Annotated in this window: 90 protein-coding genes, 3 tRNA genes, 1 pseudogene and 1 riboswitch (1 of these 95 running past the window's edge); of the genes and pseudogenes, 51 read left to right on the plus strand and 43 right to left on the minus strand. The window is 69.8% G+C overall.

What is annotated here, in order from left to right; all coding sequences use genetic code 11:
• Both pdxS and pdxT read left to right on the plus strand, forming a co-directional pair.
• Positions 1 to 696, plus strand: partial view of a pyridoxal 5'-phosphate synthase lyase subunit PdxS gene (gene pdxS / locus INT49_RS10365; protein ID WP_193117666.1) — the 3' portion only. Its footprint begins 213 nt before the window's first position; only the last 696 of its 909 coding nucleotides appear in the window; its start codon lies off the left edge, out of view; its stop codon occupies positions 694 to 696.
• On the plus strand, positions 690 to 1,286 hold the full coding sequence (gene pdxT, locus INT49_RS10370; RefSeq protein ID WP_193117747.1) for a pyridoxal 5'-phosphate synthase glutaminase subunit PdxT: 597 nt from the start codon (positions 690 to 692) through the stop codon (positions 1,284 to 1,286). The genes pdxS and pdxT overlap by 7 nt, the downstream gene beginning before the upstream one ends.
• A 55-nt stretch (positions 1,287 to 1,341) precedes the next feature.
• Here the strand turns inward: pdxT and aceB are convergent, their stop codons facing one another.
• Positions 1,342 to 3,027 (minus strand): malate synthase A, encoded by a 1,686-nt coding sequence (aceB, locus tag INT49_RS10375; protein WP_193117667.1) that lies wholly within the window; start codon positions 3,025 to 3,027, stop codon positions 1,342 to 1,344.
• A gap of 94 nt (positions 3,028 to 3,121) precedes the next feature.
• The gene (gene aceA / locus INT49_RS10380) at positions 3,122 to 4,438 is read right to left on the minus strand and encodes an isocitrate lyase (protein ID WP_193117668.1); all 1,317 of its coding nucleotides are present in this window, start codon (positions 4,436 to 4,438) and stop codon (positions 3,122 to 3,124) included.
• Between the two features lie 171 nt (positions 4,439 to 4,609).
• Here aceA and INT49_RS10385 point away from each other — a divergent pair, with 171 nt between their 5' ends.
• Together INT49_RS10385 and INT49_RS10390 are read left to right on the plus strand one after the other, a co-directional pair.
• Positions 4,610 to 6,094, plus strand: coding sequence for a helix-turn-helix transcriptional regulator (locus INT49_RS10385; protein WP_193117669.1), 1,485 nt, complete (start codon positions 4,610 to 4,612; stop codon positions 6,092 to 6,094).
• A gap of 179 nt (positions 6,095 to 6,273) precedes the next feature.
• Complete coding sequence (locus tag INT49_RS10390) at positions 6,274 to 6,819, plus strand: AMIN-like domain-containing (lipo)protein (RefSeq protein WP_193117670.1); 546 nt, start codon at positions 6,274 to 6,276, stop codon at positions 6,817 to 6,819.
• Between the two features lie 91 nt (positions 6,820 to 6,910).
• Here INT49_RS10390 and INT49_RS10395 read toward each other — a convergent pair whose 3' ends face one another.
• The 3 genes from INT49_RS10395 to soxR form a co-directional block, all read right to left on the minus strand.
• Positions 6,911 to 8,308, minus strand: a complete 1,398-nt coding sequence (locus INT49_RS10395) for an APC family permease (protein ID WP_193117671.1) — start codon at positions 8,306 to 8,308, stop codon at positions 6,911 to 6,913.
• 386 nt (positions 8,309 to 8,694) lie between these two features.
• Positions 8,695 to 9,324 (minus strand): superoxide dismutase, encoded by a 630-nt coding sequence (locus tag INT49_RS10400; protein WP_193117672.1) that lies wholly within the window; start codon positions 9,322 to 9,324, stop codon positions 8,695 to 8,697.
• 70 nt (positions 9,325 to 9,394) lie between these two features.
• A complete protein-coding gene (gene soxR / locus INT49_RS10405; RefSeq protein ID WP_193117673.1) occupies positions 9,395 to 9,883 on the minus strand; it encodes a redox-sensitive transcriptional activator SoxR in 489 nt (162 codons plus the stop codon).
• Between the two features lie 78 nt (positions 9,884 to 9,961).
• Here soxR and fdxA point away from each other — a divergent pair.
• From fdxA to INT49_RS10430, 6 genes and pseudogenes are all read left to right on the plus strand, one after another.
• Positions 9,962 to 10,273, plus strand: a pseudogene (gene fdxA, locus INT49_RS21095) (ferredoxin); the annotation flags it as partial.
• 69 nt (positions 10,274 to 10,342) lie between these two features.
• Positions 10,343 to 10,765, plus strand: a complete 423-nt coding sequence (locus INT49_RS21100) for a MerR family transcriptional regulator (RefSeq protein WP_226850267.1) — start codon at positions 10,343 to 10,345, stop codon at positions 10,763 to 10,765.
• Positions 10,755 to 11,033, plus strand: coding sequence for a hypothetical protein (locus INT49_RS10415; protein ID WP_193117675.1), 279 nt, complete (start codon positions 10,755 to 10,757; stop codon positions 11,031 to 11,033). The genes INT49_RS21100 and INT49_RS10415 overlap by 11 nt, the downstream gene beginning before the upstream one ends.
• 18 nt (positions 11,034 to 11,051) lie before the next feature.
• The gene (locus INT49_RS10420) at positions 11,052 to 11,960 is read left to right on the plus strand and encodes a TolB family protein (protein ID WP_193117676.1); all 909 of its coding nucleotides are present in this window, start codon (positions 11,052 to 11,054) and stop codon (positions 11,958 to 11,960) included.
• An 84-nt stretch (positions 11,961 to 12,044) separates the two neighbouring features.
• Entirely contained in the window at positions 12,045 to 12,431 is a 387-nt protein-coding gene (locus INT49_RS10425) for a YciI family protein (protein WP_193117677.1), read from the plus strand.
• Between the two features lie 109 nt (positions 12,432 to 12,540).
• Positions 12,541 to 12,870 (plus strand): nuclear transport factor 2 family protein, encoded by a 330-nt coding sequence (locus tag INT49_RS10430; RefSeq protein ID WP_193117678.1) that lies wholly within the window; start codon positions 12,541 to 12,543, stop codon positions 12,868 to 12,870.
• An 82-nt stretch (positions 12,871 to 12,952) separates the two neighbouring features.
• On the opposite strand, the gene INT49_RS10435 is transcribed toward INT49_RS10430, so the two are convergent.
• The 7 genes from INT49_RS10435 to INT49_RS10465 all read right to left on the minus strand — a co-directional run bounded on the left by INT49_RS10435 (position 12,953) and on the right by INT49_RS10465 (position 17,336).
• Entirely contained in the window at positions 12,953 to 13,495 is a 543-nt protein-coding gene (locus INT49_RS10435; RefSeq protein ID WP_193117679.1) for an HAD family hydrolase, read from the minus strand.
• A gap of 13 nt (positions 13,496 to 13,508) precedes the next feature.
• The gene (locus INT49_RS10440; RefSeq protein ID WP_193117680.1) at positions 13,509 to 15,014 is read right to left on the minus strand and encodes a PepSY-associated TM helix domain-containing protein; all 1,506 of its coding nucleotides are present in this window, start codon (positions 15,012 to 15,014) and stop codon (positions 13,509 to 13,511) included.
• 9 nt (positions 15,015 to 15,023) lie between these two features.
• Positions 15,024 to 15,761: a class F sortase gene (locus INT49_RS10445; RefSeq protein ID WP_193117681.1), complete on the minus strand. Its 738-nt coding sequence runs from the start codon at positions 15,759 to 15,761 to the stop codon at positions 15,024 to 15,026.
• Between the two features lies 1 nt (position 15,762).
• Positions 15,763 to 16,536, minus strand: a complete 774-nt coding sequence (locus INT49_RS10450) for a CHRD domain-containing protein (RefSeq protein WP_226850235.1) — start codon at positions 16,534 to 16,536, stop codon at positions 15,763 to 15,765.
• A gap of 448 nt (positions 16,537 to 16,984) precedes the next feature.
• Positions 16,985 to 17,057, minus strand: a tRNA-Ala gene (locus INT49_RS10455).
• A gap of 34 nt (positions 17,058 to 17,091) precedes the next feature.
• On the minus strand, positions 17,092 to 17,241 hold the full coding sequence (locus tag INT49_RS10460) for a DLW-39 family protein (RefSeq protein ID WP_193117682.1): 150 nt from the start codon (positions 17,239 to 17,241) through the stop codon (positions 17,092 to 17,094).
• Between the two features lie 21 nt (positions 17,242 to 17,262).
• Positions 17,263 to 17,336: transfer RNA gene (locus tag INT49_RS10465), tRNA-Ile, on the minus strand.
• Positions 17,337 to 17,544: 208 nt separating this feature from the next.
• On the opposite strand from INT49_RS10465, the gene INT49_RS10470 reads away from it, so the two are divergent.
• From INT49_RS10470 to INT49_RS10485, 4 genes are all read left to right on the plus strand, one after another.
• Positions 17,545 to 18,249: a fasciclin domain-containing protein gene (locus tag INT49_RS10470; RefSeq protein WP_226850237.1), complete on the plus strand. Its 705-nt coding sequence runs from the start codon at positions 17,545 to 17,547 to the stop codon at positions 18,247 to 18,249.
• Positions 18,250 to 18,337: 88 nt separating this feature from the next.
• Positions 18,338 to 18,976, plus strand: coding sequence for an ECF RNA polymerase sigma factor SigK (sigK, locus tag INT49_RS10475; RefSeq protein ID WP_193117683.1), 639 nt, complete (start codon positions 18,338 to 18,340; stop codon positions 18,974 to 18,976).
• Positions 18,973 to 19,896 (plus strand): anti-sigma factor, encoded by a 924-nt coding sequence (locus INT49_RS10480; protein WP_193117684.1) that lies wholly within the window; start codon positions 18,973 to 18,975, stop codon positions 19,894 to 19,896. Before sigK ends, INT49_RS10480 begins: the two co-directional genes overlap by 4 nt.
• Positions 19,896 to 21,503 carry a molybdopterin-dependent oxidoreductase gene (locus tag INT49_RS10485; protein ID WP_193117685.1) on the plus strand — a complete coding sequence of 536 codons (1,608 nt, stop codon included), beginning with the start codon at positions 19,896 to 19,898 and terminating at the stop codon, positions 21,501 to 21,503. The genes INT49_RS10480 and INT49_RS10485 overlap by 1 nt, the downstream gene beginning before the upstream one ends.
• 24 nt (positions 21,504 to 21,527) lie before the next feature.
• On the opposite strand, the gene INT49_RS10490 is transcribed toward INT49_RS10485, so the two are convergent.
• Both INT49_RS10490 and INT49_RS10495 read right to left on the minus strand, forming a co-directional pair.
• Positions 21,528 to 22,904: a cryptochrome/photolyase family protein gene (locus INT49_RS10490; RefSeq protein WP_193117686.1), complete on the minus strand. Its 1,377-nt coding sequence runs from the start codon at positions 22,902 to 22,904 to the stop codon at positions 21,528 to 21,530.
• Between the two features lie 91 nt (positions 22,905 to 22,995).
• Positions 22,996 to 23,787, minus strand: a complete 792-nt coding sequence (locus INT49_RS10495) for a hypothetical protein (RefSeq protein WP_193117687.1) — start codon at positions 23,785 to 23,787, stop codon at positions 22,996 to 22,998.
• Between the two features lie 174 nt (positions 23,788 to 23,961).
• Between INT49_RS10495 and INT49_RS10500 the strand changes: the two genes are divergently transcribed.
• Positions 23,962 to 24,441 (plus strand): aminoacyl-tRNA deacylase, encoded by a 480-nt coding sequence (locus INT49_RS10500; protein WP_193117688.1) that lies wholly within the window; start codon positions 23,962 to 23,964, stop codon positions 24,439 to 24,441.
• Between the two features lie 148 nt (positions 24,442 to 24,589).
• Here the strand turns inward: INT49_RS10500 and INT49_RS21555 are convergent, their stop codons facing one another.
• From INT49_RS21555 to dnaA, 11 genes are all read right to left on the minus strand, one after another.
• Complete coding sequence (locus INT49_RS21555) at positions 24,590 to 25,162, minus strand: DUF3566 domain-containing protein (RefSeq protein ID WP_193117689.1); 573 nt, start codon at positions 25,160 to 25,162, stop codon at positions 24,590 to 24,592.
• A gap of 3 nt (positions 25,163 to 25,165) precedes the next feature.
• Positions 25,166 to 27,976 (minus strand): DNA gyrase subunit A, encoded by a 2,811-nt coding sequence (gyrA, locus tag INT49_RS10510; RefSeq protein WP_193117690.1) that lies wholly within the window; start codon positions 27,974 to 27,976, stop codon positions 25,166 to 25,168.
• Positions 27,977 to 28,063: 87 nt separating this feature from the next.
• Positions 28,064 to 30,178 carry a DNA topoisomerase (ATP-hydrolyzing) subunit B gene (gyrB, locus tag INT49_RS10515; protein WP_226850273.1) on the minus strand — a complete coding sequence of 705 codons (2,115 nt, stop codon included), beginning with the start codon at positions 30,176 to 30,178 and terminating at the stop codon, positions 28,064 to 28,066.
• A gap of 520 nt (positions 30,179 to 30,698) precedes the next feature.
• Positions 30,699 to 31,187 (minus strand): 6,7-dimethyl-8-ribityllumazine synthase, encoded by a 489-nt coding sequence (gene ribH, locus INT49_RS10520; RefSeq protein ID WP_193117692.1) that lies wholly within the window; start codon positions 31,185 to 31,187, stop codon positions 30,699 to 30,701.
• A complete protein-coding gene (gene ribB, locus INT49_RS10525) occupies positions 31,184 to 32,548 on the minus strand; it encodes a 3,4-dihydroxy-2-butanone-4-phosphate synthase (protein ID WP_193117750.1) in 1,365 nt (454 codons plus the stop codon). The genes ribH and ribB overlap by 4 nt, the downstream gene beginning before the upstream one ends.
• Positions 32,549 to 32,583: 35 nt before the next feature.
• On the minus strand, positions 32,584 to 33,276 hold the full coding sequence (locus INT49_RS10530; RefSeq protein ID WP_193117693.1) for a riboflavin synthase: 693 nt from the start codon (positions 33,274 to 33,276) through the stop codon (positions 32,584 to 32,586).
• Positions 33,277 to 33,291: 15 nt separating this feature from the next.
• Positions 33,292 to 34,368, minus strand: a complete 1,077-nt coding sequence (gene ribD, locus INT49_RS10535; protein WP_193117694.1) for a bifunctional diaminohydroxyphosphoribosylaminopyrimidine deaminase/5-amino-6-(5-phosphoribosylamino)uracil reductase RibD — start codon at positions 34,366 to 34,368, stop codon at positions 33,292 to 33,294.
• A 126-nt stretch (positions 34,369 to 34,494) separates the two neighbouring features.
• A riboswitch (FMN riboswitch) is annotated at positions 34,495 to 34,624 on the minus strand.
• Between the two features lie 168 nt (positions 34,625 to 34,792).
• Positions 34,793 to 35,398 (minus strand): DUF721 domain-containing protein, encoded by a 606-nt coding sequence (locus tag INT49_RS10540; protein WP_226850241.1) that lies wholly within the window; start codon positions 35,396 to 35,398, stop codon positions 34,793 to 34,795.
• A gap of 239 nt (positions 35,399 to 35,637) precedes the next feature.
• Positions 35,638 to 36,891 carry a DNA replication/repair protein RecF gene (gene recF, locus INT49_RS10545; protein WP_193117696.1) on the minus strand — a complete coding sequence of 418 codons (1,254 nt, stop codon included), beginning with the start codon at positions 36,889 to 36,891 and terminating at the stop codon, positions 35,638 to 35,640.
• 19 nt (positions 36,892 to 36,910) lie between these two features.
• On the minus strand, positions 36,911 to 38,035 hold the full coding sequence (dnaN, locus tag INT49_RS10550) for a DNA polymerase III subunit beta (RefSeq protein WP_193117697.1): 1,125 nt from the start codon (positions 38,033 to 38,035) through the stop codon (positions 36,911 to 36,913).
• 596 nt (positions 38,036 to 38,631) lie between these two features.
• Positions 38,632 to 40,329 carry a chromosomal replication initiator protein DnaA gene (gene dnaA, locus INT49_RS10555; protein ID WP_193117698.1) on the minus strand — a complete coding sequence of 566 codons (1,698 nt, stop codon included), beginning with the start codon at positions 40,327 to 40,329 and terminating at the stop codon, positions 38,632 to 38,634.
• Positions 40,330 to 40,786: 457 nt separating this feature from the next.
• Here dnaA and rpmH point away from each other — a divergent pair, with 457 nt between their 5' ends.
• From rpmH to INT49_RS10590, 7 genes are all read left to right on the plus strand, one after another.
• A complete protein-coding gene (gene rpmH, locus INT49_RS10560) occupies positions 40,787 to 40,924 on the plus strand; it encodes a 50S ribosomal protein L34 (protein ID WP_193117699.1) in 138 nt (45 codons plus the stop codon).
• Between the two features lie 43 nt (positions 40,925 to 40,967).
• The gene (gene rnpA / locus INT49_RS10565) at positions 40,968 to 41,336 is read left to right on the plus strand and encodes a ribonuclease P protein component (protein WP_193117700.1); all 369 of its coding nucleotides are present in this window, start codon (positions 40,968 to 40,970) and stop codon (positions 41,334 to 41,336) included.
• The gene (gene yidD / locus INT49_RS10570) at positions 41,333 to 41,692 is read left to right on the plus strand and encodes a membrane protein insertion efficiency factor YidD (RefSeq protein ID WP_319021575.1); all 360 of its coding nucleotides are present in this window, start codon (positions 41,333 to 41,335) and stop codon (positions 41,690 to 41,692) included. The genes rnpA and yidD overlap by 4 nt, the downstream gene beginning before the upstream one ends.
• A gap of 85 nt (positions 41,693 to 41,777) precedes the next feature.
• Positions 41,778 to 42,884: a membrane protein insertase YidC gene (gene yidC, locus INT49_RS10575; protein ID WP_193117701.1), complete on the plus strand. Its 1,107-nt coding sequence runs from the start codon at positions 41,778 to 41,780 to the stop codon at positions 42,882 to 42,884.
• Positions 42,885 to 42,957: 73 nt separating this feature from the next.
• Complete coding sequence (locus INT49_RS21110; protein ID WP_226850243.1) at positions 42,958 to 43,719, plus strand: Jag family protein; 762 nt, start codon at positions 42,958 to 42,960, stop codon at positions 43,717 to 43,719.
• 8 nt (positions 43,720 to 43,727) lie between these two features.
• The gene (gene rsmG, locus INT49_RS10585) at positions 43,728 to 44,393 is read left to right on the plus strand and encodes a 16S rRNA (guanine(527)-N(7))-methyltransferase RsmG (protein WP_193117702.1); all 666 of its coding nucleotides are present in this window, start codon (positions 43,728 to 43,730) and stop codon (positions 44,391 to 44,393) included.
• Positions 44,394 to 44,427: 34 nt separating this feature from the next.
• A complete protein-coding gene (locus tag INT49_RS10590) occupies positions 44,428 to 45,309 on the plus strand; it encodes a ParA family protein (protein ID WP_193117703.1) in 882 nt (293 codons plus the stop codon).
• A gap of 336 nt (positions 45,310 to 45,645) precedes the next feature.
• On the opposite strand, the gene INT49_RS21115 is transcribed toward INT49_RS10590, so the two are convergent.
• Positions 45,646 to 46,020 carry a hypothetical protein gene (locus INT49_RS21115; RefSeq protein WP_226850245.1) on the minus strand — a complete coding sequence of 125 codons (375 nt, stop codon included), beginning with the start codon at positions 46,018 to 46,020 and terminating at the stop codon, positions 45,646 to 45,648.
• A 316-nt stretch (positions 46,021 to 46,336) separates the two neighbouring features.
• Between INT49_RS21115 and INT49_RS21120 the strand changes: the two genes are divergently transcribed.
• Positions 46,337 to 47,380: a ParB/RepB/Spo0J family partition protein gene (locus INT49_RS21120; RefSeq protein ID WP_319021576.1), complete on the plus strand. Its 1,044-nt coding sequence runs from the start codon at positions 46,337 to 46,339 to the stop codon at positions 47,378 to 47,380.
• Between the two features lie 3,767 nt (positions 47,381 to 51,147).
• On the opposite strand, the gene trxB is transcribed toward INT49_RS21120, so the two are convergent.
• The 5 genes from trxB to INT49_RS10620 form a co-directional block, all read right to left on the minus strand.
• The gene (gene trxB / locus INT49_RS10600; RefSeq protein WP_193117705.1) at positions 51,148 to 52,272 is read right to left on the minus strand and encodes a thioredoxin-disulfide reductase; all 1,125 of its coding nucleotides are present in this window, start codon (positions 52,270 to 52,272) and stop codon (positions 51,148 to 51,150) included.
• A gap of 109 nt (positions 52,273 to 52,381) precedes the next feature.
• Complete coding sequence (locus tag INT49_RS10605) at positions 52,382 to 52,882, minus strand: hypothetical protein (protein ID WP_193117706.1); 501 nt, start codon at positions 52,880 to 52,882, stop codon at positions 52,382 to 52,384.
• Positions 52,883 to 52,980: 98 nt separating this feature from the next.
• Positions 52,981 to 55,707, minus strand: a complete 2,727-nt coding sequence (locus tag INT49_RS10610; protein WP_193117707.1) for a hypothetical protein — start codon at positions 55,705 to 55,707, stop codon at positions 52,981 to 52,983.
• Between the two features lie 55 nt (positions 55,708 to 55,762).
• Positions 55,763 to 57,502 (minus strand): murein biosynthesis integral membrane protein MurJ, encoded by a 1,740-nt coding sequence (murJ, locus tag INT49_RS10615; protein ID WP_193117708.1) that lies wholly within the window; start codon positions 57,500 to 57,502, stop codon positions 55,763 to 55,765.
• Positions 57,499 to 59,985, minus strand: coding sequence for a DUF6049 family protein (locus INT49_RS10620; RefSeq protein ID WP_226850248.1), 2,487 nt, complete (start codon positions 59,983 to 59,985; stop codon positions 57,499 to 57,501). The genes murJ and INT49_RS10620 overlap by 4 nt, the downstream gene beginning before the upstream one ends.
• A gap of 249 nt (positions 59,986 to 60,234) precedes the next feature.
• Here INT49_RS10620 and INT49_RS10625 point away from each other — a divergent pair, with 249 nt between their 5' ends.
• From INT49_RS10625 to INT49_RS10650, 6 genes are all read left to right on the plus strand, one after another.
• The gene (locus tag INT49_RS10625) at positions 60,235 to 61,650 is read left to right on the plus strand and encodes a CCA tRNA nucleotidyltransferase (RefSeq protein WP_193117754.1); all 1,416 of its coding nucleotides are present in this window, start codon (positions 60,235 to 60,237) and stop codon (positions 61,648 to 61,650) included.
• A gap of 181 nt (positions 61,651 to 61,831) precedes the next feature.
• Complete coding sequence (locus INT49_RS10630; RefSeq protein WP_193117709.1) at positions 61,832 to 64,432, plus strand: transglycosylase domain-containing protein; 2,601 nt, start codon at positions 61,832 to 61,834, stop codon at positions 64,430 to 64,432.
• Positions 64,433 to 64,577: 145 nt separating this feature from the next.
• Positions 64,578 to 65,657, plus strand: coding sequence for an iron-siderophore ABC transporter substrate-binding protein (locus tag INT49_RS10635; protein WP_193117710.1), 1,080 nt, complete (start codon positions 64,578 to 64,580; stop codon positions 65,655 to 65,657).
• A 1-nt stretch (position 65,658) separates the two neighbouring features.
• On the plus strand, positions 65,659 to 66,759 hold the full coding sequence (locus tag INT49_RS10640; RefSeq protein ID WP_226850250.1) for a FecCD family ABC transporter permease: 1,101 nt from the start codon (positions 65,659 to 65,661) through the stop codon (positions 66,757 to 66,759).
• Positions 66,759 to 67,742, plus strand: a complete 984-nt coding sequence (locus INT49_RS10645) for a FecCD family ABC transporter permease (protein WP_193117711.1) — start codon at positions 66,759 to 66,761, stop codon at positions 67,740 to 67,742. Before INT49_RS10640 ends, INT49_RS10645 begins: the two co-directional genes overlap by 1 nt.
• Entirely contained in the window at positions 67,739 to 68,578 is an 840-nt protein-coding gene (locus INT49_RS10650) for an ABC transporter ATP-binding protein (protein WP_193117712.1), read from the plus strand. The genes INT49_RS10645 and INT49_RS10650 overlap by 4 nt, the downstream gene beginning before the upstream one ends.
• A 356-nt stretch (positions 68,579 to 68,934) precedes the next feature.
• Here INT49_RS10650 and INT49_RS10655 read toward each other — a convergent pair whose 3' ends face one another.
• Entirely contained in the window at positions 68,935 to 71,043 is a 2,109-nt protein-coding gene (locus tag INT49_RS10655) for a S9 family peptidase (RefSeq protein ID WP_193117713.1), read from the minus strand.
• Between the two features lie 246 nt (positions 71,044 to 71,289).
• On the opposite strand from INT49_RS10655, the gene rpsF reads away from it, so the two are divergent.
• The 4 genes from rpsF (at position 71,290) to rplI (ending at position 73,046) form a co-directional block, all read left to right on the plus strand.
• Positions 71,290 to 71,580: a 30S ribosomal protein S6 gene (gene rpsF / locus INT49_RS10660; protein ID WP_193117714.1), complete on the plus strand. Its 291-nt coding sequence runs from the start codon at positions 71,290 to 71,292 to the stop codon at positions 71,578 to 71,580.
• A gap of 56 nt (positions 71,581 to 71,636) precedes the next feature.
• Positions 71,637 to 72,206: a single-stranded DNA-binding protein gene (locus INT49_RS10665; protein WP_193117715.1), complete on the plus strand. Its 570-nt coding sequence runs from the start codon at positions 71,637 to 71,639 to the stop codon at positions 72,204 to 72,206.
• Between the two features lie 116 nt (positions 72,207 to 72,322).
• A complete protein-coding gene (rpsR, locus tag INT49_RS10670) occupies positions 72,323 to 72,559 on the plus strand; it encodes a 30S ribosomal protein S18 (protein WP_193117716.1) in 237 nt (78 codons plus the stop codon).
• 16 nt (positions 72,560 to 72,575) lie between these two features.
• Positions 72,576 to 73,046 (plus strand): 50S ribosomal protein L9, encoded by a 471-nt coding sequence (rplI, locus tag INT49_RS10675; protein ID WP_193117717.1) that lies wholly within the window; start codon positions 72,576 to 72,578, stop codon positions 73,044 to 73,046.
• Positions 73,047 to 73,212: 166 nt separating this feature from the next.
• Here rplI and INT49_RS10680 read toward each other — a convergent pair whose 3' ends face one another.
• On the minus strand, positions 73,213 to 74,592 hold the full coding sequence (locus INT49_RS10680) for an aminotransferase-like domain-containing protein (protein WP_193117718.1): 1,380 nt from the start codon (positions 74,590 to 74,592) through the stop codon (positions 73,213 to 73,215).
• Positions 74,593 to 74,652: 60 nt separating this feature from the next.
• Between INT49_RS10680 and yczE the strand changes: the two genes are divergently transcribed.
• The 4 genes from yczE (at position 74,653) to INT49_RS10700 (ending at position 77,301) form a co-directional block, all read left to right on the plus strand.
• A complete protein-coding gene (gene yczE / locus INT49_RS10685; protein ID WP_193117719.1) occupies positions 74,653 to 75,315 on the plus strand; it encodes a membrane protein YczE in 663 nt (220 codons plus the stop codon).
• Between the two features lie 9 nt (positions 75,316 to 75,324).
• On the plus strand, positions 75,325 to 75,609 hold the full coding sequence (locus INT49_RS10690) for a hypothetical protein (protein ID WP_193117720.1): 285 nt from the start codon (positions 75,325 to 75,327) through the stop codon (positions 75,607 to 75,609).
• Between the two features lie 47 nt (positions 75,610 to 75,656).
• Positions 75,657 to 77,099 carry an amino acid permease gene (locus tag INT49_RS10695; RefSeq protein ID WP_404801948.1) on the plus strand — a complete coding sequence of 481 codons (1,443 nt, stop codon included), beginning with the start codon at positions 75,657 to 75,659 and terminating at the stop codon, positions 77,097 to 77,099.
• 118 nt (positions 77,100 to 77,217) lie between these two features.
• Positions 77,218 to 77,301: transfer RNA gene (locus INT49_RS10700), tRNA-Leu, on the plus strand.
• A 107-nt stretch (positions 77,302 to 77,408) separates the two neighbouring features.
• On the opposite strand, the gene INT49_RS10705 is transcribed toward INT49_RS10700, so the two are convergent.
• Positions 77,409 to 78,449, minus strand: coding sequence for an LCP family protein (locus INT49_RS10705; protein WP_193117721.1), 1,041 nt, complete (start codon positions 78,447 to 78,449; stop codon positions 77,409 to 77,411).
• Positions 78,450 to 78,623: 174 nt separating this feature from the next.
• Between INT49_RS10705 and INT49_RS10710 the strand changes: the two genes are divergently transcribed.
• Both INT49_RS10710 and INT49_RS10715 read left to right on the plus strand, forming a co-directional pair.
• Positions 78,624 to 79,448, plus strand: coding sequence for an alpha/beta hydrolase (locus tag INT49_RS10710; RefSeq protein ID WP_193117722.1), 825 nt, complete (start codon positions 78,624 to 78,626; stop codon positions 79,446 to 79,448).
• A 23-nt stretch (positions 79,449 to 79,471) separates the two neighbouring features.
• The gene (locus INT49_RS10715; protein ID WP_193117723.1) at positions 79,472 to 80,587 is read left to right on the plus strand and encodes a magnesium and cobalt transport protein CorA; all 1,116 of its coding nucleotides are present in this window, start codon (positions 79,472 to 79,474) and stop codon (positions 80,585 to 80,587) included.
• A 34-nt stretch (positions 80,588 to 80,621) separates the two neighbouring features.
• Here INT49_RS10715 and INT49_RS10720 read toward each other — a convergent pair whose 3' ends face one another.
• Positions 80,622 to 81,170 carry an NYN domain-containing protein gene (locus INT49_RS10720; protein ID WP_193117724.1) on the minus strand — a complete coding sequence of 183 codons (549 nt, stop codon included), beginning with the start codon at positions 81,168 to 81,170 and terminating at the stop codon, positions 80,622 to 80,624.
• A 1,175-nt stretch (positions 81,171 to 82,345) separates the two neighbouring features.
• On the opposite strand from INT49_RS10720, the gene INT49_RS10725 reads away from it, so the two are divergent.
• On the plus strand, positions 82,346 to 83,935 hold the full coding sequence (locus tag INT49_RS10725; RefSeq protein WP_193117725.1) for an HNH endonuclease signature motif containing protein: 1,590 nt from the start codon (positions 82,346 to 82,348) through the stop codon (positions 83,933 to 83,935).
• Between the two features lie 21 nt (positions 83,936 to 83,956).
• Here the strand turns inward: INT49_RS10725 and fdhA are convergent, their stop codons facing one another.
• The 5 genes from fdhA to INT49_RS10750 all read right to left on the minus strand — a co-directional run bounded on the left by fdhA (position 83,957) and on the right by INT49_RS10750 (position 89,217).
• A complete protein-coding gene (fdhA, locus tag INT49_RS10730) occupies positions 83,957 to 85,183 on the minus strand; it encodes a formaldehyde dehydrogenase, glutathione-independent (RefSeq protein ID WP_193117726.1) in 1,227 nt (408 codons plus the stop codon).
• Positions 85,184 to 85,332: 149 nt separating this feature from the next.
• Positions 85,333 to 85,659: a DUF2249 domain-containing protein gene (locus INT49_RS10735; RefSeq protein ID WP_193117727.1), complete on the minus strand. Its 327-nt coding sequence runs from the start codon at positions 85,657 to 85,659 to the stop codon at positions 85,333 to 85,335.
• Between the two features lie 150 nt (positions 85,660 to 85,809).
• Positions 85,810 to 86,871, minus strand: coding sequence for a Gfo/Idh/MocA family protein (locus tag INT49_RS10740; protein ID WP_193117728.1), 1,062 nt, complete (start codon positions 86,869 to 86,871; stop codon positions 85,810 to 85,812).
• Positions 86,872 to 86,936: 65 nt separating this feature from the next.
• Positions 86,937 to 87,836 (minus strand): sugar phosphate isomerase/epimerase family protein, encoded by a 900-nt coding sequence (locus INT49_RS10745; RefSeq protein WP_193117729.1) that lies wholly within the window; start codon positions 87,834 to 87,836, stop codon positions 86,937 to 86,939.
• Between the two features lie 139 nt (positions 87,837 to 87,975).
• The gene (locus INT49_RS10750; RefSeq protein ID WP_193117730.1) at positions 87,976 to 89,217 is read right to left on the minus strand and encodes an ROK family transcriptional regulator; all 1,242 of its coding nucleotides are present in this window, start codon (positions 89,215 to 89,217) and stop codon (positions 87,976 to 87,978) included.
• A 195-nt stretch (positions 89,218 to 89,412) separates the two neighbouring features.
• Between INT49_RS10750 and INT49_RS10755 the strand changes: the two genes are divergently transcribed.
• The 4 genes from INT49_RS10755 (at position 89,413) to INT49_RS10770 (ending at position 93,992) form a co-directional block, all read left to right on the plus strand.
• Positions 89,413 to 90,960 (plus strand): protein adenylyltransferase SelO, encoded by a 1,548-nt coding sequence (locus INT49_RS10755; RefSeq protein WP_193117731.1) that lies wholly within the window; start codon positions 89,413 to 89,415, stop codon positions 90,958 to 90,960.
• A gap of 346 nt (positions 90,961 to 91,306) precedes the next feature.
• Positions 91,307 to 92,752, plus strand: coding sequence for a mechanosensitive ion channel (locus INT49_RS10760; protein ID WP_319021577.1), 1,446 nt, complete (start codon positions 91,307 to 91,309; stop codon positions 92,750 to 92,752).
• 250 nt (positions 92,753 to 93,002) lie between these two features.
• Positions 93,003 to 93,563, plus strand: a complete 561-nt coding sequence (locus tag INT49_RS10765) for a type 1 glutamine amidotransferase domain-containing protein (RefSeq protein WP_193117732.1) — start codon at positions 93,003 to 93,005, stop codon at positions 93,561 to 93,563.
• Positions 93,564 to 93,596: 33 nt separating this feature from the next.
• On the plus strand, positions 93,597 to 93,992 hold the full coding sequence (locus tag INT49_RS10770) for a hypothetical protein (RefSeq protein WP_193117733.1): 396 nt from the start codon (positions 93,597 to 93,599) through the stop codon (positions 93,990 to 93,992).
• A gap of 36 nt (positions 93,993 to 94,028) precedes the next feature.
• On the opposite strand, the gene INT49_RS10775 is transcribed toward INT49_RS10770, so the two are convergent.
• Entirely contained in the window at positions 94,029 to 95,735 is a 1,707-nt protein-coding gene (locus tag INT49_RS10775) for a DUF4091 domain-containing protein (RefSeq protein ID WP_319021578.1), read from the minus strand.
• A gap of 562 nt (positions 95,736 to 96,297) precedes the next feature.
• On the opposite strand from INT49_RS10775, the gene INT49_RS10780 reads away from it, so the two are divergent.
• The 7 genes from INT49_RS10780 (at position 96,298) to ppsA (ending at position 106,486) form a co-directional block, all read left to right on the plus strand.
• Positions 96,298 to 96,984: an alpha/beta hydrolase gene (locus tag INT49_RS10780; protein ID WP_193117735.1), complete on the plus strand. Its 687-nt coding sequence runs from the start codon at positions 96,298 to 96,300 to the stop codon at positions 96,982 to 96,984.
• A gap of 316 nt (positions 96,985 to 97,300) precedes the next feature.
• Positions 97,301 to 99,310: a hypothetical protein gene (locus tag INT49_RS10785; RefSeq protein WP_193117736.1), complete on the plus strand. Its 2,010-nt coding sequence runs from the start codon at positions 97,301 to 97,303 to the stop codon at positions 99,308 to 99,310.
• 449 nt (positions 99,311 to 99,759) lie between these two features.
• Positions 99,760 to 101,253 (plus strand): hemolysin family protein, encoded by a 1,494-nt coding sequence (locus INT49_RS10790; protein WP_193117737.1) that lies wholly within the window; start codon positions 99,760 to 99,762, stop codon positions 101,251 to 101,253.
• Positions 101,250 to 102,290, plus strand: coding sequence for a hemolysin family protein (locus INT49_RS10795; protein WP_193117738.1), 1,041 nt, complete (start codon positions 101,250 to 101,252; stop codon positions 102,288 to 102,290). Before INT49_RS10790 ends, INT49_RS10795 begins: the two co-directional genes overlap by 4 nt.
• 34 nt (positions 102,291 to 102,324) lie before the next feature.
• Positions 102,325 to 102,948, plus strand: coding sequence for a class I SAM-dependent methyltransferase (locus INT49_RS10800; RefSeq protein WP_193117739.1), 624 nt, complete (start codon positions 102,325 to 102,327; stop codon positions 102,946 to 102,948).
• A 165-nt stretch (positions 102,949 to 103,113) separates the two neighbouring features.
• Positions 103,114 to 104,064: a pyruvate, water dikinase regulatory protein gene (locus tag INT49_RS10805; RefSeq protein WP_193117740.1), complete on the plus strand. Its 951-nt coding sequence runs from the start codon at positions 103,114 to 103,116 to the stop codon at positions 104,062 to 104,064.
• A gap of 28 nt (positions 104,065 to 104,092) precedes the next feature.
• On the plus strand, positions 104,093 to 106,486 hold the full coding sequence (ppsA, locus tag INT49_RS10810; RefSeq protein WP_193117741.1) for a phosphoenolpyruvate synthase: 2,394 nt from the start codon (positions 104,093 to 104,095) through the stop codon (positions 106,484 to 106,486).
• Positions 106,487 to 106,490: 4 nt separating this feature from the next.
• On the opposite strand, the gene INT49_RS10815 is transcribed toward ppsA, so the two are convergent.
• Both INT49_RS10815 and larC2 read right to left on the minus strand, forming a co-directional pair.
• Positions 106,491 to 106,877: a cupin domain-containing protein gene (locus INT49_RS10815; protein WP_193117742.1), complete on the minus strand. Its 387-nt coding sequence runs from the start codon at positions 106,875 to 106,877 to the stop codon at positions 106,491 to 106,493.
• A 42-nt stretch (positions 106,878 to 106,919) separates the two neighbouring features.
• Positions 106,920 to 107,932: nickel pincer cofactor biosynthesis protein LarC2 (larC2, locus tag INT49_RS10820; protein WP_193117743.1), on the minus strand; the 1,013-nt coding region annotated here is incomplete at its 5' end.

Raw genomic sequence — 107,932 nt, forward strand, 5'->3', positions numbered from 1 at the left:
CCCGACATGATCGACAGCATCATCGAGACCGTCTCGATCCCGGTGATGGCCAAGGCCCGCATCGGCCACTTCGTCGAGGCGCAGATCCTCCAGGAGCTCGGGGTGGACTACATCGACGAGTCCGAGGTGCTCTCCCCCGCCGACTACGTGCACCACATCGACAAGCAGCGGTTCACCGTGCCCTTCGTGTGCGGCGCAACCAACCTCGGCGAGGCCCTGCGCCGTATCACCGAGGGCGCCGCGATGATCCGCTCCAAGGGCGAGGCCGGCACCGGCGACGTCTCCGAGGCCACCAAGCACATCCGCACCATCACCGCCCAGATCCGGGAGCTGGCGGCGAAGAGCGAGGACGAGCTGTACCTCGCCGCCAAGGAGCTGCAGGCCCCGTACTCGCTGGTCAAGGAGGTCGCCGAGACCGGTGCCCTACCGGTGGTGCTGTTCACCGCAGGCGGCGTCGCGACCCCGGCGGATGCCGCGATGATGATGCAGCTGGGGGCCGACGGCGTCTTCGTCGGCTCCGGGATCTTCAAGTCCGGCAACCCCGAGCAGCGGGCCGCGGCGATCGTCAAGGCGACCACCTTCCACGACGACCCCTCGGTGATCGCCGAGGCCTCTCGCGGGCTGGGCGAGGCGATGGTCGGCATCAACGTGGCTGATCTCCCCGCCCCGCACCGCCTGGCCGAGCGCGGCTGGTGACCACCGCGCCCCGCGTCGGCATCCTGTCGCTGCAGGGCGACGTGCGCGAGCACGCCCGGGTGCTCACCGAGCTGGGCGCGCAGGTCGCGCTCGTGCGCCGGCCGGGCGAGCTGGTCGGCCTCGACGGCCTCGTGCTGCCCGGCGGGGAGTCGACGGTGATCGACAAGCTCTCCCGGGCGTTCGGGATCCAGGGCCCGCTGCGCGACGTGATCGCGGGCGGCCTGCCCGTGCTGGGCACCTGCGCAGGGCTGATCCTGCTCGCGAACCGTCTGGCCGACGGGATCGCCGGTCAGGAGACGTTCGGCGGTCTCGATGCGACGGTGCGACGCAACGCCTTCGGCGGTCAGGTCGAGTCCTTCGAGACGGAGCTGGAGGTGCCTGCTCTCGGTCCGCCGACGATCCGGGCCGCCTTCATCCGGGCCCCGGCGATCGAGGAGCTCGGCCCCTCGGCGACAGCACTCGCCTCCCTCCCTGACGGCCCGGTGGTGGCCGCCGAGCAGGACGGCCTCCTGGGGATCGCCTTCCACCCGGAGTCCACCGGGGAGACCCGGTTCCACCAGCGGTTCCTGGACCGGATCCGCGGCGCCTGAGACGACGAGAGGGACCGCCGGGCGTCCTGCCCGGCGGTCCCTCCCCGCCCTCGATTCACCGGAGCTGGAGCTCGTACGCGGCGGTCGTGAGGAAGGCCGGGAACGTCTCTCCGAGCACGGCCTCGCTCAGCAGCGCCGCGGCGTCCTTCGCCCGGCTGCCCTCCTCACGGGACATCTCCTCGGCGCACTGCTCGATGAGGTACTCGACCTTCTCGGCCACCACCGGCATGCCCCGCTCGGTGAGCATGCCCTGGTTGATCCACTGCCACAGCTGGGAACGGGAGATCTCGGCGGTCGCCGCATCCTCCATGAGGTGATCGATCGCCGCGGCGCCCTGCCCGCGCAGCCAGCTGTCGAGGTAGCGCATCGCCACCCGCACGTTCTGGCGGACCCCCGCCTCCGTCACGCGGCCTCCCTCCACGTGCAGGTCCAGCAGGTCCTCGGCGGTCACGGCGACGTCCTCCCGGAGCTGGTGCAGCTGGTGGGGAGCCTCGCCGAGCACGGCGTCGAACTCCGCCTGCGCCGCGGGGACGAGGTCGGGATGGGCCACCCACGTGCCGTCGAAGCCGTCGGTCGCCTCCCGGCGCTTGTCGTCGGAGACCATCTCCAGGGCCTGCCGCGTCACCTCCGGATCCCGGCGGTCGGGGATGAACGCGCTCATCCCGCCGATCGCGTGGGCGCCGCGGCGGTGGCAGGTGCTCACCAGCAGCTCCGTGTATGCCCGCATGAACGGCACGGTCATCGTCAGCTCCGAGCGGTCCGGCAGCACCCGCCGCCGTCCCCGATCGCGGAACATCTTGATGATGCTGAACAGGTAGTCCCAGCGGCCGGCGTTCAGCCCTGCGCAGTGGTCGCGCAGCTCGTAGAGGATCTCCTCCATCTCGAACGCCGCCGGCAGCGTCTCGATGAGCACGGTGGCGCGGATGGTGCCGTGCGGGAGGTCCAGGTGCTGCTCCGTGTGCGTGAACACCTCGTCCCACAGCCGCGCCTCGAGATGGGACTCGAGCTTGGGCAGGTAGAAGTAGGGGCCCGCGCCGCGCTCGACGAGCTCGCGGGCGTTGTGGAAGGCGTAGAGCCCGAAGTCCACGAGGGCCGCGATGGCCCGGCCGCTGCGGCCGCGCGCGCCGGTGTACCGCAGATGTGCCTCATCGAGGTGCCAACCGCGGGGCCGCAGCACGATGGTCGGGGTCTCCTCGCCCAAGCGGTACTCCTTGCCCTGCTCGGAGACGAAGTCGATCTGCCGGCGGATCGCGTCGTGCAGGTTCACCTGCCCGCCGATGATGTTCTCCCAGGTGGGGCTGAGTGCGTCCTCGTGGTCGGCGAGCCACACCCGGGCCCCGGAGTTCATCGCGTTGACCGTCATCCTGCGGTCGGTGGGGCCGGTGATCTCCACCCGACGGTCCTCGAGGCCGGGGCCGCTACCGGCGACGGTCCACTCGGGATCCTCGCGCACGGCGGCGGTGGTGGGGAGGAAGTCGAACATGGCCCCGGCGGCGATCGACTCGCGGCGCAGGGTCCTCGCCTGCAGCAGCCGGTGACGCTCGCAGTGGAAGAGGTCGTGCAGGCCGGCGACGAAGTCGAGGGCCGCCGGGGTGAGGATCTCCTCGAAGCGCTCGGACATCGCGCCGAGCACCTCCAGGGTGCCTCGCTCGGCCGACGGACCGGGTCGGGTCGGGTCCGATCGGTCGGTCTGAGCGGTCTGGTGGGGTCGGGTGGGTCGAGTGTCCTGGGTGAGGGTCATCGGATGCTCCTTGCTCGGTGCGGTCGCAGAGGACGGGGTGGTCAGCGCAGCCGGTGCAGTCGGTGTGGTCGCTGCGCTCGGTGCGCTCGACGGATCAGTGGAACTGGGCGGTCTCGGTGGAGCCGGCGAGGGCGAGGGTGCTGCTGCTCGGGTTCAGCGCGGTGGAGACCCGGTCGAAGTACCCCGTGCCCACCTCGGCCTGGTGGCGATGGGCGGTGAAACCGGAGGCCGCAGAGGCGAACTCCGCCTCCTGCAGTTCGACGAACGCGGACATCTGGCTCGTCTCGTACCCGCTGGCCAGCTCGAACATCGCGTGGTTGAGCGAGTGGAAGCCGGCCAGGGTGATGAACTGGAAGGCGTACCCCATGGCGGCCAGCTCGCGCTGGAAGCGCGCGATCTGGGCGTCGTCGAGGTGGCGCTTCCAGTTGAAGCTCGGCGAGCAGTTGTAGGCGAGCTTCTGGTTCGGGAAGTCGCGGTGGATGCGCTCGGCGAAGGTGCGGGCCAGCTCGAGATCCGGCTCCGCGGACTCGACCCACAGCAGATCCGCGTACTCCGCATAGGCCAGGCCGCGGGAGATCACCGCATCGATGCCCGGACGCACCTCGTAGAAGCCCTCCGCGGTGCGCTCCCCGGTGAGGAACTCCCGGTCCCGCTCGTCGACGTCGCTGGTCAGCAGGGTCGCCGCGAGGGCGTCGGTGCGGGCGATGATCACCGTGGGTGTTCCTGCCACGTCGGCCGCGAGCCGGGCCGCCCCGAGGGTGCGCACGTGATGGGAGGTGGGGACCAGGACCTTGCCGCCCATGTGGCCGCATTTCTTCTCGCTGGCCAGCTGGTCCTCCCAGTGCACGCCGGCGGCTCCCGCCTCGATCATCGAGAGCATGAGCTCGTAGGCGTTCAGGGGTCCGCCGAAGCCTGCCTCCGCATCCGCGACGATCGGTGCGGTCCAGTCCCGGCTCGTGGCGCCGGTCTCCGCGTGCTCGATCTGGGCCGCCCGGAGCAGGGCGCTGTTGATCCGGCGCACGACGGCGGGGACGGAGTTGACCGGGTAGAGGGACTGGTCCGGGTAGGTCTTCCCGGAGAGGTTCGCATCGGCCGCGACCTGCCAGCCGGAGAGGTAGATGGCCTTCAGCCCCGCCCGCACCTGCTGCACGGCCTGGTTCCCGGTGAGGGCACCCAGGGCGCGCACCCAGCTGCCGGGGTCCTCCGTGTTCTGCTGGACGAGATCCCACAGCGACTCCGCGCCGCGGCGGGCCAGGGTGTGCTCCTCACGGACCGGGCCGGCGAGGGCGACGACGTCCTCCGCGGTGTGGTCGCGGCGCACATCGCGCCACCGGGGGTCGAGATCCCACTCGGCGGCGAGTTCGGCGGCGGTGATGCTCTGGTCACCGGTGCGGCGGGTGAACTGCTCCATGGTGGACTCCTCTGCTGCTCCACGTCCGACCGAAAGGGTCGAGCGATCCCGGCGAACTTCGTCGGGTCCTCCCACTCTGGAGGCTCGATTCCCCGAGCCGAAGGGGCCGAGTGGAAGAACTTCTGCCATATTTCTGGCACGGAGAACTTCCGGCGTGGCATCCTTTCCGCCATGGCACACGACGACGTGGATCCCGACGACTCCTCCGATCGCCTCACCATCGGCCGCCGCATCCGCGCCCGGCGGCTCGAGCGGGGCCTGTCCCTGCGCGAGCTCGCCGAGGCGCTCGAGCGGGCCCCCTCGCAGCTCTCCGTCATCGAGAACGGACGGCGCGAGCTGCGGCTCGGGGAGCTGCGGCGCATCGCCCGCGTGCTCGGGGTCGAGGTGGAGGACCTGCTGCGGCAGGAGGCCCCCTCCCGTCGGGCCGCCCTGGAGATCTCGCTCGAGAAGGCGCAGGCCGGCGCGCTGTACCAGGGGCTGGACCTGCCGGACCTCCCCGTGCGCCGCTCGCTGAGCGATGCCGCGATCGAGACGATCCTGCGCCTGCACGACGAGCTCGAGCACCTGCATCGCGAGCGCGCCGCGACCCCCGAGGAGGCACGACGCGTGAACGGGCAGCTGCGCGAGGAGCAGTCGCGCTCGGGCAACTACTACCCCGAGCTCGAGGCGACCGCGCGGGACCTGCTGGCGCGGATCGACCATCGCGGCGGCCCGCTCTCGCACCGCAAGGTCTCGCTGCTGGCTGCGGAGCTGGGCTTCAGCCTGCACTCGGTGGGCGACCTGCCGCACTCCACCCGCAGCATCACCGATGCCGAGAACATGCGCATCTACCTGCCCCTCGAGCGCAGCGCCACCGACCCGCGCACCACGGTGCTGCAGGCGATCGCCGCCCATGTGCTCGGCGAGGAGGAGCCTGCCGACTACGGCGAACTGCTGCGACAACGCGTCGAGGTCAACTACCTGGCCAGCGCCATGCTGCTGCCGGAGGCGGGGGCCGTGGACTTCCTGCGCTCCGCGAAGGCCCAGCGCGAGCTGTCCGTGGAGGACCTGCGCGATGAGTTCTCCGTGAGCTACGAGATCGCGGCCCACCGCTTCACGAACCTCGTCACCCGCCATCTCGAGCTGCCCGTGCACTTCCTGAAGACCCACTTCAGCGGCGCGATCGTCAAGGCCTACCAGAACGACGCGGTGCGCTTCCCGACGGATGCGCTGGGCGCGGTGGAGGGGCAGCTGGTGTGCCGCTGGTGGAGCGCGCGCCAGGTCTTCCAGAGCGAGGACCGCATGAGCCCGTACTGCCAGTACACCGACAAGCCCGGCGGCACCTACTGGTGCACCTCCCACATCGAGCCCGGCCCCGGCGGCGAGTTCTCCATCTCGGTGGGCACCCGCTTCGAGCACACCCGCTGGTTCCGGGGCCGCGAGACCACCCGTCGGTTCGCGTCCTCGTGCCCCGACCAGGAGTGCTGCCGCGAGCCCGAGCCGGCTGCCGAGGATCGTTGGCAGGGCAGCGTGTGGCCGGTGGCGCGCCTGCACGCCTCCCTGCTCGCCGCGATGCCCTCGGGCACCTTCACGGGGGTGGACCGGGTCGCGATGCTCGAGTTCCTGGACCGGCATTCCCCGCAGCAGGGGCCGATGACCGGGATGCCCCAGCCCTGAGGCGATACGACGTCCCCTCTCGTCCTCTTCGGCCACACGACCAGAAAATGCTGGTCAGAGGCAGATCACGATCACGTGGTCATTACCGTCGGGCAACTGGATCGGCGCTCCGCACAGGCGGACACTGGCGATACGGCCGATGCCGCCGTGGCACCGACCGGGCCACGAAAGAGGTTGCCATGAAACGCGTGCTCTCCGTGCTCGCCAGTCTTGTGCTCTTCGTCGGTCTGGGACTGACCACACCGCTCGCAGCCAATGCCGCGCCGTACTGCGGCATCGCCTGGGGGTCCCTTCCCGCATCACGGGCCGGAACGTCCTCGGCCCACCTCGATGATCTGCGCACGGGCCGGCATGACTGCTATGACCGTCTCGTCATCGACCTCGACCACTCCGTCACCGGATACTCGGTGGCCTATGTGACCGCGGTCCACCGCCCCGGATCCGGATCCACCGTGCGCCTCGCCGGCGGCGCCGATCTGCAGATCGTCCTCAACGCTCCCGCGTACGACAGCGCTGGCCGGGCCACTTACGACCCGTCCTCCGCGAACACCGCCGTCGATGTCGACGGTTACCGCACCTTCGAGCAGGTCGCCTTCGCCGGCAGCTTCGAAGGGTCCACCACGATCGGCCTGGGCGTGCGCGCCCGGCTCCCGATGCGCGCGTTCGTCCTGGACGGACCGGGGAACGGCTCCCGGATCGTCGTGGACGTCGCCCATCGCTGGTGACGCGACGACGCGTCCCGTCACCTGCTCCCACAACACCGGCGGCGCCCCACGGGGTGCCGCCGGTGCTCGCCGTCCGGGGTGCGGCCGATGATCAGGGGGCCGACGCGGACTCCCGGTCGGAGGCATCGGCCGCGGCCGCGCGCCGCGGGTCCAGGCAGCCGGCCACGAAGACGACCACCAGGATCACGCCGCAGATCAGTGCCGCGACTGTGCCGCCCACCAGCAGCGGGAAGTTCGCCAGCGAGATCGCGAGGACCACGAGCAGGCCCAGTCCGCCGAGCCCGGCCAGGACGAGAACCGGCACCGGCGCCCGCGCCGTCCGGTGCGTGATCCCGAAGCGCACCACGGCGAGGGACGTCAGGGCCATCATCACGATGACGCCCACGGCGCCGAGGCCGGAGTACCAGGTGTAGATCTCCACCACCGGGTCGAGCTGGGCGAGGGCCGAGACCACCACGATCAGGACGGTCACGCCGCTCACCCACAGGGAGGCGCGCGACGGCGCCCGGTGGACGGGGTGCGCCGCACCGAGGCTCGTGGGCAGCACGCCCCGGCGGCCGAGCGTGAACAGGTACCGGGTGACGATGTTGTGGAAGCCGAGCATGCACGCGAACATGCTGGTCACGACGAGGATCTGGACAAGATCAGCCATGATCGGGGCGATCACCTCACCGGTCAGCGCCACGATGATGCTGTCGGGGTTCGCGGTCGCCGCCTCGACGGCGGTTCCCGCGCCGAGGCCGGAGATGACCAGCCAGGCGGAGACCGTGTAGAGCACGCCGATCAGCAGCACGGCGAGGTAGGTGGCGCGCGGGATGGTGCGCAGCGGATCCTTCGCCTCGTGGCGGAACACGGCGGTGGCCTCGAAGCCGAAGAAGCCGAGGAAGGCGAAGAGCAGTCCCAGGCCCGGGGCGCCCGAGAGCGCCTCGGCGGGGCTGAACGGGGTGGCGCTCAGCTCCCGACCGGACAGCAGCACCCCGAGGTCGATCGCGAGGACGGCGAGGATCTCGAGCACCAGCACCACGCCGAGGACCTTCGCGGAGAGGTCGATCTTGCGGTAGCCGAGGAAGGCGACGATCGCGATCATGATCCCGGAGATCAGCCACCAGGGAACCTCGATCCCCGTTCCCAGAGCGAGCAGGTTTCCGGCCTGAACACCCAGGTAGCAGGTCATGGAGACGGTGAGCAGCACGTAGGAGAGCAGGGCGATCGCTGCGGTGCCGAGGCCCGCGCGGCGGCCGAGCCCGCGATCGACATAGGCGTAGAACGCGCCGGCGTCGGGCACGTGCGGGGTCATCCAGGTGTAGCCCACCGAGAACAGCAGCAGGATCACGGTCGCGGCGAGGATCATCAGCGGGGCGCCGACGGAGCCCGCCGAGAGCAGGATGATCGGGAAGTTCGCGACCACCACGGTGATGGGTGCGGCCGCGGCGACGACCATGAGCACGATGCCCGCCACCCCGAGATTGCGTGTCAGATCCGTGTCCACGGCTGTTCTCCCTCGCGTCGGCGACTGCGGCTCGTCGACTCGTCGTAGGCGGCACGAGGTGCCGCGGCTCGCGTGCCCGTCCGCTGACGGGCACAACGACGGAACGGTACGCGAGCGCCCGGTTCCCACGCCGCAGCGTCCACGGATCGGTGCAGGTCAGACACTTGCCGCAGGGACCGACTCGGGGACCGGCAGACGAGCAGACGGACAGCCGACGGGACGGACAGCCGACGGGACGGACAGCCGACGGGACGGACAGCCGAGGGGCCGTCAGCAGAAGGAGCGGACAGCGGAACGGCCGGCCCCGAGAGGGGAACCGGCCGTTCGCGCAGCGATGCTGCAGCTCAGCAGCTGCGCCACGAGCGCTGCAGATCAGATGCTGAGGATCAGGCGGTCGGGATGACCAGGCCGGAGCCCGTCGCGCGAGCCGTCTCGAACCGCTTCTGGACATCGGCCCAGTTCACGATGTTCCAGATCGCCTTCACGTAATCAGCCTTCACGTTCTGGTAGTCCAGGTAGAACGCGTGCTCCCACATATCCAGCTGGAACAGCGGGATCGTCGCGACCGGCACACCGTTCTGCTGATCGTAGAACTGCTCGATCACAAGATTCCCACCGAGGGGCTCGTACGCCAGCACAGCCCAGCCCGAACCCTGGATCCCCAGAGCCGCCGCCGTGAAGTGCGCACGGAAACCGTCGAACGATCCGAAGAACTCATCGATCGCCTGCGCGAGCTCACCGGTGGGCTTGTCGCCACCCTCGGGCGAGAGGTTCTTCCAGAAGATCGAGTGGTTCGTGTGACCACCGAGGTTGAACGCCAGATCCTTCGAGAACTGGTTCACCGTCGCGAAATCACCGGACTCCCGCGCCGCCGCCAGCTTCTCCAGCGCCGTGTTCGCGCCCTTGACGTAGGTCGCGTGGTGCTTGGAGTGGTGCAGCTCCATGATCTTGCCGGAGATCGAGGGATCCAGCGCGCCGTAGTCGTAATCGAGATCGGGAAGCGTGTAGTCCGCCATGATCAGTCCTTTCGTCGAGGTGATGTCTCGACCCTAGGACCTCAAGCGCACTTGAGGGCAATCCTGTCCGTCATCGTTCGTCCCCGGCGGAATCCTCGTCGTCGTGGATGCCGTCCAGGCGTCGTGGACCCACGCCCGTCGAGGCCAGGGCGTCGTCAGGGTTCAGCAGCGCGCACGCCTTCAGCGAGAGGCAGCCGCAGCCGATGCAGCCGGTGAGCTCGTTCTCGAGCCGCTCGATGCTGCGCCGGCGCTCCTCGAGCTGCAGCTTCCACCGACGCGAGGCGCGTTGCCAGTCGGCGTGGGAGGGCGTGCTGTCCATGGGCACGTCCCCGAAGGCATCGTGCACGTCCGAGAGCGGCATCCCCAGGCGCTTGGCAACGGAGATCAGGGAGACCCGGCGCAGCATGTGACGGGCGTAGCGGCGCTGGTTGCCGGAGGTGCGCACCGAGGCGATGAGGTCGAGATCCTCGTAATAGCGCAGGGCGGACTGCGCCACGCCGGTGCGCCGGCTCATCTCGCCGATCGTCAGCAGCTCGTCCGGTTCGTGCGGCACATTCATGGTCACCCCGTCCGCTTGACTTCAAGTGCGCTTGAGATCTTACGGTCCTCTCACACCGACTGGGAAGGACAAGCCTCCGTGACCTATGTGATCGCCCTGCCCTGCGTGGACGTGAAGGATCGTGCCTGCGTGGACGAATGCCCCGTGGACTGCATCTACGAGGGCAACCGGATGCTGTACATCCAACCCGACGAGTGCGTGGACTGCGGCGCCTGCGAACCCGTGTGCCCCGTCGAAGCGATCTTCTACGAGGACGACACCCCGGACCAGTGGGCCGACTACTACAACGCCAACGTCGACTTCTTCGACGACCTCGGTGCTCCCGGCGGCGCCGCGAAGATGGGCGTGATCGACAAGGACCACCCGCTGATCGAGGCCCTGCCCACACAGCCGAACCCCTCGCCTGACACGCATGTCAGGTTCCGCGCCAACGGGCCCGCAGCGCCATACACTGCGGTCATGTCGATATCTGACACACATGTGAGGGCGCGCCCCTCCGGACACCCCGGTCGGGCCGACCTACCCGGGTTGCTCAGCATCGGTGGACTCGCCAAGCTGACGCGGGTGAGCCCGCGATCCCTGCGGTACTACGAGGAGCAGGGACTCCTCGTCGCCCGCCGCACCGAGGCCGGCCACCGGCGCTACGAGTCCGAGGCCGTGGACCGCGTGCTCCTGGTCCAGCGCCTGTTCGCCGCCGGTCTGTCCAGTGCGGACATCCGGCCCGTCCTGCCCGGCATGATCGATGACGCGCACTGCACCGAGGACCTCGTGACCGAGCTGCGCGAGCACCGCGACCGGCTGCAGCAGGAGGTCGAGCGACAGCTCGACACGATCGACATCCTCGACGAGGTCATCGAGGAGCACAGCGCGCATGCCGGCTGAGCTGCCGTCGGGCCGCAGGCGCTACACCGCCGGGGACTACTCCCTGACCTTCGGCCTCGCCGCCGTGGCCTGCATCGCGATCCCCGGGATCGGGGACTTCATCGCCACTCCCGTCGCCGTGGCCGCCATCACCCTCGGCCTGGTCGGGATCTGGCGCTGGGACATGGGCCTCGCCCCGACCGTGCTGTCGGCCGCCGTGGGCGCCTCCCTCGGCGCCCTCTCCCTGTTCGCCGTCGTCCTGATGCTCATCGTCACCGCGGAGGCCTGACGTGCCAGACTCCTCGGCATGAGCGACACCATCTCGTGGAGAACCCTTCAGCCCGGCCAGCGTGCCCGGATCCGTGTGTGGGACCGAGCGAGCGGGGAGGTGCGCACCGTCCATGAGTCCGCGCAGCGGCTCTACGAGGCGCCGAACTGGCTGGCCGACGGCCGCCTCCTGATCAACGGCGACGGGAAGCTCTGGTTCCTCGCAGCCGACGGCTCCTCTGAGCCCGATCTCTTCGACGTCCCGGGCCTGCCGCCGGTGAACAACGATCACGTGCTGCTGCGCGACGGCACCGGCGTGTTCGCCTCGGCGAACGACCACCACATCTGGCACGTCCCCTTCGACGGCTCCGAGATCACCCGGGTGACCAGCGAGGACGGGCCCCTGCACTTCCTGCACGGGGTGAGCCCGGACGGCACGGAGCTGGCGTATGTGCGCGTCGTGCCGCAGGGACAGGACCCCTGGACCGCGGCCGCCCTCCATCTGATCGGCGCCGACGGCACGGGGGACCGGGCGCTGACCACCGATGCCGGCCCGGCCGACGGGCCCGCCTGGAGCCCCGACGGGCAGTGGATCCTGTTCAACACCGAGCAGTTCTCGACCGTGCCGGGCCACGCCCAGCTCGCGCGGATCCGCCCGGACGGCAGCGAGCTCGAGAAGCTGACCGCCGATGAGCGTGTGAACTGGTTCCCGCACGTCGCCCCGACCGGGGACGTCGTGGCCTACGTGAGCTTCGAGCCGGGCACGATCGGCCACCCGGAGAACCGCAGCGTCGAGCTGCGGCTCGTGAAGTGGGAGGCCTGGGACCAACCGACGACGCTCGTCGCCCTCCACGGCGGCCAGGGCACCATGAACGTGCCCAGCTGGGCACCGGACGGCTCGGCCTTCGCCTTCGTCGACTACCCGATCGAGGAGTTCGACGCGCAGTAGGCCCAAAGAAGGACCATCAGCGCACCTTCCCCCGGGGCGGGGAGCGGGTAAGAATGGGCGGACCCCTCTCGAAGGAGGCCTCACATGGCCAAGTACGTGATGATCAAGCACTACCGCGGCGCGCCGGCCGGGGTGAACGACGTCCCGATGGATCAGTGGTCCGAGAGCGACGTCGCGCACCACATGCAGTACATGGAGGACTTCGCGGACCGCCTTCGGGACAGCGGCGAGTTCGTCGACTCCCTGGCACTCTCCTCCGAGGGGACGTTCGTGCGCTACGACGGCGAGGGCCGTGCTCCGCTCACCGACTCGGCCGCCCTCGACGCGAAGGACCTGGTCGCGGGCTGGATGATCATCGACGTCGCGAGCCGGGAACGCGCCGAGGAGCTCGCCGCCGAGCTCTCCGCGGAGCCCGGGAAGGACGGGAAGCCGATCCACGAGTGGCTCGAGCTGCGGCCCGCCCTCGGCTGAACGACGTTCCGGTCGAGGAGCCCTGCGTCCCGCCGGAGGGCGGGAACGGGCGCAGACGCGCGACGCGACCTTATGGCATCCTGTCGGCCCACCGACCAGGAGGCCACCCATGGCACAGCCCGCTGTCCCCGAACCCGTCGCGTCCTTCATCGACGCGGTCAACCGGCACGATGACCAGGCATTCCTCGACGCCTTCGGCACCGACGGCTCCGTCGACGACTGGGGGCGCGTGTTCCCCGACCGCGAGGCCATCAAGGCCTGGAGCGACAAGGAGTTCCTCGGGGCCGACGGCGTCCTGACGCCCGAGGAGGTCACCGTCAACGGCACCCGCGTGACCGTCATCGGCGACTGGCGCAGCACCCACGCGAACGGACGCAGCTCCTTCGCGTTCGACGTCGACGGCGAGCGCATCGCCCGGATGACGATCCGCGAGGGCTGACCCGCTCCCCGAGGATCCACGTCTCGAGCATCCACGACGTGAGGAGCAGTCCGCCTGCGGCCCCGCGGTGTCGGCGCGCTGGTCAGGCCGCGGGCTCGCCGAGCTCGTCGTCGAGCCGGCGCAGCAGGGACAGCAGCTCGGCCGGGGTTGCGATCGTGTGGTCGGGGACCTCGTCGGGCCCTGCCGGCTCCTTCGGATACCGGTCCGTCCAGGCCATATGGATGCTCATGATCCCCATCCGGTTCGCGCCGGCGATGTCCCGAGCCAGGTTGTTGCCGACCATCACGCAGCGCGCGGCGTCGGCCGGCTCAAGATCCAGGGCCCCCATGGCCGCCTTGAACATGCGGGGGCTGGGTTTCTCGTGCCGGATCGCATCGGAGCAGGTCAGCGTCTCGAACAGGTCGAAAAGCCCATGCTGGGTCAGCAGGTTCTCGAAGGAGACGTAGCGACCGTCGGCGACCAGGGCGAGGCGGAATCCGGCGGCGACGAGATCCCGGACCATGCGATCGGCCCCCGGGATCACGTCGGCGGAGAGGACCACTCCCGTGTCGTCGTGGACCTGGGTGCCTTCGTCGATGAGGGTGTCGCCGCAGTCCAGCAGCACGATCAGGGATCTCGGGGTCATGCGCTCAGCCTAGTCACCGCCGAAGCCGACCGACGATCGTATCGACGATGACGAAGGCAGCCAGGCTCACGCCCATCAGCGGCAGCATGAGGCCGATACCCGCGGCGGCGAGCAGCACCAGGGCCGCGCCCCACCACGGGGCCCGACGCAGCGCGCCGCGACGGGGCGGCTTCCCGAATCCGCTCCCGCCCTTGGTGGGCCGGCGCTGCCACCACATCAGGTATCCCCAGATGATCATCGCGACCACGGCCGAGGCGATCACGAACAGGACGATCTGGTTGACCAGCCCGAACATCGATCCCATGTGCAGGTCGATGCCCCAGCGGGTGAGTTTGGCGGCGAGGTCCGCCTCGGCGAAGTCGGTGCGGTCCACGACCTCCAGGGTGCTGCCGTCGATCGCGATCGCGTCCACCTTCGTGGGATAGCTGCGCTGGATCTCCTCGACCACCCAGGCGGAGCCGGCGTCGGCCGGAGGGCGGATCTCCACGAGTCCCATGTCGATGTTCGCGGAGCGACCAGCAGCGAGCACACGGTCGATCTGGCCGAGATCGGCCCTGGGCGCGGCAGCGGCTTCGCCGGGACCGGCTGACTCAGCTGCACCTGCCACAGGTGCCTCGTGATGCGACTCGTGCTCGGCGTGCTCCCCGGAATCCTTGCCCGTCATCCCCTCCATGCTGTCCATGTCGCCCGTGTCCGACGTACCCTCCGCACCGGCGGTCGTCTCCTGCGGCAGCTCGGTGCTGACGGCGGCGGTGGTGAAGCCGAAGGCCTCGCGGATGGTGCCGATGTTCCCTCCCCCGTACTGGGACCAGGTGATCCCGGTGGCCGAGAGGAACAGGGCGCCGAGCAGCACCCACGCCCCGGCCGAGGAGTGCAGGGAGAGCGTGCGTCGATAGCCACGTGCCCGGAGATCCGGGAGGAGCAGGTCCCGCGCCCGTCGGCCGCGTCGAGCCCGTCGGGCCCGCCGGATCCAGAGCCCGAGCCCCGCGAGCGCGATCACCCCGAGCCAGGAGGCGGAGAGCTCGCTGTAGAGCCGGCCCACCTCTCCCAGATGCAGGTTGCGGTGCAGCTGGTCGACCCAGGTGCGCAGCGGCAGGGAGCCGCTGGTGCCGTAGACGGTGAGGTCGCCGCGGATCTCCGCGGTCGCCGGATCCAGCATGATCACCCGCGACTCGCCCTCGCCGAGGGATCCGTCGGCATACATGACGCGGGTGGTGTCCCCGACCTCCGGGGCCGGGCGGACCGCCGTGACGACCGCACCCTCACTCTCGCCCTCGCCCTCGCCGACATAGGCCTGCGCCGCGGCGACCTGCTCGGCGAGCGGGAGCGGCGGGCCCTCGGACGGTGCCGTGAGCTCCTGGGCGTAGACCTGCTGCTCGAGCTGCGGGGTCAGGGCGTAGAGGGCCCCGCTGGCCGCGGAGATCAGGATGAAGGGGGCGACGAGGATCGCGGCGTAGAAGTGCAGCCTGAGGAGCAGAGGGCCGAACCAACGGTCACGCGGGGCAGCCGGAGTGGCCATGGTGGTTCCTCAGTTCTGGACGAGGCGGGCGAAGACGACAGTGTTGTCGAGGTGGTGTCCGTCGGCGTCGAGATCTCCGCCGCAGGTGATGACGCGCAGCTCCGGACCGTCTGTGCGGCCGTAGACCGCGAGCGTGGGGAACTCGTCCATGGGATAGCGAGCGGAGTCGTAGACCTCGAAGGTCGCGGTGGTCCCGTCCTCCCGTTCGACGTCGATCCGGTCGCCGGGGGCGAGACCGCCGAGCTCGAAGAAGACCGATGGGTCGCCATGCCAGGTCACGTGCCCTTCGATGACCGATGGACCGTTCTCCCCGGGGGTGGGTGACCCGTCGAACCAGGCCGGCTGGTTCGCGCGGTCGCCCTGGGGGGCGAGCAGCTCGCCGTTCTGCCCGAGCCCGATCGGGAAGAGCTCCTCGTCCACGCCGATCGACGGGATCGTCATCGACGTCGGCTCGGATCTATCCAGGGGCGCCACGGGGGTAGCTGCCTCCTCCGTGGGGTCGGGCTCAGCGATCTGCGGCTCCTCGTCGGGCTCCTCGGCCGCGGTGCTGGGGACTGCTGAGGGCTCCGCACTGCCCCCGTCGGAGACCTCGGGCCCCTGAGAGCGCAGCTCGGGCTGCGGTGGGTCGCCGACCTGGCCGGTCAGCGAGATGACGAGCAGCGTCGCGCCGAGGAGCGCGACCACCACCAGGGCGGCGACCATCAGTCGACGGCCGCCGCCCTGGCGGGATGATCCCTGAGGGGTCATGTCACTTCTGGAGCGCACGCTTGCGGAGCGCGACCGCACCGGCGAATGCAGCGGCGATCAGGCCACCGCCAGCGACCATCATGCCGGCGTTCTCGATGCCGGCAGTGGTGCCGTCACCGGTCTCGGCGCCACCCTCGGGCATATCGGCCATCTGGCTCACCTGGAGCGCACCACAGGCGGCGGGGTCAGTGGCCTCGGACGGCAGCGACTCGTCCAGATCGGACATCTGGTCACCGTCGTAGGTGCCGTTGCCGTTGTGGTCCACGCCGTGGAGCACCACGGAGCCCTCGCCCTTGGCCAGGCTCGCGGCGACGTCGTCGCTGACCTCGAAGGTGCGCTCATAGGTGCCGCCCTCACCGGCCGGGAATCGGTCCACCGCCAGGGCGCTGTCGGGGCTGGTGTCACCGTCGTTGGTCAGGGAGACCGCGACCGCGCCATAGGAATCGGCGGCATCGGTGGTGCGGATCGCACCCTCGAACCCGGTGCCCTCCATCCCCGGATCGGGGCACTCGTTCTTGCCACCGATGTGGATGTGCTGAGCATGGGGAGCGCCGGCCAGCAAGCCTGCACTGTCCAGCTTCACCGTGACCTCGTTGCCGTCGAGCGTGATCCATGCGGAGCCCGAGGCGCCGGAATCGTTGAGCTCGGTGAGGTTGGCTTCCAGGGAGGTCGTGTCAGGACCCTCTGCCAGCGCGGCGCCGGATGCTCCGAACATGCCGAGCATGGCCGTGGCCGCGAACAGGGGGAGCACTCGCTTCGTCGTCGTGCGCATCATGACTCCTTCGTGGGCCACCGGACAGCCGTGCGACTGCCGAGGACGGTGACGTGGGAGTGGTTCGGAGCCCGGAGGGGATCGGATTGGACGGATCACAGATCTTTCTGAGATCAGATCGCCGACAGGCCGACGACGCTGGTCGGCGACGGACCGACGGCATGGACCGGCGGCATGGCGCGGCGGCACGGCGCGGCGCATGCGAGACGACACAGCGAGACGGCTCAGCGCGACGACGAGCCCGAGGGCGCCAGGGCCCCCGGGCTCGCGGAACGTGGAGGTCGGTCACGCTCCCGGAGCAATGCCCCGGCCTCCGCGAACCGGCCTGGTCGCCCTGGGACGGCGCCGGAGCTCGCGCCGATGAGGAGCTCGATCGCCTCGCGCCCTCCTGATCCGAGACAGCACAGAGGCCCTCCCCCGACTCGGGAAAGGGCCTCTGACCTGCTATACGTGGAGACTAGGGGGGTCGAACCCCTGACCTGAAGCTTGCAAAGCTACCGCTCTACCAACTGAGCTAAGTCCCCGTATCCATTTGTGTCGATCGTACCTTCCGGCAGATCAGGCGGACGTGTCCTGCTGGGAGGAGACCTTCTCGGCCTCAGTCCAGAGATCGTTGCGAAGACGATCAGACTCGATCTTCCGCCAGGTGAGGAGACCGGCCGCGGACGTGCCGATCAGGACTGCTGCAACCTTGATGAACGTCTTCATCGTGTCCTCCGATCCTCGAAGTGGGCCTAACTGGACTTGAACCAGTGACCTCTGTCTTATCAGGACAGCGCTCTAACCGACTGAGCTATAGGCCCGTAGGGGCTGATCTCGACATCAACTTTCGACGTCAACCACCGACGAACAACATTACAGCCCCCCTCCCCTCTCGTCCAACCGACCTGGGCGGGTGTACGGGAGGTCACAGGAAGACATCCGGGCCGTTCCAATCCGTCGGCCCGGCGGCTCCGAACTCTGTGCATGACGCCGCTGCGGTGTCAGCAACGGATCACCAAGGAGACCGCCATGAATACTCGAACGATGCTTCCCAAGCTCGGAGCCCTCGCCGCCACCGTCGCACTGATGAGCGCGTGCTCTGGTGGTATGAGCGACGACGGCGAGACGGACGACCAGCAGCCCGCGGCCGGCGAGAGCCAGGCCTCCGACGGCGGCGGCATGGGCTCCGACGAGGACATGGACGACATGGACATGGATCCCGCGGCGAAACTCGTCGGCGCCGGGTGCGCCGACTACGCCTCGATGGTCCCGGACGGCGACGGATCGGTCGAGGGCATGTCCCAGGATCCGCTGAGCGTTGCGGCCTCCAACAACCCGTTGCTCACCACCCTCACCTCGGCGGTCTCGGGCGAGCTGAACCCCGACGTGAACCTCGTCGACACCCTCGATGGGGACGAGTTCACCGTGTTCGCCCCGGTCGATGACGCCTTCGGCGCCATCCCCGAGGACGACCTGAACGCCCTCGTGATGGACGCGGACAGCCTGTCCACCGTCCTGACCTACCACGTGGTTCCCGGCCAGATCACTCCTGACGAGATCGCCGACTCGACCCAGACCACGGTGCAGGGCGAAGACGTCGAGATCACCGGCAGCGGTGACGACCTCATGGTCAACGGCTCGACCGTGATCTGCGGCGGCGTCCAGACCCAGAACGCGACCGTGTACCTGGTCGATACCGTTCTGATGCCGCCGTCGATGGCGGACGCCAGCTGAACCGCGCACACTGGATGGACACGTTGAGCGGGCGGGGAACCATCGTCGATCTCCCCGCCCGCTCGCACTGTCCTCCAAGGAGCTGTGAATGGCGCACGATCCTCCCCCGTCGCATGACCCGCCCCGGTCAGCAGCGCAGCCGCTGACTGCTCCGCGAGGAGGCGTACCGGACGATTCCGCCGCCTCCGCTATCGCAGAGCTGCTGCACCGAGTCGGCGAAGGGCAGGAGGATGCCTTCTCCGATCTCTACGACCGCACCTCGTCCTTGTTGTTCGCCCTGGTCAAGCGTGTTGTCAGAGATGTATCGATCAGCGAGGAAGTGCTGCAGGAGGTGTTCGTGGAGATCTGGAAGCAGGCTCCCCGGTTCGATGCCCGACGAGGCTCGGCCCACGGGTGGATCTGCACCATCGCCCACCGCCGTGCCGTCGACACCGTCCGCTCCGTCGACGCCTCCCGGCGCCGCGACTCCGCAGAAGGGCTGCGCGCACTGGACGAGAACGTCGTGGACGTGCAGGAGGAGGGGATCATGAGGGTGGAGTCGCAACGGGTCGCCACGGCGATGCGATCGCTGACACCGCTCCAGTCCGACGCCATCCGACTGGCGTACTTCTCCGGCTACAGCCACAGCGAGGTCGCGAAGATCCTCGATATCCCGCTGGGAACGGCCAAGACCCGAATACGGGACGGAATGATCGTCCTCCGAGACAGTCTGGGGGTGACCTCGTGAACGAGCAGAAGCGTGATATGACCGGCGCCTGGGCCCTGAACGCCCTGGACGCCGACGAGCGCGCCCTGATCGAGGACTTCCTCGCCCAGGATCCCGACGCAGCGTCCGAGGCGCACTCCCTCGAGGAGACCGCCGGTGAGCTCGCCCGCGGTCTCGAGCCGGAGGCCCCTCGCCCCGAGCTGAAGTCCTCGCTGATGGCGCGGATCTCGCAGACTCCCCAGCTGTCCACGGTGGACCAGGACTCCTCCGAGGAGGACCGGTCGGCACCGCGCGCGGCGACCCATCGCCGGGCCGGCGTGCCGCCCACCGACGCGGAAACCGAGACCGCAGCGACATCCGGGAGCACGACCGGCCCCGAGAGCGACGCCGGATCAGATGCGGCAGATGGGGGCCATGACGCCACCGTGATCCCCCTGGATCGCTACCGGTCCAGCGTCCGGCGCTCACGCTGGCTGTCCGTCGCCGCTGCGGCGCTGATGGTCACGAGCGTCGCAGGCGTCGGTCTCTGGAGCTCGGAGCGGGCTGCCCGGGACGATGCGCGGGCGACCATCGAGGCCCTGGAATCGCAGCAGGCCGGCTCGGACGAGGAGCAGGAGATGATCTCCGCACTCATGGCGGCGGACGACACCTCCCAGCTCACCGTGCCCTCCGCCCACGGCGGGGACCTGCACGTCATGTACTCCCGGGACCAGCAGGCCATGATCGTCCAGGCCGCTGGACTCCCGGAGCTGCCGAGCGACAGCACCTATCAGCTCTGGATCGTGGACGGCACCGCGAAGGATGCAGGCTTGATCTCCGAGCCGGACCAGATCGTGATGGCACGAGAAGAGATGTCCCCGACGGCCCAGATCGGTCTCAGCATCGAACCGGCCGGCGGTTCGGAGGAACCCACCGACGTGATCGCGATCCAGGAGTTGTGATGAACACACACACCGACCGCCAGGAGTCCTCCGCCCGCGGCCCCCGCGCTGCACGGCCCGAGGTCCCCTGGTGGTCGGTGCTCGCCGGCGTGATCGGCGGGATCGTGCTGCTGGCCGTCGCGGAGCTGGTCTCCCTCGCCTTCAGCTCCTCCTCGGCGCCGTTCGTGGCCGTCGGCGGCGGGTTCATCGACATCATCCCGCCCTGGGTGAAGGACCTGGCGATCGGCCTGTTCGGCACCAAGGACAAGCTGGTCCTGTTCGCCTCGATGGTCGTGGTGTATCTGGTGCTCACGGCGTTGAACGGGGCCCTCGGATCCCGTCGGCCCCGCACGGCAGCCGCCGTGCTGGCGGGACTCGGCGTCTTCGCCACGATCATCGTGCTGACCCGGGCGCAGAACTCCGTCCCCGACGCGATCCCGACCGTGCTCGGAACAGCGGTCGCGGTCCCGACGCTGCTGCTCCTGCTGCGCGCCGTGCGCGCTCCCTCCGCAGGTGCGAGGGCCGATGTCGTACAGGGGAACGCGGCGGGCTGGTCCCGACGGCGATCCCTGGTGGGCGTGGGGATGGTCGGCATCCTCGCCGTCATCGTCGCGGCGGGTGCTCGAGGGGTCAACGCGAGCCGCGAGATCGCGAGCAAGGCCGCCGGGTTCGCCCTGCCCACGCCGCCCACCCGCGCCGAGGAGATCCCCGCCGACGCCCGGGTGGACGTCGAGGGCATGCCCGCGTACCTCACGCCGAACGACGACTTCTACCGGATCGACACGGCCCTCGCCGTCCCCCGCGTCGATCCGACGACCTGGGAGCTGCGGATCCACGGACTGGTCGACCGCGAGCTCACGCTGACGTTCGAGCAGCTGCTCGCCGAGCCGATGATCGAGAAGCATGTGACGCTGACCTGCGTCTCCAACACCGTCGGCGGAGATCTCGCCGGGAACGCGACGTGGCTCGGCGTGCCGGTGCGCACGCTGCTGGACCGCGTCGGCGTCAAGGACGGGGCCGACATGGTGCTCTCCCGCTCCATCGACGGCTTCACCGCCTCCACGCCGATCGAGGCCCTGACCGACGACCGCGACTCGTTGATCGCCGTGGGGATGAACGGTGAGCCGCTGCCCCAGGACCACGGGTATCCGGTGCGGATGGTCGTCCCCGGCCTGTACGGGTACGTCTCGGCCACGAAGTGGCTCACCGAGCTGACCGTGACCCGTTTCGCCGACGAGACCGCCTATTGGACCGATCGCGGCTGGTCCGAGCGCGGCCCCATCAAGATCGCCTCCCGCGTGGACGTGCCGCGATCCTTCGGGAAGCTCTCCCCGGATGCCGACGGCGCCGTGATGCTCGGCGGCACCGCCTGGGCGCAGCAGCGCGGCATCTCCGCCGTCGAGGTGAGGATCGACGACGGCGACTGGCGCGAGGCGGAGCTGGGTGCGGAGGTCAGCGCCGACACCTGGGTCCAATGGTCACTGCAGTGGGAGGACGCCACCGCCGGCGATCACAGCGTCTCGGTGCGGGCCACCGGCGGCGATGGTGAGCAGCAGACCGAGGAGCGGGCGAATCCGGTGCCGAACGGTGCGAGCGGATGGCACACGATCGAGTTCACCGTCGAATGAGGCGGAGGATCGGTCGGCGCGGGGTCAGGGAGCCGTGATCGCGTCGTGGGCCGCCAGGGCCTCCTCACGGGAAGCGCGCAGATCGACCACGGGAGCTGCTCGGTGGTCGGTCCCGATCTCAGGAACCCATCGACGCACATAGCGGCCCTCGCCGTCGAACCGGCTCTGCTGCCGGTCGGGGTTGAACACCCGGAAGTACGGGGCGGCGTCATCGCCGGTGCCGGCCACCCACTGCCAGTTGAACGGGTTGGAGGCCTCGTCGGCGTCGACCAGGGTGTCCCAGAACCACTCCTCCCCGCGACGCCAGTGCACGCGCAGGTTCTTGGTGAGGAACGAGGCGACGACCAGGCGCACCCGGTTGTGCATCCACCCGGTCACCCAGAGCTCCCGCATCCCGGCATCGACCAGGTCGATGCCTGTGCTGCCCTGCTGCCAGGCACGAAGGCCCTCCTCGTCGTCCCGCCAGTCGAAGGCGTCGAACCGGGGTCGCACGTTGCGAGTCGCGAGATCGGGCAGGTGGTAGAGGCGGTGCCACGCGAACTCCCGCCACAGCAGCTCCGAGCGGAACGTCTCCGGGCCCGTCGCGCGGCCCGACGTCAGGCTGCGGTGCCAGACCTCGTGCGGGGACACCTCCCCGTAGCGCAGGTGCGGGGACAGTCCCGACGTCCCGTCGATGCCGGGTCGATCCCGATCCTCCGCATACTGGTCGAGCACGTTCTCGAGGGCATCCAGGCGTGCCCGGGCGCCCATCTCCCCCGGGGTCCAGGCCTCGCGCAGCCCACCGGCCCAGTCCGGCGCCGTCGGGAGCCATCCGCGGCCCTCCAGGGCCCGGGCGAACTCGACCTCGTCGAGCCAGCGGCTGCTGTCCTGGGACCCGGTGAGCTCGGGTCCACGCAGCCGCGGCGGCGGCCCCTCGGGGAGGCGGGGCTCTGCGGTCTCGCGGCAGGCCCGTGCGAACGGCGAGTAGACCTTGTAGGGGTCTCCCGCCTGCGTGGAGATCGTCCACGGCTCGTGGAGCAGATAGCCGTCGACGCTCTCGGCCCTCAGCCCGCTCTCCCGCAGTCTCGCCTTCAGGCGGGCATCCACCGCGCGACGGGGCTCGTGATAACGACGGGTCCAGACCACGGCCTGGGCCGCGGTGTCCTCCACGAGCTGTGGGATGAGCTGCTCGGGGTCGCCGCTGAGCAGGACCAGCGGCACCCCGTGCTCGCGCAGCCGAGCTCCGAGCTCGGTCAGCGAATGGTGAAGCCACCACAGCGAGGCGGCCCCGGGTGGACGCACCCCGGCGAGCTGCTCGTCCACGTGCACGGCCACCACCTCGCCGTCGGCCGCCGCGGCCCGCAGGGCCGGGTTGTCGTGGATCCGCAGATCGTCCCGCACCCACCAGATCGACGTCGTCATGCTGGCCCTTCTCTCGCACGAGTGACTGATCTATATAGCTTAGCTACATAAATTCGCACGAGGGCACCACGGTCCCCCGGGGAGCCCGTCCTCAGCGAAGCCCGTCCTCGGCCACCAGGCCGTGCTCTCGGACCAGGGCGTTCAGCGCGTCGGGCGCCGCAGCCAGGCGGGCGCACACCTCGGCGGCGTCCCCGATCAGCAGCTCGGCCCCGGTGAGCGCGACCAGCTCGTCGAACATCTCCTGCTGACGGTGGCGCAGCGGGATGGGACGCTCGTGGGCGACGACGCCCCAGCTGGAGGCGTACACGTCGTAGTGGGAGGGGGTCTCGCCGGTGGCGAGGGTGAGCGGGAACCGCGAGGCGTCCAGGCGCACCCGCTCGTAGTTCGGTTCGGTCTCGTCGACCACCGCGAGCTGGGCGTCGTCGAACCACGTGGCCACGAGCTCCATCCGCTCGCCGTCGGCCCGGTACGGGGCGGCGGGAATGTACCCGCGGGCGGACGTGTGGGCGCAGTGTCCGACGGCCAGACCGTGCACCGTGCAGCGCACGAACGGGGTGGCGATCTGCAGGTCACGGCCGGAGCGGGCGTACTTGCGGGCGATCGTCTCCGGAGTCTGGTTCGAGCCGACGGCCACCACCAGGGTGCGTTCGGCGAGCGGCGCGGCACCCTCGGCGGCGAGGGCTTGATCGATCGCGGCGACGTCCACGAGAGCACGGTCCCGGGCCCCGGTCGATGCCTCGGTCGGGGCGTCGTCGGCACCTTCCGGATCCAGATCCACGATCCCGCTGCCCAGCAGGAGCGCCGAGCGCACGGCGGGGCCGGTCCAGGGATAGTCCTCCGGGGCGTCGGGGAGCGTGGGGGCGGAGGTCGTCGAGGAGGACATCCTCCGACCCTAGCGAGATGACGCGCTCATCCCGAGGATCTCGTGGTCGGTCGCACGCTCGCCCCTCGCCCGAGTGCGACCCCCTCACCCGAGTGCGACCAAGGCGTTGTGCTGACGGCCTGAGAACAGCGCCTGGGTCGCACTGGATGCGCGGGCGGTCTCTAGAGTGGGGGGATGAGCGAACAGCGTGCGGTCGATGCCCTGACGGCCTCCGGTCTCGAGTTCGAGATCACCCGCCATGGGAGGGTCGGCTCCCTCGCGGAGGCGGCCGCCGCCCGGGGGGTCGAGCCGCGGGACATCATCAAGACCCTCGTGGTGCGCCGCGCCGAGGGCGAGTACCTGTTCGTGCTGGTCCCGGGCGATCGGGAGATCTCCTGGCCCAAGCTGCGCTCATTCCTCGGCGTGAACCGCCTGTCCATGCCGGACAAGGACGTCGCACAGCAGGCCACCGGGTACGAGCGCGGCACCATCACCCCGTTCGGCTCCACCACGGCCTGGCCCGTCGTCGCCGACCTCGACCTCAGCGGGGATCCCGAACGACGGATCTCCCTGGGCGCCGGCGCCCACGGCGTCGCCGCGACCGTCAACGCCGAAGCGGCCCTCTCCCGCCTCCACGCCCAGGTCGCCGACGTCACCGACCTGCAGGCCCCGTAACCCTGCCCCCCGGATCCGCAGGACTCCGGCCCGGAAACAGGGCACGGGACGGACTCGGGACAGCACCGCCGAAACACCGAACGGGCGGGCACCGCGAGGGTGCCCGCCCGGTGCCCGGCGAGGTGGTGCGCCTGCGCGGCGCGACCGGTCACTCGTCGGTGAAGGTCAGCTTCAATCCGCCCAGCAGCGCCGCCACCAGGTTGTAGAGGAAGGCCAGCAGGGTGCCGAGCGCGGTGATGATCACGACGTTCACCACGGCGACGATCGTGCCGTAGCTGACCATCTTCGAGAACTGAAAGAACTCCATGAAGGGCAGCGGGCTGCCGCCATTGAGGTCGCGCCCCAGCTGGTCGACCTTGTCCCACAGGCCGATCGCGTCGACGAGGTTCCAGGTCAGGATCACGGCCACGACGGTCGCGATACCGAGGGCGATCGCCACCAGGAAGGACAGCTTCATCACCGAGAACGGGTCCAACCGCGCCAGCGTGAGGCGCACGCGGCGGGGGCCGCGCTTCTCGGCCTCGGCGGCAGGCGACGACGTCGTCGTCTTCTTCGGGCTGCGGCTGGCGCCCTTGGACGCCGACCCCTTGCCGGAACCGATCGACTGCTCCGAGCTGGCTGTCGTGCCGCCCTCAGCGCCGTCCTCGAACGACGGGAGCTTGGTGGTCGCCTCCGGAGACGTCGTGGTACCGCTCGCGGCCCTCGAGTCACTCGTGCTCACGGATCACTCCTCGATCTGGTCGTCGTCGCCGGCCGGCGATTTCTCGGACGGGTCTGAGCCTAGATCATCGGACGGTGCCTGGTCCTGCTCCGACTCCCCGTCGGACGCGATCTCCACAGCATCCCCATCTGCGACGTCCGCGCTCTCCCCCTCGACATCCGCGAGCACGGGTGCCTCGGCGCCCTCGATCTCCTCGTCGATCTCGGATTCGGGGCTGGTGGTGACCAGCAGGATCCGATCGCCCTTGTCGGGCTTGGCGAAGACGACGCCCATCGTGGTGCGGCCCTTGGGCGGCACCTCGGCGACGCGCGAGCGGACCACACGGCCCTTCTCCATCACCACGAGCAGCTCGTCGGACTCGTCGACGGCGGCGGCGCCCACCAGGTGGCCGCGGTCGTCAGGGAGCTTCGCGACCCGGATGCCCAGGCCGCCACGGCCCTGCACGCGGTACTCGTCCAGACTCGTGCGCTTGGCGTAGCCGCCATCGGTCACGGTCATCACGAACTGATCGGGCCGCAGCACATCCATCGCCAGCAGCTCGTCATCGTGACGGAACTTCATACCCGTGACACCGCTGGTCGCACGGCCCGTCGGCCGCAGCACGTCGTCGGCCGCCGGGAACCGCACGGACTGGCCGTTGCGGGAGACCAGGATCAGGTGGTCGTCCGCGTTGACCGCACGGGCCGCGATCACGCGGTCCGGCTGCGTGCCGTCGATCCCGTCGATGTCGCGCAGGTTGATCGCGATGATGCCGCCGGTGCGGTTGGAGTCGAAGGCCGTCAGGGCCGTCTTCTTCACCAGGCCGGAGGCGGTCGCGAGCACCAGGTACTGGGTGTCCTCGTAGGTGTCGATCGCGAGCACGGAGGCGATGCTCTCCTCCGGCTGGAACGCCATCAGGTTCGCGACGTGCTGACCCTTGGCGTCGCGCGCCGCCTCGGGCAGCTCGTAGCCCTTGGCGCGATAGACGCGGCCCTGGTTGGTGAAGAACAGCAGCCAGCGGTGCGTCGTGGTGGTGAAGAAGTGCTCGACGACGTCGTCCGCGCGCAGCGAGGCGCCGCGCACCCCCTTGCCACCGCGCTTCTGGGCGCGGTACTGGTCCTCGCGGGTGCGCTTGACGTAACCACCACGGGTGATGGTGACGACCACGTCCTCCTCGGGGATCAGATCCTCCATGGACATGTCGCCGTCGAAGGGCAGGATCTCCGTGCGGCGGTCGTCGCCGTACTTGTCGACGATCTCCTGCAGCTCCTCGGAGACGATCTCGCGCTGGCGCTCCGGCGAGCTCAGGATCGCGGTGTACTCCTCGATGAGGGCCTGGAGCCGGTTGTGCTCATCGGTGATCTTCTGACGCTCCAGGGCGGCCAGGCGGCGCAGCTGCATCGCGAGGATGGCGTTGGCCTGGATCTCGTCGATCTCGAGCATGTTCATCAGCCCCACGCGCGCCTCGTCGGCGTCCGGGGAACGACGGATCAGGGCGATGACCTCGTCGAGCGCGTCGAGCGCCTTGAGGTAGCCGCGGTAGATGTGGATCTGCTCCTCGGCCTTGCGCAGGCGGTACCGGGTACGACGCACGATGACGTCGATCTGGTGCTTGGTCCACTCGCGCACGAAGGAGTCGATCGACAGGGTGCGGGGCACCCCGTTCGCGAGCGCCAGCATGTTCGCGGAGAAGTTCTCCTGCAGCTGGGTGTGCTTGAACAGGTTGTTCAGCACGACCTTCGCGACGGCGTCGCGCTTGAGCGTGATGACCAGGCGCTGACCGGTGCGGCCGGAGGTCTCGTCGGTGATGTCGGCGATGCCCTGGATCTTCCCGAGCTTGACCATCTCGGCGATCTTGCGCGCGAGGTTGTCCGGGTTGACCTGGTACGGCAGCTCGGTGACCACGAGGGACATGCGCCCGTTGATCTCCTCGGTGGAGACCACGGCGCGCTGGGAGATGGAGCCGCGACCGGTGCGGTACGCCTCCTCGATGCCCTTGGTGCCGGCGATGGTGGCGCCGCTGGGGAAGTCGGGGCCCTTGATGAAGCGCAGGCACGCGTCCAGCAGCTCGGGCTTCGAGGCCTCGTGGTTCTTCAGCAGCCACTGCACCGCGTCGGCGACCTCGCGCAGGTTGTGCGGCGGGATGTTCGTGGCCATGCCCACGGCGATGCCGGAGGAGCCGTTGACCAGCAGGTTCGGGAAACGGGCGGGCAGCACGACGGGCTCGTCGACGGTGTTGTCGTAGTTGCCCTGCATATCGACCGTCTCCTGGTCGATGTCACGCACGAGCTCGAGGGCCAGCGGAGCCATCTTGCACTCGGTGTATCGCGGGGCGGCCGCGCCGTCGTCGCCCGGGGAGCCGAAGTTCCCCTGGCCCAGGATCAGCGGGTAGCGCATCGCCCAGGGCTGCACGAGGCGCACCATGGCGTCGTAGATCGCGCTGTCGCCATGGGGGTGGTAGTTGCCCATGACCTCGCCGACGACCTTCGCGCACTTCGAGAAGGAGCGGTCGGGACGGTAGCCGCCGTCGTACATCGCGTAGACGATCCGGCGGTGCACGGGCTTGAGGCCGTCGCGCACGTCGGGCAGCGCACGCGAGACGATCACGCTCATCGCGTAGTCGAGGTAGGAGCGCTGCATCTCCTGGTTGAGGTCGACCTGGGTGATGCGGTCGATCTCGTGCTCGTCGAGCGGGTCGACGAGGGTGACGGTGCGGTCCGTCGCCTCGGAGGTCGAGACCTCGTGGGCACCCTCGGGGGTGGCCTGTCCGGCCATCCCCGCAGGCAGCTCGGGGTTCTCGTCGGGGTTCGTGGGGTCCTGCGGGGTGTCGCTCATGAGGCGGGAGGCCTTTCAGGTGGGGCCGATGGTCGTGGCGCTCCCAGGGGCGCGGGCTCTCGCCCTGCGCCGCTCCGGGTGCCGAGATCAGATGTCGAGGAAGCGGACGTCCTTGGCGTTCTCCTGGATGAACCGGCGCCGGGACTCGACGTCATCACCCATCAGGACGGAGAAGATGGTGTCGGCGTCGGCGGCCTCATCGACCGTGACCTGCTTCAGCGTGCGCGTGTTGGTGTCCATCGTGGTGGCCTGGAGCTCCTTCCAGTCCATCTCGCCCAGACCCTTGTAGCGCTGGATCCCGTTGTCGCGCGGGATCCGGCGACCGGCGGCGCGGCCGGCCTCGAGGCGCTCGTCGCGCTCCACATCGCTGAACACGTACTCGTGCGGGGCGTTGGTCCACTTCAGGCGGAACAGCGGCGGCATCGCGATGAACACGTGGCCGAGCTCGATGAGCGGGCGCATGTAGCGGAACAGCAGCGTCAGCAGCAGGGTGCAGATGTGCTGGCCGTCGACATCCGCATCGGCCATCAGCACGATCTTGTGATAGCGCAGCTTGGTCGCGTCGAAGTCGTCGCCGATGCCGGTGCCGAAGGCGGTGATCAGCGAGCGGACCTCCTGGTTGTCCAGGGCCCGGTCCAGTCGCGCCTTCTCCACATTCAGGATCTTGCCGCGGATGGGCAGGATGGCCTGGGTGCGCGGGTCGCGGCCCTGCACGGCGGAGCCGCCGGCGGAGTCGCCCTCGACGATGAAGATCTCGGACTCGGCCGGGTTGCGCGAGGAGCAGTCGCGCAGCTTGCCGGGCATGCCGCCGGTCTCCAGCGGGGACTTGCGACGGGTCGCGTCACGGGCCTTGCGGGCCGCCTCGCGGGCGGCCGCCGCGGCCTGTCCCTTCAGGACGATGGACTTGGCCTCCTGGGGATGGGAGACGAACCAGTCCTGCAGCTGATCGGTCATCACCTTGACCATGAAGGTGCGGGCGATGGTGTTGCCCAGCTTGGTCTTGGTCTGGCCCTCGAACTGCGGCTCGCCGAGCTTCACGGAGATGACCGCGGTGAGGCCCTCGCGGATGTCCTCGCCGGTGAGGTTGGCGTCCTTCTCCTTGAGCAGGCCCTGGGCGCGCCCGTAGCGGTTGACGATCGAGGTCAGCGAGGAGCGGAAGCCCTCCTCGTGGGTGCCGCCCTCGTGGGTGTTGATCGTGTTCGCGTAGGTGTGCACGGACTCCGAGTAGGCGCCGGTCCACTGCATCGCGACCTCGACGCTGATGTGCGCCTCGGTGTCCTCGGACTCGAAGGAGATGATGTCGGGGTGGATCACCTCGGCCCGCTTGGAGGTGTTGATGAACTCCACGAAGTCCTGCAGGCCGCGCTTGTACAGGTACGAGATCGTGCGGGGACCCTTGTCCTTCTCCGCGTTCTCGGCCTCGAGCTCGACGTCGATCAGGTCGTCGTCGTCCTCGGACGCCTCCGTGGCCCGCTCGTCGGTCAGCGTGATGCGGAGGCCCTTGTTGAGGAAGGCCATCTGCTGGAACCGCTTGCGCAGCGTCTCGAAGTCGTACTCGGTCTCGTCGAAGATCTCGTCGTCGGCCCAGAACGAGATGGTCGTGCCGGTCTCGTCGGTCTCCTCGCCCTTCTCGAGCTCGACCTGCGGCACGCCGCGGCTGTACCACTGGCGCCACACGTGGCCGTCGCGGCGGATCTCGACCTCCATCCGGATGGACAGCGCGTTGACCACGGAGGAGCCCACGCCGTGCAGACCGCCGGAGACGGCGTAGCCGCCGCCGCCGAACTTGCCGCCGGCATGGAGCACGGTCAGCACGAGCTCGACGGCGGGCTTGCCCTCGGTGGGGTGCATCGCGACCGGGATGCCACGGGCGTGGTCGACGACCTTCACCCCGCCGTCGGCCAGCAGCGTCACCTCGATGGTGTCGCCGTGACCGGCCATCGCCTCGTCCACGCAGTTGTCGACGATCTCCTGGACCATGTGGTGCAGGCCGCGCTCACCGGTGGAGCCGATGTACATGCCGGGGCGCTTGCGGACCGCTTCGAGGCCTTCGAGGACCGTGATGTCCGAGGCGTCGTAGTGCTCCGGGGCATGGGCTGCGCGCTCACCGGCGGATCCTACGACGGGTGCGGGGTCCGGTGCCGCTGCGGCCGCATCGGGCGACGGGTCCGGGGCACCCTGGGGTGCATCCTGGTCGGGCATGGGGCGGTCGCTGTCGCTCACCTGATGTGGCTCCTCGCAGTCCTGGGAACCCTCGGTCCGGGAAGAGCGCCGAGGGTGTGCAGCCGATCCCGAGGACGAGTCCCCGGCCCGGCACGCAGGCGGCCCACGGAGGCTCTCGCGCGCGCACGCGCGGGGAGCACCTCTGTAGGCCACAGCGATCGGGCCGACGGGATCGAAGTCCACGAGGACGTCGGAGGACGTCGGCCGAACTGCTCATATTCTAGCGGAGATCGCGTGCTGAACCTATTAACCTCGCCATTTCTGTGGAGAACACGACCCAGATCCGCCATCAGACGGGCCGGGACGGCCTCTGGAAGCCTCTCGCGGGCCTCGGGACGGGGTCCCATACGCCTCCCCGGGTGATATCGCGGCAAAGCGGCCCCTGCGCGGCTCCGGTTCCCGCTCGAGGATCACTCGCCGACCCGCACGCCGAGTCACGCCGTGGGCCCTCCCGTCAGACCGAGCCGCGGCCCGACGGGAGGAGCCCACGCTCTGTGGATCAGTCCCCGGCGGGGAGGCCTGCGAGCACCCGCGAGGTCGCGATCGCCGCGGAGGCCGCTTCGTGGCCCTTGTCCTCACGGGACCCCTCGAGCCCCGCGCGATCGAGGGCCTGCTTGTCGTCATCGCAGGTCAGAAGACCGAAGCCGACGGGCACGCCGTGGTCGAGGGCCACCCGGGAGAGGCCGTCCGTCGCCGCCGCGCACACGTACTCGAAGTGCGGGGTGCCTCCGCGGATCACCACGCCGAGCGCCACCACGGCGTCGTGGGTGCGGGCGAGCCGGTCCGCGATCACGGGGAGCTCGAAGGATCCGGGGGCGCGCACCAGCACGGGCTCGGCGATCCCGGCGTCGGCGCAGGCCCGCAGGGCGCCGGCGATGAGGCCGTCCATGACCTGCTCGTGCCAGGAGGAGGCCACGATGGCGATCCGCAGCGCGGGTCCGTCGGCGTGGGAGGCGAGGTCGATCGTGGGGCTTCCGTGTCCGCTCATGCGGGGTCTCCGTTCGGTGAGGTGTTCGGGGAGGGGGTCGGTGCGGTGCTCGATGAGGTCGCGGGGAGGCCGACGAGGGCATGGCCCAGCCGGTCCCGCTTGGTGGTGAGATAGGCGAGGTTCTCGGGGGTGACGTGCGTGCTCAGCGGCACGATCCCGGTGACCTCGATCCCTCCGGCACGCAGAGCGTCGGCCTTGGTGGGGTTGTGGGTGAGCAGGGAGATCGTGCCGACGCCGAGACGGCCCAGTATCGCCGGCACGATCGCGAAGGAGCGGTCGTCGACGGGGAGGCCCAGGTCGAGGTTGGCGTCGACGGTGTCCCGGCCCTGCTCCTGGAGGGCGTAGGCACGCAGCTTCGCCATCAGGCCGATGCCGCGCCCCTCGTGGCCGCGCAGCAGGATCAGCAGGCCCCGCCCGGCGGCGTCGATCCGCGCCAGGGACTCCTCGAGCTGGGGTCCGCAGTCGCAGCGCAGGGAGCCGAAGACGTCCCCGGTCACGCACTCCGAGTGGATCCGGGTGAGCACGGGAGCCGCTGTGGTGAGGTCGCCGCGGGCGAGGACCAGATGTTCGGCGGCACCCTCGCGCACGGCGAGGGCCCGGAAGGTGCCGCGCGGGGTTGGCAGCGAGACCTCGTCGGTGACCTCGAGGTCCGCAGTGTCAGCAGCACCGACAGCACCGGGTGCCGAGCCGTCGCTCCGGAGCGACGCCTCCGCGGCGCGGCGGTGCTCGACCAGAGCCTCGATGGAGACCATCACCAGGTCGTGCTCGTCGGCGAAGGCCCGCAGGGCGGGGCCGCGCATCATGGTGCCGTCGTCGTGGATGAGCTCGACGATCATGCCCACCTCAGTGCGGCTGGCGAGCCGGGTGAGGTCCACGGCGGCCTCGGTGTGGCCGCGCCGTTCGAGCACGCCGCCGTCCCGGGCACGCAGCGGCAGCACGTGTCCGGGGCGGATCAGATCGCCGGGGGCGGCGCCCTCCGTGCCGAGCACCTGCAGGGTGCGGGCGCGGTCGGCGGCGCTGATGCCGGTGGTCACGCCCGTGCTCGCGTCGACGCTGATCGTGTACGCGGTGCGCAGGGGGTCGGTGCTGTGCTCCACCATGAGCGGCAGCTCGAGAGCGTCGGCGCGGGCGGCGGTCATCGGGGCGCAGAGGAGCCCGCTGGAGTGGCGCACCGCGAAGGCGAGCAGCTCCGGGGTCGCGGCGGAGGCGGCGAGTATCAGGTCGCCCTCGTTCTCACGGTCCTCATCATCGACGACCACCACCGGTTGCCCGGCGGCGATCGCGGCGATCGCCGCCTCGATGGGGTCCAGTCGCAGCGAAGCGGGCGGAGCGGTCTCCGGGTCGACCGCGGGCGCGGTCATCGGGGCGGCCCCCTGCGTGGGGTTCGAGATGGTCATCAGTGGGCCTCCGTCGCAGGGGTCTGGGTGGGTGCGGGCTGCTGCGGGTCTGCCTGCAGGGGATCTGCCTGCGCCGGGACGGCCTGCGCGCCGAGGAGCTTCTCGACGTACTTGGCCAGGACGTCGACCTCGAGGTTCACCCGGTCGCCGACCCCCTTCGCGCCCAGCGTCGTGCGCTCGAGCGTCTCGGGGATCAGCCCGATGGTCACCTCGTCGCCGTCGATCGCGGCCACGGTGAGGCTGATCCCGTCCACGGCCAGGGATCCCTTCGCGACGACATAGCGGGCCAGTCCCCGCGGCTCGTCGGCGCCGGGACCCGGCAGGGCGATGCGCAGCAGGGTCGTGCCGCCGTCCTGGTCGCGGCCCACGATCTCGCCGACGCCGTCGACGTGGCCCTGGACGATGTGTCCGTCCAGGCGGCCGTCGGCCCGCACGCAGCGTTCGAGGTTGAGGCGGTCCCCGGCCTGCAGCCCGCCGAGGCTGGTGGCGGCGAGGGTGGTGGAGATGACGTCGGCGCTCCACAGCTCGCCCTCGACGTCGGTGACGGTGAGGCAGCAGCCGTTGACGGCGATCGAGTCGCCGAGGGAGATGCCGACCAGGACGTGGGGTGAGCGAAGGCGCAGGCGGGCCGCGGAGTCGGTCCGTTCGATGCTCTCGACGGTGCCGAGCTCTTCGATGATGCCGGTGAACATGGTGGTCCTTCCGGGTCAGGCGGCGCGGGGCCGCAGGGTGAGGCGGAGGTCAGTGCGACCATCCGGTGAGGTCAGGGGGGTGGAGTCGAGCAGCTCGAGATCGAGGCGCTCGATGAGCGTGGAGATGCCGAGGTCGCCGGTCGCGGGCCGACCGGCACCGAGCAGGGTGGGGGCGAGATGGACGATGAGCTCATCCACCAGCCCGGCGCGCAGGAAGGCCGCGGCCAGCGTGGGTCCGCCTTCGAGGAGCACGTGGCGCAGGCCGCGGGCGAAGAGGTCCTCCAGGGCGGCCGACGGGTCCTGGGTGGGCAGGACGATCGCCTCGCCGGCGCCGTCCGGGGTGGGCAGCGGCGGGAAGGCGCCGGTGCCCATGACCGCCCGGACGGGCTGACGGGGATGCAGGGAACCATCGGGCCGGCGCGCGGTGAGGCTCGGTGAGTCAGCTCGGGCAGTACCGGTGCCGACCAGGATCGTGTCGCAGGTGGTGCGCAGGCCGTGGACCTCCTCGCGGGCGGCCTCGCCGGTGATCCAGCGGCTGCTTCCGTCGGCCGCCGCCGCCCGGCCGTCGAGGGTGAGGGCGAGCTTCATGGTGACCAGGGGCCGTGCGTGCCGCAGTCCGTGCTCCCAGCCGCGGTTCAGCGCATCGGCCGCTGCGGCGAGGTCGGCGGGGATGTCGAGCTCGACGTCGATGCCGGCATCGCGCAGCAGCTCGACCCCGCCGGCGGCCACCGGGTTGGGATCGCGATGAGCGACCACCACGCGGCCGACGCCGGCGGCGAGGAGTGCCTGGGCGCAGGGTCCGGTGCGGCCGGTGTGCGTGCAGGGTTCGAGGGTGACGACGGCGGTCGCGCCGTGGAGCATGGGAGCAGTGCTGGCGTCGGTGCTGTTCAGCGCATGATTCCGGGCGTGATTCAGGGCGTCGGCCTCGGCGTGGGGCGTGCCGGCGCCCCGGTGATGTCCCTCGGCGAGGATCGTGCCCTCGCGGTCCAGGAGCACGCAGCCCACCCGCGGGTTCGGGCCGTAGGGAAGGCCGGGCTGCGCGGCGATCTCCAGGGCGCGCTGCAGCGCGCTGCGCTCGGCAGGGTTCAGCATGGTCTCTCCTCCGGTCCGCTGCTCGCGGTCCCGGTGGAGGGGAAGGGGTACGGGAACGCCGTCCCCCGGGGTGCTCGGTCGCGGCGCACCAGGGGTGCGCGGCGAGAGACCGCTCGAGGACGTCGTTCGCGTGCGCTTCCCATCCGGACTCTAACCGTCGGCCCAGGAGTTCCACCTGGTCAACCGAGGGCCAGAGGCCATCGGGTCGCGGACTATCACCGCCGGCTCGGAATTTCACCGACCCCAGTGCACGCGAGCTCTTCAGCTCGTCGCTCTCCACGGTAGCAGGAGACCGGTCGCGCGCCGAGAGTCGAGGCGGCAGATGAACTCGACCTCACGATCCGACGGCACAGGGCTCAGCCGGTCAGGGGGCTGAGCAGGTCGCAGGGCTCATCCGACCGCGGGGACGAGCCACTCGCAGCGCTCAGCCGTAGGTGTCGCGGGGGCCGCGCCAGGTCACGGTGCGCCGTCCCTTCTTCCAGGTCCGCTCGGCGGCGGCCGGTCCGGTCACCCGCAGCTCGGCGACGACGTGGGAGCCGACGTGCTCCTCGATGGTGGTGATCAGGCGGGGCGTGAGCATCCGCAGCTGCGAGGCCCAGGCGGAGGAGGAGGCGCTGATCACGAGCACCCCGTCCTCGAGGGAGACCGGGCGGCAGTGCGCGCTGACCTTCTCCCCGACGATGTCGTCCCATTCCTCCAGCACCCGGCCGGCGTTCATACCCGCGTTCCACCCGAGGTTGCCGAGCACCTTCCGCAGCACGGTCTCGATGCCCTGCGGATCGCGAGGGTCCGGCCGGGACCCCGAATAGCCGGGAGAGCTGCCGGAACGGTCTCGCACGTCGCGGGCCTGGGTCTTCGCCGAGATCGGGAACAGGCCGCGATCCCGAGCGGCCGCTCGAGACCGGTTCACGGTGCGCCGCGCCAGCTCGAAGGGATCCGGAGGGGTCGGCAGCTCGGGCGGGTCATAGACCTCGCCGGGCTCGTCTCCCTCCCCGCGGATCTCGGCCGACGGCGCTCGTCGAGCTGCCATCGTGGGAGGTCGGGTTCGGCGCCCGGTGGTGCTCCCCGCAGCGTGAGCATCCGGCTGCTCACGCGAGGCGTCGGCGTCCCGGGATAGCTCCTCGCCGTCGGGTCCGGTCCCGTCCTGAGGATTCGGCCCCTGCGGAGGGGTCCGCCAGGTCGAGAGATCGTAGGGATTGGCCAGCTGCGGCCGTGCGGGGATGCCGCCGCTTGATCCTCCGGAACCCTTCCCTGCTCGGGGCGGCGTCATCACAGGCCGCCCTCGCGGGGCACGGCGGATCCCAGGCTCACGTCGACCACATGCATCTCCCCGTCGAGCGAGTCGGGGATGTCGGTGTCGTTGGCCGTGGTCACGAGCACCTGAGAGGCATCGGTGATAATCCGGCCGAGGCGTTCGCGACGATGCACATCGAGCTCGCTGAACACGTCGTCGAGGATCAGGATCGGTTCGCCGTCACCGAGGTCCCCCTCCTCGAGGCGCAGCAGGTCGTAGGAGGCCAGGCGCAGGGCGAGGGCCAGGGACCAGGATTCGCCATGGCTGGCGTAGCCCTTCGCCGGGAAGTCGTGCAGCCGGATCTCGAGGTCATCGCGGTGGGGGCCGGTGAGGCTGACGCCGCGGTCGATCTCCTCGTCGTGCCGGGTCGAGAGCATGGCCAGCATCGCATCGTGGATCTCGCGGGTGCTCGGGAGATCCCCGGGGACGGTGCCGAGCTCATCGAGCACACTCGAGCGATAGCTGACGTCGGCCGGAGAGGAGAGATTGCCGCGCTGGTCAGGAGGCAGGTCCAGGGCCTGCTCGGCACCTTCGTCGGAGGAGACCCGCAGATAGGAGTAGCCCAGATGGGGCCGCAGACGGTTCACCAGGTGCAGGCGGGCACGCAGCAGCTCGGCGCCGAAGCGGGCCAGCTGCTGATCCCACACCTCAAGGGTCGAGCTCGCGGAATCCGCGGGATCCAGCCCGCCGACGCTGCGTCCGCTGCCGCCGCGGCGCATGGACCGCATCTGCTTGAGCAGGTTGCTGCGCTGTTTGAGGACGCGGTCGTAGTCGGCCTTGACCGAGGCGAAACGTGGGGCGATCTCGAACAGGAGCTCATCGAGGAAGCGCCTGCGGCCTTCGGGGTCGGCCTTGATCAGGCCCAGATCCTCAGGGGCGAAGAGCACGGCCCGCACCTCGCCGAGCAGATCCCGCAGCCTCGACACGTTCTGACCCTGCAGTCGTGCCCGGTTGGCCTTTCCCGGCGTGACCTCGAGGTCGATCTGGACAGGGCGGCCGGCCCGCAGGAAGCTCGCCCGGATGATCGCGGTCGCTTCCCCGCGACGCACGAGTGCGGCGTCGTGGGGGACACGATGGCTGGACAGGGTCGCGAGATACCAGACGGCCTCGACGATGTTGGTCTTGCCCTGCCCGTTCTGGCCCACGAGCACCGTGATCCCCGGTTGCACGGAGAGGCTGAGCTGCTCGTACGAGCGGAAGTCGGTGAGGTCGAGAGCGGTCAGCTGCATGGAGGGACCACTCCCTCGCTCAGATCCGCATCGGCATGATCAGGTACTTGTACGACGTGTCAGGGGTTCCTTCGAGGGAATCCTGACCGCTCATGACGGACGGCTTGATCGAGTCGGTGAAGGTGAGCCGCACGAACTCGGCACCCAGAGCGCCGAGACCGTCGAGCAGGAAGCCCGAGTTGAAGCCGACCACGAGGTCCTCGCCGTCCAGATGGGCCTCGAGCACTTCGCTGGCCTGGGCGTCATCTCCGGCGCCGGCCTCGAGCGCGACCTGACCCTCGGTGAAGGACAGACGCACCGGGGTGTTGCGCTCGGCCACGAGGGAGACCCGCTTGACGGCATCGATGAGAGCCCCGGTGGAGACCACGGCGGTGATCGCGGTGGTCTCGGGGAACAGCCGACGCACCGGCGGGTATTCGCCGTCGACCAGGGTCGACGTGGTGCGGCGGCCGCCGGCCTCGAAGCCGATGAGGTTCGCGGAGGAGTCCTCGGCCAGGGCGATCTCGACGCTGCCGCCGGTGGACAGCGAGCGGGCGACCTCATGGAGGGTCCGACCGCGCACCAGGGCGGTCTGCTCGGTGCCCGGCGACGCCGGGTTCCACGTGAGCTCGCGCAGAGCGAGGCGGTAGCGGTCGGTCGCCATGAGCGTCATGGTCTCGCCGGAGATCTCGACCTTCACGCCGGTCAGCAGCGGGAGGGTGTCGTCCTTGGAGGCGGCGACGGTGACCTGGCTGATCGCCTCGGCGAAGACATCGGCCGCGACGGAGCCGGCGACCGGAGGCATGCTCGGCAGCTGGGGGTACTCCTCGACCGGGAGCGTCGCCAGGGCGAAGCGGGCCGATCCGCAACGGACCTGCAGCTTCGTGCCTTCGAGAGCGATGGAGACGTCCTTGTTGGGCAGAGCCCGGACGATGTCGGAGAGCATGCGGCCCTGCACGAGCACCTCACCGGGCTGCTCGATCTCCGCGTCGAGCCGGATCTGCGCGCTGACCTCGTAGTCGAAGGTCGACAGCTGCAGCTCACCTCCGGCTTCAGCGACGATTCGCACGCCCTGCAGGATCGGCATCGCCGGTCGCACGGGGAGGGTTCGGGTGGCCCAGGAGACGGCGTCGCCGAGGACGCCGCGATCGAGGTGGAACTTCACCGTTGCCACTCCTTCGCAGTGGTCGAAAGCCAGAACAGGCACGGACGGAGCACAGCGTATCGGTTCTCGCGGCCTCTCGCCGACACACCGGGGCTGATCCTTGACTTCCGTTCTTCGCGCACCATCCCCTGCGCGGGGATCCGACGCCGATCCGGGGTCGTCACCGTCCTCGTCCCCGGCTCCTCATCGCTCCCCAGCACTCAGGAATCACACGATCTCGTCGCCGTCTTCGGCACCCCGCCTCCTCCACATCCCCGTCGAGCAAAGAACTACAGTCCTCTTCTTCACGGCTGTTAATACAGTGGATAACTACGATCGATGCAGGTCACCACGTATGAGGCTCACGTGGATGGATCGTTGATCGATCTGTGGTCCTCGTGGGTGGGCTGTGCACGTCCGCGCTGTCCCGAGCAGTTCATGTCATTCCTCGGTGCACATCGGCTCGTGCGTGGGAGCTTGTCATTCCACATTGTCCACAGAGTTATCCACATTTGGGGAGAACTGCGCTCTGACCTGCCGTGTTCTTCTCATGATGACGGAAGGCCCAGCGTCGGTCCTTCTGGTGCCCGTCACGACGCCGCGGTTGCGGCGCCGGGTCACTTCCGCGGAGCGGAGTTGTTGCTCTTGATCCGGGCTGTGAGCTCCGTGACCTGGTTGAAGATCGCTCGTCGCTCCTTCATGAGCTCGCTGATCTTCTTGTTCGCGTGCATCACCGTGGTGTGATCGCGGCCGCCGAACTCCTCGCCGATGCGGATCAGGGGCATGTCGGTGAGCTCGCGGCACAGGTACATGCCGATCTGCCTCGCCGAGACCAGCCGACGCGAGCGCCCGGTGCCCACGATCTCCTCGACGGAGAGCCCGAAGTACGTGGCGGTCTGCACGATGATCGTCGAGGCGGTGATCTGGGTGCCGTCGTCGTGGGAGAGCAGATCCTTCAGGACGCTCTCGGCGAGCGTGACGTCCATGGGCTGACGCGACAGCGAGTGCAGCGCCTGCACGCGGATCAGCGCGCCTTCGAGCTCACGGATATTGGTGGCGATGTGCGAGGCGATGTACTCGAGCACGTCATGGGGCACCTCGCCGGTGTCCTCCTGCGCGACCTTCTTGCGCAGGATGGCGATCCGGGTCTCGAGGTCGGGCGGCTGCACGTCCGTCATCAGGCCCATCTCGAAGCGGGACCGCATGCGGTTCTCGAAGCCGCCGAGCTCCTTCGGGGGCAGGTCCGACGTGATGACGATCTGCTTGTCGGTGTTGTACAGCGTGTTGAACGTGTGGAAGAAGGCCTCCATCGTCTCCGGTGCACGCTGCAGGAACTGGATGTCGTCGATGAGCAGGATGTCGATGTCGCGGTACCGGCGCTGGAACTCCTGCGCCTTGCCGAACTGACCGGACTGCACGGAGTTGATGAAGTCGTTGGTGAACTCCTCGGAGTTCACGTACCGCACCACGACGTCCGGGTAAAGGCTCTGGGCGTAGTGGCCGACCGCGTGCAGGAGGTGAGTCTTGCCCAGGCCCGAGCCGCCGTAGATGAACAGCGGGTTGTATGCCTTGGCCGGGGTCTCGGCCACGGCCGAGGCGGCAGCCTGTGCGAACCGGTTCGAGGAACCGATCACGAAGGTGTCGAAGGTGTACTTGGCGTTGAGCCGGGAGTCCTCTCCGAGGGTCGACTGACCGGTACGGGCGGGCCGTCGCGGAGGGAGCGCCGGCGAGGGGGCGGAGGACCCGCTCAGGGCGGAGAACCCGGCGTAGGCGCTGGGGTCGTCGGCCGCAGTGCCGGTGTACGCACCGCCGAGGGAGAAGCGGTCCTCGGTCGCGAAGGGTCCCGCGCTGGCAGAGGAGCTGCTGGAGGGCATCGCGGCCTGTCCGGGCTGGTCGCTCGAGGGCAGCACCGACCCTTCGTCACGGCGGAAGGGCGCGTTGTGGATCTCCTGGGTGGGAGTATCCACATCTCTGTCCACAAGATGTGTACTTCCAGCGTCGGATGCCGAGGTCACGGCGGTGCTGGGGGTCGGTTCCTCATCGTCTTCGCCGAACAGTGCCTCGTCGACCGTCACGGCGAAGCGCATATCGCGGCCGGTGGCCTCGCTCAGAGCAGCGGACAGAGCGCCGGCGATGCGGTGCTCGAAGAGCTCCTTCGCCGAGGTGGAAGGGGCTGCGACCAGGGCGGTGTCTGCGACGACGGCCATCAGGCGGGACAGTGTCAGCAGGGCGATCACGCGCTGGGACACGGTGTCGTCACGGCGCAGGGTCTGCAGGGTGCGCTCCCAGATCGCGGCGACATTCGCGTCAGACATCAGGTTTCTCCGTAGGGGGACGAGAGGCGGTCCGGATAGTTTTCCACAGTAGCGGCTGTATTGTGGATCAACACTGTGGACAACTCCCGGTGAGGCCTCCGTCTCCCTCGTCCCCCCTGTGTCGTCCGACCGTCTCGTCGCACCGCTCCGGCCAGCCGGAGGCGTTCGGAGGCCGTCGCGGGCACGAATCGCCGGGGATAAGTGAGAATCCGGCCACAACGCGCCCTCTACGGGCTCCTGCCGTTGACCCGTCGCGGACTCGCTCCTAAGATCGACCAGTCAGCGCTGCGCGACGTCCCGATACGGTTCCCGGGTCCACTGTGGACCCACTCCGGTGTCGGATCGGTGTCACGGCAGCCGCCCCGTCGAGAGCGGGCGCGCCCGGACGGTCCCGTTCGTGCAGCAGACCACAGACCACCGCGAGGGGCACGTTCGTGCCCACGATCGAGGAGAACCGATGAGCAAGCGCACGTTCCAGCCGAACAACCGTCGTCGCGCGAAGAAGCACGGCTTCCGCGCCCGCATGCGCACCCGCGCCGGCCGCGCCATCCTGAACGCACGTCGCACCAAGGGTCGCGCCGAGCTCTCCGCCTGAGACGGATCTGCCGACGTGACCAGGGGTTTCAGGCACTGGTCCTGTGAACTGGTCTAGTCACCGACTGCATACCGGCGAACAGTTCCGCGCCATCACCCGTGGCGGAGCGCGCAGCGCCCGATCCCACGTGGTCGTGCACCTCTCCCTGCTTCCGCAGGATGGAGATGCACCCCGCGTGGGATTCGTCGTGTCCAAGCGGATCGGCAACGCGGTGGTGCGCAACCGGGTGACCCGTCGTCTGCGGGAGATCGTGCGCCCGCAGTTCGAGGGTCTGCCCCCGGGGTCGGCGATCGTGCTGCGGGCGCTCCCCGGTATCGACGAGCAGCCCTTCGACGAGCTCGAGGCCGAGGTGGCCTCAGCGCTCGGCTCGGCGGTCCGCAAGCTCGAGCGTCGACGCGGCGGCGACCGGTGACCGGCGAAGCCCCCGGTCGTTCGCCCCACGGCGCGGCGGCCGGTGCTGCCGGCGACCCGGGGGATCGTCGTGGTCCGCTGAGACTCATCCTCGAGCTCCCACGCCGCGCGCTCGCCCTCCTGGTGCGCGGTTATCAGGTCGGGATCTCGCCCTATACCCCACCGGCATGCCGGTACGACCCGGTGTGCTCGCAGTACGGCATGGACGCCCTGCGGGTGCACGGAGCGGTGAAGGGAACGATCCTGACCACGGGACGGATCTTCCGCTGCAATCCGCTCAGCCATGGGGGCCCCGACCCGGTCCCCGCCCCGGGCATGTGGAGGAATCCACGCCGACTGCGGCACCCAGCCCACTAGGGCCTACTCTTGTCCAAGATTCCCGACCACAGCCGACACCTCGTATGAACGTCATACGCATCCGTGCGGCAGGAAGACCAGGCCGATGAACCCCCTGTACCCGATCGAATGGGCCGTCTCATGGCTCATGGTGAAGTTCCATGCCGTGCTGTCGGTGTTCATGGAGCCGGATTCCGGCCTGACCTGGGTGCTCTCCATCGTGGGCCTCACCGTCGTGGTGCGAACCCTGATCATCCCGCTGTTCGTGCGCCAGATCCGCGCCTCGCGCGCGATGCAGATGGTCTCGCCCGAGCTGCAGGCCGTCCAGAAGAAGTACAAGGGCAAGACGGACCAGGCCTCGAAGCAGAAGATGGCCGAAGAGACCATGGCGATCTACAAGGACGCCGGCGCCAGCCCGTTCTCCTCGTGCCTGCCGGTCCTGCTGCAGATGCCGATCTTCTTCGGCCTCTTCCGCGTGCTGTACAACAAGCTGCCCGACGCCGCCGAGGGCGCCGGCTTCGGCCCGCTGACCCCTGAGCTCGCCCGCAGCGCCAGCAACTCCACGTTCTTCGGCGACATCACCATCGCCGACAGCTTCCTGAACACCGGCGACGGCGGCATCACCACCCGCATCGTCGCGGGCATCATCATCGCCTGCATGTGCGCGGTCACCTTCTTCACCCAGAAGTCGCTGACCATGAAGAACATGCCCAAGGCAGCCCTCGAGGGCCCCATGGCCAGCACGCAGAAGATGATGCTGTACATGCTCCCGTTCATCTACGTGATCACGGGCCCGGGCATGCCGATCGGTGTGCTCATCTACTGGCTGACCACCAACGTGTGGACCTTCTGCCAGCAGTACATCGTCATCCAGGCCGCCCCCACGCCGGGATCGGACGCTGCCAAGGCGCGCCAGGAGCGCATCAACGCCAAGCGTGAGAAGAAGGGCCTCGAGCCCCTCGACTTCACCCCGCCGAAGAAGGTCTCCACCGAGCCGGAGCCCGAGCAGCCGCTGCGAGTGCAGCCGCCGTCCAAGAACAAGGGCGGCAAGAAGCTCTCCGATCAGGAGAAGCTCGAGCGAGCACGCGCGGCCCGGGAGAAGGCCGCCGAGGAGCGGCGCGCGGCCCAGGAAGCGGCGGGCGAGACCCCGACCCCGCCCTCGTCGGGCTCGTCCGCGCTGAACAAGGGCGCGAAGAAGAAGCGTAAGAAGTGACCTCGCACCCCGGGAGCATCGATGCTCCCGGGGCGCACCTCTCTCATCCCGAGCATGTCCCCGGAGGATCCTCATGAACGACAGCACGTCTGATGTCCCCACGGCCGCCGAGGCCGACGAGAACCTGAGCGCTGCTCCCGAGCAGGACGCGAGCGCACAGCCCATCGCCCCCGCGCCCTCGCCCGCCGTTGTCGAGGAGGACGCCGCCTCGGAGGACGCCACGGACGGCCCCGCTCAGGACAACGACGCTGCCGAATACTCCGATGCCGCCAGCACCACGGACGGCACCGAGGGCCAGCCGACGGACGGCGCGGCGGCGGAGTCCGCTGAGGAGTCCGCGGAGAACACCCCTGCCGAGACGTCGGAGGAGCGGATGCGCCGGCTCGAGGAGGAAGGCGACATCGCAGCCGACTACCTCGAGGAGCTGCTGGACATCGCGGATCTCGACGGTGACATCGACATCGACGTGGACGGCGACCGGGCCTCCGTGGAGATCGCCGGCGCCGATCGACTCGCGACGCTGAACCGGCCCAAGGGCGAGCTGCTGGATGCGCTGCAGGAGCTCACGCGCCTGGCTGTGCAGTCCCGCACCGGCAACCGCTCCCGACTGATGCTGGACATCGGCGGATTCCGTGCGGAGCACAAGGGCAGCCTCGAGGAGCTCGCCGAGAAGGCGGTCGCGGAGGCGAAGGAGGGTGACGCCGCTGTCCCGCTGCGTCCCATGAACCCCTTCGAGCGCAAGGTCGTCCATGATGTCGCCAAGCGTGAGGGTCTGCGGTCCGAGTCCGACGGTGACGGCAAGAACCGCCACGTCGTGATCTACCCGGCCTCCTGAGGCGCCCGGTGCTTCCCCTTCCTGATTCCCTGCGCCCGTCGGCGGAGCGTCTGTTCGCAGATCGCCTCGGCCTGGCGGAGCGCTTCGCGAGCATGCTCGCCGAGCAGGGTCCTGAGCGTGGTCTCATCGGTCCTCGTGAGGTCGAGCGGCTCTGGGGACGGCACATCCTCAACTGCGCCCTCATGGCCGACGCCATCGATCCGTCGGCACGCACTCTCGCCGACATCGGATCCGGCGCCGGTCTGCCGGGTGTGGTCCTGGCGATCGCCCGCCCCGACCTGACGGTGACGCTCGTGGAGACCATGCAGCGACGGGCCAGCTGGCTCGAGGAGGTCGACGCCGAGCTCGGCCTGGGCCTCGAGGTGGTGCGTGCCCGCGCCGAGGATCTGCATGGTGAGCGATCGTTCGATGTCGTGACCGCTCGTGCGGTGGCAGCGCTGGACAAGCTCGCACGCTGGACCCTCCCGCTGGTGGCCGATGGCGGGGAGCTGCTGGCCATGAAGGGCGGATCCGCCGCCGAGGAGGTCGACAAGGCGTCCAAGGCCCTGGCGACGCTGGGCGGGATCGATCCGCGCATTGAGCAGTACGGGGTCGGCGAGGTTGAGGTTCCCACTACAGTGGTCCAAGTGCGTCGCCGTGCACAGGGGACCAGGAAGGGAGAGACACGTGGCTGAACAGCACGAAGATTCCTCCCCAGGACGAGGGTCGATGGAGGACACTCCGCTGATGCGCGAGCTCGCCAGAGATCACGCACGCCGCAAGAAGCTCGATGGTGTCCGGTTCGGTGCTCCGGAGTCGACCCGGATCATCACCATCGCCAATCAGAAGGGCGGAGTCGGCAAGACGTCGACGACCGTGAACATGGCAGCAGCGCTGTCCATGGGCGGATTGCAGGTGCTGGTGATCGATGCGGACCCGCAGGGGAACACCTCCACAGCCCTGGACATCGAGCATCATGCCGAGGTCCCGAGCATGTACGAGGTGCTCGTGGAGTCCGCTCCACTGGCGGACGTCGTCCAGGATGTCCCGGACATGGCGCGGCTGCAGTGCGCGCCGGCCACGATCAACCTCTCCGGTGCCGAAATCGAGCTGGTCTCCCTGGTGGCGCGTGAGAACCGACTGCGCAATGCGATCCGGGACTACCTCGAGCACCGTGAGTCCGAGGGGCTGCCCCGTCTGGACTATGTGCTGATCGACTGCCCGCCGTCGCTGGGCCTGCTGACCGTGAACGCACTGGTCGCGGCCCGCGAGGTCCTGATCCCGATCCAGGCCGAGTACTACGCGCTCGAGGGTCTGAGCCTGCTGCTGAACAACATCGATCTGATCCGCCAGCATCTCAACCCCGAGCTGGTGGTCTCCTCGATCATGCTGACCATGTACGACGCCCGAACCCGGCTCGCCGCACAGGTCGCACAGGACGTCCGGGAGCATTTCCCGGAGCAGACCCTGGAGACGACGATCCCCCGTTCGGTGCGTATCTCGGAAGCCCCGAGCTACGGGCAGACTGTGCTCACGTACGATCCGGGCTCCAGCGGCGCCCTCGCCTACCGGGCCGCCGCCCACGAACTCACGATCCGACCCGCCCCATGACAGCACCCTCGAGGCATCGTCGCGACGACGCTCCGCATGTTTCAGGAACATCCCCCGCTGAACAACGCTTTCCGGAAGGACGACGGCCATGACGCAGAAGCGAGGACTCGGTCGAGGACTCGGCGCCCTGATCCCGGGCGCTGGTTCGAGCCCCGCTCCGGAGCAGGAGCTGCGCACCCGTGCGCAGCGGGCGTCTGCCGCTGACCAGGAACCATCGAGCCCTCGTCCGGTGGACATGTTCTTCTCCGGGGAGAAGGCCTCCGAGGACCAGGACTACCCGCAGCGGGAGCGGGGCACCCGCACCGATCTGGCGGGCGAGATGGCACGCGCCGCCGCTCAGCGCCGCGGCCGAGGAGCATCCACCCGGTCGACGACCTCCCGTGGTGCTGCGACATCCGCGGAGGGCCCGACCGAGACCGCTGAGGCCCCGACGACGGCGAAGCCGAGCCGCACGCGCTCCACGGGCGCGGCAGGCACGTCCTCCTCGACGTCGTCGACCACGAAGTCGTCGACCACGAAGCCCTCCACGGCGAAGTCCTCCACGGTGAAGGCCTCCGGTGCGAAGTCGTCTGCCTCGACGTCCTCCGCCCCGAAATCCTCGGCCTCGAAGCCCACCTCGGGGAAGAAGGACCCGGCGAAGCCCACCACGTCGAAGCGCGCTTCCGCGACGTCGACCCCGTCGAAGGCTGCTTCCGAGAACGTCACTGCCACGACGACGGCTCCTGCGAAGACCGCCCCCACTGCGTCTGCCTCGACAGAGGCGGCGCCCCCGAAGACCGCTGCCCTCACGACCACTCCAGCGAAGACTGCCCCCGAGAAGGCCGCCCCCGACAAGGCCGCCTCCGCGACGGCCGAAGCGGCCGCTGCCGGCGACGCTGCGGAGCAGCCCGCCTCGGTGCCGACCGCTTCCTCAGGGAGCGCGCCCGCACCGGTTGCCGCTGGCGGGACCGACTCCGTCTCGGCCCCGGCGGAATCGACACCGGCAGAGCCGACACCGGCAGGGACGACACCAGCAGAGACGGCACCGGTGGAGCTGGCACCAGCGGAGCCGACGGCGACCGCTCTGTCCTCCGGCGACGACGCCCTCGCTGCGAAGGCCGCGTCGGACGATGTCGTCGCAGGCAGCGCTGCTGCCGAGGTCGAGGCCGACCAGCCGGCGTCGGCCCCTTCAGACGAAGCCCCTTCGGACGAGCTGCCGAGCGATGTTCACGGTCGTCAGGAGCTGGTGAGCGTCCCGGGCGCCGAGTTCGCCGAGATCCCGATCCACGAGATCCGCGAGAACCCGCGGAACCCGCGCACGATGTTCGATGACGACGAGCTCGACGAGCTCGCCTTCTCGCTCCGCGAGGTCGGCGTCCTGCAGCCCGTCGTCGTGCGGCCGATTCCCGTCACAGACGAGGGTGAATCCTTCGAGCTGGTCATGGGTGAGCGGCGCTGGCGGGCAGCCCGCCGTGCCGAGCTGACGGCGATCCCCGCGATCATCCGCGAGACCAGCGACGATGACCTGCTCCGGGATGCTCTGCTCGAGAACCTTCACCGTGCGCAGCTGAATCCGCTGGAAGAGGCCAACGCCTATCAGCAGCTGCTCGAGGACTTCGGCTGCACGCAGGACGAGCTCGGTGAGCGGATCGGTCGTTCACGCCCGCAGATCACCAATACGCTTCGACTGCTCCGACTGCCCGCGCTCGTCCAGCGACGACTCGCCAGCGGCGCTCTGAGTGCAGGCCACGCCCGCGCACTTCTCTCCCTGGACGATCCCGCCTTGATGGAGGAGCTCGCCCAGCGGATCGTGAGCGAAGGCCTGTCTGTGCGCGCGGTCGAGCGACTGGTCGCTCGGGGAGGCCAGCAGGCCCCCGCGCGGACGATCCGCCGTACGACCTACGATCCCCACGTCGTGGATCTGACCAGTCGACTCTCGAACCGGCTGGAGACCCCGGTTCGTATCGACGTGGGCAAGCGTAAGGGCAAGATCACTCTGGAGTTCACGAATCTCGAGGATCTGGACCGTCTGATCGACTCCATGGGTCTGGCCGTTCCGGCGACGGGTACTGACGAGGACGTGGCGGACTGATCCCGCTCGAGGTCGAGTGACGACGACCTGACACAGAGGAGGGGCCGGCGACATCGCCGGCCCCTCCTCTGTGTCAGAGACGGCAGCCGTGTCCGTGAGGTCGACTGCGTCAGAGAGGATATCTGCGCGCGTTGCCGCTGTTGTCGGGCCCTTCTAGCTCTTGAGACAGTTCGAGAGGCGCTGTGCGTCCGACGCCGGGATGTGGGGCCGGGCGGGTTTGCGGTATCGCAGTCGGGCCTGGTTCGTGTGCCGACAAGGGGCCGCACGTGTGAGACTACGATCACACCCTGTGTCAGGGCTACGGAAGTGACATCACCCAGTGGCCTGTCATAACCGAGGTATACCCTCTCCCCACTGGTTGCACCTCAAGCCCTTCGTCAACACTCCACATTGGTCCTTGTGGACAACGCCGTGATGCGCTGTTGCAGGTGAGGCACGAGATTGCCGAGTTATCCACCGCTGTGTACACATCTGTGGACCGACTACGCGCAGCCCGCCCCGGAGCAGATCTGACATACTCACCCCATCCCCCATGTGGTCTCGCTCGAGGCGAGGTGCGCTCTCGCGGGAGTGTGTTTGCCGTGAAACTCATCCGGCGGTCCGATCGGTGACTGGCCTGGGCTATAGGCGCAGACGTTCGACGTGAAACGCTGCTGTCGACCGGGCGGGGTACCCAATCCACAACTGTTGCGGTCTTCTGCTGTTGGCACGCGGCGGCGAGCCTCACGCGCGGCGGACCACCCTTTGCGCCTGTCCTTGCCGCACGGTCTGTCCGTTGTAGAGTCTGTGGTTTCGCGTGAAACAGGGGCGCATGGTATGAAGGCGCTTAGCGCGGCGCGGTCGGTATGTCACGCGATGTTTCACGTCGAACGGCACCGGGGGCCAGCCGTGGACCTGCTGGGCTCGATCGGTCGTGACGCGCCCGCGCCTGGCACGGGAGGGATGCCGAGACCGAAGCACCTCCGTCAGGGAATGGATCGGGCCAGCAGTCTGCTGACTTGCGCTCCATCACGTGGAACCCGCTCACATATGGCGTGAGGAGCAGATGTTCAGGGTTCCGCATACAGTTTCACGTGGATCCTAACGTTTGGCAACGATGGAGCACGTCTCGGCACCCGACCTTCTCAGCTTTCCCTGCGATTCCGAGGGCGCCACTAGTCTTCTATCGGCTTCCGGCGGGACCCATGCCGTAGCGCGACGGCTCTCTTGTACTCGATGGATCGCCGCAACTGAATCCGTTTCACGGGAAACATGTGGGGGCAACCTGCAACTTTTGCCAGACAGGTTCGCCCGGCTTTGCCTGCTATTTGACTCCGTCCTCAGGTTTCCCGTGAAACAGCATGCCTAAACCCTTCGTGCGGTTGTGAGGAGTTCGAGCTTTCTGTCTGGAACCTCTGCCCACGGCCGGCACATGCTCGACGTGTACAACGAGGTCACTTCCGTAGCTAGGCGCTTGCGTTACACGTGGAACATGGCCGGTGAGTCCCGGATCGGGGACATGTTGGCGGAGCTGGAAGAGCCAACATGATGGACTGGATCTCTCTCACAGCGATTCGGTCGCGCATGGAACCCCTTCATCGTTGGCGATGCTGGCGAGTCGCCTTCATGGTGGCGTACGGGCTCTCGGATCGCGGCAGATCATCCGGGAGGCATTAGCGAACAGGGTGCACGTGAAACATCCCGTAGTGGAAGAACGTTGAGAGGTCCGTATGTCTAGTTCGGCACCGGTACCTCGTGTTTCACGGGGAACATCGCGCTGGTTGACCCATCATCGTTCTGGGGTTCGGACCGCGCCTCGCGGAGTCAGTTGCTGGGTGAGACCGACAAGCTGCTACGACGCGCAGCGCAGCGATCTCGTGACGTTTCTCGTGAAACACTGAACTCTGGCAGGACGGTGCATTCTTGGAGCTGTCAGTACTCAGCGTGCAGTGCGTGATCTCTCTCTCGCGCCCCATGCGGGGGACATTGCCCGCCGACCAGTCTCCATGCAGCACGGTTGAGTAGCGACGGGTTCACGTGAAACGCCATGAACTCGGTGAGGCGACCCGGGATGCTCGACAGCGCGGTGCGCACGGCACAAAGTACGTCGACGCCACATCCCGACAGTCCTCCAAGGGTCAACTTTTATGTGGATGGGACGGCGACGTGGCTATGTTTGCCGTGAAACTCTCGTCTAGGCGCAGCGCCTTCGCCGCCACCATGCGATGGGATTCGCGCAACGGGTACCGGGACCGAGATTGTGAGGTTCACAAATTGGCCCATCCACCCACGCCCCGACTGAGCGCGCCCGCAAGAACCCGCGTCCCTGCTCGACCGGATCTGGCTTCACGCGAAACGTGGCGTCCGCCAGAGATCGAACCGGATGTGGTCAGTTGCCCTCTTGTGTATGAACGACACGTTGACAACCAGTGACCGAGAAGGATCCCACGCTCTCCCGAGTCACTGGATTGACCGAGCCACTCGTGACGATGGCCGACGGCTGCCCAGGGCTCTGGGACTGCTCGAGCCGCGTTCGCACGTGAACCGTGCCGCGGCCTAGGCATGGTCCGTCGAGAGCACGACGAGCACCAGAGAAGGGTGCATTCACTGGAGGGCGGTGCACGGGATTCAGCGTTATGCACACTGTGCGAAACCTTGTGGAAAACCGAAAGTCGCCATGTGACTGGCATCACGCCTACGGGCACGTCGACAACAAGCACTCGACCGTGTGTCATCACTCCCTGATGACATAATCGCAGGTCAAGCAGATATTCAGTGAAGCCACCGTGGTGCGATCACTTCACGGTTATCCACATTCTGCTGTGGACAACCTTGTGGATGGAGCCGCTCAACGATGTGGACGTGGGTGTGGATAACCTTGTGGACAATCCTGTCTCTGCACGTCAAGCGCTGCCTGGTTCCGCAACTTGACAGAGGCGTTCGGGCCCGCACCAGCGCTCTGTTCCGGGCGAACACTCTCCCTGGTGGCCTACCCATCCAGCTGCTCCGCGAGCTCGTGCCGAGACGTCGGCGTGCACGTGCGTGGAACGGGGATCCTCGTTCCCTCGATGTGGTGTCGTTGCCAGTCCCATGGCGCTCAACTCAGCGTGGGAGCTTGGGAGCTTGGGAGCTTGGGAGCCCGGGAACTCGGGGACTTGGGCCTGCTGTCCTAGATCGGACGCGCAGTGCGAATCGGGCCGAACTCGCGAGCGATCTCGTGCTTCGGAAGGGCTCCCGTGCGTCGGTGCATGAGCCGCCAAGTCCCTGCCATCACGGTGTGCTCTCCAGTACTGGACGTGACGGGAAGGTCGCGGAGGACGAGGTGCTCGTCAGGGCGTGACAGGCTCTCAGCCGCCCCTGGGTGTGCCGCCCCTGTCCCTGCGGCCGCGGTCTCCACTGCCGCAGTCTCGACTGCCGCTGCCGCTGCTTCTGGCCCTGCTTCCCGTGTCTCCACTGCCCCCGCAGCGATGCTGGACGCAGTCTCGCCCAAGCCTCCAGGAGAGTCAGTGACCTGGTCCGTGACCTTGATGAACCGCAGCCAGGTGGGTACGACGTCGACGCTCAGGAGATCGAGCATCTCGTCCTGCGAGGCGTCCACCACGACCGCTCGGACAGTGTCGCCCCAGCGCCGTGAGAGTTCGCGCAGTACGGTCTCGGCCGGCCGTGCCGGCCCCGCCCAGTCCGCCGTGACCAGCACGACGGCAACGTCGGGCGCGGACGGAGACTCGATCTCGGCCATGGCGTCGATCTCAGGGCTGGAGCCGGCTCGGGAACTGATCAGCGGTCGGTCAGCGTCCGACGGTCGCAGCGTCGATGACGACCGTCTCGGTCTGCTCGGTCTGCTCGGTCTGCTCGGTCTGCTCGGACTTCGCCAGTTCGTCGGCCAGTGCCGCCTGGTCGGTCAGCCAGCGCTCGGCATCCAGAGCCGCCTGGCAGCCGGTTCCCGCCGCGGTGATCGCCTGGCGGTAGGTGTGGTCGACGACGTCGCCCGCTGCGAACACACCGGGCACCGAGGTGTAGGTGGAACGCCCTTCGCAGAGGATGTACCCCTCGTCGTCGAGGTCGACCTTCCCCCGCAGCAGATCGGTGCGCGGCAGGTGTCCGATCGCCTCGAACACGGCGGACGTCGGCATCACGCGCTCCTCGCCGGTGACGGTGTCGCGCAGCGTCACGGAGTCGACCTTCTCGGCGCCGTTGATGCTGACGACCTCGCTGTTCCACGCGAAGGTCAGCTTCGGGTCTGCCTGGGCCCGACGAGCCATGATCTTCGAGGCGCGCAGCTCGTTGCGGCGATGCACCAGAGTCACGGACTTGCCGAAGCGCGTCAGGAACGTGGCCTCCTCCACGGCGCTGTCGCCACCGCCGATGACCACGATGTCCTGGTCCTTGAAGAAGAAGCCGTCGCAGGTGGCGCACCAGCTGACGCCCTTGCCCGAGAGCTCCTTCTCGCCGTCGACACCGAGCTCGCGGTATGCGGATCCGGTGGACAGGATGATCGACTTGGCGCGGTACACGGTGCCGTCGTCCAGCGTGACCGTCTTGATCTCGCCCTCGAGCTGAAGATCCACGGCATCGTCGTAGATGACCTCCGCACCGAACCGTTCTGCCTGCTCCTGCATCGTGGCCATGAGCTCGGGCCCCTGGATCCCGTTCGCGAAGCCCGGGAAGTTCTCGACATCGGTGGTCGTCATGAGCGCGCCGCCGGCATCGAGCGCACCGGCGATGACGATCGGCTTCATCTCGGCACGCGCCGTGTAGATCGCGGCGGTGTACCCGGCGGGTCCGGAGCCGACGATGACGACCTCGTGGATGGTCTCGTCACCGGAGATCTCGGGAGCGGTGGCCGGGGCTGCGGCCGGGGCGGACGCCGTGGGGGCGCCGAGGATGTTCAGGGCCTGAATGGGCTGCGACATGTCGGGGATGTCCTTCCGTGGGTTTCGTCGTGGGTCGTCGGCAGTCAGCGGGAGGACCGCGACCAAGTATGGGCTATGGCGATGGGAGTGTCGGAGGACGGAACGAGGCTCACAGGGAGCCGATCATCACCTCGCCGGACCACAGCCTCAGCTGGGCCGGATCGGTGGCGTCGGACTCCTGGTTCCCGCATTCGGGCCGCACCACGGTGGCGGAGACCGTCCCGCCGTTGGCCTGCAACGTCTCGCGATCCATCGGACCGTGGACGAGCAGCCACGACGGTGTCTCGTCGGCGCTCCATGCCACCTCCTCCATGATCAGGATCGAATCCGGGATCCCCTGCTGTCGCAGGCACGCCGAGGGGTCGAAGCTCGTCGGGGGCTGGATCATGCCGGCGTCGACGAGTCTCTGCACCTCGGTCCCGAGGCTTCCCTCATTGACAACGGGAACACCGGACGAATTCTTCCCGGCCCCTGCTGCTGAGTCGACCGATGTGGACACGGTGCGCGCCCGATTGGCGGTCGAGTGCTCGAGAGCGACCGTGAGCTGGACCCCCAGCAGGGCGGAGATCGCGATGGCGATCAGCACCACCGGGATGGGGACGCCGAGCATCGTGGCGAACCGTGAGCGCCGCCCCGCTCTCGCACGGCCGGTGGACGACGGGGCGGGAACCCGTCGTTGCGGCCGTGAGATGCGGGGCACCTTCGGTGTCATTCGGGGGTGATCTCGGCGATCCGGGCGCGGAAGCGGCCCGCCTCGTTGCTGTCCGGCGGAAGCTCGGGGATGTAGAGCGCGACCTTCTCCGCGTCGACGGGCTTGTCGGGCTCCAGACGCACCTCTCCGTCGCCGGCGAACTTGCCGGTGGCGAGGACGTCGCCGAGGGAGCCGTCATCGTTCACGGCTCGCAGCTCGAGGGTGCCGCCGGTGTTGCGGGCTGTGGCCACGGTGAGCGCCGTGACCTTCGACTTCTCGGCGAACGACACCTGGATGGCGACACCCTCCTTGAGGCCGCCGAAGTCCGGGCTGGCGTAGTGCTGTGTGGACCAGAACGTGGCAGGGTCGCCGTCGGTGAGGCGGTCCTGCTGGTCGGTGTGGTCAGGATCCCCGCCACCCTCGGCGGACAGCTCGACCCCGGAGATCTCCGGGGCCGGGAGCTCGGGCTCCTTGGTGGGTTCCTTCGTGGGCTCCACGGGGGCTTCCCCGGACTCGGTCGGCGCAGGTGTGGTCGGCGCGGCCTTGGTCTCCAGCGGGTCCGTGATCCTGTCACGCAGCCCCGAGGTCGCCGTGGTCACAGCGAACACGGCAGCGATGATCGTCAGCAGCACGGCACCGGCGATGATCCACTGGGACTGCCGCGACCGCTCCTCCGGGGCGCGGGGTCCGAGGGCATAGGTGCCCGGATCATCGGAATCCACGGCCACGCTGACCACGTCACGCAGCAGCGAGCTGCGAGCGTACGGCGCGGCGGACTCCTCCGGCTCCGGATCGCTGCCGGTCCGATCTCGCCCCCGCACCACGATCGGGCCCGTGGCGGCAGGTTCGGTGCGGCCGAGAACGGGCACTGCGCTCGGCGACGAGGCAGCCGACGAGGCGGCCGCCGTGTCGGTGTCGTGACCGTCGGGCGCCTGCTGAGGGGTCTGCTCTGCGGCGAACTGCATCGGGTCGTCCCGGTGCTCTGAAGGCTGCTGGGCGGCGGCTGCTCCGTCCGCCCCGGCAGCAGGCGCGAGCGGCTGAGGAGAGCCGGATGTGGAGGACTCAGAGGGCGGGGACCCCGCCTCGGCGGAGCTCGCGCCCGGGGCGGTCGACGAGGCGAGTGCACCTGCTCCCGCAGCAGCGGCCGCGCCGGCGCCGAGGGCAGGAAGAACCGCGGTCCCCTCCTGGGCGGAGTGTGCCGACGGGTCGTCGGTCTCTGATCCCGACGCCGACGTCTTCTGGCGCATCGGTGCGGCAGGTGCTGCAGGCGCCGTCGCCGCGACATCGAGATGGCCCGGGAACGGGCTGGTCCCGCGCTTCTGGTCGAGGTGGAGCTCCTTGACGATCGCCTCGGCATCGGCCGATCGGCGCGCGGACTCCTCGGCGGCCTGTCGGTCAGCTTCCTGAGCAGCGGCCGCGGCACGGTCCTGTTCCGCGGCGTGGTCGGCGGCGGTTCGGTCGACAGTCTCCTGGTCACCGGCGTCCCGCCCCTCGACGGGCTGCCCAGCGGAGGATGCGGTCTCGGCCGCGGAGCCCTCGGCGCGGCCGGCGGACCGGCGGGGTGCCTCTGCGGCGCCATCCGCCGCGTCTGTCGAGGCATCACCGGTATGTGCGGCGACGGCGCCTGCAGCGCCTGCAGCACCTGCCGCCCCGGCTGCTCCGACGACACCGGCGGCGCCGGCGCTCGACGGGGAGGCCTGCGCGGAGGACGCCTGCGTGTCAGCACCAGCACCAGCACCAGCGCCGGACGCAGGGCGCACGACGGTGTCTTCGGTGTCATCCGCGGCAGATCGCACGATGGTGTCCGCAGTGTCCCCGGTGGCAGGCCGCACGACGGTGTCCGCGGTGTCGCCGGTCGCAGCTGTCGTGCTGGTGCTGCTATCGGCAGTGCTGCTGCCGTCGGCGGCGATGGTCCGGGCGTGGCGTGCGGTTCCTGCGTGCGGGTAGGCCTCGAGGGTGACCGGGATCGACTGCCAGGGCTCGAGCGCCGAGATCAGCTCGCGCGTGGTCTCGGGGACGTCGTCGGCCGACTCGTTCAGCACCAGGTCGCACAGCAGATCGAGATCCGCCGGGATCGCGGAGTCGACGAGCGTCGAGGGCAGGGGCACCAGCCCGTCCGGGCCGTGCTTCGGGGCCTTCCCCGTCAGGGCGCGGTAGAGCAGGGCGACCAGGGAGGCGGTGTCCTGGAACGAGGCCACCTCACGAGAGCGGTCCAGGCCGGGGTGCGACGCGGCCTCCACCCCCACGCCGAGCACGACGACCTCACCGGAGCGGGTGTTGACGAACAGGCGGTTGGAGTCGAGGAACTGATGGCGCACCCCGCGACGGCGGGCCGCCTCGAGGCCGGAGGCGGCTTCGCCGATGATCGAGCGCGCGGTCTCGGGATGCAGGCTCGTCGAGCCCAGCAGCGCGGCGAGCGGAGGCGCGGTCGGCACGGGATACTCCACGACCGTCGTCGGACCACCCCCGGAGGGATCTCCGGTCTCGCCGTCCCGGGGGTCGTCGAGCACGACGATCTCGCGAACGGGCAGCAGGTGGGGATCATCGACGAGATAGGCGCGGCGCACGGCGTCGGCCGCTTCGAGGGCGGTCTCGCCCTGCACGATGAAGAGCACGACGCTCTCCCCGGTGGCCACGGTGCGGGCGCGATGCCACACAGCGCCGTCGGCGACGCCTGCCAGGGGGATCTTCCCCTCGAGCGTCCACCGGGAGCGCAGAGCGTCCTCTAGCGAGATCGTGTTCACGAGCCGTCCTTATCGTCGTCGTGCGGGCGAGCGTCCGTCACGAGCGTCTTCCATGCTACGAGGTCACCGGTCGACCGCGACGCGTCAACCGGGTCACGACACGCTGTACCTGCCCGACCAGCCAGCGCACCTCGGTCATCTTCAGCACCCACCCGGCGGCCGCGAACACCATCGCCATGACCACCCCGATGACTGCTCCCACCAGAACCGCCACCAGTCGGTGCGACCAGATCACGTCGTCGAGCAGCGCGACCAGGCCCGCTCCGGCCGCCCAGCTGAGCACCGTGGCGGCCAGGAGCTTGCCCGCCACGATCGCTCCGGTGCGCATGCTCGGCGGCGTGGTGCCGAGCCTGGCGGCGTGCCGACGCAGCTGCCACATGCCGACCAGCCAGGCCACGAGGTTCCCGAGGCTGGTGCAGGCGGCGGCGGTCATCGTCGCCCACATCGGATCGACCGTGAGCAGGATGACCGGGATCGCCGCGAGGCTGATCGCGGTGATCGGGATCTGCGAGAGGAAGGGCGTGCGCGCGTCCTCGTAGGCGTAGAACACGCGCTTGATCAGGTACAGCGAGGCGAAGGGCACCAGGCCCAGCATGTAGGCGATCAGCACGTTGCCGTTGGCGCGGGCACCGATCTCGCCCGTGCCGCCGCCGATCACCCACATGATCGGGCCCGCCAGAGCGATGAACACGGCCACGCACAGCATCATCGGGATCGCGAGCAGACGGTTCGTCTCCGCGTACCGGGCGAGCGCGCCGGCATGGTCGCCGTCGACCGCGCGTCGGGAGATCGTCGGGAAGACGGCCGTGACCACGGCGACCGCGATGATCCCCTGCGGGATCATGAAGGCCATGTAGGCCCAGTCCAGGCTGAGCAGTCCGGGATAGCGGGCCGCCTGCTCGGGGTGGTCGCGGAGCTTCTCGGTCATGAACCCGGCGCGGGCGGTGGACCAGCGCGTGGCCCACACGCCGAGCTGGCCGAGGCCCAGCATCGCGAGGGTCCACAGGCCGATCTTCGAGAGCTTGCCCAGGCCGAGACCACGGAATCCCCAGCGGGGCCGCAGTCGCAGATCGAGCTTCTTGACGTACCAGAACAGGAACACGACCTGCGCGGCCGATCCGCCGACGTTGATCGCGGCCATCGCGATGATCATCGGCAGGGTCCACTCCGAGGGAGCGCCGACCTTTCCCCACATGCCCAGGAACAGGGCTGCGCCCACGATGCCCACCAGGTTGTTGAGCACCGGAGCCCACTGGTACGGACCGAAGGAGTCATGGGCGTTCAGCAGCTGCCCGCACATCACGTACAGCGCCGAGAAGAAGACCTGCGGCATCATCCAGTAGCCGAGCTGCACGGCCAGGGCGTAGGTCTCCGGGGGCAGCACGCCGCTGGTCAGGGGCAGCAGGAGCGGGACTCCCACCATGCAGATCACGGTGATCGCCAGGGAGAACGTGGCGACGAGGGTCATGAGGCGGGAGATGTAGTCGCTGCCCCGGTCCGGGCGCTTGACGGCCCGCACGATCGCGGGGACCAGGATGGCGTTCAGGGTGCCGCCGCCCACGAGCAGCCAGACGGTGTTCGGGAGCGTGTTCGCGGCGCTGAACGAGCTGGCCGCAGCGGACATGGACCCGGCGAGGATCAGACCGAACATGAAGTTGCGGACGAAGCCCAGCAGGCGGGAGACCGTGGACCCGGCGGCCATCAGCACGCTGGCCTGCATGAGCTTCGAGCGGCTGGAGGGCACGCCGTGGCGGCGGTGGCGCGGGACGTGCTGCACGCGGAGGGCGGAGCTCATGAGCGGTCCTCCTCACGGGGTTCGATGTCGGTGTCGGGGGTGATGTCAGTGTCTGTGTCGCCGGTGGTGTCGGAGTCCGGCGGGCCGGCGGGGTCCGGGCCCCCGGCCGATCCGGTGCCGGACGATCCGGTGTCGGGCGCTCCGCCGCCTGCCGCGCTGGGTGGTTCCTTGGCGCGTTCGGACCAGATCGCTGCGACCGTGCCGGTGTCGGCCGTGGACAGGCCCGACCGGGACAGCTCGACCGGATCCTCGGGGCCATGCGCCGCCGGTGCCCGGGTCGAGGCGCCGGTGTGGCGGGCGCGGGCGACGCCCACGATCACCAGCACGCCCATGGCGATGACCACCACGAGGGTGGTCCAGTTCTCCCAGGCGGGGTTCACCGTCAGGGGCACGGTGGCCGGCTCGGTGAGGACCTGGCCGTCCTCCGAGGTGAGCACCGTGGTCAGGGTGACGGTCCCGTTGGCGACCGCGTCGACCGGGACGGTCGCATCGACCTGGCTGCGGGCAGGGACCTCCACGGCCTCGATGTCACCGATCTGCACCAGCGGGCGGTCCGACGTCACGCGGGTGCTCACCGTGATCGGGGTGTCCAGGCCGTTGGAGATCGTGACCGGCACGCCCACGGAGTCCGAGATCAGGTTGTACCCGGAGGCGGGGACCACCTCGATCTTTCCCTGCATCTCCTCGGCGGAGGTCTCCGCGCTCCGGGCGAGCTCCTCGGAGCGTTCCGGGGACCCCCGCCAGAGCCTTGAGGTGCTGGTGAGCAGCTCGAGGCGGGGCACCGCCAATGAGGCGTCGTCCTCCATCACGGAGGCGAGCGTGTCCAGCCGCGTCCACGTGTCCGCGGCGGCGGTGAGCGTCGGGGCGTCCAACAGCTCCGGATCGGAGGCCGCCTCCAGGTGCTCCCAGCGGCCGTTCGTCCCCGGGCCGGAGGGCAGCAGGTCGTCCCCGCTGACCCGGCCCAGGGCGAACGGCGTCCCGGAGTCGTCCTGGGCGTGCGTGGTCCACGCGCGCTGCGAGGCGGCCGTGAGCAGCGAGTTCGTGGACCCGGTCTCGATCCAGGGAGCCTCGGCGAAGGCATCGAGAGCGGCCCCTGCCGCGGTGGGATCGAGCTCCGCGGCGAGATTCGGGGAGATGAGCAGATGGCGAGGAGCGGTCGTGAACTCCGAGGCGATGGTGGCGGTCTCCGCGAGCAGTCGCTGCTGGGTCTGCTCCGTGTCCGAATCCGCCGTGAGCAGGGAGAACTCGTCCGAGAGCACGGGGTCCGGTGCCAGCAGCGGCAGCTCCGAGCCGCTGCCGTCCTCGGACTCGTAGACGCCGAACGAGCTCGGCGTCACCGTTGAGGAGGCATTCTCCTGCAGAGAGGTCGACGGGATGATCGCCGCGCCCGCCCCGGCATCGACCAGCTGCTGGAGGGACGCCGCGTCGACCTCCGATCCCTCGAGCCCCATCACCCTCGCGCGGGGGTTGATCCCGGTGGCGTCCCAGGTGGTCTGCGCGCGGTCGGTGGCGACGCTGCTCATCGTGGTCGCCCCGGCTTCGCCGAGGCTCACGAGATCCGCCTGGGCATAGGGCATCGCGAGCACGGTGCGCTCCCCGACGCCCTCCACGAGCGCCGTGGCGAGCTCGGTGGACCCCGGGTCGGGGGCGTAGGTCGGCACGGGATGCTCCGCGTCCTCCTCGGCGGTGTCGGCCTCCGGGGTGGGGTCGACCAGGAGCTGCGGCGGGTCCAGCAGGGCAGGATCCAGCCACCAGTCGACGTCGTCGCGCAGGGCGAGGGCGCGGGTCGTGGCGAGATGCCCCGACTCCAGGGACTGCTGTGCCGCCTCGGGGTCGGTGATCGCGGCCGCCGGGTCGCGGGAGGCCACGGGCAGCAGGACGGACTGCGTGATCGCGGCGTCGGCGTCCGCCGGGCGCCACACCACGAAGGAGCGGATCGCCCCCAAGGGGTCCCCCTCGGCGACGGCGGTCAGGGAGATCCGCCGGGTGCCCCAGTAGTACGGAGCCTCCGAATAGCCGAGCTCCTCGGCGGAGGCCTCCACGGTGAGCGTCCTCGACTCGCCGGGAGCGAGCGGAGTCGGATCGTCGGAGGAGGCGAGGGCGGCGCCGGAGGTGTCCGCGCTGGTGTCGGCCTGCCACTCGGCGAGCATCGCCCGATCCGTGACCCGGGAGGTGCGGGTGCGCAGCTGCAGGGCGACGTCCGGCAGCGTCTTCGAGGAGTCGTTCGTCACCTCGACCTCGGCGGTGAGCGTGCCGTCGGGGTCCAGGGAGGTGGGGGTGAGGGAGACGAGATCCATGCTCACCGGGGCATCCGCCGCGGGCGGCGGCGGGGCCGACGGGGCAGCGGACTGTGCGGGGGCACCGGCGGCGTGGGCAGCGGGAGCAGGGCTCGACAGGCCGCCCACCAGCACCGATGAGGCAAGGAGCAGTGCCGTCAGCAGTGCCGCGAGCACCGGGCGCACGGGTAGCGGGGACGACGGCATGGTGACACTGTAAGCGGCCGCTACCGTAGAGGGGTTGCGGGCGCACGACACCCTCACATCGCGTCGTCGCCGTGCCGCCCCTCCCTCCGACCCACGACAGGACCTCCTGTGATCGCTCCCGCCGACCCTGCTGGCCCCGCTGACCCCGTCGACCCGATCGGCCCTGCTGACGCTGCTGGCCCTTCCGACTCCGGCGACCCCGCTGCCGCCGCCGATCGACTCGCCACCGCCCGGACCCGGTCCGCCCGCATGTTCCGGGCGCTGCCGGAGGAGATCCACGACCTGGGCCGACGCTTCGAGGCAGCCGGCTTCGAGCTCGCCCTCGTGGGCGGGCCGGTGCGGGACGCAGTGCTGGGACGCTCGAGCGCCGACCTCGACTTCACCACCAGCGCCCGCCCTGACGAGACCGAGGCCATCCTGCGCACGTGGACGCGCGACGGCGGGATCTGGGACATGGGCCGCGACTTCGGCACCCTGGGCGGGGTCCGCAACGGGGTGAAGGTCGAGATCACCACCTATCGCACCGAGTCCTACGACCCCACTAGCCGCAAGCCCCAGGTCGCCTATGGCGACACCCTGGAGGGAGACCTCTCCCGTCGTGACTTCACGGTCAACGCGATGGCGGTGCGGCTTCCCTCCCTCGAGCTGGTGGATCCCTTCGACGGGCTCGCCGACCTCTCGCGGACCGTGCTGCGCACCCCCGTCGGCCCGGAGCAGTCCTTCACCGATGATCCGCTGCGCATGATGCGCGCGGTGCGCTTCGTCTCCCAGCTCGGGTTCCGCATCGAGGACGCCACGGCCGACGCGATCGAGTCCCTCGCGGAGCGGATCACGATCGTCTCGGCCGAGCGTGTGCGCGAGGAGCTGGTGAAGCTCATGCTCGGGGCCCATCCCCGCGGCGGTCTCGAGCTGCTCGTGGAGCTGGGGCTGTCCGCCCATGTGCTGCCGGAGCTGCCGGCCCTGAGCCTGGAGATCGACGAGCATCACCACCACAAGGACGTCTACCAGCACACCCTCACCGTGCTGGATCAGGCCATCGACCTCGAGAGCCCCGCCGGCTCGGGAGGCCCGTGCGAGGCTCCTGACCTGGTGCTGCGGCTGTCCGCGCTGTTCCACGACATCGGCAAGCCGGCGACGCGGCGCTACGAGCCCGGCGGAGCGGTCACCTTCCGCTTCCACGAGACCGTGGGCGCGAAGATGACCGCGAAGCGGATGAAGGCGATGACCTTCGACAAGGACACCACCAAGAAGGTGGCACGCCTGGTCGAGCTGCACCTGCGGTTCCACGGCTACGCCGAGGCGCCGTGGAGCGATTCGGCCGTGCGCCGCTATGTCACGGACGCCGGGGAGCTCCTGCAGCACCTGCACCGGCTGACCCGCGCGGACGTCACCACCCGCAACCGCCGCAAGGCACGAGGGCTGGCGCGCGCCTATGACGAGCTCGAGGCGCGCATCGATCATCTGGCCGAGCAGGAGGAGATCGGGCGGATCCGCCCTGACCTCGACGGGAACCGGATCATGGAGATCCTCGGGATCGGTCCCGGCCGTGAGGTGGGCGACGCCTACAAGCACCTGCTCGAGCTGCGCATGGAGCACGGCCCGCTCGGCGAGGACCGTGCCAGCGAGGAGCTGAAGGCCTGGTGGGAGGCCCGCGACCAGGGCTGAGGCCTGACCGCCAGGTCGATCCGGCCTGGTCGCGGTGTGAGCGAGGCCGCATGAGACGTGCACACCCTGTGTGTTTCTCGGCGGAGACGTTCCGTCGGGCCGGGAGGCGTGTCCATACTGGGATGCCGTGCGCCCTCCGGCGCATGGACCAGTTCGTCCCCTCGAAGGACCAGGAGCAGTCATGAGCGATTCTCGACGCTCGTCCCGCGGCTCGTCGGACCGATCGAACCGATCGAAGAAGCCGACGGGCGGTGGCGCACGCCGCGCAGCAGGAGTGCGCCGCGCGCCCTCGTCCTCCGGGAAGCCGGCGGAGCCCAAGGGCACCAGCCGCACCGGTCGCCGTGCAGGGGCCTCCTCCGAGGGATCGTCGGCCGCGAAGCGCTCGACGGCCGCTGGCGGCGCGGCGTCGACGGCAGGGAGACCCGCCAGCTCGAAGCCCGCCGCGGCGACGAGCGGCGGCACCGCGTCCTCACGGGGAGCGAGCCGCACCTCGGTCAACGCCCGTCACGCCGGCACGGCGGCGACGGCCGGCGCGGCCGCAGCCTCGGCCGGCAAGGGGCGGAAGAAGAAGGTCGCCGCGACGAACTTCCTGAACTACCCGCGGGCGGGCCGGAAGAACCCCTGGCGCTGGTTCCCCTCGCTGCGCCTGATCGTGGGCGCGATGGCGCTCATGGTCCTCGCCGGGCTCGGCTTCGCCGTCTGGCTCTACAACGACACCTCCGTTCCCGAACCCTCCGACTTCGCCCTCGCCCAGACCAGCCGGGTCTACTACGCCGACGGCGAGACCGAGATGGGCACGTTCAGCGAGATCAACCGCACCGAGCTCGACGCCGACGAGATCCCGCAGAACGTCAAGGATGCTGTCGTCGCGAGCGAGGACGACACCTTCTACGAGAACCGTGGCGTCTCCCCGCGCGGCATCGTGCGGGCCCTGGTCAACAACCTCCAGGGCGGTGCACGCCAGGGCGGCTCCACGATCACCATGCAGTACGTGGAGCGGTACTACACGGGCAGCGAGACGTCCTACGTGGGCAAGGCCAAGGAAGCGATCATGGCCCTGAAGATCGACCAGGAGCTGGACAAGGACGAGATCCTGTCGCGCTACCTGAACACGATCTACTTCGGCCGCGGCGCCTACGGCGTGCAGGAGGCCTCGCAGGCCTACTTCGGCAAGGACGCCGCGGACATGACGGACGCGGAGGCCGCGCTGCTCGTGGCGGTCATCCCCGGCCCCTCCTCCTATGACCCTGCCGTGAACAAGGAGAAGTCCGTCGAGCTGTGGGATCGCGTGATCTCTCGCGAGGTCAACGTCGGGGAGATGTCCCCGGAGGACGCCGAGGTGCTCGAGTTCCCCGACACCGTCGAGCCCAAGAGCGAGAACACCCTGGCCGGGGACAAGGGCTACCTGCTCGACCAGGTGCGCACCGAGCTCGTCGCCGAAGGGTTCACCGAGGACGAGATCAACACCGGCGGCTTCACGATCGTCTCCACGATCGACCCCGGGATCCAGAACAACACCGTCGAGGCCGTCAAGAACCTCCCCGAGGACCGGCCGGAGCAGAATCGCGTCGGCACGGTCACGATGGATCCCTCCACGGGGGCGATCCGAGGCATGTACGGCGGCGAGGACTTCGTGACGCAGCCGCGCAACGACGCCACCCAGTCGCGCATGCAGGCCGGCTCGATCTTCAAGACCTTCACCCTGATCGCGGCGCTCGAGGACGGCTACCCGCTGGACTCCCAGTGGGACGGCAACTCGCCGAAGACCTTCCCGGGCTGGACGGTCAACAACTTCGGGGACTCCGACTACGGCCGGGTGAGCCTGAGGAAGGCCACCGCCAGCTCGATCAACACGGCGTACGCCGAGGCGAACCTCGAGGTCGGTCCCCAGCGCACGATGGACACCGCGATCGCCCTGGGCCTTCCGGAGAAGACCCCCGGGCTCTCGGCCGACGCCTCGAACGTGCTCGGCTCGGCGTCCCCGACGGTCACGGAGATGGGCGAGGTCTACGCGACCATCGCCGCGGGCGGCATGCACCGGGACTCCTACATCGTGCAGGACGTGACCCGGCCCGACGGCTCCTCGCGCTATGAGCACCAGTCCGAGGAGAAGCGGGTGATGGACGAGGACGTCGCCACCAATGCGACGGTCGCGCTCCAGGGCCCGCCCACCACCGGCTCCGCCCGCGACCTGCAGGGCGTCATGGACGGCCGCGAGGTCGCAGGCAAGACGGGCACCTCGGAGAAGTTCCGCTCGGCCTGGTTCGTGGGCTTCACCCCGCAGCTGGTCACCGCGGTGGGCATGTTCCAGCCGTCCGAGGACGGCACCACGGAGGAGCAGCTGACCCCCTTCGGCGGCGAACGGAACATCACCGGCGGCACCTTCCCGACGGCGATCTGGGGCGACATCATGTCGCAGTCCCTGGAAGGTCAGGAGATGCTCGAGTTCCCCGGTGAGGTCACCCTGGACAACGAGACCCGCGAGCGCAACACTCCGCCGCCGACGCAGGCCCCGCCGCCCACGCAGGCGCCGGAGCCGACCGAGGAGCCGACGACGGAGGAGCCCACGGAGGAGCCGACGACGGAGGAGCCGACCGAGGAGCCGACGACCGAGGAGCCGACGGAGGAGCCCTCGGAGGAGCCCTCCGACGAGCCCTCTGAGGAGCCCTCCGACGAGCCGTCCGACAAGCCGTCGGACAAGCCCTCCGACGCGGCGAAGGACAAGCCGAGCAAGAAACCGGAGAAGGACACCCCGGAGTCGAGTGACGGGGGCGGGGACTGACCGAGGGCTGCGAGCGCGGCCCGAGGGTGAGCCGGATCACCGATCTGTTCTCCCCGGCCCCCTGTGAGGACGAATTACGTGAGGCTAGGCTTACCTAAGTAAGGCCGGGGATTCCCGGCCGGCCCCACGTCGTCGCAGGAGTCCCATGAGCCCCGCCGCCAGCCGCCCGACCCGCCGTACCTGGATGGCCGGAGCGCTCGCCGCGCCCTTCGTCCTCGCCGCCTGCAGCGCCGGCGGCGAGGAGGGGAACAACGGCTCGGGCACGAACTCGGGCTCGGGGGCGGATGCCGCCGGCGGGGCCGCGGGCGACTTCTCCCCCGTGACCCTCGACCACGCCCTGGGCACGGCGGAGATCACCGCGAAGCCAGAGCGCGTCGTGACCCTCGGACAGGGGTCCGCGGAGACTGCCATCGCGCTCGGGCTGATCCCCGTCGGCATCGAGGAGTACCCCTGGGGGGCCGACCCCGAGACCGGGTACCTGCCATGGATCCACGACGCCGTCGCAGAGGCTGGCGGTGAGCTTCCTGAGCAGTTCACGGGAGGCTCGGAGCTCGATGTGGAGGCGGTCCTCGCGCTCGAGCCCGACGTGATCCTGGCCCCCTGGTCCGGCCTCACCCAGGAGCAGTTCGACGTGCTCACGGACATCGCCCCCACGGTCGCCTATGCGGAGCAGCCCTGGGTGATCACCTGGGAGGAGCAGATCGCCACGATCGGCAGGGTGCTGGGCGAGGACGAGGCGGCGGCCGGTCTGATCGAGGAGATCCAGAGGACCTTCGAGGAGGCCGCGCAGCCCGGCTACGCCGACGTCAGCTTCTCCTTCATCTACAACTCGGGTCCCGGCACGCTGGGCGTCTTCTACCAGGACGAGCAGCGGGTGGCGATGGTCAGCGCCCTGGGACTGCGCGTCGACCCCGTCAACCAGGAGCTCGGCGAGTGGGATGTCCCCGGCACGGATTCCGCCATGATCGGACTGGAGAACGCGGACAAACTGGCGGACTCCGATCTGATCTTCACGTTCTACTCCGACGAGGCGAACCGCGCCGAGATCGAGACGCAGGACCTCTACGCCTCCATCCCGGCAATCTCGCACGGCGCGATCGTGGCCCCCACGGATCAGTCGTTCGTGACGGGGTCCTCGATCATCACCCCGCTCACCGTCCCCTGGGCGCTGGAGCGGTACGTCCCGATGATCGACGAGGCCATCGCGCAGGTCCCTGCCTCCTGAGATGACCGGGACCTCCACGATGCCCCGCGGCTCGGCCGAACGTGCGTCGGCAGATCCTGTGCCCGCCGACCCTGCGCCGGCCGACCCCGTCCGCACGCCCGGGCGGGACGACGGCCGCCGGCTCCCGCGGTGGACCGCGCTGGTCCTGGCCGCCGGGCTCCTCGTCGTGGCGTGCCTGGCGAGCCTCTTCCTGGGGTCGCGGGAGACGGATCTGGCGGGCGTGTGGTCGGTGCTGCGGGGCGACGGCGAAGAGCATCTGCGGCAGGTGGTCGCCGCCCGCGGGGCGCGCACCGTGCTCGGTGCTGCGGTCGGGGCGGCGCTCGCCGCCTCGGGGCTGATCATCCAGGGCGTCACCCGCAACCCCCTCGGGGAGCCTGGCCTGCTGGGAGTGACCTCCGGGGCCTCGGCCGCCGTGGTCACCGCCACCGCCTTCCTCGGCTTCTCCGGCGGAGCGGGGACCGTGTGGGTCGCGCTGCCCGGTGCGTTCCTCGCGGTCGTGGTGGTCTACCTGCTGGGACGCCCGGCCGGAACCCATTCGGTGGTGCCGCTGATCCTGGCCGGCGCCGTGATCTCCGCGGTGCTCCACGCCTATATCCAGGCCATGATCCTCACCCGTCCGGACGTCTTCGAGTCGTACCGGCACTGGGTGGTCGGATCCCTGGCCGGCGCCTCCTACGACGCCCTCGCAGCGGTGGGCCCCGCCCTGCTGCTCGGGCTGCTGCTCGCGGCTCTGGTCGCCCCGGGCCTGAACACCCTGGCCCTCGGGGACGACGTCGCGACCGCGCTCGGCACCCGGGTGGGCCTGCTGCGCGTCGGCTCGATCCTCGCGGCGACCCTGCTCGCCGCCGCCGCGACCGCCGCCGTCGGCCCGATCGCCTTCATCGGGCTCGCGGTGCCCCATCTCGTGCGCGCCCTGGTGGGCACGGACCACCGGTGGCAGCTGCCCACCTGCCTCCTGCTCGGGGCCGCCCTGCTGCTGGGATCCGACGTGGTGGCCCGGGTGATCGTGCGCCCCCAGGAGCTCATGGTCGGGGTGATCACCGCCTTCCTCGGGGCGCCGTTCCTGCTGTGGGCCGTGCGCCGCGGCATGGTGACCACCTGATGGCCCGCTCCTGGACCCTCGGCCTGCTCCTGCTGGTCGCGATCCTCGGCGGCGGCCTCGCGACCCTCGCCTGGGGTGATCTCGGCGTGGGCCCGCGCGATCTCGTCACCGCGGCCCAGGGCGGAGCCGACACGAAGGTCACGTTCGTCCTCGAGCGACTCCGCGGGCCCCGCCTGCTCGTCGGGATCGGCGCCGGGATCGCGTTCGGGGTGGCCGGTGCCCTGTTCCAGACCGTCACGCGGAATCCGCTCGGGAGCCCCGACGTGATCGGGCTCGGCAACGGAGCGGGTGCCGGGGTGGCCCTGGCGACGCTGCTCGCGCCCGGCATCGTGCCCGCCCCCGTCGGCGCCGTGCTCGGCGCCGCGGTCGCCATCGGCCTGGTCCATGTCTCCACCGGACTCGGCTTCGCCTCCCCGGCCCGGGTGATCATCACCGGGATCGGCGTGGCCGCGATGGCCCTGGCCCTCACGCAGTACGTGGTCGCGGTGTCCCTGCGCGACGCCTCCAGCCAGCTCGCCGGCTACCTCGTGGGCACCCTGAACTCCCGCAGCCTCGGCCAGGCCGCACTGATCGCCGTCGCCCTGGCCGTGCTGATCCCGTTGACAGCGCTCCTCGCCCACGACCTGCGGATGATGGACCTGGGTGATCAGCTGGCGGACGCGCTCGGGGGCAACGCGGTGCGCACCCGGACTGCGGCGATCCTGCTGTCCGTGCTGCTGGCCGCCGCGGCCGTCTCCGTGGCTGGCCCGATCGCCTTCGTGGCCCTGGCCGCGCCGCACATCGCCCGCCGGATGAGCGGGACCCCGGGCCCGCACCTTCCCCTGTCCGCGCTGGTGGGGGCCCTGATCATGGTTCTCGCGGACTTCACCGTCCAGCACGTCGCCCCGGTCGAGGACCTCCCGGTCGGGGTCATCACCGCCGGGGTGGGCGGCCTGTACCTGGGGTACCTGCTCGTCACCGACTGGAAGAAGGCCGACGCATGAGCGCACCGCTCACCGAGCCCATAGGGTCCGCCGATCCCTCGTCCCTGCGCCTCGCCGGGGCCACCGTCGCCTACGCCGAACGGCCCGTGCTCGAGGGCTTCGACCTCGAGGTGAGCCGCGGGATGTTCACGGCGGTGATCGGGCCCAACGGCTGCGGCAAGTCGACGATGCTGAAGGCGCTGGCCCGCACCCTGCGACCCCGGGCCGGCGCCGCGCTGCTCGACGGCCGGCCCCTGGCGCAGTGGCGCTCCAAGGCCATCGCCCGACGGATCGCGCTCCTGCCCCAGGACCCCGTGGTCCCCGAGGGGATCACGGTGAAGGCCCTGGTCGCGCGAGGACGCCACCCGTACCACTCCCCGTGGCGCCAGTGGCTGAGCGGGGATGACGAGGTCGTCGCGGAGGCGCTCCGCGCGACCGGCGTCGAACAGATCGCCGACCGGCCCGTCGCCGGGCTCTCGGGCGGACAGCGCCAACGGGTCTGGATCGCCATGATCCTCGCCCAGGACACCGAGTACGTGCTGCTGGACGAGCCCACGTCGTTCCTCGACATCGCCCACCAGATCGAGGTGCTCCACCTGTGCCAGGACATGCGCGACCAGGGCCGCACCGTGGTCGCCGTGCTCCACGACCTCAACCAGGCCGCGCGCTACGCGGACCATCTGGTGGTCATGGACGCGGGCCGGATCGTGGCGGAGGGCTCGCCCTCGGAGGTGCTGCACGCAGAGCTGGTGGCAGAGGTGTTCGATCTGCAGGCCGAGATCGCCGAGGACCCGCAGAGCGGAACCCCGATGGTGATCCCGGTGCGGCGAGCGGGTGACCAGGTGATCCGCTCCTGATATCCCACTCCTGACATCCCAGCCCGGACATCCGCTTCCCGGCACCGCGTTCCAGGCAGCGCAGCCCTGACGTCCCATTTCTGACATCGATGGAAGGTCTCGAATATCTGACATCGATGTCATGATGCGCGCCAGCTCGACCGGATGGACATCAGGGCAGGGCGACGTGCCATCATCCGGTATGGCTACTCGATGCGAACAGTGCGGCGGCAAGATCCGCGGCAAGATCTACACCTCGGTCACCGGCAGGTACCTGTGCAGTCGGTGCGGGACCCGACTGCAGGGACGCACCGCAGGTGTCGTAGCCGGTGGCGGGATCGCCGGCGGCCGCAGCACCGGCGGCTGGTACGCACGGGTCAGGAAGGCGATGGGCCGCCGGTCGTAGGGTCACGCTCCGCAGATCCACGTGCTGCGGAACCGCGCGGCGTGGGACCGCTCATCACGGAACCGCTCTTCCTGCGGTCGCTCGTCCCTGTGGCGAACACCCGGGCCCACCACTCCAGCACCGCCTCGAACCGTTCCACCCGGTGCCGGGGCCGTCCCGACCTGGTCAGCTCGTGGTTCTCTCCCGGGAAGATCAGCATCTCTGTCTCCACCCCGGCGCGCCGGAGCGCCGTGTAATACCGGGTGCCCTGCTCGAGCGGACAGCGGTGGTCCTCCTCGGAGTGGATCACCAGAGTGGGAGTGCGCACCGAGCCGGCGTGCCCGAAGGCGCTCTGCCGGGCGATGTCCGCGGGCTCGGTGCCGATGTACTCGTCGCCGAAGTAGCTGCCGATGTCGCTCGTGCCCTGGAAGCTGAGCGGATCCAGGAAGCCGCGCTCCACGATCGCGCCGCGGAACCGGTGGTCGTGGGCGATGATCCAGGCGGTGAGGTACCCGCCGTAGGAGCCGCCCAGGATGCCCAGCCGCTGGTCATCGAGGCGGTCGTCGGCCGCGAGAGCCCCGTCGAGCAGGTCGATCACGTCCTCGGCGTCCACGGTCCCGAAGCCGCCGCGCACGGCGCGTCCATGAGCGCGGCCGTAGCCCGCCGAGCCCCGCGGATTCCCGTAGACGACGGCATATCCCGCGGCGACCAGCGTCTGCACCTCGTCGAGCACTCCCACGCCGTAGGCGGCATGCGGCCCGCCGTGGAGGAGGAGCAGGGTCGGGAACGGGCCCCGGCCCTCGGGGACCGCCGACCATCCGTGCACCGGATGGCCGGAGCGTCCCGCGAGCTCCAGCTCCCGGGGCTGGACGAGGCCGGCGTCGCGGAGGCCCGCGCCGGTGTCCACGAGGGTGCTCGGCGCCTCCTCCCCGGTTCGCGCGAGCAGCACGCCCGAGGACTCCGCCGTGGTGGCCGCGGCGAGGACGAGATCACCGGCGGCATTCACGCCGTGCACCTCGAGATCGCCGTCCAGCACCCGGCTCACGGCGCCGGAGCGGTCGATGCGCAGCAGATGGACCCGCCCGCGCTGCGGCGAGGTGACCAGCACCGACTCGCCATCGGGCACGAGGGGTCCGGTGAGCTCGAGGGACTCGGGGTCGGTGATCCGGCGGGGTCCGCCTGCCTCCAGCAGCCAGAGCGCCACGTCGGGGGCGACGGAATCCCGGCCCGCGCCGGGCTGCGAGGCGAGCAGCGCGATCGTGCCGTCTGCGAGAACGGTCAGGTCGTGGATCCGCAGGCCGTCCTCCGGAGCCAGCAGCACCGACTCCTCGCCCTCGTCGACGGGCAGGTGGATCAGGGCGGTGCGGAGATCGCGTCTCGGTGCCTCCGAGCCCTCGTAGGCCTCCCGCACGGCGAGCACCGCGGTGCCGTCGGGCGTGAGGGTGATCGCCGTGTGCTCCGCGAACGCGCTGGTCAGCTGGGCGGCCGCAGCCGGGGCCGTCGGGGTGGTCGCGAGCGGGCCTTCCGGATGCGGCGCCGCGGGATAGGCGGGCTCGCCGCCCACCGGGGAGGCCTCCACCACGAAGACCTGGGTGGGGCGATCCGTCGAGAACCCGACGCCGTTGGTATGCCAGCGCAGCCCCGTGATGCGGCGCGGCGACTCCGCGCCCGGTTCGAGCCCGTCGACGGTGCCGTAGCGCCCGGGCTCGGCGACGCGCGCCGTGAAGGCCAGGCGGGAGCCGTCCGGGGTCCAGGTCGCCGGGCCGGCGCCGAGCAGCTGATCGGTGATCTGGAGGGGCTCCCCGCCCCGGGCGTCGAGCAGATGCACCTGGGGGCGGCCACGGGAGTCCGGCCGCAGGAACGCGATCGTCGTCCCGTCGGGCGAGAGCCGCGGGGCGGTGTCGCTGACCCCGCGGGTGAGCCGACGCGGTGCTGTATCAGCCCCTGACGGACCAGGCGCGAGATCGATCCTCCACAGCTGGCCGACGGCGCGGTTCGCCCGGCAGTCGGGCCGGGATGCGGCGTAGATGGCGAAGGAGCCGTCGGGGGCGAGCGACGGACGGGAGAGCGAGGTCATCAGCTCGATGTCGTAGGGCTGCACTGTGCCGAACCTACCAGCGCCGATGCCTCCGGGCCGGGGCCTGGCAGGACCTCCCGCGGCGGTCGCGACGGGCAGCTCGTTGTGATGCCTGGCGCACGTCCACACGCGCCCTGGCCCTCACCGGGAGCGGCAGGTAGTCTTGGCCGGTCCGTGACGTGCATCGCCGATGTACGGACCGGGCGGCATGAACCCTCCTGCCACGGAGAGACCGTGGCCGTAGAGACCACAGGAGGTGGGTACCAGAACATGCGTAAGTACGAAATGGTCGTGATCCTCGACCCGTCCGTCGATGAGCGGACTGTCAGCGCAAACTTCGAGAAGCTCGTCCAGGTCATCCCGACCGAAGGCGGCACCATCGACAACGTCGACCTCTGGGGCAAGCGCAAGTTCGCCTACGAGATCGACAAGAAGACCGAGGGCATCTACATCGTCATGCAGTTCACGGCGAAGTCCTCGACGTCCCAGGAGCTGGATCGTCAGCTCGGGCTCAACGAGTCCGTCATGCGCACCAAGGTCATGCGTCTCGACGCCAAGTGACCTGCGCTCACTGATCCCCACACCACACCACAGCACCCCGGAGCAGAGGAGCACCCATGGCGAATGACACCGTCATCACGGTGATCGGCAACCTCACCGCGGATCCCGAGCTGCGTTTCACGCAGTCCGGCATCGCGGTCGCGTCGTTCACCATCGCGTCCACCCCCCGCACCTTCGACCGTCAGGCGAATGAGTGGAAGGACGGCGAGGCTCTGTTCCTGCGCTGCTCCATCTGGCGCGACGCCGCGGAGAACGTGGCCGAGTCGCTGGAGAAGGGATCCCGCGTCGTCGCGCAGGGTCGCCTGAAGCAGCGTTCCTTCACCGACCGTGAGGGCAACAACCGCACGAGCATCGAGCTCGACGTCGACGAGGTCGGCCCGTCCCTCAAGTACGCCACCGCGAAGGCCAACAAGGTCCAGCGCGGCGGCGGCGGTGGCGGCCGTGGCGGTTTCGGCGGCGGCGCTCCTCAGGGCGGTGCCCCGCAGGGTGGTGGCCAGGGCGGCTTCGGCGGCCAGGGCAACCCGGGTGGTCAGGGCGGTTACAACAATGCGCCGCAGGGCGCCCCCAACGCCGACCCGTGGGCCGGCGGAGGGAACCAGGGCGGATACGACGACCCGCCCTTCTGATCGTGACCGGAGGCGCCTCATCTCGATGAGGCCCCTCGCACCGATCACTGCAGTTCACTGAATTACTCCATCCCGGGTGCATGCCCGGGCTCCCCTCAGAAAGAAGGAGCACCACGATGGCCAAGCCCTCACTTCGTCCCCCGAAGAAGAAGCAGAACCCGTTGAAGGCCGCGGGAGTCGAGACCGTCGACTACAAGGACGCTGCGCTGCTGCGCAAGTTCGTCTCGGACCGAGGAAAGATCCGCGCTCGTCGGGTCACCGGAGTCACCGTCCAGGAGCAGCGCAAGATCGCGAAGGCCGTGAAGAACGCCCGCGAGATCGCCCTCCTGCCGTACTCGACCTCCGGTCGCTGAGCGAGGAAGGGAAAACATGACCACCAAGCTCATCCTCACCCATGAGGTCTCCGGCCTCGGAGCCGCCGGTGACGTCGTCGACGTCAAGGACGGCTACGCCCGGAACTTCCTGATGCCGCGCGGTCTCGCGACCCCGTGGACCAAGGGCGGCCAGCGCCAGCTCGACCAGATCCGCTCTGCCCGTGGCAAGCGCGCGATCGCCAACGTCGAGGACGCGAAGGCGCTCAAGGCGGCTCTTGAGTCGAAGCCCGTCGTCATCGCCGAGCGCGCCGGCCAGAACGGCCGTCTCTTCGGCGCCGTCTCCTCCAAGGAGATCGCCGAGGGCGTCAAGGCAGTGTTCGACAAGGACATCGACCGTCGTACCGTCGAGTTCCCCACGCCGATCAAGGCGCTGGGCGAGCACAAGGCGACCGTGCGTCTGCACGAGGAGATCTTCGCGAACCTCTTCGTCCAGGTCGTCGCCGCCAAGGGCGCCGTCAAGGCCTGATCGACGTCTGATCCACGTACCTCACGGTACGCACGGGAGGCGACCGGTCCGTTGACCACGGGCTGATCGACCTGCCGCAAGGGACCCCGCACCGTTCTCGGTGCGGGGTCCCTTGCTCTGTTCTGAGGCTCCTCCACGAGCTTGCCCGTCTCGATGTCTTTGCAGGTCAGGAGTCGATCTCGGCGAGCACCGACAGCGCGCTGCGCAGCTCCTCGGCCCGGCCGGAGAAAGGGATCCGCACGCTGTGCGGCCAGCCCGTGCCCCCGGGGGAGAAGAGGGCGCCCGGGGAGATCGCGACGCCACGTTCCAGCGCCCGGGCAGAGAGCTCGTAGGCGTCGAGCCGGGTGCCGTGGGCCCAGATCGAGAGACCGCCCGCCGGGTCGGACCACCTCCACCCGGGCAGCATCTCGCGCAGCCCGCCCGAGGCGGCCGCATAGGTGTTCTCCAGGTGGGGTCGGCAGTGCGGCTCGTCCGGCAGCCCGGCCCGCTCGAGCAGGCGCGCCGCGACGCTCTGCTCCAGCCGGGGTGCGCCGAGGTCGACCCCCAGCCTCAGGTGCGAGAGGGCGTCGGCGAGAGGGGCGGGAGCACGGACCCACCCGATCCGGAGCCCCGCCCAGAGCGACTTCGAGACGGAGCCGACCAGCAGCGTCGTGGCGCCGTGTCCGTGCATCGGAGGCGGCTGCGGGGCCCGCCGCCAGTTCATGCCGGCGAGGGTCTCATCGATGATCAGCGGCGTCCCGGTGCGGGCGGCGGCACGGAGCACGCGGCCGCGGTCCGCGGAACCGATCAGAGTCCCGGTCGGATTGTGGAAGTCCGCCGTCAGGAGGGCGGCGTGGAGCGCCCCGGCCGTGAGCGCCTCGACGATGGCCCCGGAGTGGTCGTGGGCCACGTCGATCGGCACCACCCGTCGGCGGGCCGTGCGGATCGCGCGGGCGGAGTTGGGGTAGCCGGGGTTCTCGGTGCCGACCCGGGCGCTCGGTGCGGTGGCGGCCAGCAGCGCCAGATGGATCCCGCTGACGGCCCCGGTGGTGATGACCACCTGGGAAGGATCGGTGGGCAGGCCCCGCCGCTCGTAGTGCCGGCAGATCTGCTCGATGAGCGCCGGGAGCCCGTCGGCCGGGACGCTGCCCCAGGCGGGGTCCTCGGCGATGTCGGCGACGACCTCGGCGGCGATCCCTGCGACGAGCGGGTGCGGCGGGAGCACCGTCGCCCGGAGGTCGATGGTGCCCGCCGGGAGCGCAGGAGTCCGGGAGGTGAGGGACTCGACCGGACCCGAGCCGGGGGCCAGGATGGTGCGGCCCGACCCCCGGCGTGACGCGAGGACGCCCCGATCACGGGCGGCGTCGAGCGCCCGCACGACGGTCCCTCGGGAGAGTCCGATCTGGTCGGAGAGCTGTCGTTCCGAGGGCAGCCGTGTCCCCGGGACGAGCCGGCCCTCGGCGGCGAGCCCCGCGATGCGGGCGCTCAGCCACTCGGCGCGCCCGGTCGAGGGCGGCTCTCCGAGCATGCCCAGCACGGTGGGCAGGGGCACTGGAGGGAGAACCATGGGGCCAGTGGACCACTATTGGCCCTGTGTTGCTAGTCCAGTTGCTGCCAGAGTTCCAGCATGCCTGCACCTCTGGAGAACCTCAGCCTTCGTCAGCAGCTCACCGTCGACCGCAGAGGACTGCGCCTGCTCAGCCTCGTCGTGGGGCTGACCGGCTTCGGCGCCGGAGTGGGGATGATGATCCGCGCCGGTCTGGGCGCCGCGCCCTGGGACGTCCTCTCCGTCGCGCTCGCGGAGCGCACCGGGCTGAGCATCGGTGTCGTCACGATCATCGTGAGCTTCGTGGTGCTGCTGGCCTGGATCCCGTTGCACCAGCGGCCGGGGATCGGCACCCTCGCCAATGCGCTGTGGATCGGGATCGCCGTGGACCTCACGCTGCACGTCCTTCCTCCGGCGGGGGCCCTGCTGTCCGGCCTGCTCCTGCTGCTGGGCGGGGTGGTCGTGAACGCGGCGTCCTCCGCGCTCTACATCGGAGCCCTGCTCGGGCCGGGCCCGCGCGACGGGCTCATGACCGGGATCCACCACCGGTGGGGACTGCGCATCGGACCCGTCCGACTGGGCATCGAGGTGGCGGTGCTCGCGCTCGGCTGGCTGCTCGGTGGCCCGCTCGGGATCGGGACGATCATCTATGCCCTCGCCGTCGGCCCCATCGTCCATCTCGTGCTGCCCCGGGTGACCATCCCGGTGCGACGGGAGCCGAGCTCCGTGCCGGTTCTCCACTAGGGTCGAGCCATGTTCGGACGCGCCGCCCAGCAGCAGAAGCAGATCGAGACCCTCCAGGCCCACGTGCGCCGGCTGGAGGGCCTCGTGGACGTCCTCGCCGCCCGCGGGGACGTGGGCGAGGAGGAGCTCCGGGACCTGCGTGGCCAGGCCGGAGCCCAGATCCCCGAGCGCTGCCGCGCCCTGGCCGACGAGGGCAGGCACATCGAGGCGATCAAGGCCTACCGCGAGCTCACCGGAGCCGGCCTGGTCGATGCCAAGAACGCCGTCGACCAGTACCGGGCGCACGGCATCTGACCCACGCGGACTCTGACCCGCGCGGCCGGCCGGGCTACCCTCGTGCGGTGACCACTCCTTCTTCGAACCCTGCACCCGCCGTCGAGCGCGGGGCCGACGGGCACCTGGCCCGTTCCCTCGGCCACGGCCAGATGGCGATGATCGCCATGGGCTCGGCGCTCGGCACCGGCCTGTTCCTCGGCTCCGGCGAGGCGATCGGCATCGCCGGCCCCGCCGTGATCATCTCCTTCGCGCTCGGTTCCCTGATCGCCGCGAGCGTGGCGCTGGCGATGGGCGAGATGGCGTCGAGGCACCCCGTGCGGGGCGGCTTCGGCACCCTCGCCGCCCGCTACCTGTCCCCGTTCTGGGGGTATCTCACGCGCTGGCTGTACTGGATCGTCACCGTGTGCGTGACCGGCGCCGAGCTGGTGGCCTGCGCCGCCTATCTCGCGTACTGGGTGCCGGCGATCCCGATCTGGGCAGGGATCCTGCTGTTCGCCGCCGTCATCATCGCGATCAACATGACCTCGGTGGGCTCCTTCGGCGTGGTGGAGTTCTTCCTGTCCTCGATCAAGGTGATCGCCGTGGTCGTTTTCATCCTGATCGGCGCGATCCTGGTGCTCTTCGGGATGCCGGGACAGCCCGCCGCCGGGTTCGTCGAGCTCACGGCCGAGGGCGGCTTCGTGCCCATGGGCTGGAGCTCCGTGTGGGTGGCCCTGTCGGTGGTCATGTTCTCCTTCGGCGGCATCGAGCTGCTGTCCATCACCGCCGCCGAGGCGAAGGATCCCGCGCGATCCATCCGCACCGCGGCCCGCACCACCGTGGTGCGCCTGGCCTTCTTCTACGTGCTGTGCATCGGCATCGTGGTGTGCCTGGTGCCCTGGCAGCAGGCCGCCGGCACCGGTGAGGACGTCGCGACCTCCCCGTTCGTCATGGTCTTCGACCGGATCGGCATCCCCGGCGCCGCCCACGTCACCAACCTGCTGGTGCTCATCGCGGCGCTGTCGGCCGCGAACGCGAACCTCTATGCGGGCAGCCGCATGCTGCACTCCCTGGCGTCCGACGGCCTCGCCCCGCGGATCGCCGCGATCACCACCCGGCGCAAGGTGCCGATCGTGGGCATCGCCTGCAGCTCGCTGGGCATCCTCGGCGCCGGCGTGCTCGCCTTCAGCGAGGTGGGCGGCGTGTTCGGCTACATGATGAGCCTCGTGGTGTTCGCCGTGATCCTGGTGTGGGCGCTCATCCTCGTCACCTATCTCCGCTTCCGCAGCCTCAAGGTCGAGGGAGCCACCTTCCGCATGCCGGGAGGGATGCTCTCGGCCGTGCTGGGACTGATCGGCCTGGTCGCCGTGCTCGCCACCGTGACCGTTCGCCCCAGCATGCAGATCGCGGCGATGGTGGGCGTGCCCGCTGTGCTGGTCGCGATCATCCTCTACGTCGCGGTGGCCCGCCGTCGCATCGATCCCGCGGACATCGAGGACGCCTTCGACGAGGCCGAGAGCATGCGCTGATCCGTCGGGGAAGTGGCGTTCGTTACTGTGCCGGTCCTCAGCTTCTGCTGACAGTGATGCAGGGGTAACCTAGGGGAATCTTCGGTCTCGGTGCCTTGAGACCCGGTGCCGGAGAAATGCGCAAGTGGCGGAATTGGTAGACGCGCACGGTTCAGGTCCGTGTGCCGGAAACGGCGTGGGGGTTCAAGTCCCCCCTTGCGCACCGCAGGAATTCCCCGGTTCACTCAGGTGAACCGGGGTTTTTCATCTCCTGATGGACCCTCGCGCGCTCGGTTCCCCCTCAACCCCCAGCCCCCAGCCCCAGCCGGCTCAGTCGGCGTGCTCGGCGGCGTAGTCGTCCATCGAGTCCTCCGCGAGGGCGGTGCGCAGCGAGTCCATCCCGTCCTCGTCGGACGCCACCACGCTCGCGCCGCCGGAGGTGGTGTACGGGTCCCCGTGCGGTGCGGCCAGGAACTGCAGATCGGAGCTGCGCAGGTCCCGGTTGTCCAGGCCCAGCCGGACGATCTCCGTCGAGTCCAGGCCCTCGTCCGTCGTGAGGTACGGGGAGAGCGCCGCGATCGTGTCGCGCATCTTTCCGGGGCTGGACAGGGTGTTCCCGCTGATCAGCTCGGACGTGATGGCTTTGAGCAGCTGCTGCTGGTTCTCGTTGCGCGCGAAGTCGCCCCCGTCGAGGTGCTTGCGCTCACGGGCGAAGGTGAGCGCCTCCTCGCCGTCGAGATGCTGCGTGCCCTCGGTGAACTGCATGCCGTCGCGCTCGAAGGATTCGGGCACCTGCACGTCCACGCCGCCGAGGGTGTCGACGAGGCCCTGGATGCCCTCGAAGTCGATGAGCGCGACATGGTCGATCGGGGCCTGCGTGTAGTCCTCGACCGTGCTCACGGCGAGGGGCACACCGCCATAGGCGAGGGCGGCGTTGAGGCGGTCCTCGCCGTGCCCGGGGATGTCCACCTGGAGGTCGCGCGGGAAGGAGACGATGTAGGCGGCGGATCCGTCCTGGGGGACGTGCACGAGCATCATCGTGTCGGAGCGCTGGCCGGTCACCCCCTGGTCGGCGGCGTCCTGGGGTGCACGCTGATCCGATCCCAGCAGCAGGATGTTCTGCCCGCCGTCGTCCGCGCCCTGCGGGCGCTCGCCGTCGGAGGCCCCGCGGTCGAGGCTGACCACGCTGCGCTTCTCATAGGCCTCCTCGAGCGACCCCAGGTACCGCCCGGTGAGGACGCCGCCGACGGCGACGAGACAGGCGATCACGAGCAGGGCGAGCAGCGCCGTCCGGCGGCGGGGCCGACGGGGCCGACGAGGCTGGCCGGGGTGGTCGTGCGGGGCGGGGCGCGGTCCGGTGGTGTCGTTCATGTGCCTCTCGGGGTCGAGGTCAGGCGGTCCCGACCCTACGGGACGGTCGGAACGGAACAGTGTGCCCGTGCGACCCCGACGGCATCACGTCTCTATGAGCACCCTCACCCGATCCTCCGCCCCTCCCGGCTCGCAGGTACCGAGCATCGCGGGATGACGGGGCATCATGGCCCCATGAGTTCTGACGCCCGCCCCACCTCCACCGAGTTCTCCCTCGCCGGCCACGGCGGCACCCTCGCCGGGCGCGCGTGGACCCGTCCCGATGCGCGGTGGATCGCCGTGCTCTCCCACGGCTACGGCGAGCACGTGGGCCGCTACGAGTGGGTCGCCGCCCGGTTGAACGACGCCGGCGCCGCGGTCTACGCCGCGGATCATCTCGGCCACGGCCGCAGCGACGGCCAGCGTGTGCTGATCAGCGACTTCGAGCCGGTCGTCGAGGATCTCGACCTGGTGGTCCAGCACGCTGCCTCCCAGCATGCGGGGCTGCCGATCGTGCTGATCGGGCACTCCATGGGCGGTCTCATCGCCGCCCGCTACACCCAGCTGCACGCGAGCTCCCTCGCCGCGACGGTGCTCTCCGGCCCGGTGCTGGGCTCCTGGGCCACCGTGGACGAGCTGCTCCCGCTCGACGAGATCCCGCCGACCCCGATCGACCCCGGCACCCTCTCCCGCGACCCCGCTGTCGGCGAGGCCTACGCCGCCGACCCGCTGGTGTGGCACGGCGACTTCGCCCGCCCCACCCTCGAGGGTCTCCAGCAGGCGATGCGCACGATCGAGGAAGCCGGCGGCGTCGGGGAGCATCCGATGCTCTACCTGCACGGCGAGGCGGACCGCCTGGTGCCGCTCCCCGCCAGCTGGGAAGGGCTGCAGTCGCTGCGCGGTCCGCGGACCTTCGTGAAGACCTACCCGGGAGCGCAGCACGAGATCCTCAACGAGACCAACCGCGACGAGGTGATCGCGGACGTGATCGGCTTCGTGGAGGGCGTGCTCACTGTCTGAGCGGCGAGGAAGGAGACACATCGATGAGCACGCGACGACATGGCCCGTCCCGGAACCGGCGCACCGATCGCGCCCGCGAGCAGGCGGGTGCACGCACCAGGCCTGGCGACGGCGCCCCGTCGACGACTCGCTACGTCGAGCAGGGCGTCCCGAGCCGCCAGCCCGACGGCGACTCGATGGCTGATGCGCTGGAGTTCTCGCGCGCGGCCCCGGACCGGATGGTGATGTTCTTCTATCCGCAGCCCGCTCCCGAGCAGATCACGGAGCTCGGCGAGGCCTGGGACCTGCACCCCCTGCTGCTCGAGGACCTGCTCACCGCCCACCAGCGCCCGAAGCTCGAACGGTACGGCGACGTGCTGTTCCTGGTGGTGCGCTCGGCCCGCTACGTCGATGCGCAGGAGGAGGTCGACTTCGCCGAGTTCCACCTGCTGCTGCGCCCGGGCGCGGTGGCGGTGCTGTGCCAGGACGGGAGCTGGATCGACGGTACTGCCGGCCCTCAGCTCGACGAGGAGCATCCCCTGACCTCGACCCGCCGGGAGCGCTCGGTGTTCGAGGACGTCAACCTCCTCGAACTCGGGCCTGAGGCCGTGCTCTACCGCGTGCTCGACACGATCGTCGACGGCTACGACCCCGTGCTGAAGGGTCTCCGGGTCGACCAGGAGCAGATCGAACGGCAGGTGTTCAGCGGGGATGCCGCGGTCGCCGAGCGGATCTACCGGCTCAGCCAGGAGGTCATCGATATGCAGCAGGTGATCACCTCGTTGCGCGACGTGATCGACGACCTGCAGGCCGGCTTCGGGAAGTACAGGATCCCCGGCGAGCTCCAGGCCTATCTCGACGACGTCGGCGACCACCTGGCGCGGGCCGCCTCGCGCGTGCGGGACCTGCGTGACGCCCTCTCCCAGATCCTCGACGTCAACGGGACCCTGGTCGCGCAGCGCCAGAACGAGGACATGAAGAAGATCTCCGGCTGGGCGGCCATCCTCTTCGCCCCCACGCTCATCGGCGCGATCTACGGCATGAACTTCGACGACATGCCCGAACTGCACTGGGCGTACGGCTACCCCATGGCGATCGGGATGATGATCGCCCTCGGAGTGCTGCTCTACGTGATCTTCAAGCGCAGCAAGTGGATGTGAGCCGGGGGACGCTGATGCGTCCCCCGACCGTGCCTCAGATGAACTCGAGCGGATCGAAGTCGTCGATGTCGATGATCCGCACGCGGGGCAGCTTGCTGGTGAACGCGGCGACGTCGTACTCGAGGTCGTGGAACTCGATGCCCGGGATCTCCTGGAGATCCGCGGCCATGAACTCGCGGAAGCCCACGAGAGCGGTGCGGCGGTCCGGCGTCGCCGCCAGATCCGTCATCTGCGGGACGAAGTCCTTGTCGTGGCTGACCAGCATGACGTCCGCCGCCCGCGACTGCAGCGCTTCGGCCGTGCGCTGGATGGCGATGTCCACGACCTTGCCCTCGCCGCGCAGCGGGACCGTCTTGTAGCCCAGCGCGATGAGCGCCTGGACGAAGCCCGACGGCAGGCTGTCGCCGACCGCGAGGAAGAACAGGCCCTTGACGGGCTGTGCCCACGAGACCTCGGCGTGGTGGAGAAGCTTGTTCCAGCGCGGGCGCTCCTCAGGCTGCGGCCGACGGCCGAGCACGGAGATGCCGAGCGTGGCGTCGATGTTCTCGCCGTCCACCAGGAGGTATGTGGTGCGTTCTGTCATGCCTCGACCTTACGCGCTCGGGAGGACCGACGCGCGCGAGGACCGACCCGCGCAGGGGCGGACGCGCGGGAGCACGAACGGAGCACAGACGACTGCGGCCGGAGCACGGGCGGGCAGGTTGTGACACGGAGGGACACGGGGGGACGCGGAGGGACACGGAGGGACACGGGGGGACACGAAAGGGCACTGACGGACACGGTGTGACACGGAGAAACGGGCCGACGGGGCGGACGCAGCGGAAGATGCGCAGCACCCCGCCCGGCGGATCCGCGTCGAATTGTCCTCCACAATGATGCTTCATCCACATTCTCAGCCCGGGGCTTGACATTCAGAATGAGGCATCTTCGAGTCGGCCCGGCGGGTTATCGATTTTGATGGAGTCTCCGTCGACGTGGCTCATTGCTGCGCCTCGATGGCGAGTCTCGATGGCGCGTCTCGATGGCGAGACCGGCGAGACCGGCGAGACCGGTGAGACCGGTGAGGCCGGTAGGACTGGTGGCACCGGTGGCACCGGTGGGGCTGGTGCGGCCGGTGAGGCTCGAGTGTGAGCTGTGCCGAGTCCGGAGCGTGTCTTGGCGGGAACTCCACGCCACTTCGCCCGCGTGAGGGGTGCGCGGAGATCTCCCCCTCAGAGGTCTTGTTCCGAGGTCTATCTGACATCGATGTGAGGGGAGCTCAGGCGTCGACGTGAAGGCATCGGACCTGGGTGGACGCTTATCCAGTGGCACGTCGGTCCATCGCGTCACCTGTCCATCGCGTCACCGCGGGACCTGCCGAGCTCGCTCCACCTTCGCGTCGCCTCGTTAGAGCGCGCCGCTCCATCGCCTCCGCTTTTGCGCTCACGCGCTGTCTTCACCCCGCCTCTCCGCCGAGCCTCGGCGCTCTCACCGTCACGCTGGCTGTCCTGCTGCCCTGCTGCCCTGCTGTCCTGCTGACCGTTCCGCCGGCTGTTTAGCTGGCCGTCCCGCTGGCTGCCCGACCATCTGCTCATACCGTCGTCCGGCGGTCGACCTCTCCTCCCCACAGGGTAGTTATCCACAATTCTTCCCCGCCACGCGCCCATTCCGTGAAATGTCGGAGCTGCGATATAGAATGAAGGTATTCGGTCGTAGGGTAGCCACCGAGAGAATCTGCGGACGGTTCTGATCGGGTCGTCGGAAGTCGAGGAGGGCGTCATGGGTGAGGAACTGCAGGGAGACATCCCCACCTGGCCCGTGCGCGCCCGCACCGAGCTCACCGAAGAGCGCATCGTCGAGAACGCCGAGGCGGAGGAGGACGAGGGTCAGGCTGTCTGCGTCCGGGCGATCTTCGGCTCGATGCGTGAGCGCGCGAAGCTCTATGCGGAGCAGATGCTGCTGCTCACGGAGTTCTTCACCCGTGATCCCGATGCGTCGGGTTGCCTGGATGATGCCGACATCTCCGCGATGAAGGTCGCCCTGGGACTCCGCTGCAGCATCCCGCAGGCAGAGGCTCAGATCCGCGATGCCCACCGCAGCGTCGAGCTCATGCCGCTGACCTACGACGTGCTCGCCGCCGGTGATCTGCCCGAGGACTTCCACCACTATCTGCTGCGGCGGATGCGCCGGCTGAGCGACGAGCAGGTCGGGATCGTCGACGCGCACGTGGCGGGTTGGGACCTGCGGTCGATCTCCCGCAGCCAGTTCGAGCGTCATGTGCGTCTGCTCGTCGCCCTGGTGAGCGCCGGGTCGCTCACCATGCCGCAGTCACCGGTGCGGGACGTGCGGCTCGACATGACAGATCCCGAGAGTGGCACCGCGACGCTCCTGGTCAGCGGGCCTATCCCGGAGATCACGGCGCTCGCGCATCGTCTCGACGTCAGCGCGAGGGACGTGCAGAAAGCCCAGCGCCATGCCCTCCAGGACGAACTGGAGGGGCCGCTGCCCTTCGATATCGACGAGAACATTCGGGAGCGGGGACGGCCGCTCTCCCTGGCCACGTTGCGCTATGCAATCCTCACCCACTCGATGCTCGACATCGACCCGGTCCAGGAGACGTCCACGGCGTACAAGATCCTGGTCACCGTGCCGGCGATGACGCTGATGGGGCTTGAGGACGCACCCGCCACGCTGAACGGGATCACGCCGATCCCCGCGGAGCAGGCCCGCGACCTTGCCGCAGGCCACAGCACCTGGCAGCGGATCCTCACCGACCCGATCACCGGCGCATACCTCCCGGTCGTGGCGGAGACCTACCAGCCCACCGCTCAGATGCGCCTCCAGCTGCGCCTGCGGCACCCGGTCTGTGCGGCCCCGGGCTGCGCAAGGCCCACCGTTCTCGCCGCCGAGGACGACCACATCCTCGAATACGACCACGAGCATCCTGACCGGGGCGGGCCCACCAGCATCTGGAATCTCCACCGACTGTGCTGGCTGCACCATCAGCAGAAGACCGCCGGGCGCACCGATCCGGTTCGGGCCCCCGAGGACCCGGAAGATCACGCACGGGACGCCGCCGGTCGCAGACCGATCGGGACCACCTGGAACATCGACCGGGAGATCCGTGCCCGCACCCGCGAGGAACGGGATCTCCTGACCCCGATCCTCGCGACGCTCCTCGCCACCGCCTGGGAGCAGCATCAACGTGCCCATGCCGACGCCGCCCGGCTGCGTGAGGAGCAGGAGCGGACGCCCCCGGCAGAGCGCAGCGCCGAGGAACGTCGCAGCATCAGGAGGCGGGCGGAAGGTTGCCCGCCCACTCCGCCACCGAAGCCCTCGGATGGTTGGGACGACCCGCCGCCCTTCTGACCGTGCCGATGATCGTTCCGGTCAGAGCGCCTCGACCTTCCCGGTGACACCATGGGGATCGATGACGTACTTCTTAGCGATGCCCGCGTCGAACTGGGCGTAGCCCTTCGGGGCGTCGTCCAGGGAGATGGCGGTGGCGTTGACGGCGTCCGCGATCTGCACCTTGTCGTGCAGGATCGCCTCCATGAGTTGACGGTGGTAGCGCATCACGGGGCACTGGCCGGTGGTGAACGACAGCGACTTCGCCCAGCCCAGGCCGAGGCGCAGCGACAGCGATCCCTCCTGGGCAGCCTCGTCGACGCCGCCCGGATCGCCCGTGACGTACAGACCGGGGATACCGAGGGCGCCGCCCGCCCGGGTGACGTCCATCAGCGTGTTCAGCACGGTCGCCGGCGCCTCGCCGGCATCCTTGCCGTGGCCGCGGGCCTCGAAGCCGACGGCGTCCACCCCGGCGTCGACCTCCTCGCGGCCCAGGATCCGGGTGATCCCCTCGCGGGGATCCTCCTGGGAGACATCGATGGTCTCGCAGCCGTGCTTCGCGGCGTTGGCCAGGCGGTCCGCATTCATGTCCGCCACGATCACGACCGAGGCGCCGAGCAGCTGCGCGCCGATCGCGGCGGCAGTGCCGACGGGGCCAGCACCGGCGATGTACACCGAGGAGCCCGGGCCGACCCCGGCGGTGACCGCGCCGTGGAAGCCGGTGGGGAGGATGTCCGAGAGCATCGTCAGGTCGAGGATCTTCTCCATCGCCTGGTCCGCGTCCGGGAACTTCAGCAGGTTCCAGTCCGCGTAGGGCACCAGCACGTACTCGGCCTGTCCGCCCACCCAGCCGCCCATGTCCACGTAGCCGTAGGCACTGCCGGGCCGGTCGGGGTTCACGTTCAAGCAGATCTCGGTGCGGCCCTTCTTGCACAGGGAGCAGCGGCCGCAGGAGATGTTGAAGGGCACCGAGACCAGGTCGCCCTTCTGGATGAATTCGACGCCGGGTCCGGTCTCGATCACCTCGCCGGTGATCTCATGTCCCAGCACCAGACCCTCCGGGGCCGTGGTGCGACCGCGCACCATGTGCTGGTCGGAGCCGCAGATGTTCGTGGTGACGACCTTGAGGATCGCGGCGTGGGGGAGCTTCCGGCCGACGTTGTCCGGATTCACCCCCGGACCGTCCTTCAGCTCATACGTCGGGTAGTCGATGTCGACCACATCGACCTTGCCGGGTCCTTGATAGGCGATGGCGCGATTGCTGGTCATGGGAGGCCTCCTTGCCTGGTGGGCGGCCTGTCCGTGCCCGGTTCCACCGGGGCGCGGCCGCCCCCTCTAGACTCTGTGACCGGCGTCACGATGTCAATATGTCGGCGAGCGATGCGCGCGAACGGACAGGAGCCTCTCGGGGGGGGCGCTCAGCCCTTGCGCGTCAGCCGCAGCACCCATTCGTCGGGCCCGCTGACCAGGTAGTCGATGTCGACACCGGCGTCATAGCGTGCCTGGGCCTGGGCGAGCAGCGGCTTGGGGTCGTGGGGTGCCACGAGATCCATCGAGAAACCCGGCCGGATCGAGTCCAGCGCCCCGAGGACTGCGGCGTGACGGATGGAGTGAGGGATGGCGGCGGCGTCCAGGCGCGGCACCTGCGCGTCGTCGTGGTCATGGCCGGAATGCTCGGCATGGCCGGACGTGCCGTGCGGGGAGGCGGACGAGGACGAGCCGGGGAGCGGGAGATTCTGAGTCATGGACCCATGTAACTCCACATTCCCCGGCTCGTGGGGGCCGTCGTCGGCCGGACCGACTGGGCGACTGGATCGACCGGATCGACCGGATCGACCGGATCGACCGGATCGACCGGATCGACCGGATCGGCCGGATCGGCCGGACCTCGTCTGTCAGACCAGCGAGATCTCCTTGCCGGACTCGGCGGAGGCGTAGATCGCCTCGAGGATGCGCACGATCTCGACGCCGTGCCAGGCCGGGGCGACCGACTCGGCGCGGCCGAGGCTCGCGTCCACGAAGTTCTGGATCTCGTGGGCGAAGCCGACGCCGAACTCGAAGGTGCGCGAGGCGATCTGCGGCTCGATGTTCACCACGGAGTCGTGCATCTCGGTGGCGATGTGCAGGGCAGGCTCGAGCTCCGCGCCGCCCTTCTCGCCGTAGACGGACACGTCGATCGAGTCCTTCGTGGCGTGCAGCGAGTACGAGCAGTCCAGCAGCAGCGAGGCGCCGTTCTCGAAGCGGATCACGGCGTTGGCGAGGTCCTCGACGGTGTTCTTGCTGGGGTCGTAGTCCGCCGCCTTGTAGCGCGGCATCGTGGTGACGTTCCCGCGGCTGCCCAGCTTGTCGTAGGTGTTGCCGCTGACCGAGACCACCTTGGGGGATCCCATGAGGTACCAGCACAGGTCCAGCACGTGGATGCCGATGTCCAGCAGCGGGCCGCCGCCGGAGATCTCCTTGTCCGCGAACCAGCCGCCGGGGTTGCCCACCCGGCGCATGCAGCTGGCCTTGGCGTAGTAGATCTCGCCCAGCTCGTCCGCGTCGATGAAGGACTTCAGCACCTGGCAGTTGGGGGAGTGGCGCCGCACGAAGCCGACCTGCACCACGCGGTCGTGCTTCTCGGCGATCCGCTGGATCTCCTCGGCCTCGGCGACGGTGCGGGCGATCGGCTTCTCCACCAGCACGTGCTTGCCGGCCTCGATCGCGGCGATGGCCCAGCTGGCGTGGGAGTTGTTCCAGGTGCAGATGCTCACGCCGTCGATCTCGTCGTCCGCGAGCAGCTCGTGCGGATCGGCGTAGGCGCGCTTGGCGCCGAACGTGTCCGCCACGGACTGCGCGCGCTCGAGGTTCATGTCGGCCACGGCGATCAGCTCGACGTCGGCGTTCTCGGAGTAGGCGGTGAGGTGGGACTGGGCGATGCTGCCGGCGCCGATGACGCCGACTCGGAACTTCGTCATGATCTGTGAGTCCTTAGGGGTGGAGAAGTGGTGAGCCGGTGCGGTGGTGGGTAGGACGGGACGGGTCAGGCGTTCTCGAGCAGGCGGCGGGCGTTGGCGATGCCGCGCTCGCAGCCCAGCAGGCAGTCCTCCCAGCCCTCGAACTCGATGGAGGCGTAACCGGTGTAGCCGGAGGCCTTGATGGCGCGGGCCACGGCGGGGAGGTCGATGTCGCCGTTGCCGACGACCGCGCCGCGCAGATGCTTGCCGCCGCGGCTGCGGAACCAGCCCTCGCCGGGGGCGGCGTCGGCCGGACGGATGTAGAAGTCCTTGAAATGCACGACCATCGCGTAGGGCAGGTTCTGGGCGACGGACACCTCGGGCGCCTCATCGACGCAGACGAAGTTGCCCACGTCCAGCGTGGTGCGGAAGTTCGGCTCGTCCACGGCGTGGATGATCCGGCGCACGCGATCCGCGGCCTGCACGAAGAAGCCGTGGTTCTCGAGGCTCGTGGTGATGCCCTTGGGGGCGGCGTACTGGGCGATCTCCTTGCTGGCGGCGACGATCGAGGGCAGCGCCTTCTCGAACTGCGGGGTGTCGTCGCCCTCGAGCCCGGGATGGCCCACCACGTCGTGCCGCATCTGGCGGATGCCGAGCGTCTCGGCCAGGTCCACGTACTTCTTCACGCGCGCCACCTGGGAGGCCAGCTCCTCGGGATCGTCGGTGAAGAAGTTCGCGCCGATCGCGAGGGTGGACAGCGGCACGCCGGCCTTCTGCGAGGCGGCGCGGATCTCCTCGACGTACGCGGGATCAGAGGTGATGTTGGGGATCGCGGAGTCCGCGTCGTCGCCGAGGGAGGCGAGCTCGAGGTGCTCGCCCTCGCTCGCGGCCACCCATTCGATCACCTCGGGCAGGGTCATCTCGCCTGTGGAGAGCTTGGAGTGGAAGCTGTAGGAGCTGAAGCCGAGGCTGATGCCGGTGGTCATGGTGTGTTCCTTCGCGGGAGGGTGCCAGGGGTGCGTTCAGAGGTGCCAGGGGTGTTCTCAGGGGTGACGGCGGTGTCGAATCGGTGCCGGGGCGTGCGGGTTGGTCGGGTTGGTCGGGCCGAGGTGGGCGGGAGTGCTCTCAGGAGGAGGTTGCGACGGACTCCTCGCCGGGGGACTCGTTGCTCGGGGACTCGTCGGCGACCGACAGATCGGCGGCTGACGGCGCGGGGCCGGAGAGCTCGACTCCCGGGGACGCCGACGCCGACAGGAAGGCGCTCCACGGGGCGGGCACGCCGGGCACGCCGGCGATGCGCGCCGAGCCGTGCTCGAACGCCCTGCCCAGCGCCCCGGTGAGAGAGCCGTCGGTGGTCAGGCGCGCGGCGACCACCTCGGGCCGCTCGGGTGTCATGAGCAGGCGGTGCAGGCTCCGGCGCAGCGGACCCAGCAGGGTCTCTCCCTCCCGGGACAGTCCACCGCCCACCACGACCAGCTCAGGGTCGATGGTCAGCAGCACGGTCGCGATCCGGGGTGCGATCTCCTCGCAGAAGGCGGCGATCTCCTGCTGCGCCGCGGAATCCCCGGCCGCCGCCCGCTCGAGCAGCGGGCGGGCCGTGTCCCCGGTCGACCAGGTCAGCCGCCCGCGCCGGGACGTGCTCGTCCAGCGCATGCCGCGCTGGCTGCCGAGCTCCCCGGCCAGCCGGTGGCTGCCCTGCAGGATCGTGCCGCCCACGATCAGCGCCACGGAGATGCGATGGCCGATCTGCACATAGGCGATCGACTCCGCGGGAGGGCCCAGATGCCGCTCCGCGAGAGCGGCGAGCTTGATGTCGTTCTCGACCACCACGTCGGCCTCGAGGAGGTTCTCGAGCTCGTGGGTGAGATCCCGGCCGACGAGGCCGGGCAGCGCGAGGCTCTGGGCGACGCGCCCGTCGGCCCCGACGATGCCCGGCACGGCGACCCCGATCGCCGCAGGGGCGGCACCCGTCTCGCGCAGGGCGTGCTCGATCGCCTGGACGGGCTCCCCGCCCTCCATCGGGACCGTGGCACGGGCGAGCTCCGCGCCGGCGGCATCGGTGACCACGCAGGTCACGGAGCGCTCGCCGAGGTCGACCCCGGCGACGGAGCGGGCCGAGGGGTCGAGCGCGAAGCGCCGGGCGGGACGTCCGGGCTGCCCGGCCCGGGCGACGTTGGTGGCGGCGAGAACCGTGGTGCCGCTCGCCGTGAGATCTTGCAGGACGCTGTCGACGGTGGGGCGCGAGAGCGCGGTGCGTGCGGCCAGCTCGGCGACGCTCAAGGGACCTGCGGCGGCGCGGAGGGCGAGCACGCAGTCGCGGGCATTGGCCTGTCGCACGCCCGAGGAGCTTCCTTCGATCGCGCTCATCGAGCTCCCTCGCTCTCGTCGTCCGGCGGGCGGCCCCGTGTCGCGGCGCGTCGTGTCGGCGTGCTCTGTTCGACGTGCGCTGTTTCGCAACCCGGTTTCACATTGTCGGGGACCAGTCTTCGTTCTGAGGCCGCTCGGTGTCAAGAGAGGGCTTTCCTCCGACGGCGGTAGCGTGGTGGGCAGGAGGCGATTGCCATGGACGATCCGGTCCTGTCCCAGACCTATGCCGCCGCCGTGCCGGAGCTCTCGATCCCCTGGCAGGCGGAGGCTCCGCCGCATCCCGAGCTGCTCTGGCTGAACGAGGATCTCGCTCGTGAGCTCGGCTATGACCCGGTGCGACTGCGCAGCGCGGATGGGATCGCCCTGCTGACGGGGCAGGTCGATGCACAGGGGTGCCCGCTGCCTCCGGGCGCCGCCGCCCCGGAGCGCCCTTTCACGACGGCGCAGGTCTATGCCGGCCACCAGTTCGGCAGCCCCAACCCGCAGCTGGGGGACGGCCGCGCCGTGCTCCTCGGGGATCTGCGCGGAGCCACTGGCACGCTCCGTGACCTGCACCTCAAGGGCGCGGGGGCCACGCCCTTCGCCCGCGCGGGCGACGGGAAGGCGCCCCTGGGGCCGATGCTGCGAGAAGCCGTGGTCGGCGAATCCCTCCACGCGCTCGGCGTGCCCACCACCCGCGCCCTCGCCGTGCTCGGCACCGGGGAGCAGATCGCCCCGCGCCAGGGGGTCACCCCGGAGCCGGGCGCGATCCTGGTGCGTGCGGCGGCGAGCCATCTGCGGGTGGGCACCTTCGAATACGCCGCGTGGCATCTCGATCCCGAGGTGCTCCAGCGGCTCGTCGACCACGCGATCGAGCGCCACCACCCGACGGCGGGCGAGGCGGAGAATCCGCCGTTGGCCCTGCTCGAAGGCGTCGTGCAGGCACAGGCCGAGCTGCTCGCGCAGTGGATGCTCGTGGGCTTCGTGCACGGCGTGATGAACACCGACAACATGACGATCTCCGGCGAGGGCATCGACTACGGCCCCTGCGCCTTCCTCGACAGGCATCGCCACGACGCCGTGTTCAGTTCGATCGATCGCGGGGGTCGCTATGCCTACGGCAATCAGCCGGGCATCGCGCTGTGGAACCTGTCCCGGTTCGCCGAGACCCTGGTGCGACTGATCGACGAGGAGCCGAACGCCGCCGTGGAGCAGGCGACCGCGGTGCTCGAGCGCTTCGGGCCGGCATATCTCGACGCGTATGCCCGGGGACTGGCGGCGAAGCTCGGGATCTCGACGACGGGTGAGATCGCAGCTGACCGCGAGGGAGGCGGCGCGCGTGATGAGGGCGTGAGCGACCGCCTCGCGGCCGTGCGCTCGATGGGCGCTGAGGTCCTCGCACTCCTCGAGGAGCATCAGGTCGACCACACGGGCTTCTTCCGCGCCCTGAGCGGCGGGGACCCCGCCGCTCTCTTCGCCGACCAGGCGCCCTTCCGGGCGTGGCACGAGAAGCTGCTCGCGCTGCGGGGCACCGGGCCTGCGGCGGACGTCGCCCAGGCGGCGATGGTCCGGACGAACCCCGTGCACATCCCGCGCAACGTGCACCTGGATGCCGCCCTCCGTGCCGCCCATCTGGGCGATCTCGCCCCGGTGCGCACCCTTCTGGACGCCGTGCGCGAGCCGTTCGATCATCGCGCAGAGCACGCGCACCTCGAGGGCGCCGGGGACGGCGGCGAGGACTTCCTGACCTTCTGCGGGACGTGAGGTCACGTGCCCGGGACCCGAGGAGCGGCGCCGGCGGTGCAGAGAGGCCCGGTCGAGCGAGTCAATGGGTCGGCGGGTCGGCGGGTCGGCGGGTCAGCGGGTCAGTGGATTAGCGGGTCAACGGCCTGCCGGCTGTGAGGGCGAATCCCCAGGTCTCGGGCAAATCCGACATCCAGGCAGGGTTCGATACTCCCATCTCACCTGCACTTCTGGACGTGACGTAGGTCATAGACCATGCTCGTCATGAAGGAATCGTGATGATTCCTTGGCCGATGACCGACCGGTTTTCCTCAGGGCCGTCGGCCGTGATCGGTGACCATCTTCCCCTCGAGCTCCGGAGGATCCCGTGGATTCCCTATCGAACTTCGACTGGGCGGGGTTGGGACTGAAAGTTCTCGCCGCCGTCGTCATCCTCATCATCACCGCGATCTTCGCCATGCTGGTCAAGAAGGGCGTCGCCAGCCTGACGCAGAAGGTCCCGGCTCTCCGGCGGCCCGGCGTGGACGGAGCCGCTCTGGGCAATTCGATCGGCACGATCGCCTCGATGGTCATCTGGCTGCTGGGCCTGATCATCATCCTGGGGATCTTCGAGCTCTCCCAGGTGCTCTCGCCCGTCATCTCGATGCTCGAGCAGGGCCTCGGATTCATCCCGAACATCATCGGTGCCGTCTTCGTCTTCATCATCGGCCTGACGATCGCGAAGATCGTGAAGGCCCTGATCGTGACCGCGCTGAACGCCGTGGACTTCGGGAAGCTGCTGGGCACCGCCCAGTCCGGCTTCGACAAGGCCACCGGCGGCGTGACCTCCGCCGGCCGCCCGGCCGCCGCCCAGGCCCCGCAGGGCGCTCATGCCCAGACCGCACCTCAGGGGCACGCCGGTCAGCCCGGTCAGCCCGGCCAGCAGGCAGGTCAGCCGGGCCAGGCGCAGCAGGGTCGCCCCACCGCTCCGGCGTCGAAGGTTCCTGACATCCTCGGATCCGTCGTCTTCGCGCTAATCATGATCGTGGTGTCCATCGCGGCGCTGCAGATCCTGGGCATCGCGTCGATCTCCGATCCGGCCTCCGCGATGCTCACCTCGGTGTTCACCGCGATCCCGAACATCATCGCCGCCGTGGTCCTGGTGGGCATCGGCGTGCTCATCGGCCGCTTCGTCTCCGGGCTGTTCCGCCCGATCCTCGAGGGCTCCGGCATCGATGCGTGGCTGACCAAGCAGGACATCCTCCCGGAGGGCTCCTCCGCCACCCCGACCGTGCTGCGCGTGGTCGAGATCGCCGTGGTGCTGTTCTTCGCCGTGATGGGCGCCCAGGCCCTGGGCTTCCCGCAGATCACCGCGATCCTCAGCGAGATCCTCGAGCTGGGCGGCAACGTCCTGTTCGGCGGTGCGATCATCGCCGCCGGCTTCTTCATCGCGATGATCGTCGGCAAGGTGCTCCGCGGCACCGCGGGCACCATCGTGAAGTGGGCCGTGATCATCCTGTTCGTGGCCATGGGCCTGAAGGCCATGGGCGTGGCCGACTCGATCATCGAGATGGCCTTCGGCGCTCTCGTGATCGGTGCCGCCGCCGCCGCGATGCTGGCCTTCGGTCTCGGTGGACGTGACGCCGCGGCCCGTCAGCTCGCCAAGCTGGAGAAGGCGCAGGCCCACAAGCCTGCTCCGGCCGCGGCCTCGGGCCCGGCGACCTCCTCCGCCGGTCCGGCGACCACGGCTGGTCCGACGACCGGCTCGGGTCCGGATTCCTCCGGCCCGGCTCCGTCCGGCGGCCCCGCGGTGCCCCCGCGCCCGCAGGACTGACCAGCCCCTCTCGCTGCACGCTTCCCCGCATCGCAGCGGCCTCGAGGCCGTCATGGTTCCGCCATGGCGGCCTCGAGGTATGTGGAGCAGGTCCCGGGTGGGCTCTGGCCAGGTCCGGAGAGCTTCCGGAGCGGGTCCGCAGAGCCTGCGGAGACCGCAGTGCTACGGTCGGGAACACAGGCGGTCCGGAGGTCGACGTCACCGCACGCCGGGTTCCGCCGCCGTCTCTCTCGACGGAAAGGTGAAGCTCATGACCAACGTCCTCGAAGGCCGTGCAGTCCTCGTGCTGACCAGCAACTTCGGCACGGAGACCGACGAGATCCAGCGCCCCCTCGCCACGCTGCGCGAAGCCGGCGCGACAGTCACCGTCGCGGCGACGGAGACCGGAACCGTGCAGACCCTCGTGGTGGACCATGACCTCGGGCCCGAGGTCCCCGTGGACACCACCTACGACTCCGTGCAGGCAGGCGACTTCGACGCCGTCGTGCTGCCCGGCGGCACCCTGAACGCGGATGCCCTGCGCACCGATGAGACCGTCCGATCGCTCGTGAAGGCCTTCGCCGGGAGCGGCAAGCCCGTCGCCGCCATCTGCCACGCACCCTGGGTGCTCATCGAGGCCGGCCTCGCCGACGGCCGTCGGCTGACCTCCGTGGACACCATCCGCACCGACCTCGTCAACGCCGGGGCGCAGTGGAGCGACCAGGAGGTCGTGCTCGACGACTCCACGGGCTTCCGCCTGATCACCTCACGCAACCCCGGGGACCTCGACGCCTTCGGGGCGGCGATCATCGACGCCCTGAGCCAGGCCTGACCAGACTCCACCCCTGACCGCAGGAGGAAAGCCATGACCAAGTCTCTTGATCCCGAGATCCCCGAGATCCCCGAGAACGCTGCCCTGCAGGATGACCCGATGCAGGACTCCGAGGTGGAGCAGCTCGCCGAGACCAGCGAGGACGAGTACGAGCGCCCCGTCGAGGACGGCGCCGACGCAGTCAGCATCGACGACGCGCTGGAGACCGACCGAGTCGCCGCCGAGGGAGCCGAATCCCGCAATGCGGACGGCTACGGCTTCGACGCGGACCGCGAACGCGGAGCCGACGACACGGTGGCTGCGGAGCAGGGCAACCGCGACGAGGACCGCATGGAGAGCGACCTGGAGGACGAGGAGCTCGACCAGATCGCGGGCTCCGACGGGGACGCCGCCGGCACGGACCGGGACCTCGCCGACCCCGAGGTCTGAGCGGACCGAGGTCCGCTCACCCTGCCCGGGGTCACCTCATCCTGCGGCCAGGGCCTCCAGGATCTTCTCGTCGGCCGCGTGGCGGGAGCGCAGGTGGTCGCCCACGTCGTAGGAGAACGACGAATAGGTCAGGGTGCCGCCCTCGTCGATCAGCGCCTTCGCGCTCGGCCGGTCGGTGAGCTCCGCGAGCCAGGTCAGCACCCGATGGTCGGCCATGGCCTGCGCGAACACGCGATGCCGGATCGACAGCCAGGGTGTCCCGTCGGGCCCCGGATAGACGGCGAAGGCGTCGCCGCCGAAGAACGCACCGCCGGCGCAGGTCTCCTGGAACGGGTCGATCGCCTCGAGGGCGAACTGCGACCACCAGAAGTTGTATCCCCAGTGCAGGAAGCCCGGGGCGTCGACAGCGAACAGCTGCCGGCCCAGCACCCGGTTGCGCACCGAGGGCAGGGCGATGAACCGGTTGGCGACCTCGCGGTTCTGGGAGACGCAGTAGTACACCCAGGGTGCCCAGCCGGCCTCGAGGAACGGGCCGACGTGGTCGGTGGCCACGATCGGGGTGGCGACCACGCCCTGCGCGGCGAAGTCGAAGGAGCTCAGCGCGTCGACCACGTGGGCACCCTCGAGCAGGTCGGCGACCTGGCTCTTCGCGGCGCGATACGCCTCGAGGTGGTCCTGGCCCGGCTCGTCGCTGATATGCCAGAGCACCTCGCCGTCCCAGTGGTCCTGGAGGTGCTCACGCAGCGCGGGGACGAGGGCCTCGAGCAGCCGGCGGTAGGCGGGGGCGGTCGCCGGGACGTGCCATCCGAAGCGGTCCTCGAGCCCGTCGACCGTCTCCACCACGATGGCCGGGGTGAAGCGAGCGCCCCACTGGGTGAAGAGATGCGCGACCTCGATGCCGGTGAAGCCCAGGTCGCGGCAGATCCCCAGCCAGCGGTCCACCCGGTGGAAGTCGAAGCTGTAGTGCCCGTCCTGGTCGCGGATGCCCACCAGCTGCACCGTCGGGCGCGTGTGCCCTTCCGCGGTGTCCAGCGGCGGAGTCCACGTCGGGGTGAGCACGGAGTTCACGTCCATCTCGCGCGCCGAGGCGAGGAAGGCCTCGATGAGCTCCCAGTGCCGCTCCGAGAACACCTCGACGTCGTAGTAGGTCGAGAGGCTGTCGGCGTGGAACCAGTGGGTGTTGGTGATCGCGAGAGCGGGCAGGGTCTGCGGATGGATCCTCAGCTGCACGACGTGCTCGGCGAGCACGTTCTCCCCGTCGGCGCTGGTGAGCGTCAGGGTGAGCGCGTGGTCTCCGGCGTCGGCCTCCGAGGCGCCGACCACGTCGATCCACAGGGACTCCCAGGTGCCCGGGGTCAGGCGCACTGACCCGTCGGCCACCGGCTCCAGGAGGTCGGGATACTCGCCCGGCTCGGTGACCAGGTAGTGCTCGTCGGGATCCTGGGGCGCGGGGGAGGAGACCGGGACGCGCCGCACCAGGTGGAGCCGGACGAGCTCGGCGAGATCACCCGTGATCTGCCCCTGCACCACCGCGTTACGGCCATCGAGGGCGCGTGAGGCGTGGGCGAACTGGTCCGGGGAGGAGGTATCGGGGGCCTCGTGCTCGTCGAGCAGCAGCGCGACCTGCACGGACAGCACCTCGCCGAGGAACCCCGACGCATGCGCACCCCCGATCAGCTCGGCGGGGCGCGGGGCGGCATCCCCGAGCACCTTCTCCAGGGAATCGGTCAGGACAGACTGCACGGCAGCACTCCTCGTCAGGGACGACATCGATGTCGGCGACCATCCTGGCATGCCTGACCCGGCGTGTCCCGGTCGGTCCGAGGCCTGTCCGCACGCAGTGTCGACCCCGATCGGGAGCCGGCGGCCCCGGCCGGGAGCCGGTAAGAGTTCGGATCCGAGCGACGTGCCCGACGAGGCCCTGTGCGTGCTCATCGAGTGCGACCTCGGGGCCTGTTCGTGCAGGTGAGGACAGCTCCAAAGTCGCACTGGATTATTCCGTTGCCTGCCCGCGGCTGCCGTCGTACGGTGGTCGGACACAGAAGGGAGGTGATCCGAGAAGTGATTTCTTATCGGACAAGTGAGGTGGCTCGCCGCTGAGGCGACCATCGACCTGACCCGCTATCGGCGGGCCATCAGATCGACGGACCTGCAGCGAAATCCCACCGAGCTGCCGGGACCCGCAGGTGGTCGGACATCGTCCATCCGACCAGCGCAGAGGCGCAACCTGCGGGTCCTTCCCTGCCCGGACCCGATGCGGTCCGCACGCCAGGCCCGGGCCGAGCCCGGCGGCTACCCTCGGAGCATGTCGAATGCACCCCAGTACGCCCCGGTCGAGCTCATCTGCCCGGCGATCGACGAGGACGCCGTGGTGCGGGTGGACCCGCAGGGATCCTCGCCGGAGGGCAAGCCCGTCGTGATCCTGCTCCACGGGCTGGGCAGCCACGAGGAGGACCTCACCGGCCTCGTCTCCTTCCTGCCGGCTGACTTCACCTACGCCTCCCTGCGGGGGATCTACCGCTATGTGCAGGGCTACGCCTGGTTCGAGATGCCCGTGGACCCGGCCGGCCCCGAGGCGATCCAGACCTCTGCCGCCGCCGTCGAGGCCTGGATCGCCGGCCAGGCGTCCCAGGGGATCCGCGTGGCCGGCGCTATCGGCTTCTCCCAGGGCGGCGCTCTGGCGCTGCAGCTGCTGCGACGCGACCCTCATGCCCTGGAGTGGATCGTGCAGCTCTCCGGGTTCCCGTTCCCCGCGCCGATGCCGGGCGATGCGGCCCTGGCCGAGGTCGCCCCGCCTGCGCTGTGGGGGCACGGCGGCATGGACCCGCACTTCGACCCCGAGCGGGAGGAGGCGGTGCGCGCCTTCATGCGTGAGCACACGCGGACGGAGGAGGAGAGCAGACCGCATCTCGGGCACGCGGTGGACGAGGTCGAGCTGCGCGCCATCGCCGCCTTCCTGCAGCGCCGGGCGGCGGACTCCCCAGGCTGCTGAGTCGTTGAGTCGCTGATTCGCCTTGTCGCTGTCTCACCGGGTCGCTGAGCCGATGGCGCTCGGGGCAGCCCCGGGTCAAGGGGGCAGGGGTCCGGGGAGCTTGCCGCGGGAGCGGAGGCATCGAGCGGCGTGCAGGTCGCCGCCATATGACGCTGCCTTCGCGCCATCCGCCAGCGGCTGCGCCGAGGCGGGCGAGACCACGTGGATACCCATCAATCGTGGACAATCGTCACGAAAGTGTGTTCGCTACTCTAGGCTTGACGGCGACCGATCTCGCTCGGCGGGGCCAGCCCTTCCGTCGTCCCCAGAGGATGCCATGCACATCACCACCAGCCCGTCCTCCTCTCTTGCAGAACGCGGTCTCTCCCGCTCGAGGCTCCTCCTGCTGCTCTTCGCCGGGATCGCCGCGGTGTTCCTGCTGGCCGCCTGCGGAGAGGTCGACGACAGCACCGAGATCGAAGCCGACGGATCCGGCGTCCAGACCCTCGCGGTCGTGATCGGTGAGACCGATATGGAGGATGTCGAGGGTGGTGCGGCGACCATCGAGTCCGTCATCGAGGCGAACAACCCGGGCCTCGAGTACCAGGGCATGACGAAGAACGGCACCGACACCGTCTTCACCCTCACGCTCTCGTTCAAGGACGCGAAGGACTACGCGGCGAAGGCCCAGCCGGTCCTGGCCGCCGGGGAGCTCACGAAGACCGCCGAGGTCACCTTCACGCCGCCGAGCCCCCCGTTCAACTCCGGGTACACCCTCACTCGGAACTTCACCGCCAACGACCTCACGCGCTGGGCGGTGAAGGCGCTCGTCGACGACGGCAAGGTCGCCAACGCGACCGACAGCGACATCGACAGCGCCCTCGAGCAGGGCGACGTCACGGTCTCGGTCGACGGATCCGAGCTCGAGCGGGACTCGTATGCGGGCGACGGCTCCGCCACGGTGTGGACCAACGCCGCAGCCGTCGGTTTCGACAGCGTGAAGGTGGTGACCGCGGGGGCCGAGGATCCCGCCGCGGATGCCTACACCCGCACCCTCACCTACGAGCTGACGCGCGCCACGTACCTGGACGCGAAGGATCAGTTCGATGCCTTCTTCGCGGCGGCGACGCCCGAGGGCGGAGAGCTCACGCCGGCCGGTGAGACCGGCACCACCTGGGTGATCGCCTTCCCGCAGGGCACCGCGGAGCAGGTCGGCACCTGGACCGACACCGCTCTCGCCACCACCGGGAGCGTGCTGTCGGTCGAGACCGCGCCCAGCTCCGACGACCCCTTCGCGATCGAGACCCGCGTGGTCGACACCATCGAATGCACCGTGGCCTGCGGGGAGATGGGCACGCTCGAGCAGGCGCTTCTGGTCCCCGCCGGCTTCTCGGGCGGCGACGTGGAGAATCCGGACGCGACCGAGGAGATTCCGCTCGAGGGCGGCACCGAGGCGCAGGTCATCACGAAGAACATCACTTTCAGCAAGGCCGCTTACGACGTCACGATCAATCGTGATGGCGGCGGGACCGTCACCATGGACCTCTCGCTGCCCGCCGCAGACGATGCTGTGGTCACTGAGAAGAACGTGGTCGCCTTCCTGGGGGAGGGCACCGAGCGCTCCGAATCCGAGGGCATCGTCACCTACACCCGGACCGCCGAGGCCGAGACCTCCGCGGAGTTCTCCGGTGCCCTCCAGAAGCTCGGCTTCGACGGGGTGGACGGGGCCCCAGAGGTGTCCGTGGTCGAACGCGATGGCGGGACGTACTCCGTGTCGCTGGCCATGGGCTTGAATGAGAAGCTCTGGGACAAGGCGGGCTCCGAGGCGACCTGGACGATCCGCGGCGATGGGCTCCGCCCCACCTCGCTGACCCAGGACGAACAGGGCACGGCGGTCCTCGGGGAGGAGACCATCACGGTGGAGGATTCGCACGGCGTCATCCTCACTTTCGCGGCAGAGCGCACCGGCCTGGGGATCGGCGCCATCGTCGGCATCCTCGCCGTTCTCGCGGTCCTCGGCCTACTCCTCGCCGCGGGAATCGTGGCCTTCCTGAACCGCGCGAAGCTCAAAGCGCTGTTCGGCGGGTCCACGACCGAGGCAGCCGCAGGGTCCGGCGCTGCGGGACCTGGCGTGCAGGCCGGCTCGGGTGCGCCCCAGCACGGCGGCGTGTCGGATGACGGTGGTGCGGGCTTCGGTGGGGCCACCCCTCAGCAGGGCGATGGGGTTCAGCCGGACGCCGCACCTCAGCCGGGTGGTGGGGTTCAGCCGGGTGGCGCGGCTCCTGAGGTCGGCGGGTCCACGGGCGATGCCGGCACGGGGCCGATGCAGGGACCGCACGGCGGGTGAGAGAAGGCCCGGGTTGACGGAGTCCGTGCCTGCGAGGGCACGTCGCGGCAGCACGCCGCGGGAGCTTGTCGCGGGAGCCTGCCGGGGGAGCGGAGGCATCGAGTGGCGCGTGGTGTGCCGGGAGCGCGTGTATGGCGCTGCCTGCACGCCACCCGCCAGTGGATGCGCTGAGGCCGGGGCAGGCAAGCAGGGTTCAGCTCTGGCTGGCTGACCGCTTGCCCGTCTGCCCGCCTGCCCGTCTGACTGGACGGCTGGTGGTGCGGGAGGTCGCATCCACAACCCCTCCCGCACCCAGGCGCCGGGTTGTAGCATTCCTTCATTCCCCTCCGAACGCCGGGCGGGGACTTTGAGGAGCACCAGGAGATCATGAGCGCCGCCAGCGACGCCCCGAGTGAGAGTCCCAGGCCTTCGGGCCTGACACGACATGCATTCCTCGGGGGGATCCGTCCATGGACCTGATCGGTCCCCTCATATCCCTCGGCGTCGGGCTCCTGCTCGTCGTCGCCTGCGGTGGCTTCGTCGCCGCCGAGTTCTCCCTCATCACCGCCAACCGCAACGACGTCGAGGCCGCCGTCACGAACGGTGACAAACGCGCCCGCGGCGTGCTCGAGGGGATGAAGACCCTCTCCACGCAGCTCTCCGGGGCGCAGCTGGGCATCACCGTCACCAACCTCGGCATCGGCTTCCTCGCCGAGCCCGCGATCGCCGCCCTGATCGGCCCCGCCCTGGTGGATCTGGGCCTGGGAACGGTCGCCGCCCGGTCCGTGTCCGTGACGATCGCCCTCGTGCTCGCCACCGCGATGACCATGATCTTCGGCGAGCTGGTCCCCAAGAACATGGCGATCGCCCAGCCGCTGCGCACCGCGAAGGCGGTCGTCGGCTTCCAGCGCATCTTCACCACGATCTTCGCCCTTCCGATCCGCCTGTTCAACGGCAACGCGAACGCGGTGGTGCGGGCCCTGGGCGTCGAGCCGCAGGAGGAGCTCGGCTCCGCCCGCAGCGCCGAGGAGCTCTCCGCCCTGGTCAAGCGTTCGGCCGACGAAGGCGCCCTCGCGGCGGAGACCGCCTCGCTCGTGCAGCGCACCCTCGCCTTCGGCGACCGCCGGGCCCATGACGCGATGGTGCCGCGCGGCCGCATGGACTCCCTCGATGTGGACGACACCGTCGAGGACCTGCTCGAGCTGGCCCGCACCACCGGCCACTCCCGCTTCCCGGTGCTGACCGACGAGAACGAGATCGCCGGCGTCGCCCACATCCGCCACGGTCTCGCCGTGCCCTTCGAGGCACGGCCCACCACCTTGGTCGATACCGTGATGGGCACCGCCACCTTCGTGCCGGACACCGTCCCGCTGGACGACCTGATGGACACCCTGCGCAGCGGGGGTCTGCAGATGGCTGTGGTGGTCGATGAGTTCGGCGACCACGCCGGCCTGATCACTCTCGAGGACCTCGTCGAGGAGATCGTCGGCGAGGTGCGCGACGAGCACGACGAGGAGACCGACGACACCCCGGAACCCGACGGCTCCTGGGACCTCGACGCCCGGATGCGGCCCGACGAGGCCACCGAGCGCCTCGGGGTGACCGTGCCCGAGCACGAGGACTACGACACCCTCGGGGGCCTGGTCACGATGGAGCTGGGCCGGCTCGCGGAGGTCGGGGACGAGATCGTCGTGGCCACGGATCCTGCCCCCGGGGAGGGCCCGGCGCAGCTGCGCATCGAGGTCACCGAGGTCGACGGTCTGCGCATCGAGACCGTCCACGTGAAGGTCGAGCCCCTCGCGGACGAGCACGAGGACGCAGAGGACACGGACGGCCAGGAGGACAGGTCCACCCGCCGCGAGCGGGAGAAGGCCGAGCGGCGCGAACGCTCGGAGCGACGGGACAGCGAGAAGGCCGAGCGGCGCGCCGCGAAGGACCGCGAAGAGAGCGAGGCGGCGCGATGAGCACCACGACGGGCCTCGCCCTCACCCTGATCCTGCTGCTGCTGAACGCTTTCTTCGTGGGCGCGGAGTTCGCGCTGATCTCGGCGCGGCGCTCCGTGATCGAGCCCAAGGCCCTCGAGGGGAAGTGGGCTGCGAAGGTCACGATCAACGCCATGGAGCACGTCTCGCTGATGATGGCGGGCGCGCAGATGGGCATCACCGTGTGCTCGCTCGCGCTCGGCGCGATCAGCGAACCAGCCATCGCCCACCTGCTCGAGGTGCCCTTCGACGCCCTCGGCGTGCCGGGCGCCATGGTCCATCCGATCTCCTTCGTGATCGCTCTGTCGCTGGTCACGTACCTCCACGTCGTGTTCGGCGAGATGGTGCCCAAGAACATCGCCCTGGCCGGACCGGAGCGGATGGCGCTGATCCTCGCGCCGATCCTCATGGGCATCGTGACCGTGCTGCGGCCCGTGCTGTGGCTGCTCAACGGCATCGGCAACCTCGTGCTGCGGATGCTCGGCGTCACCCCCAAGAGCGAGGTGACCAGCGTGTTCAACCGCAACGAGGTGGCCGCCATGGTCAGCGAGTCCCGCGAGGGCGGCCTGCTCGAGGACAACGACGAGGCCCTGCTGCTCGGGGCGCTGCGCTTCGAGGCCCGCAGCGTCGCGAACCTCGTGATCCCGCTGGAGAAGATCGCGAGCCTGCCCGAGGGCGTCACCGCCGCCCAGGCGGAGACCGCGGCCGTCGAGGGCTTCTCCCGATTCCCGGTGAAGGCGGCCGACGGGCGCCTGACCGGCTACGTCCACATCAAGGACCTGCTGGACTCGGTGCAGGCCCACCGCCACGACCCGATCCCCGGGGAGCGCATCCGTGCCCTGCCGGAGATCGGCGCCGACGAACCGCTGCGGCAGGCGCTCACCTCGATGCAGGCCTCCGGGGCGCATCTGGGCGCCGCGACCGACGAGAACGGCGTCGTGGTCGGCATCGTCACCCTGGAGGACATGCTCGAGGAGCTCGTGGGTCAGATCCGCGACGACTCCCGCATCGCCGCCTGAGCCGTGTGAACCGCCGGCAGTGCACCATGGGGGGATGACGCAGAATTCTTCCCCCGGCCCCGTGACGAACCTGTGGACCGAGGCGGTGCGGCGCAATCCCGAGCACGCGCGCGGCTACGCCGAGCGATGGCGACGGATCGAGGCGTCCGGGAAGGACATCTACGGCGAGGCCCGGTTGATCGACGCCATGGCCCCGCGAGCGGCCCGGATCCTCGACGCCGGCTGCGGCACAGGACGACTGGGCGGACATCTCTCCCGCGCAGGCCACCAGGTCGTCGGCGTGGACCTCGACCCGCACCTGATCGACGTGGCCCGCGAGAATCACCCCGACGCCCGTTGGGAGGTCGGGAACCTCGCTGAGCTCGACCTCCGCGACGCCGACGGCCGGCCGGAGCAGTTCGACCTCCAGCTGTGCGCCGGCAACGTGCTCACCTTCCTCGCCGGCGGCGAGCGTCGGCCGGCCCTGGCCAGCCTCGCCGCGCACCTCGCTCCCGAGGGGCGTCTCGTGGTCGGATTCGGGCTGGACCGGGGCTATGACGTCGACGACTTCGAGGCCGACGCCGCCGCGGGCGGACTGCGTCTGGAGCAGAGGTTCGCCACCTGGGATCTGCGCCCTGCGGCCGACGACTTCCTGGTGGGCATCCTGGCCCGCGCCTGACCGCGATCGGCGGCGCCCGACCCGACCCGGACCGGGCCCTGCGCCCGGATGAGACTGCGATCACGACCCAAATACTGCCGTCGCACCCTCGGGCCGCGTTACGTTGGCCGCGAGCACGACGTCGTGTCCCCGGTGTGCGCGCCGGGCCCAGTGGAAGGGGCACCCTTGGGTTCTTCACTGCCGATCCCGCCGCCATTGCCGCCTGCCACGGAACCGTCAGCCACAAAGCCTCCAGTCGCAGAGCCGGGGAGCTCGGAGGCGCTCAGCCCGGCGGCCCTCGCCCCGGGAGCGGCCGCCACCGCCGTCCCGGTCTTCTTCATCTCCGACTCCACCGGCATCAGCGTGGAGACGATGGGCAACGCCCTCCTGATCCAGTTCCCCGGTGCGCCCTTCGAGCGCACGCTGATCCCCTTCGTGCGCAGCGTCGAGGAGGCCCGCCAGGTGCGCGAGCGGCTGGACGCCGCGATGGACGGGACGGTCGCGCCGATCGTGTTCCTCACCGTCGTCGACGAGGCGGTGCGCGAGGAGCTGCTGAGCACGCGTGCCCCCGTCGTCGACTTCGTGAGCGGGCACCTCGCGCAGCTCGAGTCCCAGCTCGGCATGAGCGGCGATCACGCGCCGGCCCGCCTGCACGGGGTGGGCGACTCCCACCGCTACAACCGGCGCATGCAGGCCGTCGAGTTCGCGATCGAGCACGACGACGGCCAGTCCGTGCGGGCGCTCGAGAAGGCCGACGTGGTGCTCATCGCCCCCTCTCGCTGCGGCAAGACCCCCACCAGCATGTATCTCGCGCTCATGCACGGGATCTTCGTGGCGAACTATCCGCTGGTGGACGAGGACCTCGCCGCCGGAGTGCTGCCCGAGTCCATCGCCACGCTCTCAGATCGCTGCTTCGGCCTGCTGATCTCCCCGCAGCGGCTGGCCGCGGTACGCACCGAGCGCATGCCGGACTCGCGGTACTCGTCCCTCGAGCAGGCCCGCTGGGAGCTGTCCCGGGCCCGACGCGTCTATGACGCGTACGGGATCCCCTTCGTCGACTCCTCGACCAGATCGGTCGAGGAGATGTCCACCCTGATCCTCCAATCGCTCGATCGCCGTGGGACGTCGTCCCGTTGAGCAGCACACCCCCAAGAAGGAGCCCGCAATGACGCAGAGCATCCAGTGGTTCTCCGAGCTCGGCATGGCCGACCTCGACCAGGTCGGCGGCAAGAACGCCTCGCTCGGAGAGATGGTCTCGAACCTCAGCGCCCTGGGCGTGCAGGTCCCGGACGGTTTCGCGACCTCGGCGGACGCCTATCGCGAGTTCCTCGGCGCGACCGGTCTCGCCGAGCGCATCGATGCCCAGCTCCAGCGGCTAGACACCGAGGACACCCGGGCGCTCGCCGAGGCGGGCCGCACCATCCGGCAGATGGTGATCGAGCAGCCGTTCCCCGCGCAGCTCGAGGCGGACATCCGCTCCGCCTACGAGCAGCTCGCCGCGGGCAGCGGTGAGGAGGCCTCCTTCGCGGTGCGCTCCTCGGCCACCGCGGAGGACCTCCCCGATGCGTCCTTCGCCGGGCAGCAGGAGACCTTCCTCAACGTGCGCGGCGTCGAGGCGGTGCTCACCGCGATCCGCGAGGTGTTCGCCTCGCTGTACAACGACCGGGCGATCGCCTACCGCGTCCACCATTCCTTCGAGCATGCCTCGGTGGCGCTCAGCGCCGGCGTGCAGAAGATGGCGCGCTCCGACCTCGGGGCCAGCGGGGTGCTGTTCACCGTCGACACCGAATCGGGCTTCGACCAGGCCGTGTTCATCACGTCGGCCTACGGGCTGGGGGAGGGAGTGGTGCAGGGAGCGGTGAACCCCGACGAGTTCTACGTGTACAAGCCGGGCCTGCGTGAGGGCCGGCCCGCGATCCTCAAGCGCACCGTCGGCGAGAAGGCCACCAAGATGGTCTACACCGAGGATGCCGCCGTGGGCCGCACCACCGAGTTCATCCCCGTGGATGCCGCCGAGCAGGGCCGGCTCTCGCTGACCGACGCGCAGGTCACCGAGCTCGCCCGCCAGGCGCTCGTCATCGAGGAGCACTACGGCCGCCCGATGGACGTCGAGTGGGGCCTGGATGGGGCCGACGGGGGCCTGTACATCCTCCAGGCCCGTCCGGAGACGGTGCAGTCCCGCGCCGGCAGCACCGTGGAGAAGTACCACCTGGCCTCCCGCGGGACGGTGCGGGTGGAGGGTCGCGCGATCGGGGCGAAGATCGGCGCGGGCCGGGTGCGGGTGCTCGAGGACATCGACCGCATGCACGACTTCCAGGCCGGCGAGGTGCTGGTGGCGGACATGACCGACCCCGACTGGGAGCCGATCATGAAGCGGGCGAGCGCGATCGTCACCAACCGCGGCGGCCGCACCTGCCACGCCGCGATCATCGCCCGCGAGCTGGGCATCCCTGCCGTGGTCGGCACCGGCACCGCCACCCGCGAGCTGGCCGACGGCGACGAGGTCACCGTCTCCGCCGCCGAGGGCGACACCGGCTTCGTCTACGAGGGCGAGCTCGAGTTCACCGTCGCGACCAGCGAGGTGGACTCCATGCCCGAGCTGCCGGTGAAGATCATGATGAACGTGGGCACCCCGGCGCAGGCCTTCGCCTTCTCCCGGCTGCCGAACGCCGGGGTGGGCCTCGCGCGACTCGAGTTCATCGTGAACCGGCAGATCGGCATCCACCCCCGTGCCCTGCTCGAGCTGGACCGCCTGGACACCGACGAGCCCGAGGTGGCTGCGCAGGTCAGGGCCCAGGTCGCCGCTTACGCCTCACCCCGGGACTACTTCGTCCAGCGGGTCGCGGAGGGCGTCGCGACGATCGCCGCGGCGTTCGCGCCGGAGCCGGTGATCGTGCGGATGAGCGACTTCAAGTCCAACGAGTACGCGAACCTGCTGGGCGGCACCCTCTTCGAGCCGCACGAGGAGAACCCGATGATCGGCTACCGCGGCGCGAGCCGGTACCTCTCGGAGGACTTCGCGGAGTGCTTCGCGATGGAGTGCGAGGCCCTGCGGTATGTGCGCGAGGACATGGGACTCACGAACGTGAAGCTGATGATCCCCTTCGTGCGCACCCCCGCCGAGGGCAAGGGCGTCATCGACCTGCTCGCCACCCACGGCCTGGTGCGCGGGGAGAACGACCTGCAGGTCATCATGATGTGCGAGATCCCGTCGAACGCCGCCACCCCGGAGCTGTTCCTCGAGCACTTCGACGGCTTCTCCATCGGCTCGAACGACATGACCCAGCTGACGCTGGGCCTGGATCGCGACTCCGGCCTGGTCGCCGATGCCTTCGACGAGCGTGACCCGGCCGTGAAGTTCATGCTCTCCCGGGCCATCGAGGCCTGCCGGGAGGCCGGGAAGTACGTGGGGATCTGCGGGCAGGGCCCGTCGGACCACCCCGATTTCGCGCAGTGGCTGATGGATCAGGGCATCGCCTCGATGTCCCTGAACCCGGACACGGTGGTCGACACGTGGCTGCAGCTCGCACAGCACGGCGGCGGCGAGGTGGGCTGCTGAGGACTCAGTCGTCCTCGCGCACCCGCAGCAGCTCGCTGGTGTGGGTGCCGGGGGTGCTGTGGCTCTCGGCGCCGGGCACGCTGGTCACGGTGGTCAGGAGGAACACGGTGTCATCGAGCGCCTCGACCGAGTGGCGGTGATGGGTGAGCGCCTCGACGTGGCCGGTCTCCAGCACCACGGTCTCCTCGCCGGTCACCTTCACGCTGCCGCGGATCACCTGGATCGAAGCGGCGGGCGGGGAGTTGTGCTCGGCCAGGCGCTCCCCCTGCTTGAGAGCGATGACGGTCTGGCGCAGGGGGCCGTCATGGACCAGGAGCTCCGCGTGCCGGCCATTCTCGGCCTTGCGGGCCTGGTCGATGGCCTTGGTGATCGCGTCGGACAGGGCAGCCATGGGAACCTCCAGGTGAGCATCGGTGGTCCCAGCCAGTATCCGTCAGTCGGAGTGTTCCGTCAGGCCGGTTGCGGATTCCTTCGCCAGGTCGAGCATCGCGCGCTCGCTGATCCCGAGCACCCGGGCCGCTGCGGCGACGTCCCGGAACTCCGGTTCGCGGCGCACGACGGCGCCGCGGGCATCGCGGGCGATCTTCACGGCGATCCGCTGGCCCTGCACCTCGACCTCGGTGAACTCTCGGGTGCGGATGGCGCGCTCCACCCGGTGCATCCTCACTCCGAGGGTGCCCGTGCGGTCCATCAGCACCGCCGCGATCTCCTGCACGGACTGCTCCCTGACCAGGGCGTGGATGGTGATCGCGGGGCGGCCGCGCTTCATGGTGATCGGAGTGTGCCAGGCATCGAGGGCACCGAGGTCCAGCAGCTCGTCGATGATCCGCGGCCACAGCCGGGGGTCGAGATCGTCGACGTTCGCCTCGAGCTGGACGGCCGACGTCGGGGTGTCATGCGCGTCCGCGGCGCGAGGGCCGACGCTGTCGCCCCCGGGCCCTGCCGGGAGGGGAAGCTCCGAGGCTGCGAGCGCCGACGGGTCGACGGACGGGGCTGACCCGACGGATCCGGACTGGCTGGCAGAGGCGGACTGGCTGGCGGAATGGGCCGGGTCGGGCGACGCTCCGTATCCCCGCCGACCGACGAGGACCCGCACCACGTTCGGCCGGCCGGGGGTCTCCTTGGTGCCCGCGCCGACGCCGACCGCCTCCGTGAGCAGCATCGGCTGCGGCCCCGAGGTGCCGGCCAGACCCCGCATCAGTGCGACGCCGGTGGGGGTGGCGAGCTCGCCGATCCCGGGCGCGACGCCCGCGGGGACCTTCCGGCCGCCGTGCTCGTGGGGGCCTCCGGCCATGTGCGCGGGGATCGTGTGCGCGGGGACGTCGACGTCCGACGTGGGGACCGGCACCGCCGCGTCGTGGTCCGGGGTGCGGTCCGTGGCGTGAGGATTCTCGTGGTCGTGGTCGTGGTCGTGGTCGTGGTCGTGGTCGTGGTCGTGGTCGTGGT

The sequence above is a fragment of the Brachybacterium tyrofermentans genome, from assembly GCF_014897585.1.
Classification (GTDB): Bacteria; Actinomycetota; Actinomycetes; order Actinomycetales; family Dermabacteraceae; genus Brachybacterium; species Brachybacterium tyrofermentans.

Coding starts and splice junctions, on each gene's coding strand:
- aceB (WP_193117667.1), bottom strand. CDS start 3,027: ATGACCCTCACCCAGGACACTCGACCCACCCGACCCCACCAGACCGCT.
- aceA (WP_193117668.1), bottom strand. CDS start 4,438: ATGGAGCAGTTCACCCGCCGCACCGGTGACCAGAGCATCACCGCCGCC.
- INT49_RS10385 (WP_193117669.1), top strand. CDS start 4,610: ATGGCACACGACGACGTGGATCCCGACGACTCCTCCGATCGCCTCACC.
- INT49_RS10390 (WP_193117670.1), top strand. CDS start 6,274: ATGAAACGCGTGCTCTCCGTGCTCGCCAGTCTTGTGCTCTTCGTCGGT.
- INT49_RS10400 (WP_193117672.1), bottom strand. CDS start 9,324: ATGGCGGACTACACGCTTCCCGATCTCGATTACGACTACGGCGCGCTG.
- soxR (WP_193117673.1), bottom strand. CDS start 9,883: ATGAATGTGCCGCACGAACCGGACGAGCTGCTGACGATCGGCGAGATG.
- INT49_RS21100 (WP_226850267.1), top strand. CDS start 10,343: ATGTCGATATCTGACACACATGTGAGGGCGCGCCCCTCCGGACACCCC.
- INT49_RS10415 (WP_193117675.1), top strand. CDS start 10,755: ATGCCGGCTGAGCTGCCGTCGGGCCGCAGGCGCTACACCGCCGGGGAC.
- INT49_RS10420 (WP_193117676.1), top strand. CDS start 11,052: ATGAGCGACACCATCTCGTGGAGAACCCTTCAGCCCGGCCAGCGTGCC.
- INT49_RS10425 (WP_193117677.1), top strand. CDS start 12,045: ATGGCCAAGTACGTGATGATCAAGCACTACCGCGGCGCGCCGGCCGGG.
- INT49_RS10430 (WP_193117678.1), top strand. CDS start 12,541: ATGGCACAGCCCGCTGTCCCCGAACCCGTCGCGTCCTTCATCGACGCG.
- INT49_RS10435 (WP_193117679.1), bottom strand. CDS start 13,495: ATGACCCCGAGATCCCTGATCGTGCTGCTGGACTGCGGCGACACCCTC.
- INT49_RS10440 (WP_193117680.1), bottom strand. CDS start 15,014: ATGGCCACTCCGGCTGCCCCGCGTGACCGTTGGTTCGGCCCTCTGCTC.
- INT49_RS10445 (WP_193117681.1), bottom strand. CDS start 15,761: ATGACCCCTCAGGGATCATCCCGCCAGGGCGGCGGCCGTCGACTGATG.
- INT49_RS10450 (WP_226850235.1), bottom strand. CDS start 16,536: ATGATGCGCACGACGACGAAGCGAGTGCTCCCCCTGTTCGCGGCCACG.
- INT49_RS10460 (WP_193117682.1), bottom strand. CDS start 17,241: ATGAAGACGTTCATCAAGGTTGCAGCAGTCCTGATCGGCACGTCCGCG.
- INT49_RS10470 (WP_226850237.1), top strand. CDS start 17,545: ATGAATACTCGAACGATGCTTCCCAAGCTCGGAGCCCTCGCCGCCACC.
- sigK (WP_193117683.1), top strand. CDS start 18,338: ATGGCGCACGATCCTCCCCCGTCGCATGACCCGCCCCGGTCAGCAGCG.
- INT49_RS10485 (WP_193117685.1), top strand. CDS start 19,896: ATGAACACACACACCGACCGCCAGGAGTCCTCCGCCCGCGGCCCCCGC.
- INT49_RS10490 (WP_193117686.1), bottom strand. CDS start 22,904: ATGACGACGTCGATCTGGTGGGTGCGGGACGATCTGCGGATCCACGAC.
- INT49_RS10495 (WP_193117687.1), bottom strand. CDS start 23,787: ATGTCCTCCTCGACGACCTCCGCCCCCACGCTCCCCGACGCCCCGGAG.
- INT49_RS10500 (WP_193117688.1), top strand. CDS start 23,962: ATGAGCGAACAGCGTGCGGTCGATGCCCTGACGGCCTCCGGTCTCGAG.
- gyrA (WP_193117690.1), bottom strand. CDS start 27,976: ATGAGCGACACCCCGCAGGACCCCACGAACCCCGACGAGAACCCCGAG.
- gyrB (WP_226850273.1), bottom strand. CDS start 30,178: ATGCCCGACCAGGATGCACCCCAGGGTGCCCCGGACCCGTCGCCCGAT.
- ribH (WP_193117692.1), bottom strand. CDS start 31,187: ATGAGCGGACACGGAAGCCCCACGATCGACCTCGCCTCCCACGCCGAC.
- ribB (WP_193117750.1), bottom strand. CDS start 32,548: ATGACCGCGCCCGCGGTCGACCCGGAGACCGCTCCGCCCGCTTCGCTG.
- INT49_RS10530 (WP_193117693.1), bottom strand. CDS start 33,276: ATGTTCACCGGCATCATCGAAGAGCTCGGCACCGTCGAGAGCATCGAA.
- ribD (WP_193117694.1), bottom strand. CDS start 34,368: ATGCTGAACCCTGCCGAGCGCAGCGCGCTGCAGCGCGCCCTGGAGATC.
- INT49_RS10540 (WP_226850241.1), bottom strand. CDS start 35,398: ATGGCAGCTCGACGAGCGCCGTCGGCCGAGATCCGCGGGGAGGGAGAC.
- recF (WP_193117696.1), bottom strand. CDS start 36,891: ATGCAGCTGACCGCTCTCGACCTCACCGACTTCCGCTCGTACGAGCAG.
- dnaA (WP_193117698.1), bottom strand. CDS start 40,329: ATGTCTGACGCGAATGTCGCCGCGATCTGGGAGCGCACCCTGCAGACC.
- rpmH (WP_193117699.1), top strand. CDS start 40,787: ATGAGCAAGCGCACGTTCCAGCCGAACAACCGTCGTCGCGCGAAGAAG.
- yidC (WP_193117701.1), top strand. CDS start 41,778: ATGAACCCCCTGTACCCGATCGAATGGGCCGTCTCATGGCTCATGGTG.
- INT49_RS21110 (WP_226850243.1), top strand. CDS start 42,958: ATGAACGACAGCACGTCTGATGTCCCCACGGCCGCCGAGGCCGACGAG.
- INT49_RS10590 (WP_193117703.1), top strand. CDS start 44,428: ATGGAGGACACTCCGCTGATGCGCGAGCTCGCCAGAGATCACGCACGC.
- trxB (WP_193117705.1), bottom strand. CDS start 52,272: ATGTCGCAGCCCATTCAGGCCCTGAACATCCTCGGCGCCCCCACGGCG.
- INT49_RS10605 (WP_193117706.1), bottom strand. CDS start 52,882: ATGCTCGGCGTCCCCATCCCGGTGGTGCTGATCGCCATCGCGATCTCC.
- murJ (WP_193117708.1), bottom strand. CDS start 57,502: ATGAGCTCCGCCCTCCGCGTGCAGCACGTCCCGCGCCACCGCCGCCAC.
- INT49_RS10620 (WP_226850248.1), bottom strand. CDS start 59,985: ATGCCGTCGTCCCCGCTACCCGTGCGCCCGGTGCTCGCGGCACTGCTG.
- INT49_RS10625 (WP_193117754.1), top strand. CDS start 60,235: ATGTTCCGGGCGCTGCCGGAGGAGATCCACGACCTGGGCCGACGCTTC.
- INT49_RS10630 (WP_193117709.1), top strand. CDS start 61,832: ATGAGCGATTCTCGACGCTCGTCCCGCGGCTCGTCGGACCGATCGAAC.
- INT49_RS10635 (WP_193117710.1), top strand. CDS start 64,578: ATGAGCCCCGCCGCCAGCCGCCCGACCCGCCGTACCTGGATGGCCGGA.
- INT49_RS10640 (WP_226850250.1), top strand. CDS start 65,659: ATGACCGGGACCTCCACGATGCCCCGCGGCTCGGCCGAACGTGCGTCG.
- INT49_RS10645 (WP_193117711.1), top strand. CDS start 66,759: ATGGCCCGCTCCTGGACCCTCGGCCTGCTCCTGCTGGTCGCGATCCTC.
- INT49_RS10650 (WP_193117712.1), top strand. CDS start 67,739: ATGAGCGCACCGCTCACCGAGCCCATAGGGTCCGCCGATCCCTCGTCC.
- rpsF (WP_193117714.1), top strand. CDS start 71,290: ATGCGTAAGTACGAAATGGTCGTGATCCTCGACCCGTCCGTCGATGAG.
- INT49_RS10665 (WP_193117715.1), top strand. CDS start 71,637: ATGGCGAATGACACCGTCATCACGGTGATCGGCAACCTCACCGCGGAT.
- rpsR (WP_193117716.1), top strand. CDS start 72,323: ATGGCCAAGCCCTCACTTCGTCCCCCGAAGAAGAAGCAGAACCCGTTG.
- rplI (WP_193117717.1), top strand. CDS start 72,576: ATGACCACCAAGCTCATCCTCACCCATGAGGTCTCCGGCCTCGGAGCC.
- INT49_RS10680 (WP_193117718.1), bottom strand. CDS start 74,592: ATGGTTCTCCCTCCAGTGCCCCTGCCCACCGTGCTGGGCATGCTCGGA.
- yczE (WP_193117719.1), top strand. CDS start 74,653: ATGCCTGCACCTCTGGAGAACCTCAGCCTTCGTCAGCAGCTCACCGTC.
- INT49_RS10690 (WP_193117720.1), top strand. CDS start 75,325: ATGTTCGGACGCGCCGCCCAGCAGCAGAAGCAGATCGAGACCCTCCAG.
- INT49_RS10705 (WP_193117721.1), bottom strand. CDS start 78,449: ATGAACGACACCACCGGACCGCGCCCCGCCCCGCACGACCACCCCGGC.
- INT49_RS10710 (WP_193117722.1), top strand. CDS start 78,624: ATGAGTTCTGACGCCCGCCCCACCTCCACCGAGTTCTCCCTCGCCGGC.
- INT49_RS10715 (WP_193117723.1), top strand. CDS start 79,472: ATGAGCACGCGACGACATGGCCCGTCCCGGAACCGGCGCACCGATCGC.
- INT49_RS10720 (WP_193117724.1), bottom strand. CDS start 81,170: ATGACAGAACGCACCACATACCTCCTGGTGGACGGCGAGAACATCGAC.
- INT49_RS10725 (WP_193117725.1), top strand. CDS start 82,346: ATGGGTGAGGAACTGCAGGGAGACATCCCCACCTGGCCCGTGCGCGCC.
- fdhA (WP_193117726.1), bottom strand. CDS start 85,183: ATGACCAGCAATCGCGCCATCGCCTATCAAGGACCCGGCAAGGTCGAT.
- INT49_RS10735 (WP_193117727.1), bottom strand. CDS start 85,659: ATGACTCAGAATCTCCCGCTCCCCGGCTCGTCCTCGTCCGCCTCCCCG.
- INT49_RS10740 (WP_193117728.1), bottom strand. CDS start 86,871: ATGACGAAGTTCCGAGTCGGCGTCATCGGCGCCGGCAGCATCGCCCAG.
- INT49_RS10745 (WP_193117729.1), bottom strand. CDS start 87,836: ATGACCACCGGCATCAGCCTCGGCTTCAGCTCCTACAGCTTCCACTCC.
- INT49_RS10750 (WP_193117730.1), bottom strand. CDS start 89,217: ATGAGCGCGATCGAAGGAAGCTCCTCGGGCGTGCGACAGGCCAATGCC.
- INT49_RS10755 (WP_193117731.1), top strand. CDS start 89,413: ATGGACGATCCGGTCCTGTCCCAGACCTATGCCGCCGCCGTGCCGGAG.
- INT49_RS10765 (WP_193117732.1), top strand. CDS start 93,003: ATGACCAACGTCCTCGAAGGCCGTGCAGTCCTCGTGCTGACCAGCAAC.
- INT49_RS10770 (WP_193117733.1), top strand. CDS start 93,597: ATGACCAAGTCTCTTGATCCCGAGATCCCCGAGATCCCCGAGAACGCT.
- INT49_RS10780 (WP_193117735.1), top strand. CDS start 96,298: ATGTCGAATGCACCCCAGTACGCCCCGGTCGAGCTCATCTGCCCGGCG.
- INT49_RS10785 (WP_193117736.1), top strand. CDS start 97,301: ATGCACATCACCACCAGCCCGTCCTCCTCTCTTGCAGAACGCGGTCTC.
- INT49_RS10790 (WP_193117737.1), top strand. CDS start 99,760: ATGGACCTGATCGGTCCCCTCATATCCCTCGGCGTCGGGCTCCTGCTC.
- INT49_RS10795 (WP_193117738.1), top strand. CDS start 101,250: ATGAGCACCACGACGGGCCTCGCCCTCACCCTGATCCTGCTGCTGCTG.
- INT49_RS10800 (WP_193117739.1), top strand. CDS start 102,325: ATGACGCAGAATTCTTCCCCCGGCCCCGTGACGAACCTGTGGACCGAG.
- ppsA (WP_193117741.1), top strand. CDS start 104,093: ATGACGCAGAGCATCCAGTGGTTCTCCGAGCTCGGCATGGCCGACCTC.
- INT49_RS10815 (WP_193117742.1), bottom strand. CDS start 106,877: ATGGCTGCCCTGTCCGACGCGATCACCAAGGCCATCGACCAGGCCCGC.